The sequence below is a fragment of the Rhizobium sp. BR 314 genome (genome assembly GCF_047445805.1).
GTDB classification, from domain to species: Bacteria; Pseudomonadota; Alphaproteobacteria; order Rhizobiales; family Rhizobiaceae; genus Rhizobium; species Rhizobium lusitanum_B.
This window is the reverse complement of the sequence record NZ_JARWLA010000017.1, coordinates 1-115343: the sequence shown is the minus strand read 5'-3', so window position 1 is coordinate 115343 and position 115343 is coordinate 1. Positions and strand designations below refer to the sequence as shown.

Here is a 115343-nt window from a genome sequence, read left to right as displayed (position 1 = left end):
AAGGGTCGCCGCATCCACAGAAAGCGATGTGAGGCGGCGCCCGTTTGGCGCTGATACGACGGGGATAGCTACAAGGGGATTTTGCTGGGCCGTTGCAAGCCTTGAGAATCATGAAGCGCTGTCATTCGATTGCCTACTAATTCTGCCGGAGTGCCCTCTTCTCGCTGGCGCCGTTTCCGGCGCCCGAAGATCTGTCACATCCATGTCATGAAATACGTCGACACCTCGTCCCTGGTTTTAAATGCGGGTACCGAGATGGATTATTTCAGACGCTTCAACTTTCTGTTCGCAACGCCGGCCTTCGACAGCGAGGATCTGGAGGGCGCCCGCTACAATCAGATCGTCGAGGAGATCGAGCGCTCAGGCTTCGAGGTCGTGCGTGCTCGCAATATCGAAGACGCGGAGATCGCCGTCCAGACGGACGCCGCCATCGGCTGCATGCTGGTAGACTGGGGCAAGAAGGGACTTGAAGGCAAGACGGCCTCCCTCATCAATCTGATGCGCCGGCGCGGCCTCGAATTCCCGATCATCCTTTTGATCCGCCGCAAGCGTTTCGAGGATGTGCCGGTCGAAGTGCTTGATTTCATCGACGGCTATGTCTTCCTCTCGGAAGAGACGCCAGCCTTCATCGCCAAAAGCCTGATCAGCCGGCTCAAGCAATATGCCGAGACGCTGAAGACACCGTTCTTTGGCGCACTGGTCGATTATGCCGAGGAAGGCAATCAGCTCTGGACCTGCCCTGGGCACAATGGCGGCATCTTCTACAGCCGCAGCCCGATCGGCCGTGTGTTCATGGAACACCTCGGCGAAGCGGTATTTCGTGACGACCTCGACAATTCCGTGCTCGATCTTGGCGATCTTCTGACCCACGAGGGTCCGGCGCTCGCGGCGCAGAAAGAGGCGGCCAAGATTTTCGGCGCCGAAAAGACCTACTTCGTCCTGAACGGCACCTCCACGTCCAACAAGGTCGCGCTCTCAGCGCTCGTCACCGATGGCGATCTCGTGCTGTTCGATCGCAACAACCACAAGGCCGCCCATCACGGCGCGCTGATGATGTCAGGCGGCATTCCGGTCTATCTGCCGACCAGACGCAATGTCTACGGCTTGATCGGCCCCGTGGATTTTGCGGCTATGGACGAGGAAGCTCTGCGGGAGCGCATCCGTACCCATCCGCTTGTCAAGGATCCGGAAGCGCACAGGAAGCAGCGCCCCTTCCGCGTGGCAGTGGTGGAGCAGTGCACCTATGACGGCACTATCCACAACGCCGAAATGATCCTCAAGCGCATCGGTCATCTGTGCGACTACATCCTGTTCGACGAGGCCTGGGCCGGCTTCATGAAATTTCATCCGCTCTATGCCGGTCGCTTCGCCATGGGCCTTGCCGAACTCGGCCCGGACGCGCCCGGTATCATTGCCACGCAATCCACCCATAAGCAGCTCGCAAGCTTCTCCCAGGCCTCGCAGATCCACATGAAGGACCGGCACATCACCGGCCAGAAGCGCCGCGTCGAGCATCGACGCTTCAACGAAAGCTTCATGCAGCACGCTTCGACCTCGCCCTTCTATCCGCTGTTTGCCTCGCTCGACGTCGGCGCGCAGATGATGAAGGGCCGTTCGGGCGAAGTTCTATGGGACGACACGATCCGCCTCGGCATCGAGCTGCGCAAGAAAATCCGCGCCGTGCGCCGCGAATTCGAAGAGAAGGAACAACGCGCAGAGCGACGCTGGTTCTTCGAGCCTTTCGTGCCGGATCGCGTGGCAATCCCGGATGTCTCGGGCGCTGGCGCCGTGCACGACGTACCTTGGGAGAGCATCGCCACCGACCAGCTTGCGACCAATCCGGCCTTCTGGCACCTGACGCCCGACGCTGCGTGGCACGGATTTGCCGGCATGGAGCCGGGCTTCGCAATGACGGACCCGAACAAGCTCACCTTGCTCACCCCCGGCTTCGACCGGGCGAGTGGGAAATACACCGAGCACGGCATTCCTGCCCCGGTGGTTGCGCAATATCTACGTGAAAACCGCATCGTCGCCGAGAAGAACGACCTCAACTCGCTGCTCTTCCTCCTCACGCCCGGCGTCGAGGCAAGCAAGGCCGGCACGTTGATCAGCGGCCTGGTCGCCTTCAAGAAGCTCTATGACGACAACGCCCTGTTGGAAGAGGCTATTCCTGAATTCTATCGCCGCCGACCGGGCCGCTACGCAGGCGTAAGGCTGCGCGATCTCTGCACGGACATGCATAATTTCTTCCGCCAGGCCAATGTCAGCGCGCTGCAGACGTTGCAGTTTTCCGCAGCCCACCTGCCGCCGATCGCGCTCTCGCCCCATGATGCCGCACGCTGCCTGGTGCGCAACGATGTCGATTACCTGCCGATCGACGCCATCGCCGGCCGCATCGCAACGACGCCATTCGTGGTCTATCCGCCGGGTATCGCCACCATCGTGCCGGGCGAGCGCCTGACGGATGAGGCAAAACCCATGCTCGACTATCTCAAGATGTTCGAAGCCTGCTTCAACATTTTCCCCGGCTTTGAAGTCGAGATTCAAGGACTCTATCGCGAGATTGATGAAACCGGCCGCATCCGCCTCTATACTTACGTCGTTGCGGAATAGGCCGGGAATTCAGGTTCGATCATGGAGCAGAATAGAACGATCGTCATTCGCCCTTCGCGCGAGACCGACGTCGATGCCATGTTGGCGATCTATCGTCGCCACATTCGCCGCGGTGTCGAAGATGGAGTGGATGACAACGACACGCCGCAATCCGACGACCTCAAGGACCGGCGCAAAAACCTCAGGAATCGCCGTTTCCCTCATGTCGTCGCGGTTGAAGGTGAAAAGGTCGTTGGCTACGCCTATGTGGTATTGTTCCGCAAACGCCCGGCCTACCGCTACACCGTCAAGCATTCGATCTATGTCCATCACGACCATATCGGCCAAGGTGTCGGCAGCCTGCTCATGCGCGGGCTGATCGACGCCTGCGCGGCCGCCGGATTCCGGCAGATGATCGGTTACATCGATGCAGACAACGTCGCCTCGCTCACCCTGCACGAGCGCTTCGGCTTCGTGCAGGTCGGCCTCTTGCCGGCGGTTGCCTATCGTTACGGTCATTGGGCCGACACGGTGATGGTTCAGCGCTCCCTAGGCTCCGGCTCGACCACGCCGCCACCGCCACCGCCGCTTTCAACCCGATAATGAGTAGCTCCAGGGATCTCGTGACGTGGACTGGCTTCTTTTGAAGCGTCGCTCAGACCATATGTGCAGCAGCGCCGCTCGCCGCCAATAGAAAAACGACGATCCAGGGCGGCGTTTTCCAGACGGTGAGCAACAGAAAGCCCGCCAGCGCCAAGGCGAAATCCTTCGGCGAAAGCACCGCTGATGTCCAGACCGGGTTGTAGAGCGCGGCACCAAGGATGCCCACGACGGCGGCATTGGCCCCACGCATGGCCGCCTGCGCCGTCGGCCGAAGCCGCAACGCATCCCAGTAGGGAAGCATGCCGTAGACCAACAATATCCCCGGCAGGAAGATCGCAACAAGGGCGATCGACGCACCGGCGAAGCCGTTGGGTTCCGGCCCCACGATTGTGCCGAGGTAGGCCGCAAACGTGAACAGCGGCCCCGGCACCGCCTGCGCCAGACCGTAACCGGTCAGGAAGGTTTCGTTCGTCACCCATCCCGAATCCACCACTTGGGCCTGCAACAGGGGAAGGACGACATGTCCTCCTCCGAATACCAACGCCCCGGAGCGGTAGAAGGCATCGAACAGCGCAATCGCTTGGTAACTGTTTGTCATCGCGAACAGCGCCGGGAGGACCAGGAGGACTGCAAATGCGACAAGAGCTATAGCTCCCCCGCGGCGCGATACCGGAAAGTGCAGGCGGCTTGCCGATGTGAAAGACGGTTCGCCTCGACAGAACAAGAGCCCACCGACCGCTCCAAGAGCGATGGCACCCGTTTGACCGAGCGTTCCACCGATAAAGACGACAATCGCAACGGCCGCAAGAGCGATGGCGGCCCGCCCCCGATCCGGCGTCAGGGTTTTTGCCATGCCCCAGATCGCCTGGGCAATCACCGCGACAGCGACCAGTTTCAATCCATGCAGAACGCCAGTAGATGCCGCTCCGGTGAAAGTTGCCGTGCCCACGGCAAAGGCGAACAGGATCGCAGCGGACGGCAAGGTGAAGCCGAGCCACGCCGCCAACCCGCCAAGCAGCCCGTTGCCGCGCAATACACCGAGCGAAAATCCGACCTGACTGGAGGCTGGCCCCGGCAGAAACTGACAAAGAGCTACGAGATCGGCATAACCTTCCTCATCGATCCATTTTCGCCGCACAACAAGCTCGTCACGAAAGTAGCCCAGATGAGCGATCGGACCACCGAAGGAGGTCAATCCAAGCATGAGGAAGACGCGAAGAACCTCACACGGCGAGCCCCTTACTGTTGGTTCGTCTACCAAGGCATCGTCATGCGCATTCATCATTTCCTCTTGAACTTGCTCGCTCGTGTGACCCGCGCATGATATCCGATCGTCTCGATGCCCCATCATCTCGCCGATCAGCCCACGACCACTCCTCATGGCTCAGTAAATCCGCTTCACGGCGCCTAGGTCTTTGCTCTATTCGCTATCGCTCCGATGAGCTAGCATTGTCAAAATACGTTATCGATAATCGATAACATGCGGCAACGGCACTTAGCTCAAGATCATGTCGGCCGCTTTCTCCGCGATCATGATGACCGGTGAATTGGTGTTTCCCGAGACGATTTTCGGCATGATCGAGGCATCGACCACTCTCAGCCCGCCGATACCATGGACGCGCAGCTGTGAATCGACGACGGCATCCTCGCCGCTTCCCATCTTGCATGTCCCAACCGGGTGGAAAATGGTCGTAGCGATGTCGCCTGCCCTTCGCACCAATTCCTCATCGCTTTGAAACTCGGGGCCTGGCAGCATCTCCCTCGGAGCGAACTCCGAAATCGCTCTGGCCTGCATAAGACGACGAGCATGACGAATGGAGCGCGCTGCCACGATGCGATCCCCCGCCGTCGAGAGATAGTTCGGCCTTATCTCCGGAGCCGATGAAGCATCCGGCGCGGCGACGTGGACCGTACCTCGGCTTTCAGGACGGAGATTGCAAACGGAGACGGTGACGGCGGGATAGCGGTGCAGCGGTTCGCCCAGCCTGTCCGTGCTAAGCGGCTGAACGTGATATTCGAGATCGGCCGTCGCCACCGCCGGATCGCTTTTCGCGAAGATGCCAAGTTGGCTCGGCGCCATGGACAGTGGGCCAGAGCGGCGGAAGGCATATTCCAGCCCCATGCCAGCACGAGCGAAGAGATTATGGTAGAGCTGGTTCAGCGTTTTCGCCCCCTCGATGCGAAATACGGTGCGGATCTGCAAATGATCCTGCAGATTTTCTCCAACTGCTTTCAGAGAATGTATGACCTCGATGCCGATATGCCGCAGCAGTTCGGGTCTGCCGACCCCCGAGAGTTCTAGTATTTTCGGCGAATTGATCGCTCCGGCCGAAAGGATGACCTCGCGCTTTGCTCGCACCTCGTGAACCCTGCCATCCAATCGATACCGGACGCCGCTGACGCGACGCGCCTCAAACAGCAGCGTTTCCGTTTCCGCGCCTGTCAGCACTCTAAGATTGGCCCGCTTCATGGCAGGGCGCAGAAAGGCCTTGGTGGTGTTCCAGCGTAGTCCGCCGCGCTGATTGACCTCGAAATAACCGGACCCTTCGTTGTCGCCATCATTGAAATCGTCGGTCTTCGGAATGCCAAGCTCCTCTGCCGCATCGCGAAACGCGTCGAGGATCGGCCAGGAGAGGCGCTGCCGCTCCACGCGCCATTCGCCGCCTGCACCGTGAACCTGCGACCGACCGCGATAATTGTCCTCCGACTTCAGGAAATAGGGGAGAATGTCATCCCAGCCCCAGCCGACATTGCCCTCCTGCCGCCAGCCATCATAATCGGCAGCCTGGCCGCGCATATAGATCATGCCATTGATCGATGAGCAGCCTCCGAGGAGCTTTCCCCGCGGATAGGGAAGCGAGCGGCCATTGAGGCCAGTTTCCTGCTGCGTCTTCATCATCCAATCCGTGCGCGGATTGCCCATACAGAAGAGATAGCCGATCGGGATATGCACCCAATGATATCGATCGTTGCCGCCGGCCTCGAGCAAAAGAACCCGATTTGCCGGGTTGGCCGACAGGCGATTGGCAAGAACGCATCCCGCCGATCCCGCTCCGACGATGATGAAATCGTAATCGCCGGCATCGGCGACTGCATTGTCAGAGGACGCGCTCACGCTGCCGCTCCTGTCGCCGAAGGCAGCGATGAGGACAGCCGTCGCCAGATCGGTGCCATTGCCGTCAGGATGTCGTTATAGAGGCCATAGCGTCGCTCGTAGTGGCTTTGAAGATGCCCGTTCGGAACGTAGTTCCGCTCGACCCGCACCATGGACGCCGCGCCGGCCGCGAAATCCGCAAAAACTCCAATCCCCGTTCCTGCGGTGATTGCAGCGCCGAGCGCACCGGTTTCCCGCGAACGGGCGATCGAGACCGGCAAACCCAGCACATCGGCGAATATTTGCGGCCAAATCAGGCTGCGCGAACCGCCACCGGAAAGCACAGCTTCGTTGAAGACTGCCCCCGCTTGCCGCATCGTCTCAATATGTTGTCGATGGCCGAAGGCGACGCCTTCCAGCACGGCACGAACGAGATGCCCCTTCGTATGCCAACCGGCAACGCCATAGAAACCGGCGCGGGCATTGCCGCTTTGTTGCGCACCATAAAGGAAGGGATGATAGAGCGGATCATCCCCAGCAGGCTCGATGCCGGCGGCCAGATCTCCGCACAAGTCGAAGGGCGATCGGCCGTCCAGCGAAACATCCGAAAAGAACTCCCGTACCAGCCATTCGAGATTGGCGGCCGAGGTGGCGCTCGATTCGATCGCCATATAGCGCTTGCGGTCGAAGGTCGAGGACATGAACACCGGCCCGTCGAGCCGCGGCGTATCGACAATCACCTGATTGATGCTCCAGGTGCCGGCGATGATCGAGGCCGCCCCAGTGCGGGTGACACCGGAGCCGATGGCGGAGGCGACAACATCGAAAAGACCGCCGACGACAGGCGTTCCGATGGCAAGCCCGGTCAGTGCTGCTGCCTCCGCTGTGACGTGCCCCGCAATATCGGAGCTTTCGATCAAGGGCGGAAGCAGTTCCATGCAATCACCGAGGCCATAGACTTCCATCAGACCATAGTCATAGCGGCGATCGACGACATGGAGCAGCCCGCATCCGGTCATATCGGAGACTTCGCTGACACGAACGCCGGTCAGGCGATTGACGATGAAATCCTTGCATAGGAAAACCGTGCCAATCCGGGCGAAGGTTTCCGGCTGGCGGCGCTTCAGCCAGGCAAGCAATGTCGGCGTCTGCGATGGCCAGGGCCGCTGCTGGCCGATCGGATAGGTGCGGTCACCCACACCTTTTTCCTGCCATTCCTCGACGAGGCCAACGGCGCGCGTATCCAGAGACTGGATGCCCAGCAAGGGACGGCCTTCGCGATCGAGGGCGTAAAGCCCGTTTCCGTGGCCTGCACAGCCGACGGCAACAATGTCTCCGGGCGAAACTCCAGCCTGCTCGATGCAGGTGCGGATAACCTTACCGGCATTCGCCCAGAGCTCATCGAGCCCGCGCTCTACATGTCCGGGGCATGGCATGCGGCTGTGCCCCTCCGCTGACGCTGCCGCAATTTCGTTGCCCTGCCGGTCAAAGATCACCGCCTTGATAACCGTGTTGCCGGCGTCGAGCCCCAATAGATATTCTGCCATCCCGTACCCCTCCCAAGGCCCCAAGTCTTACTATCAGGCGCGCTGATAGAGCGCGAAGGCTTCCTCGCCGCCGACATCGTCATGAATGATCGCCATCAATCCGCGCACGACCGCACTCGGATTGGCATGCTGATAGATGTTGCGGCCGTAGACCATGCCCATCGCGCCCTGCCGCATCAAGGCCGCCGACTTCTCAAAGACGTTGCGCAGGTCTTCCTTGCCGCCGCCGCGCACCAGGACCGGGCAACGGGCCGCTTCGACCACCCTGTGAAAATCCTCGGCGTTGGTGGTCGGATCGGCCTTGACCACATCGGCTCCCATCTCGCGGGCAAGCCGCGTCAGCGTAACGATCTTGTCCGCGTCGCCATCGACCATATAGCCGCCAGCCGTTTCGACCGGCTGCATGACGAGAGGCTCGATCATCAAAGGCATTCCATATTTGTCGCAGTCGGCCCGAACCCGTGCGATGTTCTGCACGCATTGGCGAAAAAGGTCCGGCTCGTCGGGGAGCATGAACAGATTGACGACGACGCAGGCCGCATCCATCTCGATCGCGCCGATCAGCGGTTCTGCCTCATTCTGCAACACAGCCCACATGTTGCGGTGACGTGTGCGGTTATAGGGATTTCCCATATCGACGCGCATAACCAGCGCCGGCTTGTCCCTGGCGGCAAGATCTTGCAACAGGTCGGCCTGACCGTAGTTCATCTGGATCGCATCGGGTGCCGCCGCCACCAGGGCATTGACGACCGCCGGCATGTCTTCAAGGCCATTGAGGAAAGACGGTTCGTTGCAGACGCCGTGATCGATTGCGACATCAAGGCAGCGGCCGCCATTGAACAGCCGGTTCATCCGGACTTTGCTGTTGTTTCGCATTCCATGCTCCTTTGTTCGTTCCGTTCGGAAAGAGTGCTCTCGGCGACGCCGTGGCGCTCGCGCAAGAGAGTGAGAAAACGGGTTCGCTCGGCGCTGCGCTGCGCCGGGGTCCAGGCCTTTTCCGTCGCCAGCAGATCGAGCACGGCGTCCATCATCTGCGCAGAAAGCGCGCCTGAAATCGCAAGCGTCGTCCGCCGCAGCAGAAGATCGTCCAGATGCTCCGCCGCTTCGTTGCGGATGAGGAAAATCAGCTCTCGCTGCGAGTAATCCGCATGCGGCATGGGCAGATCGGGTGCCATGGCAATAAAGCCGGCGATTGCTTCCGCGTGCGTGCCGTAACGGCCGAAAAGCGTCGCCATGCGGCTACCAGGAATTCCCTTTTCGGCGGCCACTTGCGCGATCCAGGCAGCGCGATCCAGCGGGAACCTCCGCCCGCCGCCGATTTCCCGGTCTGCCGTCGAAATGCGACGCTGCTTCCCCAGCCGTTCAAGCGCAAGATCGGCGGCAAGCTCGCCAAAGGAGCGAAACGTCGTCCATTTGCCACCGATCATGCACAGCACCGAGGGGTCGCCATCATCCCCGTCGACAATCGTACAGAAATGATCGCGCGGGATGCGACCTGTAAAGCTGTCGGTACTTGCCGGCAGAGGACGGACGCCGGAGAACTGGAAGCTGATCTCTTCCGGCCGGATCGTGATCCCGGGCAGAACGAAGAACAGGGACTGCAATATGTAATCCCGCTCATCCGCCTCACAGCGTACGCTCCCCGGGTCATCGACCCGGATGTCGGTCGAACCCACCAGAACCTTGCCGAGATAGGGAAAGAGGATGCAGATGCGGCCATCCTCATTCTCGTAATAGATCATGTGGCCGGCCAAGGCGTCGTAAAGTGCGGCATTGTCGATGATGAGATGCGAACCCTTCGTTCCACCCATCAAGGGGGATGTCTGCGTTTCGGGTTTAAGGAGAGCCTCGTTGGTAATGTCGATCCATCCGCCTGTTGCGTTGATGATGAGAGTGGGTTCGATCGTTGCCGATGCTCCGGCGATCGTGTCACGGATGAGATAACGCCCCTCACCCGTTCTCCGGATTTCGGCATAGTTCAGAGCCCGCGCCGCCGATCCCGCAGACAAGCCGTCGTCGAGTAGCTCGATGCCGAGCCGCTCCGGATGACTGACCCAGGCGTCGTAATAGGTAGCCGAACTCCTGATGTCGGAATTGAGCGCCGGCCATTTGGCGACCGTGCCGCTCCGACCGCGAAACTGATGGCGCGGCATCATGGCCCGCTTGCGCGTCAAGAAATCGTAGATGCTGAGACCGACCTTGATCGCAATCGCACCGCGACGGCTGGGACGGCGGGACAGGCCGAGAAAGCGAACCAGGCCATTTCCCAGGCCGGAGAAAATATCGAAGACCGGCACGGTCGTCGGCAGCGGCGCCACATAATGCGGCGCGTTGCGCAGCAGCCGGTCGCGTTCGGCAAGCGATTCCTGCACCAGCTTGAACTCGCCGTTTTCAAGATAGCGAAGGCCGCCATGCACCATGCGCGACAGTGCAGCGCTGGCTCCCGAACAATAGTCGTGCTTCTCGACGAGGAGCACGTCGAGCCCCTGAAGCGCCAACTCCCGAAAGGCACTGATGCCATTGATGCCGCCGCCGATGACACACACGTCCATCTTCGGGCTTCGGCGAAGCCCGTCCAACGTTTCTTCACGATTCATGATGGCGATCCGTTACCTGTCCATATCGGTCAGCTTCGCTGAAATGGCTGCCTCGATGGCTGATTGATCATCCGCATCCAGCCGGATGGTCCCGGCCCGAGCGTTGTCGAGCGCCTGCGCAGGATTGCGGGCTCCGCAAAGCGCGAAAGTGACGCCGGGTTGGGCAAGTGTCCAGGCGATGACGACTTGAGCGATACTGGCCTCGTGCTTATCGGCAACGGGTCGGATTGCCTTTGCGAAAGCCTGCGCCTTGTCACGGTTCGAAACGGAAAAGCGAGGATTGTCCCGCCGTTGATCGTCACCGGAGAAGATCCGCTCCGGCCCGACGGTGCCGGACAAGAGCCCGAGCGCCAACGACGAATAGCTGAGAGTCGAAATCCCGTTTGCCCGCGTCAGCGGCAGCAATTCGCTCTCGATCTCCCGATCGATCATGCTGAAGCGTTCCTGGATGGCATCGAGGCCATCGGCCGATATATAGGCCTCCAGCTCAAGCGCGCTGACATTGCTGGCGCCGATCGCCCGGATCTTGCCGGATGCCTTCAGGTCTTCAACCGCCCTAACCGTCTCCTCGATCGGAGTCGTCGGATCCTGCCAGTGGGTGATATAGAGGTCGATGTAATCGGTGCCGAGGCGCCGCAGGCTCTCCTCGACTTCGTGGAAAATCGCATCGCGGCCGAGATAACGATGAACCGGCTTGCCGTCCTGATCGAAGAAATGCCTGCCTTTGTCGGTATGCCACACAAGGCCGCATTTGGTGGCGATCACGGCCTTGTCGCGGCGGCCGGCAAGCGCCTTGCCGACGATTTCTTCCGACCGCCCGAGACCATAGGCCGGTGCGGTATCGATGAGCGCGACGCCGGCGTCGAGCGACGCGTGGATCGCCGAGATCGATTCCGTCTCGTCCGTTCCGCCCCACATCCAGCCGCCGATCGCCCATGTTCCAAGGCCGACCGCCGATGCGATGACGCCGGATTTTCCGATCTCGCGTGTCAATTGCTGGCCGCTCATACGTGCTGCCCTTTCCCGGTTGCGAGCGCCAGAACGCGGGCACCTGTCGCTTCGTCCGTGACCAGCGTATCGAGATGATGGCCACGCATGACGCTGAGGATCGGGCCTGCCTTGTTCGGCCCACTCGCCACACCGATCTTCGTCGGGATCGAAGCGAACTCCGGAAGGGTGAGCGAGACCAGCGATCGGTTGAGGCTGTAATCGCAAACGCGACCTTCGTCATCGAGCAGATGGGCAAGCAATTCGCACGAAGCACCGGAACGCTCTATCGCCGCGCGGTCCGTGCTCGAGGATGGATGGAGGTCATAATAACTTGAATCGTCGGAAAGAATGGAGCCGATACCGACGACGGCAATTTTGGCCTCCCGCGCCTGTTTGAACACATCGGCGACGGCGCGCATGTTGATCAGCATGTCGCGCTCGGCCGCACTGTCGGCAAACAGAGGCGCATGGATCTGGAAAGAGTGTCCGCCGAGACGATCCGCCATCAGCGTCGAGACGTGATTGACATCCGTATAGTGCTTGCCCTGAACGCAGCCGGTCGCCGGGATTACCGAGACATCAAAAGGTCGCGGTGCCTGAAGGCCAGCGACGACGGCACTGACGCCCTTGCCGCCGGTAATGCAGATCGTATCGCCATCCGCGATATGCTCGACAAGCAGGCGGGCCGCCGCCTCGCCGACGGCCTGCAACGCCGTCTGCGGATTGTCCGACACGGTCGGCACCACGATGGCACGGCTGATGCCGCCGAGCGCGAGAAGCTGCTCTTCCATGTCGACCAGGGGCTCGACGGGGGACTTGATCTTGATCTCGACGAGGCCGAGCTGGCGGCCGCGCTTGATCAGCCGGTTGACCGTCGCATGCGAGATGCCGAGCTGATCGGCGATCTGAGCCTGCGTCAGACCTTCGAGAAAGTGCAGGACGAGGGCTTGGTGCATCTGGCGCGCGATGACGATTTCTTCTCGCGGCGCAGATGGGGCTTTCGGCTTTGCAAGGGGCATGTCAGGCAGCCTTACGCTTGTGAAGGAAATGGTCGATGGAGACGGCGGTCAAGAGAATGCAGCCTTTGATCATGTCCTGCCAGTAGACCGAGACATTGAGCAGGATCAACGAACTCGTGACCACCGAGAGAAGCGCGATGCCGAGAATGGCGCCGAGGATCGTGCCGGAACCGCCGCTCAAGGATGCTCCACCGATGACGGCAGCAGCGATGATGTTGAGCTCCATGCCGACGCCGAAGGTCGGCGTCGCAGCACCGAACCGCGACATGTAGATCACGCCGGCAAACCCCGACAACGTCGTGCAGAGGACGGTGACCCAGAATTTGACCTGGTTGGTCTTGATCCCGGAATAGAGCGCCGCCTTTTCGTTGCTGCCGGTGTAGAACACCTTGCGGAATGCGGTTGCGCGGCGCAGCAGGAAATCGAAGATGGCGACCACCGCGACGAAGATCAGGATCACATAAGGTATCCCGTAAAACGTGCCCTGCCCGACTGCCTTGAACGAGGGCGGCAGCGTGAACAATGAGAGCGGCGTTCCTTTGGTGATGATGAGGCAAAAGCCTCGAACGATCACCATGGCCGCAAGCGATGTGATGAAATGATTGAGACCGATGACGGTCACGAAGAAGCCCATGGCGCAGCCTATCAGGGCGCTGGCGAGAATGCCGATCAGAGAGGCACTCCATGGGTCGACGCCCATCAGGAACAATGACCCGGACAGAACCATCGAGAAGCAGACGACCGACCCGACCGAAAGGTCGATGCCGCCGACGATCAGGAGGATGGTCATGCCGACGACGACAATGCCCTCGACCGAAAACGACATCAGCATGGCCCTGAAATTGCCAAGCGTCAGAAAGTGTGGCGAGGCAAAGCTCATGACGACGCAGAGCGCGAGAATGATGGCGATCAACCCCGCTTCCCGCATTGTCCCGAGCTTGCGCCAGGAAGACGTACGCTCCCTCGTCGCGACCAAAGCGTGATCTGTCATTGTCTCATCTCCCGTTTCTGCTCTTTTCTCAGACGGCATGTGTTGATGCCTTCGCTTTGAGTTGTTGCTGCACATCGACACCGGAAGCGAGCCTCATGACTGCCTCCTCCGTCATGGTATCCGCCTCAACTTCCCCCGCGACGGCGCCTTCGCGAATGACGATCGCCCTGTCACACAAACCAAGAAGCTCCTGCAATTCCGATGAGATCACGACGATGCCGATACCGGAACGCGCAAGGTCGCGCAGCAAACGATGAATTTCGGACTTGGCGCCGACGTCGATGCCGCGCGTCGGCTCATCGAGCAGGATTACCTTAGGATCGACCGCCAACTGCTTGGCGATGGCGACTTTCTGCTGATTGCCGCCCGAAAGCGATGAAACCGGCATGCCGATACCGCCCATGCGCACGCCGAGGCGGCGCGCGAGCTCCTCCGCGCGCTCGGACTCAGCCTTCGCATTCAAGAGCCCGAACTGGCCCGTCAGCGACTTGAGATCGAGGGCGGAGATGTTCTGTGCGATCGACAGGTCGAGAAAGACGCCGGAACCCTTGCGATCCTCGGAGAGATAGACGATTCCGGCGCGAACGGCATCGGCATAGCAAGTCGCTCGAAGCGCCTTGTCATGCAGTCGGATATCGCCTTCGGTCGTCTGGCGCAGCCCACAAATGCCTTCGGCGATTTCAGTCCGACCGGAGCCGATCAGTCCGCCAATCCCGAGAATTTCCCCCTTGCGCAGCTCGAAGCTGACCTCTTGAAAACGCTTGCCGTCGCCAAGATTGCGAATGGACAATACAGTCTCCACGCCGCGTTCGGTGAAGTCCTGCTTTTCCGGATAGAGCTGGGTGATTTCGCGCCCGACCATGCGACGTACCACATCATCGGCTGTGATGTCCGACACACGCTCGGTCGAGACGTAGCGGCCGTCGCGAAAGACGGTCACGCGGTCGCATAGGCTGAAGATCTCAGCCATGCGATGGCTGATGTAGATGATCGATATGCCCTGCTCTTTCAGATCGCTGATGATGCCGAAGAGCACCTGTGCCTCGGCGACGGTCAAAGCCGCCGTCGGCTCGTCGAAGATCAGGACACGGCAATCGAGCGTCAGCGCCTTGGCGATCTCCACCAGTTGCTGACTTGAAATCGGCAGCTCGCCGACTTTCTTACGGACATCGATCGGGGAAAGGCGGTTCATCACCGCCTGGGCCTCCCGTTCCAGCCTGGCAAAATTCATCAATGGAGAGCGGCGCCGGTTCGTCGCCGCCATGAACATGTTTTCGGCAACGGTCGCGTCCGGGCAAAGTGCGATTTCCTGATGGACGAGACCGATGCCCAGGGATTGGGCTGCGGCCGGAGACGCGATCTTGACGGGCGCGCCGTCGATAAGGATCTCACCCTCGGTCGGCTGCAGCACGCCGGCGATGATGTTCATGAGCGTCGATTTGCCAGCGCCGTTTTCACCGCAAAGCGCGTGCACTTCACCTCTTTCGAGCGTGAACTTCGCATCCGTCAGCGCCTTGATCGCACCAAAACGCTTGCTGACGTTGCGGATCTCTAAGATCGGTGATTGTGTCATGAGCATCTCCCCCATTTTCAAACCCGGCGTCGGCTGCCCGAGATGTCTCGCCCCGGACAGCCGACGTTTCAGGCTTTACTCCTCGATGCCCTTCGTGCCGCGACGCTTCAGATACTTGTCCCAGTAGAAGTCATCGGCATTTGCGGCGGTGACGATCGACAGACCGTTGTCGACGAAGGGAATGCTCATCGGATTGAAGCCGGAGCGCTTGGCGTCGTTCATGGGATCGATCAGCTCCGGATGCTTGGCAAGCCATAGCATCATGAAGCCCATGTAGCCCTGCATGCCCTGGTTCGGATTGATCGAGCCGAAGACTTCGCCGGCCTTGATCATGTCGAGGATGTTGGCGTTGACGTCGGCGCACATGACGAGGATCTTGCCGCCACTTTCCTTGTTGGCCTGGGCTGCGCCGATTGCGGAGTTCGCCTCCGGCATGAACACGGCATTGAGGTTCGGGTGCGCCTGTACCAGGCTCATCAGCCCCTGATAGGCTTTATTCGGATCCTGGTTCGATGCGGCGCGGCCGACAAGCTTCATCTCGGGATATTTGCTTTCCATGCGGGCGATGAAGGCCGCGATGCGCTTGTCGTGATTGTCCTGGCCCGGATTTTCCAGAACCGCATATTCGCCCTTGCCGCCAAGCTTCGCGGCAATCGCGTCGGCCGCGTAGGTGCCTTCGCGCGAATTGTCCGAGGTGATGAAGGAAATGCGCTTAGAGAGAGGCGAGTCCGCCGCAAAGGTGACAACTGCCGTGCCCTGATCGATCGCGCGATTGATCGGCTCGATGAAGGGATCGGAGTTCATTGGATGAACGAGAATTCCGGCCGGATTCTGGGCGAGCGCCTGATCGAACGTCGCGATCTGCTTGTTGACGTCATATTCCGGCGTGCCGGTATATGCAGTCTCGCAGCCAAACTGCTTGCCGGCCTGCTTGAACATCTCATAGACCGGGAACCAGTATTCGACGCCCGAAACCATCACGTTCATGACGTATTTCTCTCCGGGCTTGCAGCGAAACGGATTATCCGGCTCGGCCGCAGCAGCGGTGGAAATGAATGCCGCCGCGGCCAGGACTGCCATCGCGGTCGTGCTTAGAAAATTGCGCAAGATTCCTCCTCGAGGCCGAAGCCCCTCCCCAAAAAGCCGAGGGCGCGTATCGCGCCTTGTTTGTGAAACCGGGTTTCCTCCTCGAACCCCGGTGATGGTAGTTAGCTTGGCGCAAAGCTGAATGTCAATATAATTCACGCTATGAAATATATTTCATTCCATAGCTGATTTTACTGCTGTCGCAGGAATGGATGCCAAAATGAGCAAATTGTTTCTTCAAGAGCGCCATCATTGAAGTAATATATCTATTCTATAGATTATAAGCACATAACTTAGAAACGCCCGGGGCCAACTGATCCTCCCAACAATCAACGTCCCGGGCTGGGGACAGGCACTTTCAGGAGAGTTTTCATGCAAGCAATTACCAACGTGCACAGGCGCGTGACAGCTGCTGTCGCCGCAACGATGATCGTGGCCGCAACGCTGCTGCCCAACATGGCCAATGCAGGCCCGACACTGGATAAGATCAAGGAACGCGGTCTCATCAAGGTTGGCGTCGGAACGACACCGGGCTTCTTCACTCCGGACAGTAGCGGCCGCTGGCAGGGCTTCTTCATCGATTTCGGTCGAGCTCTTGCCGTTACCGTTTTCAATAATCCGGACAAGGTGGAATTTACCAACTCCTCGCCGCAGCAGCGCCTGCCTGCTCTTCAATCGGGGGAGTTCGACATTCTGCTCTCCGGCGTCACGGAAACCGTCACCCGCGCCTTCAAGCTCGGCTTCCATTTCGGCCCGGTCGTTTTCTATGACGGTCAGGGATTGTTGGTGCGCAAGGATCTTGGCGTCACCAAGGGTCAGGATCTGGACGGAGCCACGATCGGCATCCAAAGCGGAACGACCGGCGAGCTGAACATCGCCGACTTCTTCCGCAAATCCGGCAAGAAGTTCACGCCGGTGACGATCGAGGAAACAGCAGAATTCACCAAGGCTCTGGATTCAGGTCGCGTTGATGCGCTGACGCAGGATTCGACGGATCTTGCGGCAAAGCGCACGCAACTCAAGAAGCCGGACGACTATATTCTGCTGCCCGAGCGGCTCTCCAAAGAGCCTCTTGCTCCGGCCGTCCGCGCAGGCGACGATCAATGGCTGGAAATCGTCAACTGGACCGTCTACGCGACTGTCCAGGCCGAAGAATTCGGCATCACCAAGGACAATATCGATACGTTCCTCACCAGCGAGGATCCAGCCGTCAAGCGCTTCCTCGGTGTCGATCCCTCTCTCGGCCAGGCAATCGGCCTCGACCCGAAATTCGCCTACAATATCATCAAGGCCGTCGGCAATTATGGCGAGATATTCGAGCGCAATGTCGGCAAGGGCACGCCTCTCAATTTCGACAGAGGCCTCAATCAGCTCTGGACGAAGGGTGGCCTGATCTACTCGCCGCCTTTCCGCTGAGACGGGTTCGATGGATCAGCTGCAGATGCATTCTCGTCACGTGGGGTCGGGCTTTTCGAAGCCCGGCCCCCTTCGCCGTGTTCGCCTCTGGCTCGGTCCCGCGCCTGCAGCGCAGGCGGCCGTCCTGTTGGCCTTGGGCGCGGTGCTCTGGTATTTCGGCGCCAACATCGTCGCCACCATGCATCGGCTCGGCATCGAGCCCGGTTTCGCGTTCCTGTCGCAACGGGCAAACTTTGAAATCGGCGAGAGCCTGATTGCCTATTCGTCGTCGGACAATTATGGGCGGGCGCTGCTTGCCGGACTTGTCAACACCATCTACGTCGCGTCCGTCGGCTGCATCATTGCGACACTTCTTGGCATTGCGCTCGGCGTTGCACAGATGACCCGCAACCTCATTCTGACCTCGTTTGTTCGCTGCTATATCGAGATCTTTCGCAACACGCCGCTCCTGCTGCAACTCTTCCTCTGGAGCGCGATTTTTCACAACCTTCCCGCCGCCCGCCGCGCGACGGAAATAGCCGGCACCTATCTCAGCAATCGTGGCGTCTATATTCCAAAGTTCGTGCTTGCCGGAAATGCGCCTGTCGCAAGCATCGGGCTCGCCTTGCTATGTGGACTCGTCGTAGCCGTTGCACTGCGGCGCCTGCTTCTCGGCCGTCCCTTCTATGCCACCCAGATCAGCCTAGCGACCGTCATTGCCGCAACGGCGACCTTTTGGCTTACCGGGGGCGGCGTCGATCTCGACCTGCCGATCAAAGGCGGCTTCAACATATCCGGCGGGCTATCGCTGAGCCCCGAATTTGCAGGCCTGCTTGCCGGTCTGGTTTTCAATTCGACGGCAACCATTGCCGAGATCGTGCGCGGCGGGATCCAATCGGTGCAGAACGGGCAATGGGAGGCGGCTCGCTCTCTGGGTCTGCGCCCCGGTCACATCATGCGCCTGATCGTGCTCCCACAGGCGTTACGGGTGATAACGCCGTTGATGACGTCGAGCTATCTCGATCTGACGAAGAATTCCAGTCTTGCCGTTGCGATCGGCTATCCGGATCTGGTGAACGTCGGCAACACGACCGCCAATACCACCGGACAGACGCTCGAAGCGATTACGATTATCGCGGGGGCTTATCTGACGCTCAACCTGATCGTCTCGCTCGCCATGAATCTCTTCAACAGGCACATCACGCGGAGAGGGAACCGGCGTCAATGAGTGAATTGCAGATCGGCCTCTCCCGACGGCGTCGACGTCAGATTTCGAAAGGTCTTTTCGACAACTGGCCGAACGCCATCATAACCATCATCAGTCTCGCAATCCTGCTTTGGATGACAGCTCCTCTCCTGCGCTGGGTGGGTAGCGCCGCGATCTGGGGCGGAACCGGCAGCGACTGCAGTGCCGAAGGTGCCGGCGCCTGCTGGGCATTCATTATCGCAAAGTTCCGCTTCATCGTCTTTGGATTCTATCCCCCTGTATTGCAGTGGCGCCCCGCACTCGCGATCGTCTGTATTCTCGCGTTGCTTTTCATGTCGGCCGACCCGAGATCCTGGGGTTTCAAGCTGCTGATATTCTGGCCGATTGTGCTGGTGCTGGTTTGGCTTCTCATGGCAGGGGTCGTCGTTTCACCACCCGTGCCGACCAATCAATGGGGCGGGCTGCCGATAACCCTCCTTGTGTCGGTCATCGGTCTTGCAACTGCTTTTCCGGTCGCGCTGCTTCTGGCCTTGGCGCGCCGTTCGTCGATGGGCATCCTGCGCGTGCTTGCCGTGGCGTTTATCGAATGCTTGCGAGGTATACCCCTCATTGCCGTACTATATGTCGCCATGTTGATCCTGCCGATGGCCTTGCCGAAGGGGGCTTTGCTCGACAAGCTGCTGCGGGCGCAAATCGGCATTACGCTGTTCGTCTCCGCCTATCTGGCAGAGGTCATCCGGGCTGGCTTGCAATCGATCCCTTCGGGCCAGCTCGAAGCCGCTTACTCCCTGGGCCTCGGCTATTGGCGCACAACACAGCTTGTCGTTCTCCCGCAGGCTTTGAGGGCGGTCATTCCGGCCATCGTCAATCTCTCGATAGGAATCTTGCTCAGCACGTCGCTGCTGGCTGTCATCGGCATTTCGGATCTGTTGAACACCGGCAAGATCGCGGCAACCGATCCCGTATGGCTCGGCTTCTACACTGAAGCTTACGTATTTACCGGCGCGATCTATTTCGCAATCAGCTTTGCAGCCTCCCGGTATAGTTTGTGGCTGGAGCGCCGGCTTGCCGCGGGAAAAACGCATTAGTACCGAAAGCGGCGCTTCAGCCGGCGCAACCCCACACACTCACGCCTTGGCCGGCCAAGCCGTCCTGAGGGCAAGCACTTTGCCCGGCCCGTGGACGGCCGCAAAGAACAGCCCAGCCAGGAAGGTGAAATGGTCGACGAAGAAGCCAAACTCAGCTTGGTTGGCGGCCCAGTGCGCCGGGCCATGAAAGGAGAATCCGAGAAAGACGACATAGATGGCCGCAACAATCGCTGCCGGAGTGAAGAAAGCGCCGGACAGGAAAGCGGCAACCAGCAATACCTCCAGGATCGCAGCACACCAGGCCAGAAACAGCGCGAATGGAAATCCCGCGGCAGCGATGTAGCCGGCAGTCGCCCCCATATCCATAAACTTGAATGAGACCGCCATCAGAAAGACGGCGGCAAAGATCAGGCGAGCGATGAGGATGGCGGCAGTCTGCCAGGCCGATTGAGCATTTTCCACGATGTTCCTCCAAATTGAAGCGGTTGATACTTCTAAGACGATAGAGAATGACCGATCCCGACGTCGGAGTCGGATTTTTTTCAAGCTGTGCAAGACTTCTTTGCATATCCGCCAGCTCGCTCGCTGTCGCACCGCCGCAGGCCGAAGGAACGGGTCGGCCTCAAGTTTGCGAGGGACATGATGCTGGCGATGGCAGTTTCTTAACGCATCGCGTCGACATCTCTATGCCACATCAACATGGAAGACATGTGCCACGCCGGATTCATGCCCGTTTTAACGGTTGACAAATACTAAGCTGAACTTATCATTAGGGTGCTGAATTAGATTGACCTCCGGTCCAGCAAAAGGCGGCCCAGTTTTTCCCTAGACTGGACCGCTTTTGTTTTTTTGGAGACTGGATCGAGCTTGCGTGCCGCAGATGGCCGTGCGCTGCACGCGACGCCTGGAATTGCGACCGGGCTGTGCCGGAACAAACGGCCGGGCTCCCTGGAAGAAATAAGTGTCCGACGACACATGGTGAGGCATGGCTATCGCCGTCGGACACTGTGCTGTCCCGGCCTGAGGTGGCATCCAGACCGGCAGTTCGAATATTAGCATCTGCAACGAGCTTAACGACCTGCCCGGATGGGCAGGACCACGTTGGTTCGATCCCACCTGCTCCTGCAACGATCAATGGCGACGAAGCATTTGCAGAAGAGGTGCTTGGGGCTTCCACCCGAGCGCGAGAGAAGCAAGAAGATAGAGTGCGCTCACAATTTTAGGAGAGGCGGAAAAGCTTACGTCGCATCGGGCAATTGCTGCAATTTCGGCACGCTGGATCCCACGATGACCAGCAGCTGGACGGCAAAGCAGCCGACCGACGCAACCAGACAGGCGGTCACTCCGGAATGCGCGGCAACAGCGGCCCCGATTGCGGCGCCGAGTGGCCGTGCCCCGAGGGTCGCCGTCATGATGAACGCGGAAACGCGTCCGAGCATGGAATTGGGTGTCACCGCCTGCCGAAGCGTCATCGTCGAAATCGTCCAAAGGATCGGCCCGGCACCAAAAAGAAAGAAGCTCAGGCCGGCGACCCAGACAGAGGGCAGCCATAAGGTCAACAGCATGGTGAATGCCGCCGCGAACCCGGCGATCGGTCCGATCAAGATTGTGGTGCCGAAGGATATCCGACGTGCCAATGCAGGTGCGGCAAGCGCCCCTGTGATCATGCCGCCGCCGTAGATTCCGAGGGTGACCCCGACCTCAGTGGCCGTCAAGCCGAGATTTTGTACTGCATAGGCGACATAGATCGCCTGGAGAACGAACCAGCCGATGTTGAAGAAAACGGCAGTGACGAGGATCGGTCGCAGGAGATCGTGGCGCAGAACGAAACCGGCCCCTTCTCTGAGATCGTGAAGCAGGTCGCGTTTGTGCTTGGCCACGACCCCATCCCGAGGAAGACCGGCGAGACAGAAAACGGCCAAAAGCGAGAGCGTGGTGGCGAGCACATAGGCGGCGGGCGCCCCGGTCCACCCCACAAGAGCGCCACCGAGCGCCGGCCCCGCCGTAAATGCGGCGCTTCGCGCAAGCTCAAGCCAGCGATTGGCGTCCGAAAGTTGCGCGCGCGGCACTTGAGAGGCGACGAGCGCCGGTGCAGCGACGCTAAAACATACCGTGCCGATCGCTCCGACAAAGCCGAGAACCGCAAGCAACGGCAGGTTCATCACGCCGAGCAACAAGAGAGCAACAATCGCCGCCAGCGACAGCGCACGCAGCAACTCCGATGCGACCATCAGCTTGCGTCTCGACGCATGATCCGCGGCGAGGCCGGCCGGAATGGAAAGCAGAAGGAAGGGCAGCGTCTGGGCAGTCTGCAGCCATCCCGTTTCGGAAGGCCCCGCGGACAGGAGCAGGACGGCTGCGAGCGGCGCTGCGGCAAGCGCAATCTGTTCGGAGAATTGCGCAAGCAGATTGGACCAGCCGATGCGACGGAACGCATCGGAAAAAGATGGGACGGAGCTGTTCACGGGGATCCTCGTTGACGTGGTTTCGCCGACAAGATCGATCCGTTTTCAGGCCGAAACCACCCGTTTCCTGCCCGTCTTCATCTTCGAGATGCGCGCCTCCCGTTCCCCCCTCACGCAGGCTCACGAACCTCCCCATCAAATGTGGAGGGCGTGGCCGAGCGCTTTCAATGCGGCTTCCTGCAGACCTTCGCTGCGTGTTGGATGAGCATGAATGGTGCCGGCAATGTCTTCCAGCCGCGCTCCCATCTCGAGTGCCAGAGAAAAACTGCTCGAGAGCTCCGAGACACCGGCGCCGACAGCCTGCAAACCGAGAACCAGGTTCGTATCCATGCGCGCCACGGCGCGGACGAAACCATCTTCGGCCTGGGTCGTCATTGCGCGGCCATTGGCACTGAGCGGGAAGAGACCGACGCGAACTTCATAGCCCTGCGCGCGGGCCTCGTCGGGAGATAGTCCAGCAGTCACGATCTCAGGATCGGTGAAGCATACGGCCGGGATGGCACGCTTGTCCCAGACGCGTTTGCGACCGGCAACGATCTCGGCAACCATTTCACCCTGCGCCATGGCGCGATGGGCGAGCATCGGCTCGCCGGTGACGTCTCCGATCGCGTAGACGCCGCGCATGGAGGTGCGGCAGTGCTCATCGATACGGATGAAGCGGCCGGCGCGATCGAGATCGAGCTCTTCGAGGCCCCAACCTTCGGTACGCGGCTTGCGGCCAACGGTGACAAGCACCTTGTCCGCGGTGATACGCTCCTCCTCACCGCCGGCGGTCTCGATCACCAGCGCTTCCCCCGAATAGGCCTTTGCTTTCGCCCCGGTCAGCACCCTTATGCCGAGTTCACCCAAACGCTTGGCGACCGGCTTGACGAGCTCGGCATCATATTGCGGCAGGATCTGCTGGGTTGCCTCGACCACTGTGACATCAGCACCCAACTTCGCAAAAGCCGTGCCGAGCTCCAGGCCGATATAGCCGCCACCGACGACGGCGAGCTTGCTTGGAACGTTTGTCAGCGAGAGCGCTTCGGTGGACGAGAGGATCGCGCCGCCGAAGGGCAATGATGGCAATTCGACCGGCTCGGATCCGGTCGCGATGACGACCGCCTCCGCACGGATGACCTGTGTCCCTGTCTCGGTCTCGACCTCGACGGTCTTGCCGTCGCGGAATTTCGCCTGCCCGTGCACGATCTTAACCTTGGCCTTGCGCAGAAGACCGAGCACGCCGCTGTTTAACCGGCCGACGATGCCATCTTTCCAGCGAATGGTCTGAGCAAGATCGAGCTTCGGCGCCTCGACCGTGATGCCGAGCGCATTGGGGCTCGCCATGTGAGTGGCCTTCTCGAATTCTTCAGCCGCATGGATGAGCGCCTTCGACGGAATGCAGCCGATGTTCAGGCAGGTACCTCCGGCCTTCGTCGATTCGACGATGACGGTATCGACACCGAGCTGGCCGGCACGAATGGCGCAGATATAGCCCCCGGGGCCGGCACCGATGACGAGGAGCTTGCAGACGATTTCTTTCATGTCATCAACCTTCGATGAAGATCAGTGCGGGGGTTTCGAGCAGCGCCTTGATCCGCTGCACAAAAACAGCCGCGTCCCAGCCGTCGACGATCCGATGGTCGAAGCTCGACGACAGGTTCATCATCTTGCGCGGGATGAATTGCGTGCCGTCCCAGACCGGCCGGGTCATGATCTTGTTGACCCCAACGATCGCCACCTCCGGGTGGTTGATGATCGGCGTGGTAACGATGCCGCCGAGCGCGCCGAGCGAGGTAATCGTGATCGTGGAGCCGGAAAGTTCCTCCCGGGCGGCCGTGCCGTTGCGGGCGGCATCGGCGAGGCGCGAGAGTTCGGCGGCGACGTCCCAGATCGACCGGGCCTCTGCATGCCGGACGACGGGTACGGTAAGACCGGATGGCGTTTGCGTGGCGATACCGATGTGGACGGCACTGTAGCGGGTGACGACACCGGCATCGTCGTCGAAGGTGGCATTGACACCAGGCTGCTCGCCAATGGTCTTGACCAGTGCCCGCATCAGGAAAGGCAGGATGGTCAGCTTCGGCTGATCAGGCTTGCGGCCGGCATTCATCGTCGCGCGCAGATCCTCAAGATCGGTGACATCAACCTCCTCGACATAGGTGATGTGCGGAATGCGTGAACTCGCGAGACGCATCTTCTCGGCAATGCGGCGACGCAGGCCGGTGACCTTGATCTCTTCGGTAGCAGTCTTGCGGGCAAGCCCCGTTGCAGCAACCGGGGCCGGTTGGGCGCCGCGTGCGATGAACTGGTCGAGATCCTCATGGCCGATACGCCCTGCCGGGCCTGTGCCGATAACCTGGCGCAGGTCGATGCCGGCCTCCTGAGCGCGCAAGCGCACGGCAGGAGACGCCAAAGGTCGCTCAGCCGCCTCGCGAGCGACGGGACGCTCTATGGATTTTTCCGGCTCGGCGATCTTTGCTTCAGCGGCCTGTCTCGCTGGAGACGATGCGGCGTGTTTCGTCTCTGCGGGCCGGTCACCGACCGCCTCGGCTTTCACTACTGGCTCAGTCGCGACAGGGGAAGCCGCCTCCGCTGCATCCCCATCCTCTCCGGCAATCCGGATACGCAGGAGCGGTGCCTTGACGGCGACCGTGTCTCCGACTTCGGCACCAAGCCAAAGCACGACGCCCTCGACAGGAGACGGGATTTCAACCGTCGCCTTGTCCGTCATGACGGCTGCCAACACCATGTCCTCGCGAACCGGATCGCCGGGCTTGACGTGCCATTCCACGAGTTCCGCCTCAGCTACACCTTCACCCACATCGGGCATCTTGATGACGAACTCACCCATCTTCAGCCCTCCATCACTTCTTTCAAGGCCCGGCCGACGCGGGCTGGACCGGGGAAATAGTCCCATTCCTGGGCGTGCGGATAAGGCGTGTCCCAACCGGTCACGCGCACGATCGGCGCCTCGAGACTATAGAAGCAGTATTCCTGAACCAGCGAGGCGATTTCGCCGCCGAAACCGGAGGTCAGCGTCGCCTCATGCACAACGACGCAGCGGCCGGTCTTCTTCACCGACTGAACGATCGTATCGAGGTCGAGCGGCAGAAGACTGCGCAAATCGATCACCTCGGCATCGATCCCCGTTTCTTCCGCTGCGGCGAGCGCCACATGCACCATCGTGCCATAGGCGACAACGGTCACCGCGCTGCCCGCCCTGCGGATTTCCGCCTTGCCGATCGGGATCGTGTAGTGCCCTTCCGGAACCTCACCGAGATCATGTTTCGACCAGGGCGTGACCGGCCGCTCGTGATGACCGTCGAAGGGGCCGTTGTAGAGCCGCTTCGGTTCGAGGAACATCACCGGGTCCGGATCCTCGATCGCCGCGATCAGCAGGCCCTTGGCGTCATAGGGATTGGAAGGCACGATCACCTTCAGTCCGCAGACATGGGTAAACAGTGCTTCCGGGCTCTGACTATGCGTCTGTCCGCCGAAAATACCGCCGCCCGTCGGCATGCGCACGACGATCGGGCAGGTGAAGTCGCCGTTGGAGCGATAGCGGATGCGCGCCGCTTCCTGAGTGATCTGGTCGTAGGCCGGATACATGTAGTCGGCGAACTGGATTTCGACGCATGGCTTCAAGCCATAGGCGGCCATGCCGATTGCCGTGCCGAGAATGCCGGATTCATTGATCGGCGCATCGAAGCAGCGGGTCTTACCATACTTGGCCTGGAGCCCCTGCGTGGCGCGGAAGACGCCGCCGAAATAGCCGACGTCTTCGCCGAAGACGACGACATTGTCATCTCGTCCCATCGAGACATCCATGGCGCTGCGCACCGCCTCGATCATTGTCATTCTTGCCATGTCAGTAACCTGCCTTCTGCCGCTGGCGGCGGATATGGGCGGGCATTTCCGCATAGACGCCCTCGAAAATGTCGCGCACCGACGGCTTGCCGCCAGCATGGAGGGTGCCGTGGCTTTCGGCCTGCTTCTGTGCCTCGATAACTTCATCGAGCACTTCGGCTTCCGCCTGGGCGTGGCGCTCTTCCGACCAGACGCCGCGCACGATCAGATGCTTCTTCAATCGCAACACCGGATCGCCGAGCGGCCAGGCTTCGGACTCGGTTTTCGGACGATAGGCGCTCGGATCATCCGATGTGGAGTGGGCGCCGACGCGGTAGGTGACATATTCGATCAAGGTCGGGCCGAGATTGCGCCGGGCGCGCTCCGCCGCCCATTTGGCGACGGCATAAACGGCCAGATAGTCGTTGCCGTCGACCCGCAGCGCCGGGATGCCGAAGCCGAGACCGCGGGCGGCAAAGGTGCCGGAGCCGCCGCGGGCAATTCCCTGGAAGGTCGAAATGGCCCACTGGTTGTTGACGATGTTGAGGATGACGGGCGCCTTGTAAGTGGAGGCGAAAACCAGCGCGGAATGGAAATCGGATTCGGCTGTCGAGCCGTCGCCGATCCAGGCGGCAGCGATCTTGGTGTCGTTTTTGATGGCCGACGCCATGGCCCAGCCAACGGCCTGGACATATTGGGTGGCAAGATTGCCGGAGATGGTGAAGAAGCCATGGTCCTTCGACGAGTACATGATCGGCAGCTGTCGGCCACGCAGGGGATCCGCCTCGTTCGAATAGATCTGGTTCATCATCTCGACCATCGGATAGCCGTCGGCGATCAGAAGACCCGCCTGACGGTAGGTCGGGAAATTCATATCCCCCTTGTTCAGCGCCTTGCGGAAGGCGGAACTGACCGCCTCCTCGCCAAGATGCTGCATGTAGAAGGAGGTCTTGCCCTGGCGCTGCGCCATCAGCATGCGGGCATCAAAGGCCCTGAGCTTCATCATGTTGCGCAGGCCGGTCAGAAGCTCCTCATCGGAGAGCAGTCCTGCCCAGGGGCCGACGGCCTCGCCATCACGGTTGAGCACGCGGATAATGGAATAGGCAAGATCGCGGATTTCTTCGGGCGCCACATCGACCGATGGCCGAGGAACGGATCCGGCTTTCGGGATCTTGACATTGGAAAAGTCCGGTTGGCCACCCGGCCGGACCGCCGGCTCGGGGACGTGCAGGCTCAGATTTGGAACCTCGTTCATGCCCTGTCATACCTCCATTGTCGGCCGCACCGCCCGTTGCTCCCCACGACGACTGCGACCACAAACATCCTACAAATTGCGTGCGATAACGATGCGCTGAACGTCGCTCGTTCCCTCATAGATCTGGCAGATGCGAACGTCGCGATAGATGCGCTCCACCGGATAATCCGACATGTATCCGTAACCGCCATGGATCTGGATCGCGTCGGAACAGACCTTTTCGGCCATTTCCGAGGCAAACAGCTTGGCCATCGACGCTTCGGTGAGACAGGGCTGCCCCTCCTCCTTCAGCTGGGCCGCATGCAGCACCATCTGGCGGGCCACCTCAATCTGGGTCGCCATGTCCGCAAGCCGGAAGGCCACCGCCTGATGATCGATGATCGGCGAACCGAAGGCCATACGCTCGCGGGCATAATCGCGCGCCGCCTCGAAAGCCGCTCGCGCCATGCCGACGGACTGCGACGCAATGCCTATGCGTCCGCCTTCGAGATTCGACAGGGCGATCCTGTAGCCGTCACCCTCCTCGCCGAGCCGGTTTTCGGCAGGCACGCGCATGCCGGTAAAGGCGATCTGGCATGTGTCGGATGAGTGCAGGCCGAGCTTGTGTTCGACGCGCACGACTTCGTAGCCGGGCGTATCGGTCGGCACGATGAAGGCGGAAATACCCTTCTTTCCGGCGCTGGCGTCGGTGACGGCAAAGACGATGATGACATTGCCGTTCTTGCCCGAGGTGATGAACTGCTTGGCGCCGTCGATGACATAATGATCGCTGTCGCGGCGGGCTCGGGTCTTCAAGTTGGAGGCATCCGAGCCCGCCTGCGGCTCGGTGAGGGCAAAGCCGCCGATCCATTCGCCGCTTGCAAGCTTCGGCAGGAAACGCTGCTTCTGCTCTTCGGTGCCGTATTTCAGGATAGGTACGCAGCCGACGGAGCTGTGCACACTCATGATGGTCGAACAAGGGCCGTCTCCGGCGGCAATCTCCTCCAGCGCCACGGCATAGGCAATCACGCCCGTTTCCGAGCCGCCATAGGCTTCGGGCACAAGCATGCCGAGGAAACCGAGCTCGCCCATCTCCTTCAGTTCTTCGCGAGGGAAGCGGCTCTTCTCGTCTCGCTCGGCCGCACCTGGAGCCAACCGCTCGCGGGCGAAATCACGCGCCATGTCACGGATCTGGATCTGGTCTTCGCTCAGCATCATGTCGCGATCTCCTCCTCGAAACCGGTCAATTCAGTTCAACGGCCATCGCGGTCGCTTCGCCGCCACCGATGCAAAGCGTGGCCATGCCGCGCTTCATGTCATAGCGCTTCAATGCGGAAAGCAAGGTAATGAGCACGCGTGCACCGGATGCCCCGATCGGATGGCCAAGCGCGCATGCGCCACCGTGAACATTGACCTTGTCATGCGGCAGGTCGAGGTCGCGCATGGCCGCCATGGCGACAACGGCAAAGGCCTCGTTGACTTCAAACAGATCGACGTCCCGAAGGTTCCAGCCGGTGCGCTCACTCAGCTTTCGCAGCGCGCCGATCGGCGCAGTCGCAAAGAGATTGGGCGCCTGGGAATGCGTGGCATGGCCGACGATCGTTGCAAGCGGGGTGATGCCCTCGCGCTCCGCCTGGGACCGACGCATGAGCACCAGCGCAGCGGCTCCATCGGATATGGACGAGGCGTTTGCCGCAGTCACTGTGCCGTTTTCACGAAATGCCGGCTTCAACGTCGGAATCTTCTCAAGTTTTGCCTTGCCGGGCTGCTCGTCGCGGCTGACGACCAGCTCCGACCTCCCTGCCCTCACGGTGACAGGTATGATCTCGGCGTCGAACGCTCCGTCCTCGATCGCGTTGCGAGCCCTGGTCAAGGAAGTCACGGCATAGTCGTCCTGCGCGGGACGAGTGAACTGGTAGGCTTCAGCGCAATCCTCGGCAAAGGTGCCCATGAGGCGTCCCTTGTCATAGGCATCCTCGAGCCCGTCCAGGAACATATGGTCGATCACACGGCCATGCCCGAGCCGGTAGCCGCCGCGGGCGCGATCGAGCAAGTACGGCGCATTCGTCATGCTCTCCATGCCACCGGCAACCGCGATCGATGCGCTGCCGGCGGCGATGAGATCATGCGCCAGCATGACGGCCTTCATTCCGGAGCCACACATCTTGTTGACGGTGGTTGCCCCCGCCGCAAACGGCAGCCCCGCCGCGATTGCGGCCTGCCTGGCCGGAGCTTGCCCCTGACCGGCCGGGAGAACGCAGCCGAAAACCGTCTCTTCGACGACATCCGGGCTGATACCGCCGCGGTCGAGCGCAGCGCGGATTGCAGCGGCGCCGAGTTCGGCTGCGGTGGAATCCTTTAAGTCGCCCTGGAAGCCGCCGATTGGCGTACGCGCCGAGCCAACGATAACGATCGGATCCTGCTGCGTCATATCAAAACCTCCCGTAGTGAGCCTGTATCAGAGCATGATGCCGAAACATGTGAGCGTTTTTCGGAGGACATCATGCTCTACCTCTTTGATATTGAAGCGAATTCAGATTTTGGGTCGAACGGACCCCAAATCATCCGGCGCTAATGCGATGCCATGCGCAAGGCTCCATCAAGACGGATGACTTCGCCATTCAGCATGACGTTCTCACAGATGTGGCGTACCAAGGCGGCGAATTCCACCGGCTTGCCGAAGCGCTGCGGGAAAGGCACGCTCTTGCTCAGCGAATCCTGTACCTCCTGAGGCATGCCAGCCATCATTGGCGTCTCGAAAATGCCGGGCGCGATGGCGACGACCCGAATGCCGCTGCGAGCCAGCTCACGGGCTATGGGCAATGTCATGGCGGCGACGCCGCCCTTGGAGGCGGCATAGGCCGCCTGGCCGATCTGTCCATCGAAGGCGGCAACCGAGGCGGTATTGACGATGACGCCCCGCTCGCCGTCTGCATCCGGCTCCTGCTTTGCGATTGCCGCGGCGGCAAGGCGGATCATGTTGAATGTGCCGATAAGATTGATGCCGATCGCACGGCTAAAGCTGTCGAGCCGGTGCGGGCCGTTGCGACCGATCACCTTCTCACCGGGAGCGATGCCTGCGCAATTGACCAGCCCATGCAAATGACCGAAGCGTTCCAGCGCCAAGTCGATGGCAGCCTGGCCATCGCTTTCCTGCGTCACATCGGTCTGGATGAAGGCAGCGGCGGCTCCCAGCTCGTTGCGGATGGCTGCGCCGGCATCCGCGTTGACGTCGGCGATGACGACGTTGGCGCCATCACCCGTGAGCATGCGCGCGACCGCGGCCCCGAGGCCCGAACCGCCACCGGTAACGACAAAAGTCTTGCCGCGGATCAACATGGTCGCTCTCCTCTAGCCCAGTCGATTTCAGCTGAGGGCCTCCACACGTCATGCGGTCGCCCGCAATATCGTATCCCCCGTGATGACGCGATTTTCCCCGCGCCTTGCCTTACTCTATCTCCGCTCGATATTGCATTCGATGACAAAAGCGTCTCAAACCATCGGCCAGTTTTACCATGTTTCATAGGGCATGACGATGACGGAAGCCGCACGGCGGATGATATCACCTTTTTTCGTGGAGGAAGCGCTCGACTGCTTGCGGCGACAGGGAAAATCGTCAGAGCGGCTGCTGACGGCGCTCGGCCTCCCCACCCGCGTCGACGCGCCGATATCAGCCGAAAGCTACGGCGCTCTCTGGCTCGCCATCGCCGCCGAAATCGACGACGAGTTCTTCGGCATGGGCGGCAGGCCCATGCATCGCGGCAGCTTTACGCTGCTCTGCCATTGCATCCTCCACGCGAAAACCCTCGATCAGGCGCTGCAGCGGGCGCTCCGGTTTTTGAACGTTGTGCTTGAGGATCCGAAAGGGCATATCGAAGTGGCCGACGGGCTGGCGCATGTAGTGCTGACCGATTTGACCGGCGCGCGCTCGGCTTTCGCCTATCGAACATACTGGATATTGCTGCACGGCATCGCCTGCTGGCTCATCGGCCGCCGCATCCCTCTGCGTATGGTCGATTTTCGCTGCGACGAGCCGGATCATGGCGCCGACTACCGGCAATTCTTCGGAGCGCCCGTGCGCTTCTCGCAGCCGGTCAGCAGGCTCGCATTCGATGTCTCGCTGCTCAAACTCCCGGTAACACGCAGCGAGCAGGCCCTGAAGCAGTTTCTGCGCAATGCGCCGGCCAATATCCTCGTGCGCTATCGCTACGACGCAGGCCTTGCGGCAAGCGTGCGCAAGCGGCTCAGGCAATTGCCGCCGACCTCCTGGATGGCATTCGATGAGCTGGCTGCGCAAATGCGCATGTCGCCTTCGACCCTGCGCCATCGCCTGCATGCCGAGGGCCAGAATTACGCTGCGATCAGAGATGAGATCCGCCGCGACCTTGCGATCGAGATGCTGCAAACGACCGAATTCGGTGTCGGAGAGATCGCCACACGCCTTGGCTTTTCCGAACCAAGCGCCTTCCATCGCGCATTTCGAAAGTGGACGGCGAGAAGCCCCGCTGCGTTTCGCAGGGAGATGTCGGCACAGAAACGCTGACCATGATCGAGAGCACCCGCAGGCCAACCGTATGGTTTGGGAAAAGCGGCGCTGCCACCATCACATTGCCGCTGGCCTCCGTTGACCCACGGCCACGATATCAGCATTTATGAACAACCTATTTTGACCCACATCAAGAAAGCGAGTTCTCGTGCCTCACACCGCTTCCAACCTCCTTCTCGATCTCGACGGAACGCTGGTCGATTCCCAACCGGGTATCCTTTCCAGCTGCCGTGCGGCGCTGCGTGCCCTCGGCCACGAAACTGACCCAGAGATGGATATCCGCTCGATCATAGGACCGCCTATCGAGGATGTGATGCGGTATCTTCTGAGCTCATTCGGTGATGACCGTGTCGCTGAGGCTGTCGACGCCTACCGCGCCGACTACGGGGATCGGGGCCTTCTCTTGAGCGAACTCTATCCCGGTATCCGCGAGACGCTAGTCGAGCTGCATTCCCGAGGCGTCCACCTCCTTCTTGCGACGTCGAAGCGACAGACTTTCGCGCAGCGTATCCTCGACAATCATGGATTGTCGGACCGCTTCCAGGGCATATATGGCTCCGTGCCCGGCGCCGGCCTGGATCATAAGCCGGAATTGCTGGCACATATTCTCAAGGATACCGGGCTGGCAGCCGAGGACTGCCTGATGATCGGCGACCGGAAATTCGACATTATCGGTGCCCACGCCAACCGGATGCGCGCCGTCGGCGTTCTCTGGGGCTACGGAAACCGGGACGAGCTTGAAGCCGCGGGAGCAGACCTGATTATTGACAATCCAACCGAGTTGAGAACGCTCGCCCAATAAGCACATGGAAGGCGCAACGATTTCAACCACGGCGACCGCCTCACGGCCGCCCATTGTCCCGTGGCTCACCTATGGAGCTGCTGTGCCGTCACATCGAGACGCCGCAGCGCTCCATGCGCTTCACCGAGAGTGATTGTTCGCGATACACGCAATACTGTTGCAACCCTCGCACTTTAACCTCACATTGATATGTCGAGAAGTAGCGAGGCCAGTGAAGTCGATTCAGAGAAAAAGCACAGGCATTGCGAGGGGCCTGCGATCCCTATTTCGGTGGGCGATAGCGAGCGCCGTGGCGCTTACTGCTGTTTCATATCACGCCGGCGCTCAGGCCTTGCGGCAGGAGCCGTGCTCCGCGCCATCGCAGCGAAGCGTGGCGATTACCTTCGACGATCTTCCCTACAGCATTGCCGGCGACCCTGAAGCTCAAAACACGCTGGACGCCGCAAGAGACGCAAACGCATCGATACTGGCAGCTCTGGACCGCTATCGCGCGCCCGCAACCGGGTTTGTGGTTGAGAGACGCGTGCGAGCATTGGGACAAATAGGAGAAATCCTGCTCGCGCCGTGGAATCAAGGACACCTGGAATTGGGCAATCATTCCTTCGGCCATAGGGATAGCAACGACCTCAGCCTTGACGAATTCCGCCGCGAGGTGACCGACGGGGAAGCAACCATCGATCCGATGGTGCGGAAGGCTGGGCGATCGCTCAGGTTCTTCAGGTTTCCCTACAATCATGTCGGCGACATCGCCGATCGGCGGGAGGCCTTCGAAACGGTACTCAGAGAGCGCGGCTACCGAATAGCAGCGTCGACGATCGATACGTCCGACTATCTTTTCGACGCCGCCCACGAACATGCGCTGACTGTTGGCGACGAGGACATGCGCCAACGCATCGAAACCGCCTATCTGGACTATAGCCGTACCGAAATCGCCTATTATGCCGATCTCAACAGGCAGGTTCTCGGTTGCGAGCCCCCGGCGGTCATGCTGCTCCACCTGAACCGCATCAACGCATCGGTCATGGATCGATTGCTCGAAATTTTCCAGGCGTCCGGCTACCGCTTTGCATCGCTCGACGAGGCGCAGGCCCATCCAGCCTATGCCAGTTCGCCCCGGTTCGTAACCAAGTTCGGACCGATGTGGGGATATCGCTGGGCGCGCGATCACGGCGTAAAAGTTGACGGCAGCAAGGAGCAGGAGCCACCGGCATGGATCGTGTCATACGGTAAATCGCCTACTCCCTGATCGAGCCGGAACCGCCGACAAGTCGAAGTCGCAAGCCCTCAATCTGTTGAGTTGGGCCGCTCGGCAATTCCGCCAAGCCCGCAATGAAGCGCATAGCGCTCCATCTCTGGTTTCAGGCCGGCAAATGCGGAGAGGACATGCATCTTGAGCTGCAGTGCAGCCGGACCCGGTGGCATCAGCTTTGATTGCACGAAGCCCAGGGCACGCGGCACACCGCTCGGCAGTAACGGCAGTGCTGTAATATTGTCGGTGTCCCGTCGGGCAAAAACCACGCCGAAGGGAAGCACTGCCAAACCGTCCGAATTGGCGAGATGCGCCAAGATCCCGGCCAAGGAGGCGCCGGAGAAATTGATGCGCACATGTTCGGCACCGAGGTTGATCAATGCAGTTCTGAGATCGGTACTCAGCGGACTGCCGGCGGGCGGCTCTACCCAGGGATACTGCAGAAGGTCGGCGGGCCGAAGCGCCTTGGAAGCCAGAAGCGGATGACCGGCGCGACAGGCGATGACATTGCGCCCGGTCAGGATCGGGTCGAAGGTCAGGTCGCCATCGGCAAAAACCTCGACGGGACAGATGGCAAGATCGAGTTGCCCCGTCCTGATCTTCTCGGCAAGGCTCGCCGTATAGCCATAGACCTGCTCGATCCGGACATTGGGTCGCGTTCTCTGGAAGCTTCCGACCATCGCCGAAACGAGCGCATCCATGAAGAACGGTGTGCCCCCAATCCTGATGTCGCCGCGCTCACCGCGTCGGAATGACTCGGCGACATCGCTCGCCCGCGCCGTAGCGCGCCGCACGGCCGCACCAAGATCGGCAAGATCCCGGCACAGAGGCGTTGGCTCCATGGGGCGACGATTGCGCAAGAAGAGCGGCTCGCCAAGCCGTTTTTCTAGATAGGCGATCGTGCGTGAGAGACCAGGCTGTGTCATGCCGAGCGTTGCCGCAGCCTCCGACAGGCCGCCGGCATCGACGATAGCCCAGATCTGCAGCAGATGGCGCGGATCGATCTGCAAGACCGCATCTCCCCTCAGTGTCATCTCTTCATAACATACCATACTGTTATGTTGTCATTAAACATCATTATTCGAATTTATCTCGGCCCGGAGCTACAGTCTCTTTCAATCAGAGTGACCAGCCACAACGGTATATCCGCAGCTGGGGGAGGAACTGATGAGACCATTCAATTATCAGGGATCGCCAGCAAAGGTCCTTTTCGGCGCCGGTATGCGGAAGCAGGTCGCCCAAGCCATTGCCGACTTGGGCTGCAGGCGGGCGCTTGTCCTTTCCACTCCGCAGCAAGCCAAGGATGCCGAGACCATTGCCGCATTGCTGGGGGAGCGCGCCGTCGGAACCTTTGCGCAGGCGACCATGCATACGCCGGTGGAGATCACCGAACTGGCACTTCAGGCGATGCGGGACAGCGGTGCGGACTGCACCGTCGCCTTCGGAGGCGGTTCGACAACCGGGCTTGGCAAGGCCATCGCCTATCGTCTCGATACGCCGCAAATCGTTATCCCCACCACCTATGCCGGCTCCGAGGTAACGCCGATCCTTGGACAAACTCAGGCGGGCTGCAAGGAAACCGTGCGTGCGGCCTCCATCCTGCCGGAAGTGGTGATCTATGATCCGGAACTGACACTCGGCCTGCCCGTTCCGATGACGGTAACCAGCGGTCTTAACGCCATGGCGCATGCCGCCGAAGCGCTTTATGCCCGCGATCGCAATCCTATTTCATCGCTGATGGCAGTCGAGGGGTTAAGAGCGCTTGCCGAAGCCCTGCCGCAAATAACGGAAGCGCCACGAGATCTGTCTGCGCGAAGCGCCGCGCTCTACGGCGCCTGGCTCTGCGGCACGGTTCTGGGCACGGTTGGTATGTCACTACATCACAAGCTCTGCCACGTGCTCGGCGGGACGTTCGATCTGCCCCACGCAGAGACCCACGCAATCATCCTGCCGCACGCCATCGCCTTCAATGCGGGGGCAGCTGCTGCCGAGCTGCAGCCGATAGCCGAGATTTTCGGTACAACCGCGCCGGGCGCGGCACTGCATGACTTCGCGGTCAGGATCGGCGCGCCAACGGCGCTCAAGGACATCGGATTGCAGGAGGCGGACCTCGACCGCGCCGCCGAGATCGCCACGGCCAACCCCTATTGGAATCCGCGGGAAGTGACACGCACCGATATCCGCCAGTTGCTGGCGGCGGCGTGGCGAGGAGATGCTCCGACGACCTGAGTGCAGGGGCCGGAAATATCGGATACGGGAGGAAAACATGAGCCAATCAACAACCTCGGCGCCAGCCGAGCGCCGAGACGTCGCCATCATCGGATGCGGACCTGCCGGCCTCATCGCCGCTTCGCTTCTTGGCCAGGCCGGGCATCAGGTGATCGTCATCGAGCGCTGGCCCGAACCCTACGGCCTACCCCGCCTCAGCCATATCGATGGAGAGACGGCGCGTCTCGTCGCTTCGGCGGGCGACATCGATCATGCGCTTCGCGATGCAAAGGCGATCGACACCTATCACTACCTTGACGATCAGGGAAACATCCTGATCGACCTCGACTGGAAGGGCAAGCAATGCGGCTTTCCCGCCCATATTTCGATCTTCCAGCCGGAGATCGAGGATGCTGTCTATGCCCGCGCCACCTCGCTGCCGAACGTCGAGTTTCTGCGCGGCTGGGAAGTTTCGAAGCTTGAGCAACGGGACGACCAGGTTCTTGTGGTAGCCCGCCCCTGGGACGGATCGTGGAAAACAGTTTCCGGCGACGGTGAAAATCTCCGCCGCATCGAGGTCGACTATGTCATCGGCGCCGACGGCGCCAACAGCTTCACGCGCCGCGCGCTCGGCGTGGAACGGCATCAATATGGTCACCACGAACGCTGGCTGAATCTCGATTCGGAATATGTCAGGGATCTGGGCGACCGCTTTGCCATTACCTCGATTTACTGCGACCCGGCACGCGCGCATATGTACATGCCGATCGGCAAATCCCGCGTGCGGTTCGAGATGCGCGTGCTGCCGGGTGAGGAAACCAGTTATTGGGAAGACATCAAGAACGGGCTTGCCTGGCTGCGCGACCAGCACGGCGTCGGGCTGGATGAGATCAGGCCAATCCGCAACGTCGTCTACACCTTCGATCCGGCAATCACCAAGAGCTGGAAAGAGGGGCGCATCATGTTGGTGGGCGATGCTGCCCATACGATGATGCCCTATATGGGCCAGGGCGCCTGTTCTGCTATCCGCGACAGCGCCAACCTTGCCTGGAAGCTGGATCTGGTGCTTCAAGGCAAGGCAGGCCCAGAGCTTCTGGACACCTACGAGGCGGAAAGACGCCCGCACGTCACGCAGATCACCGAGATGTCAACAATGCTCGGCAAGGTCGCCAACGAGGACGATCCGCAGAAGGTCGCCGAACGCAACGCGCTCTTCCTATCGGGCAAGATGCCGCCACCGCCGCCATTCCCCAAGGTCGAGACCGGTGTCGTTCGCGTCGAGGCAGACGGCGGCCTTCACGCTGCGACCGGCGCACCGACGCCACAGGGCCGAGTGCGGCTTCAAGGGCATGAGGGCCTGATGGATGAGGTGGCCGGCCGCGGTTTCATGATCGTCAGCCACGCCGATCCGGCTCGCTATCTCGACCCGGAAAGCCTCTCCTTCTTCGAACAGATCGGCGGCCACTGGATCATCGTCGGCGACAGCGACGCCGCTCCGGATCATGCCGCGGACCTTGATGGTGTCCAGCTGGACTTCCTGAATACAAACGGCTTTGCGGCCTATCTTCGCCGCCCGGATTTTTTGATGTATGGCGCAGTCCGCCAGCTCGGCGACCTACCCGACTTGTTGCGTGACTTGCGCGACAGCCTGTATTGGCAAGGCAGGCCGACGCTGACCCGTGAGGCGATGATGGAGGCACGGGCGTGACGGACGATCTCGTCGTCAAGGCGAACCTCGCTCACCAACGCGCCATGGCCATGACCCGGCTTCTGGATTGCGGTATGGACCATGCGGATGCGAGCCGCCTTCATGCGCGCACTTCGGAGGGCGAACCCTGGGACGTAATCGCCGAAGCCATCGCTGCCGAGCGCCTGGCACAGGCCGACAGGGCCGAAGCCGAAGGACGCGTCGTCACGGCGGCCGAGGCGCGGCGGCGCTGCATCGCGGCGCTGGTCTTCGCGCAGATGGCCTTTAATTTCGACGAGCCCCGCAAGGTCGAATTGTACCGCAAGCTGATTGCCGCTTGCGGACGGCTCGGCCCCGTCTTCGATCTGCCTTTCGAGCGCGTCGAAACGAAATTTTCCGAAAAGCGCCTGATCGGCTGGCTGGTGCGCCCGGCGAGCCTAGCGGCATGTGGCACCGTCATCCTTTTCGGCGGGCAAAGTGGTTGGGGCGTAGCCTATCTTCCGCTTGCCCGGGAACTTGCGCGGCGCGGCCTGGCCACCATCCTGGCCGAGGGACCGGGCCAGGGTGAGACCAGGATCGAACAGGGGCTCTATCTTCAAGAGGGCATAGAAGCCGCCTTCGGTCGCTGGGTCGATTTCATCGTGGCCGACCCCTCGCTTGGCACGCCCGGTATCTGGGGCAACAGCTATGGCGGCCTATGGGCCGCCCGAACGGCAAGCAGCGACAGCCGGATCGGCGCCTGCTGCATCAACGGCTCCTTCGCCCGGCCGGCTATCCTGCCATTCCGAACGGCCTTCGAGCAGAGCGCTGCGATGATAGGCAGCGAAGACCGAGCGGTGATCGAGGCCGTGATGGCGAAGTTGCGTTTCGACCCGACGCAACAGCGCATAGCATGCCCGCTTCTCGTCCTGCATGGTGGCGCGGATCCGCTCGTGACGCTGGAAGATCAACAGCCGTTCCTCGATGCCGCCACCGGCGAGGCAGTGCTGCATGTCTGGCCCGATGGCGAGCACACGATATACAATCACAGCTTCGAACGAACGGCGCTCGTCGCCGACTGGTTCGCGGCACGGCTTGGCCCGGCGGCGTGAGGGAGGAACAACATATGACCGGCTATTTCACCGAAGAAAACTCCGTCGACGCCGTCAACTGCCGGATGGGGGATGCGGCCTCGCCGCGCATACAGAAGGTGATGACAAGCCTGGTTCGTCATTTGCATGATTTCGTCAAAGACGTCGAATTGACCCAGCAGGAATGGGAGATCGCCATCGACTTCCTCACGCGTACGGGCAAAACCTGCACCGATACGCGGCAGGAGTATATCCTGCTGAGCGATGTGCTCGGCCTCTCCATGCTGGTCGATGCCATTGGCAATCGCCGTCCCGCCGGTGCGACGGAGAACACTGTTTTAGGCCCGTTTTATGTAGCCGATGCGCCGGTCCGAGAGAAGGGCGAAAGCATCAGCCTGGATGGCAAGGGGGAAAGCTGCCTCTTCGAAGGGCGGGTGATCGACCTCGATGGCAACCCCGTCCAAGGCGCGATGATCGATGTGTGGTCTGATAACGCCGACGGATTTTACGACGTGCAACAGCCGGAGCTACAGCCGAAATGGAACAATCGCGGCCGCTTCGTCACGGATTCCGACGGCGCCTATAGCTTCGTTGGCATCAAGCCGGTCAGCTACCCCATTCCCGACGACGGGCCTGTCGGCGAGCTTCTTGCTGCCCTCAGCCGCCACCCTTACCGCCCGGCCCACATGCATTTCCTGGTGACAGCGTCGGGCCATCAAAAGATCGTCACGCATATTTTCACAGGCGGTGATGCCTATCTCGAATCCGATGCCGTCTTCGGCGTCAAATCTTCGTTGATCGCCGACTTCGAGCGCAGCGAAGGCTTAAACAAGTGGCACGCCTCTTTCGACTTTGTCATGGTGCCGGAGGATCTGTTGGCTCCTAAGGCATCCAGTGCGGTGAACGGCTGAGCATCCGCAAAACAAGATAACTATAGATCAGACATGCCGCTCAGTCCGCGGGTGGCCAAATTCTCGAGGGGTCAGCGCTCACCCGCAAGTCCTTCATCATGACCTCATATTGCAAAGAACAGTCCACCATTGCGGTAAGGCCTCGTGCCCGTCTCAACGCGCCCGCAGGGCTTCAAGCCGGCGGCCTTTTCAGCAAAGCGCGATCAATCCGTTCGGCGCCCATATCCCTGGATGTTCCCGGCGTCTGCCGAGTTTTTTGATGCCGCCCCTCTTCATTTAGTCCCGCAATCGAAGCCACAACCCATCCATTGATGCACCAAAAGACATAAACTCGTCTGACAGCTTGCCTCGATGATCTTCACGACTTTGCTGATGAGTTATGCCGCCGAGGACAGTTATGCCCGGAATTCATTAGTTACTTCCGAGCTATCATTAACTTTCCGAGACAGGACTCTTGACACCCCGCGCCTGATGCAATCTAGTTCAGTTGTCAGACATCTTACATAAGGTGGAACAAGTGTCTGGCATTGGAGGATCTATGAACAATTTCTTGAAAGGTATGGCGATCGCTGCGGCGGCGTTCGCCATGGTATCCGTTGCGCACGCCGGTACAACACTTGACCGCGTCTTGTCGAAAAAGAGCATGGTGGTTGCGACGAATAGCGGTTGGCCGCCGCAGAGCTTTCTTGATGACAACAACCAAATGGTTGGATTTGATATCGACGTCTCCCGGGAGATCGGCAAGCGCCTGGGCGTCGAAGTCAGTTTCCAGACGCCTGAATGGGCAACCCTTACGGGCGGTCACTGGCAAGGGCGCTATGATGTCGGCGTCGGCTCCGTTACGCCCACCAAGTCGCGTGCTCAGGTCATCGACTTTGCTGGCATCTACTACTACAGCCCCTATGTCTACGTCGTACACAAGGACAGCCCGCTGAAGACCGTTGCCGATCTCAACGGCAAGGTTATCGGCGTCGAGACTGCGACGACCTCGGAAGATTTCATTCGCCGCAATCTGCAGATCGATGCACCCGGCCTGCCGCCGGTCCAATATAAGGTCGAGCCCGGCGAAGTCCGCACCTTTGCCGACTCCATGCTGCCGTTTGACGATCTGCGCCTCGGCCCAGGCGTACGTCTCGATGCCGTCATAGCACCGGAACAGACAGCCCAGAACGCCATCAAGAATGGCTATCCGCTGCGCGTCATCGCGGGCGAATATGCCTTCCGCGAACCGCTCGTCATCATTGCGGAAAAAGGCGATGCGGAATGGACTGCCAAGGTCGGCGAGATCATCAAGCAGATGAAGGCAGACGGCACGCTCGGGACGCTTACCAAAAAGTGGTATGGCGCCGACTATAGCGTCGACTGATCGCAAATGGGTCGGGGCGGCGCCTTGCCCTGACCTGCCTCCTTTGCAGATTACCTTGAAAGAGCGACCATGTCGTACCCTGATACCTACTATCGCCGGACAATGACCGAAGCGAGCGACCGCCCGTCGCTCAACGGCTCCACAGAATGCGACACGGTCATTATCGGCGGCGGCCTTGCCGGATTGACAACCGCATTGCAGCTCGCGCGCGCCAAATTGGCGGTGGTTGTTTTGGAGGCAGAATCTATCGGCTTCGGTGCATCCGGCCGCAACGGCGGCTTCGTCAGTGCCGGCTTTGCGACGGACAGTTCCGCAATCGCACGCGTTACCGGCGCGGAAAGGGCAAAGGCTATCCATCGTCTCTCGATCGAAGGTGTCGATTTCGTGCGCGACACCATCCGGGATCTCAATATCACCGACGCCAGGCCGACACCCGGCATTATCAGTGCCTTGCGGTATGATGGCGGCGATAGCCTGAAAAGATACGCCGAGGAAATGAACCGCGATTTCGGCAGCGACCTCGAATACATGGACCGCAGCCAGATCCGCACCATTCTGAAATCCAATCGCTATTTCCAGGCGCTGCGCAGCCCGAAATCCTTCCATATCCATCCGTTGAACTATCTGCGGGCGATGGCCCGCGAAATCGAGCGACTGGGCGGGCGGATTTATGAAAACTCTGCAGCAACCGACTGCCAGCTTTCCGGCCCGGAAAAAATCGTGCGAACGACGCATGGCCATGTGAAGGCACGGCGGGTCGTGCTGACGACAGGCGGCTATACCGGCCCCTTGGTCGGCAAGCTCAAGCGCTCCTTCCTGCCGATTGCCACCTACGTCATGATCTCGGAGGAAAACCCCGAGCTGATCGCCACGGCAATCGCGACAAGCAGCGCAATCGGTGACAATCGCCGGGCGGGCGACTATTACCGCGTCGTCGATGATGGCAAACGCCTTCTCTGGGGCGGGCGCATCACCACGCGCGCAGCCTCGCCTGCGGCATTGGCTCGAGAGCTGCGCCGCGAGATGACAGGCACCTACCCGCAGCTCTCCGACCTCAAAACCGAACTCGCCTGGTCCGGCCTTATGTCTTATGCCCGTCACCTTATGCCACAAATCGGCGAGATGATGCCGGGCGTCTGGCACTGCACGGCCTTTGGCGGCCATGGCCTCAACACGACGGCGATGGGCGGAAAGATCGTGGCCGAGGGCATTCTTGGACAATCCGATCGCTATCGCCTGTTTCAGCCCTTCGGTCTCGTATGGGCGGGCGGGGTTGCCGGACTTGCGGCAGCGCAGCTCACCTATTGGAAACTGCAGGCACAAGACTGGTGGCGTGAAAGAGCCGCCTAGGGCAGCTCCAGGAAAAGTGCGCAGCGGCTTTCCGTCCGGAATTGCGAGGAAATAAAGAGCTGGAACGGTTCAGCCTTTCCATCAAAAGCTGAACCGTTCCAGGAAGATCATCAAGGGGAACGATGGTGCTTGGAAGACTGATTTTGAACTATCCGGACGCGGCCCGGCGAACCGGGCTGCTCATCATGCTGACGCTGATGACGGCGGTCCTCTACACGCTCGGAATAAGTTCCGCCTGGATCGGCAAGCTTGTGCCCATGACGCTGGGCTGGCTGACGGACAGTCCGCAGGCGAGCCGCCTCGTCTCGGCCGTGCTCATCTCCCTGATCATTGCCGTCAACATCAAGCTTCTAAGGCTCCTGCCGCGCAGTCAGCAGATCGTCGGCGTCTGGATGGAGCTGCTCATTCTGCTGATGCTCTTCTTCTATACCTTCGATCTCTCCTACGCCTTCATCGCAAAGAAGATTGGCTTCCTGATCTCGCAAGGCGTGGTGACAACGCTTTACATCTCCGCGATCTCGATCGTCATCGCCACCGCCATAGCCCTTGCCGGAGCGATCGCGAAGCTCTCGCGGAATGGCGTCGTCTATGGCCTGGCGACGTTCTACACCTCGCTCTTCCGCGGCCTGCCGCTTCTGATGCAGATCTACATCATCTATCTCGGCCTGCCGCAGGTGGGCTATGTCATCAGCGCCATACCGGCCGGCATTCTGGCTCTTTCCCTCTGCTATGGCGCGTATATGACCGAGATTTTCCGGGCCGGCATCGAAAGCATTCCGCGCGGCCAATCCGAGGGTGCAACGGCTCTCGGGCTCAGCCCGAACCAAACGATGTTCCTGGTGATCCTGCCGCAGGCAATGCGTGTCATCATCCCGCCGACGGGCAATCAGTTCATCGCCATGCTGAAGGATTCCTCGCTGGTCTCGGTCGTCGGCGTCTGGGAGATCATGTATCTGGCGCGTACCCAGGGCCAGACGGAGTTCCGCCACATCGAAATGCTCATCACGGCGTCGATGATCTACTGGATCCTGTCCATGGCGCTCGAATTCCTTCAGTCCCGCATCGAAGAGCGATTTGGTCGTTTCAACGCGCGATAATTTCCTACTGCTGGCTCCAGGGCGTTTCCGTGATTTGAAGAATGACGGGAACGCCCTGAGCGCTGCCACGGTGCGCCCCAGTCTTCAAACCGGCTTGGTACCATATGCCGCTAGCATGGGTTAAAGCAGCGATGGTTGCTGCGGGAAGCCGCCGACATGGGTGCAGGTGATTGCCGCGCAGTCGCGTCCGGCCTCCATGCATGCCGCCAGCGGCCTGGAAGCGATGAAAGCAGCCAGAAAGCCTGCGATAAAGCTGTCTCCCGCCCCTGTCGTATCGACGACTTGCACCCTTGCAATATCGATTTCAGCCCTTTCGGACCGATGTGAGGCAATTGCTCCCTCCGCCCCGCAGGTCACGACAGCGCAGCGCGCACCGCCTTCGAGCATATCGCGAAGCATGGTTTCCGCCCTTTTGCCGCGCGCGCCCGCGGACGCAAACGCGACCGATAGCCCTTCGACGCCCAGATTTTCCAGGCTTGCATTGACGGAAATATCCTGGGACACGCTGACGCCCCGTGCAGCCAACCGGCGGCGCAAGGCGCCGCCATCATCCATCCAGCCGATATGGACATGATCGACCGCCTCCAGGACGGCGAGATCGCTTTCGCTCGGCCGGTAGCCGGCGCAGACACCGAACTCCTCAAAGACCATGATCCGGTCACCCACGGGCGTCTGCTCGATGTCAGTATAGGCGGTCAGGCCTGGGCAAATGCGAAGACGAGCGGTTTCGACGCCATTTGCTTCGAGTGTTTGCCTCGTCCGTACGCCGTCCGCATCCTCGCCTACCGCCCCGAAATAAGCGGCCGATTGACCGAGCCGGGCGAGCTGTACAGCGACGTTCACGGCATTGCCGCCGACAAGCGACTGGCTTACCGGCGGCAAAAATCGATCGATGCAATTATCTCCGACACTTGCAAATCGGAACCGCGGCATTCATCCCCCCAAGAAAATCCTTGTCTTCAAGACAACGGACCGCCGCAAGTGCCTCCAACACCTGCGGCGGTCTTCCCTCTTGCCACAATGGCTCAATAGGCAACACGCTTATAGTAACGACGGGTGGTCAACGGATGATTTCGCAAGACCTCGAGATGGGCGCTGATGCGCTCCAGCACGGTTGCAAGCAGCACGGGCGAAATCAACGCGCGAACCTCGGCCGATATTCCCGGCAATGCGAAGTCGGCCGTATCCAGAACCGTCAGCTTCTGCGTATAGTTGGGCACGAAATTCTGAACCCGCTCGGCCAATGGGCGGTAGGCGTCCTCGCCCTTGAACAGGATAACGCTGACCTCTTTATCAACCAATTCAAGCGTACCGTGGAAAAAGTCGGACGCGTGAACGGGACGCGTGCGGATCCACTGCATCTCTTCCAGGATGCACATGCCGTAATAGAATGCTTCGGGCCAGACGTTTCCGGCGCCGATGATGATGTGATAATCGGACGCCGCAAGAGCCCTGGCATAGGCCTCTGCCTTGCCCTCAAAAGCGCGCTTTACCTCAAGCAGCAGCCTGGGTAGCGTCGCCAGTTCGCCGAGAATGCCGTCGTAGTTCGAAATCTCGCCGCGATGCTTCATGATCGACAGTGCGATGATGAGCGACTGCAGATAGAAGGACTCGCAGGACGTATCGTCTTCGGCGAAGTTGACGAATACGTGGTCGCCACCCTTGCCGAGTGGCGTCTCTTGATGCCCCACCAACGTCAGGACCGTGGCACCGATCTCCTTGAGCTTCGAAAGCAGCGCGACGCTTTCCTTTGTCGTGCCAGAAAGCGACGGCATGACAACGATGGATTTGGCTGTCAGGTTTACCGATGACGAAATAAACAGCTCGGCTGTCAGGTCAATGAACGCAGGAAAGCGCGAGTTGCGCTGCAGCAGCTGGGCAGCCGGCTGCATGAGAATCGCGGCGCCGCCGGTTCCCAGGAAAAATACGTTCTGCGCGCCGGCGGCCAGGCAGGTGCCTATCACGTGATCGAGGCGCTGTGCCAGCACCAAAGCGCCGGACTGGATACGCAGAAATCGTTCTTCGTCAAAATTCAGCATGGAACTCTCTCGGTTGGTGACGTCGCGCGGACGCACTCGGTGATGACCTTCGCCCATCAAGCAAAGTTGTAAGACAACTGACATCATTGAATTTACCTGTCAAGACGCCCAAGCGACGGCTGACCCTGTTTTCAAGGCTCAGTTGCCGAGCTGGAAAGGCGCTCACCTCCAGAGCCACCTCTTGACCAATTCATATTTGTCAGACAAGACGATAGTTGAGTGAAAGAGTTTGGAGAGGCATGATTTGAACGAGTCTATTCGCGATACGCGCACCATCGTGATCCAGCTTCGCGACCGTATCGCCGACCTCATTCAAAGCGAAGGATTGCGGCCCGGCGAGAAATTGCCGACCGAAGCCCAGCTGACGCAGCGCTTCAACGTATCCCGACCAGCCTTGCGCGAGGCGCTGAAATTGCTCGAGCAGGAAGGCGATATCTATGTGGAACATGGCCGCGGCCGCTTCGTCTCCGCGATTTCAGCCGTGCATGTCGACCGCCCGATTACCGTCTTCGAAAGCGTCACCGACATGACGCATGCCTATGGCTATACGACCGTAAACAAGGTGCTGTCGATTTCGGAAGAGGTGCCTGACGCGACGATTGCCAAGCATTTGCAGCTCGAAGACAAGGAAACCGTCATTCGGCTCGAGCGGCTACGCCTCGAAAACGATAATCCGATCATGTATTGCCTGGATTATGTGCCGCGCAGCATCGTCCCTGCCCGACTTTACGATGTCGACTGGAGCGGATCTCTGCTATCGCTGCTGGAGCAGTACAGGCACCGCCCGAGAATGTCATCCGCCTCCGTCAGCGCGGTCATGCTGCCTCAAAGCGTGGCCGAGCGCCACGATCTCAAAGACTTCGGTCCTGCCCTTCTCATCACCGAAACCTGCTTCAACGATGCCGGCATTCCGGTGATTTATGCCATCGATTATCATCGTGGCAGTCACTTTACCTTTAGCCTGGTGCGCAAATAGGTTCCGGCCGCGCCGGTAGAATAGGGCTGAAGCCCAGCACGAAATCTAAAACCTTCGCTGAAGACATTTCGCATGGCTTGAGGACAGCTTTTTCGTCGGAGAGAAAATAGAGATTGAAGCTGACGATATCCGTCGCGCCGAGTTCTTCACCGTAGAGCCACAGTCTTTTGCCGTCAGCGGACCGCTTGACGGTAGCGCCCCACGGACGGCCCTGAAAATATCCCTCTGTATAGCCATCGGGCAGCTGGGCAAGGGCACGTTCGAACTGCCGGAAGTCGAGAGGCAGCAGTTCTCTGGTACCTTTCGTCACGCGGCTAGACATTCGTCGCATATGCCGCAGCCATCATCGTCCATCCTCGACGCCGACCGCCTTCTGCGACAGCAAAGACAGGTCTTAGCATCAGCCCGCGTTTCCTCACCACGCTCGGGCGGAAGGATCTCCATATATAGATCTGGAAGCGAATCGGATTTGAAATGGCCCATATTGAGGCTCCGTGAGGGGGACAGCCAAGAGATAGGAAGCCTCGCGCACATCACAAGGTGGTGGTGGCGACACGTATGACGCAGCGCCGTTTTCAAAGTCGCCCCTTGTGTCGCAACGACGGTTTGATATCGCCTTCAAGAATGGTATGTTCCTCTTTTGTTTCGCCCCCCCAGAGCAGAAGAGTCGCACGGAATTTGCAACGTGAATACTGAGACCGCCGCCACGGATATAAACACGAGCCGTGTTCGAAAAATCATCCACGTCGACATGGATGCGTTTTACGCCTCGGTCGAGCAGCGGGACAATCCCGAACTCCGCGGCAAGCCGCTCGCGGTCGGTGGGTCAGCAGCACGCGGCGTGGTGGCGGCGGCAAGCTATGAGGCCCGCGCCTTCGGGGTCCACTCCGCCATGCCGTCGGTCACTGCGAAGCGCAAATGCCCGGACCTGATCTTCGTGCCGCCGCGTTTTGAGGTCTACAGGGCTGTGTCTCAGCAGATCCGCGAGATTTTTGCGGAATATACCCCGCTTATCGAGCCCCTTTCGCTCGATGAGGCCTATCTCGATGTCACCGAAAACCTGAAGGGCATGCAGATTGCCACCGAGATCGCGCTGGAAATCCGGACGAAAATCAAGCAGGTCACGGGGCTCAATGCTTCGGCAGGCATTTCATACAACAAGTTCCTCGCCAAGATGGCGAGCGATCTCAACAAGCCGAATGGCCAGGCGGTGATAACGCCGAAAAACGGCCCGGCCTTCGTCGAGACGCTTCCCGTCAAGAAATTCCACGGCGTCGGTCCGGCAACCGCCGAGCGCATGCGCAAATACGGTATCGAGACGGGGCTCGATCTGAAATCGAAATCCCTCGCCTTTCTGCAGGAGCATTTCGGCAAGTCGGGACCATATTTCTACGGGATTGCCCGCGGCATCGACGAACGCCAGGTCAAAGCCAACCGCATCCGAAAATCCATTGGTGCGGAAGATACCTTTGTCGAAGATATCAGCGATCTCGCACTGGCGACAGCGGAACTGCAGCCGCTCGCGCAAAAGGTCTGGCGTTACTGCGAGGCAGGCGGCATTGGCGCCAAGACGGTGACCGTGAAGATCAAATATTCGGACTTCACCCAAGCGACTCGTAGCCGGACAAGTGCCCTGCCGGTCGCTGGTGTGGACGAGGTTCTCGAGGCGGCCTCCTCGCTTCTGGCAACCGTCTACCCGTTCAAGCGACCCGTTCGTCTGCTCGGCGTCACGCTCTCCTCTCTGACCAACGAGGAAGCAGCGGACGATCAATCCCAGCCTCAGCTCGACCTCGGCATCTGAGGGACAGGATCGCCCTCAGACCTTGCACTCCGAGGAATTTGGAGCGAACCGCATGCGTCCAGCCATTCCGGGCTCTTTCATACAGAAAATACGTGCATGAAGGAGCCTGCATTCCTGGAATGCCAAACTGGCTCAATGACCTGAAGGTTCCCGCGAGGGTACTATCGCCGGATGCTCATCTGATCGGCTGGACGGCGGTGCAATCCTAGGCGTAGACATCGGTATAGAGCTCCGACGAAGCCGGCGCCGGATTGGCCTTGGCAAAATCGACCACCTCCGCGACAACCTCCTTGATTTCCTGCTCGATGAGCTTGAGGTCGCTTTCTGTGGCGTGGCCATCTTCGAGAATGCGAGCGCGTGAACGGGCGATCGGGTCGTTCTCATTCTTGACCTTCTCTACTTCCTCGCGAGAACGGTACTTCGCCGGATCCGACATCGAATGCCCACGATAGCGGTAGGTCAGCATTTCGAGAATGAACGGCCCCTCCCCAGTACGGGCATGTTCAACGGCCTTCGCTCCTGCGGCGCGAACGGCACGGACGTCCATTGCGTCGACTTGCTCGCCCGGCACGTTGAACGATAGGCCGCGCTGGGACAAATTGAGGTTTGCCGAGGCGCGCTCAATGCTCGTTCCCATGCCGTAGTGATTGTTCTCGATGACATAGACGACCGGCAGGCTCCAGATTTTCGCCATATTGAAGCTCTCATAGACCTGCCCCTGGTTGGATGCCCCATCGCCGAAATAGGTCAGACAGACACGATCATTGCCACGATATTTGTTGGCGAAGGCAAGGCCGGTGCCGAGAGACGCCTGTGCGCCGACGATGCCATGGCCGCCGTAAAAACCCAGATCCGGCGCGAAGATATGCATCGAGCCGCCCTTGCCCTTAGACGCCCCTGCCATGCGGCCGGTCAGTTCGGCCAGCATTGCCTTGGGATCCATGCCCGCCATCAATGCATGTCCATGGTCACGATAGGCGGTAATGACCTGATCTCCCTCACCAATCGTCATCTGCATGCCAACGACAACCGCCTCCTGGCCGATGTAGAGATGACAAAATCCGGCAATCAAACCCTCGCCATACATTTGACCGCAGCGCTCCTCGAAGCGGCGGATCAGCAGCATGTCGCGGAAGGCCTTCAATTCCTCGGCTTTGGAGAGGACGAAATTCGGGTCGGCATTCAGCTTGGCCATGGTATTTCCTTACTATTGGGATGAGCAGGCGCCGGGCCTCAAGTGCTCGAGAGCTTGAGACCAACGATCCCGCTGAGAGTGACGGCGATCCAGAAGAGCCGGAAGAAAGTCGCAGGCTCACGGAAGATCACGATACCGACAACGATGGACCCGACCGCGCCTATGCCGGTCCAGACCGCATAGGCTGTCCCGATCGGCAAGACCTGAAGGGCTCTGCCGAGGGCGTAAATGAAGGCGGCGAGCAGGACGAAGGAGAGGATGGACCAAGTCAATCGGCTGTAGCCATCCGCCATCTTCACGCTGATGGCCCAGCATACGTCGAGAACGCCTGAGACGACCAACAATGTCCACGCCATCCCCGTTCCCATGCCCGCCATCATCCTTCGTTGTCGTTTCCGGTCATACCTTGCAAACGCGAAGCTGCGCTGGCTGTGGCACACATTTCGATGATAGGGGCGCTACAGGCGCTATGCCCGTTGTGGTTTGGCAAGCGGATATTTCCGTTTGGCAATCGCAGCGATAAAAGCGGTGTCGATGTTTGCGCGCTTGCTGCTATCAAGCCGATATGGCGCAAGGCTCTGTCCCGCGACCGCTTGCGGTTCGGCAAGACTGCCTTGCGTTTTTACAATGCAAACCGTGCATTTCGAAGAGTAAATTGCATTGGAGCGAGCTTGGACCGGGATTTCGGGTGTCATTGAGCTTGCCGAATTGCAATGCAAAATATTGAAATGGCAACTAGATGTGCGAGGCAGCAAGGGCGTGACGGATTGGAACGAATTCAGGATTGTGCTGGCGATAGGCCGAGCCGGGTCTCTTGTTGGGGCGGCAAGAGACCTTGGCCATGACCACTCGACGGTCTTTCGTTGGCTGAACGCCCTGGAAAAGCGCAGAGGGGTACAGCTGTTTGATCGGGCATCTAGCCAGTACGTGCCGACGGAAGCCGGCTTGCAGATGGTGACGGCCGCTGAGCGGCTGGAGGCGGAGATCCTGGCGCTCGACCGGTCGATTACCGGACAGGACACTCGGCTGTCCGGCAAGCTGAAGATCACCTCATCCGAAACGTTGGCTTATCGCATTCTCAACGAAGTGCTTGCGGGCTTCCGCCGCGAGCATGACGGAATAGAACTGGAACTCCTCGTCGACAATCGACAGCTCGATCTTCTCCGGCGCGAGGCCGATATCGCCATTCGTGCGACACGTCCGCATGAGGGGGAACTCTTCGGACGCAAGATAGCCGCCACACCCTGGACCTTCTATGGGAGCAGCCTCTATCTTGCCGACCGGGAGCGCCCCACGGATATCGACTCTCTTTCCGACCATGTCGTGATCGGCTGGGACAGCGGCGCCGTCGCGGCAGCGTCCAAGTGGCTGACGGAAAATATTCCATCCCGCGCCTTTGCATATCGCTCGAGTAGCCTCATCAACCAGCTCATGGCGGTGAAAGCGGGCCTCGGTCTAGCCCTCCTGCCGTGCTATCTCGGCGATCTCGAACCCGATATCGAACGGGTTCAGGAACCACTCCCCGAACTCACCCGAGAATTGTGGCTGATCACACACAGGGATCTGCGCAACACCGCGCGGGTGCGAGCCTTCTTCGACCATGTCGGGGGCGGGCTGCTGGCACGCCGCGCGCTGTTGGAGGGAGAGCACGGCAAAACTCTGGCCGCCACTGATTGAGCGAAGGCGGCCCGTGCCCACGCGGAACACCCGACGGGCACTCTCAGCGCGCCCCAAGGCCACTCGCTATTTGCGCAAGCCCTCGGCAACAAGCGTCGCATGCACGCTCGGGCGCTCGGCGACCCTTGAGAGATAGCGCATCAGATGTGGCCAAGCGTCGAGATCGATACCGCGCCCGTTCGACCAGTTCATGATCGTGAAGCAATAGGCATCGGCGATACTGAAGCGGTCGCCGACGAGATAGTCATGACGCGCGAGATGAGTTTCGAGGATGTCGAAACGGGGCTTCAGTCTTTCCCTGGCAACGTCGGCGGCCTGCGCGCCATATTCGGGATGGAACAACCACGGACTGAAGGTCTTGTGCAGCTCGGAGCTGATGAAGGTCAGCCACTCCTGCAAGCGGTAGCGATCGAAGCTGTCTTGCGCCGGCGCCAGCATCGCTTCCGGCTTCCGGTCGGCAAGATACAGCAGGATCGCGACGCCTTCGGTGAGAACTTGTCCGTCATCGAGTTCCAATATCGGCACCAGGCCCTTTGCACTCACGGACTTGAGATCACGGCCATCTTCGACGCGATGCGGCTCGCTGCGAATGTTCACTCCTATCAAGTCTAGGGAAATACCGGCCTCCACGGCGCTGATGTGGGCGGCCATCGAGCAGACGCCCGGCGCATAATAGAGCTTCACTTGCTTCCTCCTTTGTCCGGTTTCACTTCCAGAAGATAGGCGCCCCTTTAGGAGAAAGCCGGTTGGAAGCTGACAAGCCGGGTTTGCCGGACGGCAACGCATGCAAGCGAGACGCGGCATGGGCGCTTTCGCTACACAGGGCGATCCCGCCCGCCTCGATATGGCCGGGTAAAGGTGAGCACAGTCACAAGCTCGTGACGTGAGGCGGTGTGAGCATCAGCGCAAAGGACGGACACGATCGGTAGAATGAGCAGAGAACCAGAACGTACTGCAACACCATTGCTGGACCGGATCGGGACCCCTCGGGATCTCTGGAACCTTTCAATCGAGCAGCTGCAACATCTGGCGAACGAACTGCGCACTGAGACGATCGACGTGGTCTCGCAGACGGGAGGCCATCTCGGTTCGTCGCTTGCGGCCGTAGAACTGACGGTGGCGCTGCATGCCGTCCTCCACACGCCGCACGACCGGCTCATCTGGGATGTCGGGCACCAAGCCTACCCGCACAAGATTCTGACCGGTCGGCGGAACCGGATGCGAACGATCCGCCAGCGCGACGGCCTGGCGGGGTTCACCAGCCGTAGCGAGAGCGAATACGATCCTTTTGGCGCAGGCCATTCCTCCACATCGATCTCAGCAGGCCTCGGCATGGCGGTCGCCCGCGATCTGCTGGCCGCAGAAGGTTCCGGCAAAGATCGGACCATTGTCTGCGTGATTGGTGACGGCGCCATGAGCGCGGGCATGGCCTATGAAGCGATGAACAATGCCGGCGCGATGAAAGCGCGTATGATCGTGATCCTCAATGATAACGAAATGTCCATTGCACCGCCGACCGGTGCGATGAGCGGCTACCTCTCGCGCCTCATCAGCAGCCGGCAATTTCTGACGTTCCGCGATCTCGGCTTGAAACTCGCCGGCCAGATATCGTCGCACCTCGAACGTGGGATACGGCGAACCGAAGAATTAGCGCGAAGCCTGATGACGGGGTCGACACTATTCGACGAACTCGGATTCTACTATGTCGGGCCTGTCGATGGACATGATCTTCACCAGCTCATCCCCCTCCTGCGCCATGTGCGCGAGGCGGAACTCATCCACATGGTTCGGACAGCGCGGCAGATTGACGACCGTCCGAGCGCGATCCGCTATCCCCGCGGCCCCGGCACGGGAGCACTGCAACCGGCGAGAGCGGAAGCGCTGACCATAGGCCGCGGACGAATCCTGAGAGAAGGAACTTCCGCTGCGATCCTGTCGCTCGGCACGCGCCTTGCGGATGCCCTGGAGGCCGCACGTGTACTCGAAGGATTGGGGCTATCCGTCACGGTCGCCGACGCGCGCTTCGCCAAGCCGCTGGATGTCGAACTCATCACCCGTCTGGCAAGACACCACCCCATATTGGTGACCGTCGAAGAGGGCGCCGCTGGCGGCTTTGGTGCGGCCGTCATGCATTGCCTGACATGGGAAGGCTTGATGGATCGCGGGCTCGTTTTCCGGGCAATGACCCTGCCCGATCGCTTCATCGATCACGACAGCCAGGAGGGGCAGATTACGACAGCAAAACTGACAGCCGCCGATATTGTCGAAACCATTCGCCACTGCCTGGAGAAGTTATCCGGCCGGAGTGACAAGCGCATTTGAGCGGCCGGGAGCGACACAGCCATGCCGCAAGCGATGCCGCCGCCGACGGCAAAAGCGCCCGCAGATGCGTTTGCGGGCGCTTCGAGACATTTCAGGCGAGACCTTACTTCAGGCGATCGGCGAATTTGTCGAGCGCCTTGGTGGCGCAGGCTTCGTCGAAATTACCACCCGGCGCCCCGCCGACGCCAATAGCGCCGATCGTGTCCTTGCCGACCTTTACCGGCACGCCGCCAGCGAGGACCAGGAAGCCAGGGATATCGGCCAGACCGGCGGCAGCCGGGTTCTTCTGGACTGTCTCGACCATGCCGCTGGTCGGATTGCGCGAGGAGGCGGAGGTATAAGCCTTGGCCGTAGCGGCATTGGCGGTATGGGCACCGGCATTTTCAGCCCGGACCAGTGCCAGCAGAATGCCGGAGCGGTCGGTGACAGCCGCAGCAACGTTATAGCCGTCGGCTGCGCAAGCCGAAACGGCAGCCTGGGCGAGATCAACCGCAAATGCAGTTCCGAGGCTGGTCTGCTTGACGGTATTGTCCGCGAAGGCCGGAGCAGCGACCGCGGTGGCAAGGGCGAGCGAAAGCAGGACTTTTTTCATTTCGGGGATCTCCAAAGCGTTGTGTTTCCTGAAGGGAGATCTAGCTGTTGCGGCGGCTTGCCGGAATTCGCACGGCCACGGAGACATATCGGTAGAACTACCGATGTGCGGCAAGCCATATGCGTGTTTGCTCGGCCACCGCGGGCGTGCCGAGCTTCATGGCGATGCTCGCACGATGGCTGTCCACCGTGCGGACGGACACGTCGAGCGTCGCTGCGATCTCCTTGCTGCCCAAGCCTTTCGAGACCAGTTCGATGACCTCGCGTTCGCGGGCCGTGAGCTGATCCAGCAGCCGGCCGGTCTCCTCACGCACCAGGAGTTCGGCAAGCTGCGCTTCGCAGGAAGCAATCGCCTCGATCAGCACATGCTCGTCGACGGGCTTGACGAGGAAATCCGCTACTCCGGCCTTGAAGGCGCGGCGACAAGCCTCGACGTCACCGTGACCGGTGATCATGATCGCCGGCCAGTCGATATTCATCTCCGCCAGTTTCTTCATGAGTTGCAGCCCGCTGATTGCCGGCATGCGCAGATCGAGGATCAATATGCCAGGCTTGGCCTTGTCGAGATGGGCAAGCAGATGTGCCGCATCCGGAAAGGCGGTGACATTCTTGCCATAGGTGGAAAGCAGGAGCGTGAGCGCTTCGCGCACCGAAGCGTCGTCGTCGACGAGATAGATCATGCGGCCCCTCCGGCTGGCAGGCGAATGGTAAAGCAGGCGCCGCCATCGTTGCGTACTTCAATGGTGCCGTCGACCTTTTCGATCAATCGGATGCAGAGGGGCAAACCGAGCCCCATGCCATCCGGCTTGGTGGTGAAAAACGGCTCGAAGATGCGGTCGAGTAGCGCAGGGTCGATCCCCGGCCCGTTGTCGGCGATGACGATGACCGCCTGGCCGTTCTGCGAGCCAGCCTTGAGCGTTATGCGCGCGCCCGGTTGACCGGCAACCGCATCGGCAGCATTGCGAATGAGGTTGTGGATGACCTGCTGAAACGAGATGACATCAATCGCGACGATGCAGGGAGCCTCGGCTATCGTAACGTCGAGCGTGATCGCCTGTTGTGCCAAATCCGTCTCGACAAGGCGCAACGCGCCATGCAGCGCCTCGGACAGTGCCACTCTTTCGATCCGCGCCTCTGCGCCGGAGATATAGGCGCGCATGCGGCCGAGGATATCGCCCGCCCGCTTCGCCTCACGGATATTGGCATCCAGAGCCTGCTCAAGAATATCCGCGCGGTCCAAGGTCAGCGCACGCCGCGCGGCCTGGCTTTGGCTCAGCATGGCGGCGACAGGCTGGGTGAGTTCATGGGCAATGCCCGACGCCATTTCGCCAAGCGCGTTGACGCGGCCGGCATGGGCGAGCCGTGTCTCCTGCTCCAGAAGTGTAGCGCGAAGCTCCTGCCGCCTCTTCTCCCGGCGGGTATTACGATACTGCACGCCAAACCACACCACAGCGGCCGATCCCAGCACCAGAGGAAGCACCAGACGGAAGGGAAAGAGTTCGCCAAGACTGAAACCCTCGCTGATCGATAGATGCAGCGGCTGTCCCGGATTGCCGGCGGAAAGGCTGCTCTTCACGTCCACAATCGAAGCCTGGTCCGAAACTCTGCTGAAGAGCACGGTGTCGCCGAGCGACAGGCTGACCGAGTATCCAGACGGCAGGCTGTCTGTGGCGAAGAGCGCCGCGGCGTTGATGCGCAGGCGCAGCAACCGGCCGGCTTCGACGAGCTTGTATATGTCGTAGGCGTGGTGTTCGGGGATTGGCCGAACGGCCGTCTCTCCGGGCTTGCCGAGCTTCGGCAGGTCGCGGGTCGACAGATCCGTTTCCTTCGCCGGCCCCTGGGCTCTGCCATAGGCGATGACGTGGGCATTTGCGCCGTCAATGCGGATCGTCGCGATATCGGCGACGCGGGGATAGAATGCGGTTATCGACTCGGCAAGTCCCTGAACGCCCGCCGACGGCTCGGTTGGCGACATACGGATCACAGCGGCGAGCGCGGTCATATGGGCATCGTGCTGCGCCAGCTTTTCGGCCAGAAAAGTATCCGTTCCTCGCGTCCAGTCGGAAAGCTCGGCAACTCCGGATCTATACTGAACGGCCGCCAGCAGCGCGACGGCAAGCGCCGCTGTTGCCAGCCAGAGCACAAGGGGCCTGAAGGGAATGGCCATCGAGCTTGAAGGATGTCTCATCGTGTCGTGGGCGGCCTCAAAGCGGCAGCAGCGCGTCCTGTTTGCTTTCGGAGGGCTTATTCACCACGACTGGAAGGGAACCCGCAACCGCGAAATGCGGCCGGCGGCTCCCCGATGCATAGACTTACCTCAATTGGCGTCAGATCGTCGCCCGATTATAGGTGCGGATGACGTTCCGGATGGCCTCTAACGCCAACGGGCGCGCCTTCGCTTCCACCGTGCCGGCAGCGACGGCCGGATAGAGCGCGCCGAGATACTGACTGACCAGCGTCTCCGGCAATTCTCGGTCGCCGAGCCTTTGAAACAAGCCCTCGACAAGCGCGGCAGCAGCGGGATGCGGCCAGTAGTAGCGAATGCGGTCGCTATAGGAGAAATGTCGCTGAATGCGCAGTTCCGCCTCGTTGCCATGATAATATTTCTGCCAGTTCTTCGGCTCTGCGAGCAAAAGAGCTTCCATGCCCTGCCGCAAGGTTTCCGGTCCGTTATCAAGAACCGCAGCGATCTGATCGAGACCGTAGAGCGCTTCGCGCAGTGCGAAGGTTAGGCCGGGACCAACCTTGAGAATGGCAAAGCCGTCCTCGACGAGCCCGCGCAGGGCTGAAGCCGGCTGGTAGTCGGTCGAATGCGCTTCGAAAACGAACTGCGGCATACGGGCCAGAACATTGCTGAGATCGCAGGCGGCGGCACGGTCGTAGACCACCACATTCTCATTGCCGAATTCGACGCCCGGCTGCACAACGACGCCGATGGCGCGAGCGAAGGCGCTTTCGAGGCCAACAGCGGCGAAGGCGCGGCGATGCACCTCGACGGTTTCCAGCGCAGCTTCCGGGCTGGTCAGCTCCAGATGGTCGAGCGCTTCCATGGCGCCGCCGGGGATCGGCACTTCCGTACCGACGATATAGACAGGCAAGTCAAAGCCTGATTCCGCTGCCGCTTTCTCCGCTACCAATGCAAGACGCGCGGCGCGTTCGGCGGTTACCGCATCCGACAAGGCCACCGGCTCGCCGGCGCAGCCCATCGAGGTATCTAGATGGATCTTTGTGAAGCCGGCGCGCACGAAGGCGTCCATCATCATTTCGGAGCGCTGCATCGCCTCTTCTGCCGGCAGATGCTTCCACGGGTTAGGGCCGAGATGGTCGCCACCTAAGATAAGTCGGCGCGTATCGAAGCCGACGTGCGCGGCGATTTCTTCCACAAAGCGGCGGAAGTCGGCAGGCGTCATGCCGGTATAGCCGCCCTCCTGGTTGACCTGATTGCAGGTGGCTTCGATCAGCACATCCATCTCGGTCGCAAGTCCCTCCAGGAAGGCGGCCTCAATGACCAGCGGATGGGCCGAGCAAATGGAAGCAATGCCACGCCGTTCACCCGCCGCATAGCGGGCAGGAAGTGTGCTGAGGGTCTTGGTGCTGCTCATGACGATACTCCGGAAAGATTGCGGGCGGCGAGGAAGGCTTCGATCTCAGCCATGCTGGAAGTGCCTTCCATCGGGCCTTTGACGCCGACGGCGCGTGCGCCGGTGGCATTGGCAATAACGAGGGCCTTGTCGGCGGCCATACCGCGCAACCAGCAGGTGACAAAGGCCGCACCAAAACTGTCGCCGGCGCCGGTCGGATCGACTTCTTCAACCTTGAAGGCCGGAGCCATAGTCTCGCCGGAAGCATCGAAATAACTAGCGCCCTCGGCGCCGCGCTTGATGACGACGGCCTTGATGCCCCGCGCAAGCAATTCTGCAACGGCCGCCTTTTCTTCCGTTGCCTGGGTAAAGAGAAAGATCTCTGCACCACTCGGCATGAAGAGGTCAGTATTCTCAAGCGCATGGCCGAGCGCCTCGCGCATGCCCGGCAGCTCCAGCATTTCCTTGCGGATATTGGGATCGAAAGAGACCGTACCGCCCTTCGCCTTGATGCGCCTGGTCGCCTGGTGAATGGCCTCGACGATGCCGTCGGAGAAGAGCGCGGAGCCCATGATGTGCAGGTGATCTGCAGTCTCGACCAACGCTTCGGCTTGTGGCGTCAAGCCAATGGCAGAGCAGGCGCTGTGCTTGATGTTGAAAATGAAATCGCGGTTGCCGTCCTGCCGGTAACGCACGAAGGCGCTGCCGGTCGCCGCGGTCGGATGTACCGCGATGGCAGAAACATCCGCGCCGTCGTTGCGCAAGCGTTCGACATTAAGCACACCAAAATCATCATTGCCGACGGCGCTGACGATGCCGCAGGGCTGGCCGAGCTTGGCCGCCTGGTCGATGAAAATTGCCGGAGCGCCCGAAGCGAAAGGCCCGATCAGCGGGATAGCGGACAGGAAACCGTTGCCCGTTTCGACCGCCATGATCTCGACGACGATCTCGCCAATGGTGATGATCTTCTTCATGCTCACGTCCGTACCGCCTTGCTGCGCACGTCGAGCCAGACGGCGATGAGAATGACCAGGCCCTTGACGATGAGCTGGTAGAAATAGGGCACCGACAGCATGTTCATGCCGTTGTTGATAACGCCGATGATCAATGCGCCGAGAATGGTGCCAACCATCGTGCCAACGCCGCCGGCAAGCGAGGTGCCGCCAAGCACGACAGCCGCAATGGCGTCGAGCTCGTAGCCCATGCCGGAATTGGTCTGTGCCGAGGACAGGCGCGAAGAGAGCAGAATGCCGCTGATCGCCGCCATCACGCCCGAAATCATGAAGACGATGATCTTGATGCGATCGACGCGAATGCCGGAATAAACGGCTGCCTCGCGGTTGCCGCCGGAAAGATAGACCTGCCGACCGAAAATCGACTTCGACAGGACAATGTGGTTAATCGCGAAGAGCACGGCCATGATCCAGATGATGATCGGAAGCCCGAGGAAGCTTTCCGAGCCGATGGCGAGCCATGCATCGTTGTCGATCATGGCCGGAGCGCCGTTGGTCGGCAGGCTAACGACACCGCGATAGATCCCCATGCTCGCCACGGTCACGATGAACGACGGCAGCATCAGCTTGGCAGAGAGCGCCCCGTTCAAGCCTCCCATGATAGCGCCGGCCACCAATGTCAGCAGAACGGTCGGCAAGAAGCCGAAGCCCATGGCGAAAGCCTGTGCCGCCACCATGCCGGCAACCGCGATGATCGAGCCGATCGAAAGATCGATATCGCCAAGCAGGATGACATAGGTCATGCCATAAGCGGCAACGGCAACAACCGCCACCTGCTGCATGATGTTCATGAAGTTGTTGAACGCGAGGAAGCGCGGGTTCAACACCGAGAAGACAATGCAAAGCACGGCAAGCGAAATGATGATGCCGCCATACTGGCGCACCACCGGCGACTGGAAGAACGAGGGGCGGGCCTGGGTGTCGGCGCCCCTTCCCTGCGTAGTCTGAACATTGCTCATGCGTGCATCCCCGCTGCATAGGTCATAACGGTTTCGGGTGTCAGGCCTTCGGCATCGAGCACGGCTGCCAGGCCTCTGTTGTGCATCACGACGACGCGGTCGCTGAGGCCGAGTACCTCGGGCAGTTCCGAGGAAACCATCAGGATCGCGGCGCCTTCGGCGGCAAGCTCGCGGATGATGCGGTAGATTTCGAATTTTGCGCCGACATCGACGCCGCGTGTCGGTTCGTCGAGGATCAGCACGCGTGGCCTGATCTGCAGCCATTTGGCAAGCACGATCTTCTGCTGATTGCCGCCGCTGAGCGAGCCGGCAGTCGTGTCGATCGAGGCGGCCTTGATCGCGAGGCGCAGGACTTCTGTCTTGGCGGCGGCACGCTCGGCGCTACCGCGCATCAGGCCGAAGGGACCGGCGAGCTGCTTCAGCGCCACCATGTTGACGTTGCGCTCGACGCTGTGCGCGAGCACAAGGCCTTCTTCCTTGCGATTTTCCGTCACGAAGGCGATACCGTTGCGGATCGCCTCCGAGGGAGAGGCGAGTGTCAACGGCTTGCCGTCAAGGAGGATCTGCCCTTCCGGGCGCTCCATGCCAAAGAGCGCCTTCATGATGTCGGACCGACCGGAGCCGATCAGGCCAAAAAGACCGACGACTTCGCCAGGCTTCACATCGATGGAGACATCGTGGAACTTCCCCGGGACCGTGAGGTTTTTCGTCGCCAGGACGGGTGCAACACTCTCGGCCGGACGCGGTGCCACGCGAGGCGGGTAAATATCCTGCATTTCGCGGCCGACCATCAGCGCGATCAGCTTGTCGATGCTGGTCTCGTTCTTCTCCGTCGTGGTAACGTATTCGCCGTCGCGAATGACGGTAATATCGTCGGAGAGCCGCATGATTTCTTCCATGCGGTGCGAGATGTAGATGATCGCCTTGCCGCGCGCCTTCAACCGCTCGATGATCGAGAACAGGATTTCCGCCTCGCTATCGGAAAGCGACGATGTCGGCTCGTCGAGGATGACCACGTCCGCAGGCAGGCTGAGGCCTTTGGCAATTTCGACGAGTTGGCGCTGCGCGATGGAGAGGTCGCCCACCTTGGCATGCACATCGACCGGAAGGCCGAGATCTTCGATCAGCGCTTCGGCCTTGGTGACGAGTACGCGATCACGAACGAATCCAAAGCGGCTCGGCTCGTGGCTGGCAAAAATGTTCTGCGCGACGGATAGATTTCGGCAGAGGCTAAGCTCCTGAAAGACAATCGAAATGCCGTGAGCACGAGCGTCGCGCGGGTTCTGCGGCTGGTAGGCCTTGCCTGACAGCAAGATCTCGCCCGAGGTCGGCTTGTAGACGCCCGCGAGGATCTTCATCAGTGTTGATTTGCCAGCACCGTTTTCACCCAACAGCGTGTGCACGCGGCCACGGCGAACTCTAAGGTTCATGCGCTTCAACGCCTGCACGGCACCAAAGGACTTGGCGACGTCGCGGATCTCCAGCACTGTTCCCGTGCCTCGCGACGCTTCTTCCTGTATGGCTGCATTGCTTTGTGTCACGCATGATCCTCCGTGGCCGCCCGCATCGGTAGCAGCAAGCACGGCCATTGGCGAATGAACGAATAAGATGGACTACGGTCCAGGCCGCAGACAACAGATAGCCGCCCGGGTAAGGTGACCGCGGCGGCCAGAGGCCGCCGCGAAACTCAATTTACTTCGTTTCGCCGTCCTTGGTCACGACGCCGGGCACGATCGGCTGCTTGGCCGGAACTGTCTCGCCCTTAATGACCTTGACGGCGGTTTCGACAGCAACCTTGCCCATCTGGTCCGGATACTGAGCGATGACGCCAACCATGATCGGATCGTTCTTCACAGCGTTGCGCGCCTCTTCCATGCCGTCGAAGCCGATGACCTTGACCTGGCTCTCGAGCTTGGCAGCCTTGACGGCAGAAGCAGCAGCCAGCGCAGCGTCGTCACCGAAGCCGAAGATGCCGACGATGTCGGGGTTGGCCTGCAGCATGTTCTGCGCAGCAGCAAGCGCTTCCGGACGCGTGATGCCCGTCTGGATGGCGGCGATCTTGACGTCTGGATACTTTTCCAGACCCTTCTTGAAGCCCTCGACGCGGTCAACGACCGACTGAACCGTCGGATAGTCGATAACGGCGACCTTACCCTTGCCGCCGATGGACTTCGCCATCAGCTCGGCAGCCTTCTCGCCGCCGGCAAAATTGTCCGTGCCGACGAAGGAGGTGACGTCAGCGTCGATAGCCGGAACGTCGACGGTAATGACCTTGATACCAGCCTTCTCGGCCTTCTTGATCGCCGCGCGCACGCCCTTGCTGTCGACTGGCGAAATGACGATGACGTCGACGCCCTTGGTGATGAAATCCTCGACGTCAGCAAGCTGCTTGGACAGATCCTGGTTGGCAATCGCCACTTCCAGCGGCACCTTTTCCGCCTCAGCTTCCTTCTTCATCGCGTTGGCAAGCGAGATGTAGAATGGATGCTGCTGCGTCAGGAGCGACGCGCCAATGCCAGCTGCGGATGCGACACTTGCCATAAGGGCAAGGGCAGCGCCGGAAAGAAGAATGCGACCGAGCGTTTTGCGAAGCATGATTTCCTCCAATTGCCGGCCTCGCCGGCTGATTAAGAACTTGTGAAGCTGCCCTGTCAGCTGGCGGCGGCAGCCGCCTTTCCTCTCCTGCGCAGGACATATCCACCCATATCGGGCGAGCTTCCTATCGCATCGATTGGATATCGCGTCAACCAATTTATTTACACGTGGAAAAAACTTTACCGTACTAAATTCTGTTTGTAACGGCTGATTTGGCGGCTATACATGTGACGAACAGTTGCGGAGGCCTGTAAAACCAGCATCATCCCTCTGATAGGCCTAAAGATTTATTTTTACGCATGCTAAATGAGCGCGAGAGCGCACCGAACCGCTACGAACCTCGAAAGCGACCATGAGCGAGAGCAAAATCCGGACGATGGAAGAGTTCGCTGCGGCAAGCGGGCTTTCCCGCCCGACCGTTTCGAAATATTTCGACAACCCCGAGAGCGTAAAGCCCTCAACCCGTGCCCGCATCGAAAAGGCACTGAAGGATTATGATTATCGACCGAATATCTTCGCGGTCAGCCTCAATCGCAAGAACCCGAAGAATATTGGACTGATCGTCCCGCACATTTCGGATCCGTTCTATGCCGAGATTGTACGCCAGGTCGAAATGCGCTGCTTTGCTGAAGGTTACTGGACGATCGTCCTGTCCTCTCACGGCGAAAGGAAGCTCGAGGCGCGGGCTATGCGCACTCTGCTATCGCTGAACATCGCAGGCGTTCTGATGGCGCCACTCGGTTTCGAGACGGATGCACGGCTACTCGAAAGTCTCGCCGACGCCATGCCGACGGTCTTCCTCGACAATAGTATCGGCGACCGCCCCTTTGTCGGCACCGACAACCGTCAGAGCATCGGCAACATCACCGAATATCTTTGCAGGACAGGCGAGCATCCGTGCTTTCTGGAGATGCCCGCCGTCAACCAGAACGCTCTCGAACGACGGAACGCCTATATCGCAACCATGGAGCGACTGGGGTTGGAGCCCGTCACATTGGCGATCCCGCCGAAAGACTGGAATTTCGAGCAATTGGGCTATGAGGCCGCCGGACGCCTGCTTGATGGTTCCGGCTTTCCGACGCGCACCGTGCTTTGCGCCAATGATCGCCTCGCTTTCGGTGTCATCGCGGCGGCCTTCGAAAGGCGACTTCGTGTCGGGCACGACAGCGATTGCGACCTGCGCGTCGCCGGCCATGACGACCATCCGCTCAGTCGCTTCACCTGCCCGCCGCTGACCACCATGGCACAGGATTACCGTGGCATTGCAGCCGCCGGTATCGACATGCTGTTTGCAGCGATTGGCGGAACCTCGGAACAATCAAAAAGCCAGGATCGGACGACGCATCTCGAAGCGCGGCTCATCATGCGACAGTCGGCATGAACACGGCCGCCTGACGCATTTCCTAGGAATGTCGCGGGCTTTCTATCCGGACAGCGGAGTGTTCACGACAACCGCACCCAATCCATGGCCTCAAGCACATAGGGAGCAAAAAGGAAATCCCTGATCTCGATAATCCGGCCTTCCGACCATTCGATCAGGACGAAATGGGCGGGAATGTCCATCGAGCCGGTGCCATCGAAGACCAGCATAGCTGGCCTTCCTTCCACAGCACCAAGAGCAAACCGCCATTTCGCCACCTCGGCATAGCGCGTGAAATAGGGAGCGATCTTGTCACGTCCCTGCCACGTGAGCCGGTTGACCAGCTCCAGCTTCACATCATCGGCGAGCATGGCCCGGATCGCGTCGAAATCGCCGCTTCGGAACATATCGACATAGGCTGCGATCTTCCGACGGTCCGTGTCGGACATCAGCGGCAGCCTTGTGTCTTCGCCCTCCTGCGCGAGCAGTCTGAGTGTCACGCGCCCGCGTTGGAGTGCCGATTTTGCGGCCGCTGGAGAGCAATCGGCAATGCCGGCTATCTCCTCTATCGAATGCCCCAGGACATCCTTGAGGATCACCGCGCAGCGCTGCAGCTCCGGCAACCGCAGAAATGTCTGAAAGACGATCGCGACAATGTCCGCTTCGGGTATGGGATCGGCTTCGATATCGTCCGTGAGCGGGACGACGGTGTTTCGAGAGTTGCTGCGCAGGAAGTCGAGGCTCGTGTTGTGGGCGATGCGAAACAGCCAGCCTTCAAGGTTGTTCACCTCGGCTCCCTGGCTTCGAGCATGCAACGCCTTGACCAGGGTGTCCTGCAGGATGTCCTCCCCCTGAACGGCCGATCCCGTCATGCGCGCGCAGTATCGATGAAGGCGCGGTCGCAGCGCTTGCAATCGATCTTCGAAACCATCCGTGTCCATTGGCTTACCCTCTGTTCGCATTCTCTTCTGCCAGGGATCGGACACCGATGTCGATGAGGATCTTTGACAGGTTAGCCGGCTGCGACAGGAATGGCGAGTGGCTGCTATCCAATGTGTGGGTAGTGGTCTTGCCGCCGAGCGCACTATCAACAGTAGCGATCATATGGTCTTGTCCGGAGAGCGGAACGGCACGGTCCTGGGTACACCGGATATAGTGGCGACGCACCGAGCCGAATCTCCTTGGTGTTACCGGCGAAGGAGCGAGCGCGCCGGCGTTCGATTCGTCGCAATGGAGCTGCGATGCCACCTGCGCGAACTCGCTCTCCGGCACATCCGCATAGAACGAAGCCTTGAGCAGCGACCTATAGGCTTCGTCGGTCGATCCAGCATGGATCCTTGTCGCGCCGATGGCGACGGGGTCACCTATGAACAAGCCGGGCGACAGGGCCGAAGACATGGTGCCATGCTGAAGCATGGTGAGCAATGACATACCGTTCGGCACCATGAAACCCGCTAGATAGACAACGGCGAGAAGCAGGCTCGGCACCTGCTCCGCAACCGCCGAGATCGTCATCCCGCCGGCCGAATGTCCGACGAGAATGACTTTGCCGCCAGCCAGCGATGCAGCCTCTTCCACCAGTGCAACAACAGCGCTGGTCCGCTCCTCCTGCGGCGAGTCGGCGACGGGCGACCGCTCTGCGGCAAATGCAGCCGCATCGAACGGTTGCCGATGGAGCGACGCAGGCGCTGATGCATTTGCACCGGCGCCGGGAAGATCGAGCGTCAAGGCAAGGAAACCACTGGCTTCCAGAAACGGTATGACCTTGTTCCATACGGAGCGGCTGTGCCAAGCCCCGTGGACCAAGACGAAAGCGGCTTTGGGTGCCGGCATGTGAAAGTCTCCCTAGAAAATGTCGTTGTTCGGCCGCTGATGCACATTGCTCGCGCCCTTCCGCGCAAAGCTGCCCCTTCCTCTCGTGAACAGGCAAAAGGGACGCAGGCTCAAACCGGCCTCTTGTCGAAAAGATACATTTGAACACCGGAGTCGTCGGGCGCATAAATTCGGCGATCTGCGGCAGCCGCTTGACCTTCCGGACTTGCGAAAGCCATCTTGATTGCCGCGAGGTCGTCAAAGTACAGCGTGCCTATCCGATATATATCGGAGGAACCTACCGGCACTGCGATCGGCCCATGACTGATCTCGTAACTTCTGAGCCCCGGAAGCTTCTTGGCAAGTGGCACATGGATATCGAAATAGTGCCTGTCGAATGCCTCCGGATCCTTCGGCGTCCGATAGATCACGACCATCCGGGCTGCTCCAGCGTCCACCTGGGGGCCATATGAGGCGGATTCGACGGTGCGTTCGTGTGTCATAGTCGCCACCGCCGAGCCCATGATCGTTTCCAAGCTTGCCAGCGCGGCGATCCTCGGGAAATAGGCTCTCATACGCGGATCCTCACGCATCGCTGCGACGGCGGCAGGTGTCTCCCATTCGGACTGGATGACGACGCCGGTGCCGTCCGCCGCCGCGATCAACCGGGTCATCCTCCAGCCGGGAAGCGTGCGGATGACGGTCTCTATGTTCTCTTGCAGGAGTGCGATCAACGCCTCCTGATTTCCCGGCTCGCACCTCAAGAGATTGATCAAGGTGACGGGTTGGTCGGACATGGCATATCTCCTTCTGTTTCGGATATGCCAAGGACGATCCGAAGGCTGGAAACGGATCGCGGTTCAGAAGATTTTTTTAGACCGTGAGCAATAGGCCCAAATCGTGCCACTCCGCCCCTTCCCGGTGTGGTTTAAGATAAGCTCAGGCGACGCCGTATGTCGACCTAGACGACCGTTTCGCCGCCATCGACGACAAGGATCTGGCCTGTCATGTAGGAGGAACGATCGGAAACGAGGAAGAGGATCGGCTCGGCAATTTCCGAGACGTCGGCCCAGCGTCCGAGCGGCACCTTTTCGGCAATATAGCCTTCAATAGCATCGCGGCCGCCCATCTGCGCGATGAACGGTGCATTGAATGGCGTGTCGACCCAACCGGGGCAAATCGCGTTTACCCTTATGCCGAACCGGGCATAGTCGCCCGCCATCTGCCGGGTCATGGCGATCACCGCATGCTTGGAGGTGGTGTAGGCAATCATCTCGCGGTCGTAGAGGACGCCTGACGAGGACGAGGTGTTGAGAATGACGCCCTTACCGGCCTTCCTCATGATCGGCATGACGAAGCGCGCGGCCATGAAATGCGCTCGCACGTTCAGGTTCCAGGATGTGTCGAAGCCTGAAACCGCGACTTCTTCCAGATTGCCCGCGACCTGTGCGCCAGCATGATTGTGCAGGATATCGATGCGGCCATGCTGCGCCGCGATTTTGGCAATGCCAGCCTCAAGGGCGCGATCGTCCATAACGTCGACAACCATGCTTTCGGCCCCGCCACCTGCGCCGGCAATCTGGCTTACAGTCTCCTCGGCACTTGCCAAATCGATATCGGCGACGATCACATGCGCACCTTCACGCGCCATGATGAGCGCGCCGGCGCGGCCGATCCCGGAGCCGGCTCCGGTGACGATTGCGACCCGATCCTTGAGTATCATGATGTTTCCCTGGTCAGTTTGTCGTTGTCTTTTCGCGCATCAGAAAGCGCGCGATGAGAATGAGGACGAGCGATGCGATCAGCACCATCGTCGCAATGGCATTGATTTCCGGCGTGACGCCGCGACGGATCGAAGCGAAGACATAGATCGGCAGGGTCGTGTTCGATCCCGCCACGAAGAATGCGATGATGAAATCGTCGAAGGAAAAGGTGAAGGCGAGCAGAAAGCCTGCAAGGATCGACGGCATGATCTGCGGCAGGACGATCTGGCGGAACGTCGTCAGTGGTGTTGCGTAGAGATCGCTCGAGGCCTCAACAATATCGCGGCCAAGGCTTGCAATGCGCGCCCTCACGATCATTGTCACCAGCGCCATGGTGAAGAGTCCGTGCGCCGCGATGATCGAGCCGTAACCGAGTGCGAACTTCGGTGGCTGGTCGCCGGGCCAGACGGCTGCGATCAGCGGATTGACGATGCCGAAGACCTCGACCAGAGCCACCAGCGTCGCAATGCCGATGACAACACCTGGGACGACGATCGCCGCGGCGAACAACCCGTCGAAGATGGCGCGCATGCCGGGGCCGAGCCGCTCCAGGCCAATCGCCGCCATCGTGCCGAAGATCGCGGCAAGCGTCGCACTGGTGAAGGCGATGATCAAACTGTTTTGCAGCGCTTCCATGAGGAAGGTGTTCGACAGCGCCCGCCCGTACCATTGGGTCGAAAAGCCGGTGAACTCGCTCGCATTGCGGCCGGCATTGAAGGAGAACAGCACGACAAGCGCGATCGGCGTATAAAGGAAAAGATAAACGAAAGTGACGAGTGCGCGCATCAGACGAGATCCACCTGGCGGGTGCCTGCAACGCGCCAGGCGATGCGCATGGCAACAAGCAATATAATGACGACAACAGCCACCAGCGTCACGGCGATCGCCGATCCGAACGGCCAGTTGCGCGACTGCAGGAAGAGATCGACGAGCGCGTTGCCGATGAAGAAGACTTTGCCGCCCCCCAGCAACTGCGGGATCAGATACTCACCAAGCAGCAGGATGGTTACGAGGGCAACGCCGGTCATGACACCCGGCAGTGATAGCGGCAGCGTAATGGAAAAGAAGGTCGAGATGGGCTTGGCGCCGAGATCGGCCGATGCCTCCAGCAGTCGCCGATCGAGCTTTTCGAGGCTGACATAGATCGGCATGATCATCAGCGGCAGGTATCCATAGACGATGCCGAGGAGCACGGCACCAGGCGTATTGATCAGCCTGACATTCTCGATCCCGACATATTCGAGCAGATGCGGAATACCGCGCGCGCCAAGCAGATACATCCAGGCATAGGTGCGCACAAGAAGGCTCGTCCAGAAGGGAACGACCACCAGCGAGACGAGCAGCAGTCGGCGCTGCGGGCTTGCCTTCACTGCCAGATAATAGGCGACCGGATAGGCAACAAGCAGGCAGGCTGCAGCACCGATCGGCGCAAGGATCAGCGTATTGACGAAGGCTGCCGAGCGAGAACCGAGATTGGCGAATTGCGCGAAGGTGAAGGCAGCCTGATAGCCGCCTTCCGGCGCTCGCTCGCCAAAAGCAAAGACGATGATGGCGATGAAGGGCAGCACCAGAAAGACGAACAGCCAGATGCTTGCCGGGCCGACGAGGGCAGCGGTGACAAGGCGCCGTTTGGTGGCAGAGGTAAGGGGCATCGATGGGTTTCTTTATCGCCGGTTCGGAATGCGAGCCCGGCCCCTTCACGCAATGACGCTAGGGACCGGGGTGGGGCAAGGACGATCAGGCCGACTTGAAGCGGGCCATCAACTCGGCGCGGCTCGGATCGGTGAGCGTGACGGCGGCGCCGAATTCCAGCGGGGTCAGCGCGGCCTCGTCGGGATAGACGATCTTGTTCGAGGTGATGTCCTTCGGCAGAAGAGCGATGACGCGGCTGTCTGTGGTCGGGGCGCCGTTGGCGATGTGCTCCTTCACCGCGTTCTTCGGATCCATGAGATAGTTGAGAAGAGCGTACCCGGCTGCCTTGTTCGGAGCATCCTTCGGGATCGCGTAATAGTCGGTCCAGATTTCGCCGCCGTCCTTGCCCAACACATAGGCAAGTTCCGGCATGTCGCGGTTGAGCTGCGCGCCGTCATTGGTCCAGCACATCGTGAGCCAGGCATCCGTCGAACGCATGGACGGCTGGTAATCGGAGTTAATCGCAAAGAGATGCGGCTTGACCTTGATCAGCAGTTCTTCGGCTTTGGCGAGCTCTTCGGGCTTGATCGAGTTGAAATCATAGCCGAGTGAAACGAGTGCGCTGCCGATGGTTGTCAGCTGATAATCGTGCACCATGGCGCGCCCATCGGCCTCGGTCTGCGCGATCTCGAAGAAGTCTTTCCAGCTTGCGAGCTTCGTCTTGATCTTCTTGGTGTTCACAGAAAAGCCGGTCGTGCCCCAGTTCTTCGGCACGGCATAGGTCTTGCCGTCGATCTGCCCTTCCTTGGTGAAGCGCGGGCTCTCGGTGGTCTGGCTAAAGTTCGGAACCTTGGACAGATCGAGCTCTTCGACAAGGCCGAGCTTGTGATAGGTCGAAATCGTGTAGTTGGTCGGCACATAGAGGGACCAGCCGGAGGCGCCCGCCTGAAGCTTGGCGAGCATTTCCTCATTCGAGCCGAAGACATTGACCTCGACGGCAACGCCGGTTGCCGCCTTGAAGTTCTCGAAGGTCTGGGGATCGTGATAGTTCGGCCAAGTCGCGATCGACATCTGCGTGCCGAGTTCGCCTGCGGCATAGGCCGGCGTCGAAAGCGCGCCCGGGAAGCGCGACAGAACCGCCGTCGCAAGGCCGAGACCGGTGATGCCGAGGAAATGACGGCGGCTGACGGAGCCGCGCTTCAGGCGCATGAATTCATCCATGAAGCCTTCAGCTGAAATGGGGAGATTGTCCTTGTAATCCTTGCTCATGATGCTGTTCCCTTGTTTTGGTTTATGCATTCGATGCTGGAAAGACATGTAAGGCTTTGGGATCGAAGCCGAGGAAAACCTGCTCGCCTGGACCGACGAGGTCATTTTCGCTCATGCTGCTGCGATCTGAGGTGATCAGGAAATCGCCCAATCCTGGGACGGTGACCGCGTATTCCGCCGATGAGCCCAGGAAGATGCGGTGGGTCACTGTGCCCTTGAAAGACATGCCCGCCGCCGTCATTTCGCGGGTGAGCTTGATCGCCTCCGGACGCAATGCCGCAATTGCGGCTCCGGGCACGAGCCGCTTGCCGGCCGAAAGCGCCGAGCCGTCGGCAAGACGCAGCGTTTCGCCGTCAGCTTCCATCGTGGCCTCGATGCGGTTCGTCTTGCCGACGAAATCTGCGACAAAGAGATCGGCCGGGCGGTCATAGACCTCCTGCGGCGTGCCGAGCTGGCGGATGCGGCCGGCGCTCATCACGCAGACGATATCGGCCATCGACAGTGCTTCTTCCTGGTCATGGGTGACCAGAACGAAGGTGATGCCGAGTTCGCGCTGCAGCGTCTGAAGTTCGATCTGCATGGCCGAGCGCAATTTCTTGTCGAGCGCGGCAAGCGGCTCGTCGAGCAGGAGCACGGAGGGGCGATTGACGATGGCGCGAGCAAGCGCAACGCGCTGCTGCTGCCCGCCCGACATTTCGTGGATGCGGCGCTTGGCGAAGCCGCCGAGGCGGACCATCTCAAGCGCTTCGGCGACGCGCCGGTCGATCTCAGCCGCGCCGACTTTCGGACGCATCTGCTTCAGCCCATAGGCAACGTTTTGCGCGACGTTGAAATGTGGAAACAGCGCATAGTGCTGGAACACCATGTTCACGGGCCGTCGATAGGCGGGAACGCCGTTCATCTCGCGCCCGTCGATCAGCACCGTGCCCTCGCTCGGCTGCTCGAAGCCGCCGATCATGCGCAGACACGTCGTCTTGCCGCAACCGGAAGGCCCGAGAAGCGCCAGAAATGCGCCCTTGGGCACATTGAGATTGATGTCCGTTACGGCGGTCACGGCGCCATAGGCTTTCGTAACCGAACGGAATTCGATGTCGTTCGTTGAAGCGGATGCCACGTCTGTTCCCCGCGGTTGGTCGGCAGTCTTCATCTGCCTTATTGCCACCGTCGTTAAAGAAAGAGTAAGCCTGGGCTTCCGGCGAGGTATATACCCCGAGAGAGGTATTTTCGTGCAGATTGCTTCATGGGAGGTGTATATGAGGGCTGCGCTTGTTAGCGCAGGGCGGCAGAGGGGATCCGTCACATGAGCACCGACCTTGAAGGACTTTTCGCGGCCTTCAATGCCATGATCGGCAGATCGTCCATGACGGATGCCGAGTTCGGCGAGACCTTTCGCCGGACGATGGCGGCGCTGGTGCGGTTCGACTACGTGGTCGTTTTCGCCTATCGCGGCAAGGAGCGGCCGATCGATCTCTACAGCACGTTCGATCCCGAGGAGCACGTCGTTTTCGTGACGCTCTATCAGGCCGGGCCTTACCTGCTGGATCCCTTCTACCACACGGCACGTAGCCGCCGCGAGGGCGTGCTCAGAATGCGGGAGCTGGCACCGGATCGCTTCTTTTCCAGCGAGTACTACCGGACCTATTATGTGCAAACGGGGCTTGCCGAGGAAATCGGCTTTTTCGTCAATGTTGACGAGGACATCACCGTCGTCCTGTCACTGATGCGGCGCGAGCAAACAGGCGTTTTTCCGCCTGCGGAATTCCTGACACTCAAGAAGGTCGAGCCGCTCGTCGCTAACATGGTAAGACATTATTGGGCCAGCCTTGCTCCACGCTTCGATGCGCAGTTGACAGCCGGCGGCAGGAGCCGTCGCCGGCAGGGTCAGAGCGAAGCCCTCGCGCCGGCCGAAGCGGTCTGGCGGGATCTCAATCTGACAAGCCGCGAGACTGCCATCGTCGAGCTCGTCCTGCAAGGACACTCGTCGGAATCGATCGGCCTCAAACTCAACATCTCCACCGGCACGGTGAAAGTCCACAGACGCAACGTCTATCGCAAGCTCGGCATTTCGTCGCAGACCCAGCTGCTTTCGCTGTATCTCAAGAATCTGGCATAGAGAGTTCGGACCTTCCCCGAATTTGCCGGCGACAGGATTTGCCAATCTGCCCGCCCGATAGAAAACGAGCGCACGCGTCGAGGTAGGCCCGGTTTAGGCAGTCTCAACCGTACAAACCAGCGTCTTGCATGCTGGCAGCCCGGCAACGCCCATTATGCCGATCTATGATATCTAGCCCGCATTGTTTCGCATATAAGCGCCCCTCGAATTCCGCTATTCTGCTCGCGGCAGGTCGAATGGATTCAAGGGATCTTCATGGTGCCAACCGATAATTTCGCTTTCCTGCTTCCGGTTATCATGCTGACGTTCGGGTGTACTTTCCTCATCGTCGGCCATTGGGGTTCGCGCCAGGCAAGGATCTGGGGCACAGGCTATCTTTCGGCGGCGGCGGCATTTTCCGTGCCGCTGGTTCTCTCGTGGCTGCCGGTGCAAGCTCAGACCCTGACGGCGGACGCTCTTTTCATCGCAACATTCTATTTTTTCGGAGGCGCGCTCCTCGCTCGTTTCCGCAGACCTTCCCTTATCGCACCGCGAATCGCGCTCGCAATTGCCGCCTTTGCTTCCAATCTCTACTCCGTCATTGTCGCACACAGTCTACCGGCCGAACTTCTCGTCAACGATCTCGCCTGTGTCGTCCTTTTGGGTCTGCCGGTCGTGATCTGCTTCGGTCGGTCGCAGCACGCAAGTGACCGGCTGCTTCTCGCCGTCGCCTCCGCCGTTGTGCTTGACACGATCGTCCGCGACACCATCCTGATCGTTCTGCTGCCTTCGCCAACAGGGATCGAGGGCTTCACCTCGTCCAGCTACGATTTCTATATGCAGGTCGGCGCATCGATCCTTGGCCTGCTGATGGCCCTAACGGCCCTCGCCGCCGTCGCCCTCGATACGATCGCGATCTATCGGGACGCGGCGGATCGGGACCATCTCAGCGGCCTGCTTAATCGGCGCGGCTTCGACAGAGCTGCCGCCGAGCTGCGGCATCGCGGGAAAACCGGTGCAATCATCATCTGCGATATCGATCACTTCAAGCGGGTGAACGACAAGTTCGGTCACGCAATGGGAGATCGCGTGATCCTCGCCCTTGCAGGGTTGCTGCGCGAACGTTTGCCCGCCGACGCCCTTGCGGCGCGCTTCGGTGGCGAGGAGTTCGTCATCTTTCTTCCCGCTGCAAGCCTTGCCCAGGCCGGCGACCTTGCCAACGCCATCAGGCTCGCATTTGCCGGCGTCGAACGTGGCGAAATCGGACCCAACCATAAAATTACCGCCAGTTTCGGCGTCGCGGCTGCGGAGAGCGGAGATGCCGCAATCGCCGATCAGATCGGCCGCGCGGATTCTGCTCTTTACGCTGCCAAAGAGGCGGGCCGTAACCGTGTCATGGTTGCAGGAGAACCTCCGCAGGAGGCCACCATGCCGAGAATCGTCGGTGGACGGTGACCCTTGGGTCTTACGGTGCCGGTCACCTTCATTGAGATTTGTGAGGAGGCTTCGCGCCACTTGATATCATGGCAAGAGCCGAAGCTTTCGACATGAGGAAGCTGCGACAGGACTCATTGCATGTTGGGCGGCCCGCCAGCGCCAATAGCGGTCACCACAGCATCGCCTCAATGAAAGAATGGTGGCTTGGCGACGCAATGTTGCACAAGACGCCATTCTTCCCCGACAGGCTGGGTGGTTCGCTGCCTAGGCCACCTTCAATGCCAAAGTCGCGATGAAGGTCGGAAGGAACTTATCTACGAGGAAGCGGGGCGCGGGTTGCCGGTCCTCCAGAAAGCCGGCGATATGGAAGCCCGCCTCGATCTGGCCTGCAATCTGATCGGACAAACTATGCCCCGACACCAGGGTTTCGCCCCGCGCCAGCTTTGCCTCCAGTGCCGTTGCATCAAGATCCCTCGCATCGGCATAAGGTATCATGAAGACTGGCCGGATAAGCCCCTCCTTCATCAGCGCTGGATCGCGATCTCCCATGAAAACGACGGGATTATAGAAGCTGGCCAGCAAACGTCCTTGTGGCTTCAGCACGCGATGGCATTCGCGCCAAACAGGCCTGATACCGGGAACATAGAGATTGGAAATCGGATTGAAGACGATATCGAATGTCTCATCGGCAAAGCAGGAGAGATCACGCATATCTCCCTGAATTGCCTTGAGTTCCAATCCATCGCGCGCTGCAATTTTTCGATCCAGCTCAAGCTGCTTTTCGGAAGCATCGAAAACGGTCACCTCGCCCCCCGCCGCTGCGAGCACAGGTGCTTGCTGACCGCCGGCGGACGCCAGGCACAAGATGCGACACCCTTTGACGTCTCCCAGCCAGTGGCTCGGTAATTCACCGGGGGTCAACCGAACCGACCATTTGCCGCGCTTGGCGGCAGCCGTGATTTCCGGCGCAACCGGGCGGGACCATTCACAATCGCTGATGGCGAGCCTGTCCCACGCCGATTGATTATGGCCATAAACATCCAAGGACGCTGAATTTGATGATAGCATGAGAACCTCTATATCGTTGCCAAGCCGTAGCAGACGAAAGCGCCATGCCCGGCATATATCTGCTTGAAAAGTGAAACTGAGTTTTCGGATCCACGAACACACGCGTCGTTGAGCGCAAGGGCTGCAACTCTGAGATGTTTGTGTTGATCTGAGCTTAGAGGATCACTGGCAGGGCACTCCGATAGAGAAGCTCGGCCTATCATCGATGTTCGGGGCGTTCAAGGCCGAATGCTACCGCAAACGTCTCGTCACGATCGCGTTCGCACGAGAATTTTAGCTCCCGAGATGGACAGTTTTTCAGCCATGGCTCTCAGCGCCGTCATGTCGGATCCGGTTAGCGTGAGACGGCTGCCCATGATCGGCTCCCTTATCCAAGGCTCGATGACGACCTTGTCATCAATCAGCACTTGCGTTTGCCGGCCAATCGCCGCCTGGGTGAATTTCTGAAACGCCTCGCCACTATCCGGCGTAAGCACGACCTCCAGTTCATATCCATAGCCGTTGGAGGCTTTGAGGACCTGCGCGCTCTTCACCTCAAGCCAGACTGGCGCGATCGACTTTTCCGCATCATTGCTCGTTACGGTCGACGGCTCCTGCGATATGGTCGTCGAGGCCTGCGATATCGACGGCAGGCCGGGAATGCCCGGCGCGGCACCGGCCGGCGAAAGCGGCTCGATTTTCAGCTTCGGCACACGCAAGTCCGCGGCCGTCAGGATGGCCGGAACTTGCAGCACAGCCGGCGCGTCTTCGCGCCTGATATGGGTATAGGTGTGGAATGTCGAACCTGCCGAAATAACCGTTACGGTTTCCAATGCTTCGATGACGGATCCATCGCTCAGAGACACCACAAACTCCGCGCGTCGCGTCTTGCTCGCGCGTTTGACGGAGGTCAACTGATCGGCCGTAAGGCTCTTCAATCGCTCGCCGAAGGCGCCCAAAAACTTGTCGATCGCGCCCTGTTGAGACTGGCGGAATGCGTCGGGATCATACTCATCCACTACAGACAGGGTCGCGGTATGCTTGGGGACATCAGTGGATTGCAGGAGCCAGTTCGATGCGACGGGGACGCTGACGCCGCCATAGTCCTCGTTTCGAGACGCCGTGAGAGCCTTACCGACCTCCATGGCCTCATCCTGATAGGCTTGCCCTGTGGCAAGCAGCTGCGCTTCCGGCGTCAGGACAGTGACAATTTGAAGAGGGTTTTCCTGGATGCGATCAATGATGTCATAGACGCCGCTCTGCGGCGGAGCGAGGGCTCCATCCGGTCCATTTGTCGCCATCCTACGCATATTCGCCAATATCTGATCAACACCGAACAAACTGTTTGGAAAGCCGTTCAGATCCGTTTCCATTTCGAGCGCGCCGACGCCGTATGCGGTGAGAGAATTGCGATAAAGCGGGTTCATCTGATAGGTGTCAACAGCGCCCGCGATACCATCCGGCAGGTCGGCGCTCAGAGACCAGCGAACCCGCATGCCCTTATCATCCCGCGACACCACAGTCATGCGTTGGCGAAACTCGCCGCGCGTGATCACGGAGGCAGCGCCGGACGCGTCGAACCAGAGCGACATGTCGCTTTCGGTCGCCTTTTGAACACGGTAGCTGCGCTCGACCCCAGTTACCGGTGCATAACCCGGAACCGTCACGCTATCGCCGGCCCAGGCGGAGCTCGACAATGTCGCAAGGACGCAGAGGGAGGATAACGTATTTCTGAAGTCCAAGATCTTCATTCGGCGCTCCATGGCTCAGCCACCGTGGCAACGCCGAAGGGATTGAATTTATATTCGTTCTCCTCGTATCGCGTGTCGTCAGACAGTTCGATGTGACGACGCCTCAACACGACCTCGACGCCGTCCTTCACCATCTCATCGGCGATCTCGTCGATCAGAGCGGCAATTTTGAGCTGTTCGGTATTGGTGGTCCGCGGCTGGTCGTCCTTTCGACCGACGGTAATCAGAACATCGGGCAAGCCGACCAGATGAAATCCGACGCTCGCCATTCCATCGGCATCGTCGCCGATGGGCCGGCGCGCAAGGGCCAGGCGACAAGCCCGCGCAACGGCCGGCAGATCATCGGAGGCCGCAGCCTTTCGCATTTGTTCGGAAAGCTCCCTCCATCGCTGCACGCCATGGGCGACGCCCGCGCTTTCTCCCTTTGCAGCGACAGCACCATGGTCGAGCATGTGTTGTACGAGCAGCAGGGCTTTTGCCGATGTTGCCACCGCCGTCTCTGCTGTCATCGACGGGCCAAGGACGTACAGCACCGATCCGTGCGTGGCGACCGCATCCTCGTCAGTCTTCTGATAGGCTTCGGGATCGACACGATCCCAACAAATATTGAAGGACCGAACCATACGATCGTCAGGTTTGTCCCGCGAATAGTCCTCATCGACGGAAAAGCCGGCGCCGAGCGCGTCGATACCGGCGCGAGCACTCTGCTTGAGCGCCTCAAGGCCGTTTTCCCCGCCAAGAAAACAAAGGACGTGACGCGGTTTGTAACTGGAGCGGGCCGCGGCAAAGACCGAGGATTTGCTCGATGCATTACTGGGGGACGGTTGCCCCAGGATAAGTCCGGCCAGGAACGCAAGAACGCCGCGACGCTTCGAATTCATTCCGGTACCCCCATGGCTTTCACTCAGATGAGACTAGACGTTCCCGCAACACGAAATCCAGACCCGCATATTTACCTAGCCTATTGCCCTCGCAACTCGATTTCAACATGCCGCCGCCCTTTGGTTGTGGCCAGGGCGGCAGACGATCTGTTTTTGCTCCGATAGTCCATTCAAAGATCGGCGAGAATCCGCTCTCTCTGAGCTCTCGAAGCAGCCATGCGCTGTTGTGCCAAGGCGACGATATCCGGCGTTACCTGCTTCGGCAGGCCGGCCTCGAATGGAGGTGCGGGAGCATATTCGAGCGATAGCTGTACGGTGCGGGCCTCGTTCTCGCCGAACAGTTCCGCGATGACGGTCAGGGCGAAATCGATGCCCGAGGTAACACCGCCGGCGGTAATCAGGTTGCCATCGCGCACGACCCGCTCATCGACTGCGGTCGCGCCAAAGCGGGGCAGAAAATCTATGGCATTCCAATGCGTCGCGGCTCTCTTGCCTTTCAGCAATCCGGCGGCGCCAAGGACCAGCGACCCCGTGCAGACGGAGGTGATGAAACGCGCCGTTCGTGCTTGCTGACGGATAAAGTCCAATACGACTTTGTCGCGCAGCAACGCATTGATGCCGCTGCCTCCAGGCACGCACAGAACGTCCAATTTCGGGCAATCGGCAAAGCTCACGGTCGACTTGAGTCCAAGGCCGGTTGCCGAAATGAGCGGCTCCACTGCCTTCCAAACGAGATGAACCTTTGTGCCCTGCGCGGAGGCGAATACTTCATAGGGTGCTGTAAGGTCGAGCTGCTGAACGCCTGGAAAGGCAAGAAGGCCGATGTGCAAGGTCATTTGAAATCTCCAGATTGACTTTCCAGAGCCTAGCAGGTCAAGATTTGGCGTGATTGCCATTTACCCCTCGATTTACGCCAAAATGTCACGACGCATCGAAATCCTCACCTTTTCCGATAGCCAGCTTCTCGATGTCGCTGGCCCCTTGCAGGTTTTCGCCTCGGCGAACGACATGGCGAGAATGGCGGGACGTCCGATGCCCTATGATCCCGTCGTGGTCGGCATCGCCGATCAGGTGAAGACCTCTTCCGGCCTTTCAATCGGCGCGCTGCCACTACCATCAGCAGATGCGCCGCTGGACACGCTGGTCGTTCCCGGCGGCTGGGGCGTTTATGCAGCCTGCGAGGACGGTCACTTAATCGAATGGATCAGGAGACGGACGCAGGCGGCGCGACGGACCGCCTCCGTCTGCAGCGGCGCATTCCTGCTTGCAACCGCTGGCCTGCTCGATGGGCGGCGGGCCGTCACGCATTGGCAGCGCTGCGAAGAGTTCAGGTACCGCTTTCCGAAAGTCAGATTGGAAGCAGATCCGATCTTCATCCGCGACGACAATATCTGGACCTCGGCCGGCGTCACGGCAGGTATCGATCTTGCACTGGCGCTGGTGGAAGCCGATCTCGGCCGCGAGCCTGCATTGACCGTAGCGCGTCAGCTGGTCGTCTTTATGAAGCGGCCCGGCGGGCAGTCGCAGTTCAGCGCCGCGCTACTGCTTCAAGACAAGGGCGGTGGCCGATTCGACGATCTGCATGCCTGGATCGTTGAAAACCTGGAACGGCCGCTCTCCCTCTCCGATCTCGCCGAACGAGCCGGCATGAGCGTGCGCAGCTTTTCACGCCATTATCATCGGATGACCGGACGCACTCCTGCGCGCGCCGTCGAGGAAATGCGGCTGGAAAGCGCCCGGCGGCAGCTGGAACAGGGAACGCATGTGAGCCGCGTTGCGCTTCGCTGCGGCTTCGGCGCGGAGGAGACAATGCGGCGCGCGTTCCAACGACAATTCGGCGTCAGTCCACAGGCCTATCGAGAGCGTTTTTCCCTTTAGGCACGCGGCGGCGTCTCGGGAACGAACCTACCTCCGCGGCCACACTTGCGAATGAACGCCAACTGAATGGTCCCTTCAGCATCCATTCCAACTGCCGCATCTAAAAAGAGATCGTTCAAACGCGGTCCCGTCCGCCAAAGGAGACGCAGTCATGATCCGCAATTCTCTCATCGCAACCGCACTCGTCGCTCTCGTCGGCATGACCGCCGCCGCCCCTGCCATGGCCAATGATGTGCGCATCGAACAATATGGTTGGTCGAACTCGGCCGGCGGCGCCCAGCAGGGCTACAGGAACCGGATCAGAACCTATCAGAACGGCGGCTACAACAGAATGGTCGGCCAGCAATATGGCCGTCACAATCTCTCTGCCGTCGGCCAGGAGGGCAATGGCAACTACGGCGCCACCTATCAAAATGGCGATCACAACGTCGCCGGTATCGGCCAGTTCGGTTCCAACCACACGACCATCCTCACCCAGGACGGCAACGGTAATATTGCAGCCGGCGTTCAGGTCGGGAACGGCTGCAGCGCCAATGTCAACCAGGGCGGCAGCGGCAATGTCGCCGCCTTCGTCCAGGCTTGCCCGTAACCGGTAGCAACGGCCACGCGGCCCGGGAAACACCCCATGGCCGCGGTGACGGAACGTCAAGGAGACGAACCATGCCACATATCGTCAATCACCCGCGCCGTCTTGTCACGGCGCTCGCCCTGATCCTGCTTCCAGTCGGCGCACTGGCGGCGATGGTAACCTCCGGGCAAACCGATGGCCCTCTGCGCTGCGAGATCCGCGTCACGCCACAAGCCGGCATGGTGGCTCTTCAGCCCCTTGTCCGAACGGATAGGCCCGTCAGCGGCACCTATCGCTTCCATGTTGAAAGTACCGGAGGCTCGGGCGGCTCCAACATTGATCAGAGCGGCGCCTTCGACGCCTCTCCGGGTCATGCTGCCCCCCTCGGTTCCGTCTCGCTGGGTTCCGATGGCGCCGGCTACCGTGCGACGCTTGACGTCACCGCCGGTAACAGCAGCGTCCGTTGCACCCAGCGGATCGGTGGCTCGATCTGACCAGATCTACCTCGATCCAGTTCATCACAAAGGGCGCCGGGAAGCCGGCGCCCTTTGTGATGTCAGACTCCCAGTGCGGAATTGAACGATAACTGAACAGGCAATTCCATTTGGGTTCAGCTGCAGAATGCGAGAGTTGGTTATCGGCTGATGGAGCCGGGCAATGGAGACCAGGATGACCCGCACTATGTTGAAGATCCTTACCGCTACGCTTCTTGCCGGCTGCATCGGGCAGGCAACCTTATCCACGCCGGCTTATGCCGGAGGCCGGATCTCGGTGAATATCGCTCCTGACAACGCCGAGGATGCCGATATCTTCTCGACCGGCCTTCGTGTCTATTCGCTGTATCGCGGGTTTCGCGATGCCGATATCCGCCAGCTGGGTCACGGAAACCTGGCCGGCATCGCTCAGTATGGCCGTGGCAACGTCGGCATTGTCGAGCAGAGAGGTAACGGACACTCCGCCAGCCTGCGGCAGAATGGCAACGACAATGCCTATGGCATCTTCCAGTTTGGCAGAAATACCAGCACCGATGTGGTGCAGGACGGTAATGGCGGGAGCGGCGCCACTTTCAGCTATGGGTGGTAACTCGCATTTCCGTTCCGTCGCAGATGGGCGATGCGCGGGCATCGCCACTGCTGCACGGCCCACCGGTGCGATTATGCGACCGATAGTTGATATGGCCTCGCCGGCATGGACGTCGAAGACCTTGAATTTCTATTCAGTAACATTGATCCACATCTAAGATACTCTTCTCGCATTGGAGACCTCAAGCAGCGCAGCAGCACCCTTGTCTTGACAGAAGATAGCCCATATTGACTAGCAGCCGGCATCTTCAAGGACGAGTTATCCATGGCCACCGCCTCCAGCCTGCGCATGCTTGTTGCCCTCGGTTGTGGACTTTTCTCTACAGTTTGCCAGGCGCAATCCTTTGATTGCGGCAAGGCCCAGACTGCAATCGAAAAAGCGATTTGCGCCTCGCCACCCTTGATTGTTAAGGATACCAGCCTGGCCGCAGCCTATCGGCAGGCGACGAGCGATCTCGGCGGCGATCCGGTAAAGCTTGCCGAATTGAAGCAGCAACAACGCCGGTGGCTGTCGGATCGAGATAAATCCTGCACGGATTCCGATCCGGCTCATCTGACCAAGTGCTTGCTGACGATCTATCAGGCACGGATTGTCGAATTGAATACGCTGCACTCCGTGGCTGGCGGCAACACGCTGGATTCCAACCTGTCTGTCGAACCTGCAAGGTCAACGCTGAAAGAGACGCAGGTCCCCGGAGGACAGTATCGGGTGGCAGCGCCGCCCGCATCGGCTCCGCAAATCCCTCCTGCTCGCGCCCTTCCGGAACCCATATCGCAACCGCATCTGGTGTCGAGCAATCTCCCGGCCGACCAAGACGGCAGCACCCTGATGACGGTCGATGCGCCGGGGCGCGTCACCATCCGCGCCCATAGCAGCTCGGGCGTTGCGCTCCAGCTCGTCGACATGATGACCGGGCCGCGGGAGCGGATGGGCGCACCCGGCGTCAGCGACGGGCGGATCGATGCGTTGCTCGACAAGGGGATGTACAAGATCCGCGTTTTCGGAGCCAAGGGCGCATCCGGCAAGGTTGAGCTCACCGCCGAGGCCTATCAGGAGCTTGAAAAGCCGGACGCTCTCCTGATCAAAGGGGCCTCTGAAAGTGCCGATTTGGGCGATCTTCAGCAAAGATCGTTCTGGATCGACGTTCCCGAATCCGGGCGTGTCGACGTCGACGCCGTCGGGCGGTCCCTTCACGATCTGAGGCTTTGGCGCCAGGGCGCCAACATCGTTCCGCTTTCGCCGACGATTTCGGTCTTTGAATTGAAGCCTGGCCTCTCGATGACGCGAGCCACATTGACCGGCACGGCCGAGCCGGGACGCTATCTCGTCACCGCCTATGGCGGCGAAAAGCTGGCCTGGGCAAATTCGGACACGGCACAGCCATTCCACATCCGCACCGGCATCCCGACGTCGCTTGCCGCCGGAATCGCCGAAGGCGTCATCGGACCTTTTGGGTCGGTACGCTTCGAGGCACCCGCAGATTTCGACCGATTCCGCCTGGATCTGCCGCAATCGGCGCCGGCCGTGCTTCGCGCAGGCAGGATGTCCAGCAATACCTACGCATTTCGAAGTGCCGTCATCGGCAAGTCCAGCCGCGAGCCATCGGCCACACTGGCGCTGCCCACGGACAACCAGCCGGGCATCGTCGAAATATCGGGCTACGAGGGGCAGAATTTCAAAATCCGCGGGCTGCGCTTTGGCAATCAGGCTCAATTCGATGGCTCTGTGCCCAATCTCATCAGCCTGGATGTTGCGGGAGAAGGCGGAGACGAAATTCCAGCCACATCTCTGTTGATCCGCAACGACAGCAACGGCAAGGCAAGTGTTGTCACCACCGACATGCCCCATCTCGGCCCCGGCCAAGCCTGGCGGCAGCGGTTCAATTTGCGCGGACCGACCTCGCTTCTCTTCGAGATGACGCAGGCAAGCCAGATCGGCATCCGTACGTCGGGCGTCGCCTTGCACGCCGACATCAGCCCGATTCTTCTCGGTAATGCTCCCCGCGCCGACGGAAAGAACCCGGACCGTTATGATCTGAACGCAGGCTATTATCTGCTGCGTCTTTTGCCGAACGAGAATGCGAGTGGCATCGTCGATCTCACGCTCGGGACGCCGGGCCTCACAGTACCCGTCCAGCCCGCCTCCCCGGCGCGCACGACGATTTCCTTTGGCATCCAGGAAGCCCGGTCGGCAACAAGCCTCGAGCTTGTTACCAATGCCGCTCCCAATCTCCTGACCGGTCCGCGCGCCGTCGCCCTGCCGGCCGATCTTGAGGCCAGACCGCTTGCCCTTTGGCAATCGGCCGGTGCCTCGGCGCAGGGTACAGACCAATCCGACAATGGCGCAGTCGCTCTTCAACGACCAGCTTCACCCACGGATATGCGCATCGATGTCCGTGCGCCGGCTGGCGGCACCATCTCCGCTTTCGACATGCACAACGCACCCGTCGCCTTTGCAGTCGGCAACGAACATGCCGATGCGACGGGGCGGGTGCTTACTCTGCGCTTCCCTGCTGTTTCTGCGGCCCGCGCGATAGGCGTGCGCTGGCAACCGGACGACGTGGCTCCCGGCAAGACAGCGCGGTCAGCCGCTCCATCCGTCTTGAACGCGGGTCAGAAGCAATTTCTCGACCTCTCCGAAAATGCTCATAAATCCTATCAGCTCAACGTAGACGAAGGCGGCCTCTATCGCATCGAAACATTCGGGCGATTGCAGACATCGCTGGGGCTGGGTACGTCGACCGTGCCCTCGCTCGGCGGCGCATCGGACAATGGCGACGGGCACAACGCACTGCTGCTGACCTACTTGCGGGCCGGAAGTTATCAAGTCGATGTCTCCGCGCAAAATTCCTCGGGCCACCTTGGTCTCGGCGCGACACGAGCCTCGCTTGCGCAGGCTGCGACGTTGGTTCCCGACAGCAGCAGTCGCGGTGTTCTGTCCAGCTCCAGCGGCGGCATCGTACCGATAGAGATCGCAAAAGCAGGCTCATATCAGTTTGATCTCTATGCGCTCGGGGGCGATCTTTCCGCCCGCCTGGAGGATGCCGATGGCTGGCCACTGACGGCTCCCGGCCCTCTCTCGACGATTAGTCAGGATTTCGCGCCAGGACATTATCGCCTTGTGATCCAGCCGCGCGAGGTCGATACCCGGTTTGTCGCCCGGCTGGCGACCATCATCGATCCGCCGCAGCCGCAAGGTCACGGACCGCATCCGCTGGCCTTCAATCAAGCCCAGAAGTTCCAGTGGCGCGAGCCGCAGGGAGGTGGCGACGCCCGCATTCCGGACAGCTGGACATTTGAGCTCGCCGCAAGTGCCGACGTCAGCATCGACCTGACCGAGGGAATGATCGGCACACTGATCCGTGGGGACCAGGAGCAAATTGCGAGATTTGCCGCCAGTCCGAAATTCAGCGGCAAGTTGAAAGCGGGGCACTATCGCATCGACCTTAGCAGCCTCGCCCATGACGACCGGCTGGACTACGAGATAACCCTGAACGCGAAGGATCTGCAGCCCGGCGAGACGCGTTTCGTCGACCTGCCAAGCCTGCTGTCCTTCAATGTCGAGAAGAACCGTGTCGTCAGCCTCGGCACCTTCGGCCGCAACGAGCTGAAAGCCGTCTTGAAGGGATCGGACGGAACCGTGATCGAACGGCTCTCCGGCCGCAGCGACGACTGGAATATAGCTCTTTCTCGTCGCCTGCCCGCCGGATCTTATACGCTTGCCCTCGAAAAGGCGATCGCCACCAACAGCCAATCTGGCGGCAACTCGGACGATCAGACCTCGGCATCCAGCGATGGCGATCAGCAGACCGATGGCGACGATCAGACAAACGCGTCAAGCACAGAGGTTCAGTTTGCCCTACCGCAGGAATTGCCGCAGCCGGAACTCGCTGCGAGCGGCAGCGTCGAAGTCACCGGCAACTCCGTTTTCACCTTTCCGTTGCCGGCAGGTGAGAAGGATCGGCTCTCGCTCGTAGCGGCACAGTCCACCAGCGAACTGGTCCTATCTGTCGACACGTTGGCAGCTGACGGAAGCTGGAAGCCGCAGGCCTTCGCCCGTGGCCACACGCCTTTCATCGCCTGGCCCAGCTCCGGCAATGGAACCAAGATGCGTGCGTCTGTGTGGACACTCGATGGCGGCTCGGCCCCGATCAAGATTGGTGCCAAGAGCGTCTCTCGCCAATTGGGTGCGCTTGGCGACGTTGCGCTGGAACCCGCAACTATCGAAGGCCTCGATGTTGCGGTGAATATCGCGCTTGTGCGTGTGCCCGCAGCAGGGCTGGTGCAGTTGGATGCCGCCGGGGATCTGCTTGCCGGCGCAAGCACCGATCGCCCGCTTGGCTCTGTCGCATCGGGGCTGTTCGCACCCCAGTCGGAGCATTTATGGCTGGTCTCCCGCAAGGACGGTTCGGCACGGGCGACCCCCGCGAAGCTCGATGGCGAGGTTGCGCTGACGCTGCCCGCAGGTGATCAAGCCAATCTTCCGGCGGCCGCCGTCCCACAAGGCAAGGTCCGCCTGTGGTTCGCACAGTCCGCGTTTGGACAACCCGGTCTCAACGCCGGACACGGCATGGGTGTCGGTGCCAACAGTGCCGTCGCGCTGGCCGGTGAGCAGGATATGCATCTATGGAACGCAGGAGGCGATGAAAGCCTGCAAGTGCGGTTAAGCTCGACCGATGTGGTTGAAATCGAGGCGGTGACACTGAGTAGCAGCTATGCCGCCCCCATACCGGCCCTCAGCGCACTGCCGCTCAATTTGCCGGCGGGAGCGAAGCGGCTGACGCTCGACCTGGCGCCTGGCATAGCCGTGGTCTCAGGTCCATCCGATCCCGAACCTTTGAATGTCTGGTCAGGCTCCTCGCCGCTGTCCCGCACCGTCACGACATCAGCCAATGAAATCCGGCTGGTCAATCTGAGCAATGCGCCGGCATCCGCCCGCATCAGCCTATCACCCGGGCAAACGGCAGCGCTTGGCGCCGATCAGATCCTGCGCCGCTTCTTTGGCACAGCGGGGTCGGAGGCCATCGCCGTGGATGCGATGAAAGGGGATATCGTAAATGTTTCCGGCGGCACGGCGACCTTCGTCGCAAGCGACGGCAAGGTCCTGCGCGGACAAAACATCACCCTATCGGGCGCCGGCCAGCTGATCCTCGATCATGGAGCCGGGCTGGTGGCATTGTGGCTGGAACGCAATGGCAAGTCACCCTGGCCCAAGCCCGAGCCGAAATCGATCGACCTTCCTCAAAGCGCAGCGCTTGAGGGTCAGGCAATGGCGTTCCGTCTTGCCCCCGCTCAACCGATGGTTCTCGACCTCAGCACCGACGCGCCGGTGATCGTCGACCTCGCGCAGAATGGACGCCACGATCTGCAGTTATTCCCCATGGGCGCTGCTTTTCATCGCTATGTCGCGCCCGGCGAGGCTGTCCTTACTCTCTACTCCACCCACGACGGTCCCCTATCAGGCACGGCGGATATCGTGGCGACGCCAGTCATTCCCGTGAGCGAGGGCGTTGGCACCGCGATTGTGCTCGCGCCCGGCGCAACCGCCCTCTTCGGATTTGAGGTAAAGAGCAGGGGGAATATCGGTATCGGCCTACGCTCCGATCCCGATCTGGCTGTCGGTCGTCTGCTCGATGCCAAGGGTCAGGTACTTGGTGACGGTATCAACCAATTGAAAGAACTTGGGCCGGGCACTTACCTGCTCGAAGCGCGAGCCCCGGCGGATGCACCGACGCTCGTCGTCAGGCCGGCTGTCGTCGGGCTGTCGCCGCCACCGGCGGGACCGCCGCCTGAAGTCGTGAACAACTATCTGCAAAATGCCGGTTTGAAGCCCTCGGGATCGAAGTGAAGCCAATGAAAAAGATTGCATTTCTCATCGCCCTGTCCCTGGCTTCTTGTGCGCTGATAGCGCCCGCCTGGGCGCAGCAACCGGCCGCACCGCTGAGCCTCGATGTTTTGCAACGAGCAGATGGCGTCAAGATTGTGCCCGAGAGATTTCTGAGGGCCTATGACCCCGTGACGATTTTCTTTCCCACCGACACGGGACCGAAGGCGGGCGGCCCGGAGGACGCTCCCGATCGCCTCGTTACGATGGAACCGCAAGCTGCCGGCGCCTGGCAGTGGCTTGGCCCCCGCGCCCTGCAATTCCGCCCAGCCGACAAATGGAAACCGCTCGATCGTGTCAGGGTGAAGATGGTCGGTCATAGCGGTGAAGCCGGCAGCGAGGCTGAACTGATACCCCTGCTGCCTCTGCCCGTCTCCACCGTTCCTGCGGCCGATGCAGATCCGGTCAACGACCTTGACCAGGTCACATTGACATTTGCCGAACCGGTCGATGTTGCGGCGCTGAAGCGCCTGCTGTCGATCGAAGTGCGGCCGTCACCTGGAATTGGCGACGAAGGCGGTTTGACTTTGGGTGCGCAAGATTTAGACATCCAACCGCTCGAACGCACGGCGCGCAGCGATCAGCAATCCTATGTCGTGAAGCTTCGCAGCGCCGTACCGGATGGCCGTGTTGTCCTCGTGCGGCTGAAATTGGCCGACACTCCGGATTTTGCCGACCAGACCTTCGAGCTGCGGGTGCGCACGACTATTCCCTTCACGATGACGGATTCCGACTGCGGGCGCGGCTTCGACACCGCAACGATTGACGGCATCATGCGCTGCACGTCCGGTGCGACGGCGAGCTCATCAGATGACGACAGCGGTTCGAGCGACGAAGGGAATGCGGAGGCGCGTACCGCCCGTTCTGTCCAAGGCCGCAGCCTGATCTTCCGCTTTTCCGGCAACCCCGTTGCAGGGGATCAACTTTCCGCCCGCGATGCCCTGCGCGTCACGCCCCCCGTCGACGACCTGACGGTGCAGGCAAGCAATGGGCGGCTTTATGTTCACGGCCGCTTTCTGACGGATAAGGTCTATACTCTCAACGTCGCCGCCGGCGCCGTGCGGGACGACCGTGGGCGGCCGCTAGCTGCTGCATTCAGCCGAAAATTCGCGTTTTCGCCGGAGCCGGCGTCGCTCGCATGGGACGCCTCGCAGGGCGTCGTCGAACGCTTCGGTCCACAGCTCGTCCCCTTGCGTGGTCGCGGCTATGATCGGGCCGACATCAGGATCCATGCGATAGATCCGTTGTCTCGCGATTTCTGGCCCTTCCCGCAAGCGGGTCTGGCCACCAAGGATGACGACCAGCCGCCGCTGCCGGGCAAGGAACCGCCGAAATGGGCGGGGATCGACGACATTTCGAGCGACGCTGTTGCCGCGCGCATTAAAAACCTGGGCTCGCCCGCGGTGTCGCAACTTGTGGATCTGCCGATCCGCAAGGGCGGCGTGAACAGCAAGTTTGGCCTCGATCTCAAGCCGCTTTTCGCCAAGATTCTCGGCCCCGACCAAGCCGGCACATATCTGATCGGGCTACGCGCAGTGGACGACCAGAGCCGCCATTGGCTGCGGGTCCAGGTGACCGACCTCACCCTCAGCGCAATCGAGGAGCCGGACCGCGTACGCTTCGCAGTCACTTCGCTCGCAACAGGCAACCCGATCGACGGCGCACAGATCCGGCTGGACGGAATGCGGGACGGCAAGTTCGTCATGCTCTCGACCGGGACGACGGATGCCAAGGGTTTCTTTTCCTGGGATCTCAAGCAGCGCAGCGAGGCAAGAATCCGCCGCGTCATCGTGACGAAAGGGTTGGATACGCTGGTCATCGACCCCGATCACGCTCCGGCGCAATATGCCCAGAACAACTGGACCAAGCCTTCGACCTCGTGGCTGGACTGGACCACCAATCCTAATGAGGATCGCACGGAGCAGACCCGCACGCTTTGCCATGTCTTCACCGAGCGGCCGATTTATCGCCCCGAAGAGCCTGTTCATATCAAGGGCTATGTCCGCAGCTATCGCGGTGGCCATCTGAACCTCGCACAAGCGGGCGGTCAGCTCGTGATCTCCGGCCCTGACAAGCAGGAATGGCGTATACCCGTCAAGTTGGATGAAATTGGCAGCTTCTATCACAAGTTCGACGCTGCGACGCCGGCAACGGGCGACTATCAGGTCCATTTCGAACCGGATGATCCGACCAAGGCGACGAGCGACGATCAACCGGCACAAAAGTCGGACGATGGCGACGATGCCACCGAAGGGCCGACGAACGGCAATGGCGGTGATGACGGCGCGGCACAGGATGGGCAACCCGATAGCGCCCAGGCCGCTACCCCGGACGATAACGCAGCGGCAGACAATGCCGACACGAACGACCAAACGCTCCAATGCGGCAGTATTTCCTTCAAGAAGGAAGCCTATCGGCTGCCGACTTTTGAAGTCGTGCTCAACAATCCGCAGACCGTACCCCTCGATGCCTCCTTCAACGTCGATCTGATCGCCCGCTACTTTGCCGGCGGCTTGCTGGCGAACCGGCCGATCCATTGGCGAGCCGTACAGTATCCCTACAACTGGACGCCTCCCGGGCACGACGGCTTCCTTTTCTCGACGGACTCCCGCTATTCAGGCGGCAGCGAATTCAAATCCTCGCCCGCGCTCGAGCGGGACGGAAGCACGGATGCCGGCGGCGCTTCGCGCATCAGCTTCGACACGACGATCGAACCCACGGCGCAGCCCCGCCGCTACATGATCGAGGCAACGGTCACGGGCGACGACGATCTGCAGGTACGCAGCATCACAAATGTCTACGCAGTTCCGCCGTTCGTGCTTGGCCTGAAAGTTCCGCGCTACGTGCCGGCACCAGGCGCAATCGAGCCGCAAATTCTGGCTGTCGATGGCAACGGCGATCCGGTCGCGGGGCTCGAGATGACAGCACGTCTCATCCATCGCAACTGGACTTCGACCTTGCAGGCGAGCGATTTCAGCCAGGGCTCGGCGAAATACGTCACGCAGGAGATCGACGAGACTCTGCTGGAACGCAAGATCACCAGTACCAAGGATATTCAGAGCCTGGCGTTGGAAGCCAAGGAAGCCGGCGTCTATATTATCCAGCTCGAAGCCAGCGACCGCGTCGGTCGTCGACAGCAAGTGAGCGTCGACTTCTTTGTCGGCGGCTCCACGCCGGTGACATGGGCACAGCCGCCGGCGCGTACAGCAATCGTCACGACCGACAAGGATAGCTATATTCCGGGCGAGACAGCCAACCTGCTGATCCAGTCGCCATTTCAGTCGGCGCACGCTCTGGCGATCGTCGAAGAGCCTGAAGGCAAGTTCAGCTATAATTGGGTCGATATTGCCGACGGTTACGGCCACTATGCGCTGCCCGTCCGCAAAGAGCAGATGCCGGAAGTGCCAGTCCACTTCCTAATTATGCGCGGACGACTTGATAACAGTACCCCTTCGCCGAGCGCGCCTTTCGACCAGGGTAAACCGGTGACGATCGCGGCGACGAAGACGGTCACCGTCAAGCCGGTCAAGAATACGGTCACCGTCAAGCTGGACTATCCGAAGAAGGCTCGCCCAGGCGACGAGGTGGAAGTGACGCTGCATCTGGCCGACGACCTCGGCCAACCGATTTCGGGCGACGCGACCTTCTGGATGGTCGATCAGGCCGTCCTGTCGCTGGCGACCGAGCAGCCGCTGGATCCCTTGCCGAACTTCATCGTCAAACGCAAATCGACAATGGCGTTGCGCGATACCCGCAACATGGCCTTCGGCATCATTCCTCTTGACGAAGTGCCCGGAGGCGACGAGCGCGAGGACTGGGGCACCGACAACAATATCTCCGTTCGCAAGAACTTCACGCCCGTGCCGATCTATCTTCCCGACGTGAAAATCGGCCCGGACGGTACGGCCAAGATCAAGGTCAAACTTCCGGACTCGCTCACCGTGTTCAAGCTGCGGGCAAAGGCGGTCAGCGGCCCTGACCGTTTCGGCTACGGCACCGGTGAAATGCTGATCCGGCAGGAAATCGTCGCGCAACCCGCCCTGCCTCGCTTCCTACGCGAAGGCGATCAATTCGAGGCCGGCGTAATTGCCCGTATCGTCGAGGGTGGCGGCGGCCAAGGGGCTGCCACCATAGCGTCCGACGGTCTGACACTCGCCGGCGATAAGGATATTTCCTTCACCTGGGAGCAAAACAAGCCGGCGCATATCGGCGTGCTCGCTTCGGTGCCGCAACAGAAGCCGGGCAAGGACGATGTGCGCCTGCGTTTTGGTGTCGAGCGCCTTGCCGACCACTCGCGAGACGCCTTAGAAATCACGCTGCCGGTGAAGCCCGACAGCATTCCCACTAGGCACTACGAGATTGTCGAGATCCCCGCCGGCGGAGAAAAAACTCTGTCGGCGCCGCAACAGACCATTCGCCCAGGATCGTTCCAGCGTGTGGTCACGCTGACCTCCGATCCGGCGATGGTAAAACTGGTCGCGGGGTTGAACAGCCTGGTTGCGTCGCCATACGGATCGACGGAGCAGCGGATCTCGCTGGCCTCGTCGGACCTGGCTTTCAAGAACTTCACACCTATCCTCGCCGCAGCAAGGCTCGACAAGCGCATCGATAGTGACGTTCACAACACCGTTCTGGCCATCACCCAGGCGGTGGATGCGGATGGGCTTGTTGGCTTCTGGCCTCACAGCAAAGGCAATGTCACGCTGACGGCTTGGGCCTACTCATTCCTGGTTGCAGCGGATAAGGCGAGCGAACCGACAGACAAGGCTTTGACGGAGCGTCTTGCCAACGTGCTCAAGCTATCTCTGCGATCGGACTATCCGCATCTGCTCACCGGCAGCGAGATCCGCGAACGTGTCGAGGCGCTGACGGCGCTGGCCGATGGCGGCAAACTCGACCCGGCCTATGCTGCGGAATTCGCTCGCTCCGCGGCCCAGATGCCGAATGTCAGCGTCGCTCGAATGACGGCGGCGGCGGCAGGGGTGGCTGACGCCGATCCGCGCCTGGTCGCCGGTTTAGCCGATGCGATGTGGTCACGCGTGCGCATTCTCTCCCGCGACGGTCAGCTGGTCTATAACGGCCAGACAGAGGATGACGGCAATCCCATCATCCTGCCCTCGGAGACCCGCAGCCTTGCCGAAATGGTACGCGCAGCGGCTTTGACCTCCGAGGGCGATCCGCGTTATCCCGCTCTGAAAAATGCCCTGTTACAATTGGGGGAAGGCGACGGCTGGGGCTCGACCAACGCAACGGCCGCAGCGATCCGCGCCCTTGCAACTGTTTGGCAGCGGCCAACCACACCACTGCCGGTGACGATGACGCAGAACGGCAACGCGCAGTCCCTTACGCTCGACGCCAATACGCCGGTGTTACGGCAGGTTTCGCTGGATTCGGGCAGCGTTACCATCTACAACGGCGGAACACTGCCTGCTCTTGCGTTGGTCGAGACCAGCTATCTGCCCGCCGAACCTGGCTACAAGGCACAGGCACGCAGTGAAGGCTTCGCCCTCACCCGCACGCTCTACCGCGTCCCCGCCGGCAATGCCCCCTTGGAGAAGCTTACTCCCGATACCAACGGCACGATCACACTCAAGCTCGGCGACGTGCTGGAAGAACGGGTTGATCTGGTCGTCTCCGAGGATCGTACCCATGTGGCCCTCACCATGCCGCTTGCTGCGGGGCTCGATCCCCTTAATCCAAACATCGCGACCGCGCCTGCCGAGGCAACACCGTCGATGGCACCGACCTTGGCGGCGGATTGGGTTTCCTACGGCGATGATCAGATCTTCAGCGCCTATGACACGCTTCCGAAAGGCAATTACACATTCGCCTACCGGATGCGCGCGCTCATCCCGGGCACATATACGCAGCCTCAGGCGCTCGCAGAGGCGATCTACCGGAAGGGCGTCGAGGGAACGAGCGCCGCTACTCAGATCGTCGTGGCGAAGTAGCGGCATGGAACGGAGGAAAACTCTAGCCGGAGGCTCCGGCTAGTCGGGCAATGGCTTTGTTGAGAACCCGCCGATCGAAATTCACGGCCCTTTGCTTGCTGGCTGTCGCCGCCGGCACGATTGCCTATATCTGCCTCGTCGTTCCCAGAGCGCAGTTCCTCGCACCCGCGCCAACTCCCATCCTCTATGATCGCAACGGCGCCTTCCTGGCGCAGGTGGGGCACAGCGACGACGGCAGCGGCCGCATTGACTACGGCTATTGGCCGCTGGAGGATCTGCCGGATCGCTTCGTCAAGGCGACGCTCGCCCTGGAGGACAAGCGTTTTTTCAGCCATGCCGGCGTCGATCCCTATGCAGTGGGTCGAGCAGCCTGGCAAAATCTGAGCGCCATCAGGCGGCGCTCAGGCGCCTCCACCATTGCCATGCAGGTCGCACGCATGCAGCAGCCGGAAGCACGCACCTTCTTCCACAAGATCCTGGAGGCCGGCGCCGGGATTGCGCTGACCCTGCGCTATGGCCACCATGCCGTATTAGCTCAGTATCTGCGGCTCGCTCCCTACGGGAATGGCAGCCATGGGATCGCCCATGCGGCGCGGTTCTATTTCGGCAAGCCGGTCACGGACTTGTCCTGGGCGGAAATCGCTCTGCTCTCGGCCATCCCGCAATCGCCGACGCGCATGAACCCGCTCAGGCCCGACGGATTGCGTCGGGCGGTTCAGCGCGGACATCAGGTGCTGGATGTGTTGCAGACACAAAAGATCATCGGAACTGACGAGGCGGAGATCGCGCATCGGCAGTTGAACGAATTGCGCATGCCCGATCTGCCGCGCCGTCCTGATGCGCTGCATGTGATCCTGCGTTATCATGACCTCATCGAAACCGGCCGGATAAAGCCCGCCGCCGCAAACACGCCGCTAATCCACACCACGATCGATCTGTCCTTGCAGCGCGATGTCACTGCACTTTCACGACGTTTCCTTGATAGCTGGCGATCCGCCGGGGCTTTGCAGGTCGCCGCCATGGTCGTGTCGCGCGAGACGGGCGAAGTCTTGGCCCAGGTGGGATCGAGCAACTATTACGGCAGGCATGCCGGCTCTTTCGACTACACGCAGAGACAGCGGTCTCCCGGCTCCACTCTGAAGCCGTTCGTCTATGCCTTAGCGCTCGAACGCGGCATACTGAAACCAACGGACATGTTGCTTGATATGCCCGAAGGTGCGTCGGGCATAGGCGACGCCGACCGCGAATTCCTCGGCCCGATGCTGCCGCGTCAGGCGCTTGCCAACTCGCGCAATGTACCGGCGACAAACCTGCTGCGCAGCATCGGGCTCGAAACCACCTTCCACTTTCTGCGCGATCTCGGCCTCCACGATCTGGAGATTCCGGCCGACCACTTCGGCCTGTCGATGGCCATTGGCTCACTGCCCACCCGTCTCGACAGCCTGATGCGAGCCTATCGCGCACTCGCCAATGACGGACAGCTGCAGGACCTGCGCTGGGCGAGCGAGCAGCCGCAACAGCCATCCGTGCGCGCCGTTTCCCTTGATACGGCGCGGTTGATTACGTCCTTCCTGTCCGATCCGCAGGCACGCCTTCCCAGCTTCCATCGCTACGGATCGCTGGAATATCCATTTCCCGTCGCCATCAAGACCGGTACATCGCAAGGATATCGCGATGCCTGGGCAATAGCCTATTCACAGAAGGTCGTGGTTGGCGTTTGGGTCGGGCGTGGCGACAATGGCACCATGAACAGGATGACCGGTGCAAGCAGCGCCGCTCACCTCGTTCACGCGATTATGGACCGCGTCCATGAGAGCAAGCCCGGAGACCTTGCCGACGCGCGCTTTCCAACGCCGCCGGATCGCAAGCCCGTGGATCTTTGCATCGTCAATGGCGCGGCAAATGACAACACCTGCAGTCAGACGCTTGTCGAATGGCTGAAGCCGAATGAAATGCCGGAATTGACGGCGAAGGTTCCGCATCTGGATACAGGCGCCGGCACAACCCCTGCCACGGCCGGAGTCGGCGCAAGGGCGGCCTCCGCGAGCCTGGCAACCGGCCGAGACGATGGCGGTCAGCAAATCCATCTCGCAATCTCGACACCTGCCCGCAACAGCCAGATCTGGCGCAACCCGGAACAGCCGGCGGCATATAACCGCCTGGCCCTTAAGGCAGAGGTGAAACCGCGCGTGCCGCAGATTGTCTGGTATGTCGATGGGCAGCCCTTTGCCGTCACGGATCCCGACCGTCCGGTTTTCTGGCCGATCCAGAGCGGCGAACACCGTTTCCAGATCCGACTACCCTATCGCGACGAAACCTCGGCCGTCATTCCCGTTTACGTACAATAGAGGCAGCGAGAAGCTGGCGGTCTGTTGGCTCAAGGCTTCTGCGGGTGAGCCCGTCTTCAGTCGCCTCGTCATCCGGCCACGGCGGTGTCCTATTCCCTTCGCAGACGCAGCGTCAGGAAACCGGCGATGAGAGCGGCGGCCATGCTGAAAAGGATTGGTCCGAGATAGCTGCCGGTCCTGTCAAAGACGAGGCCTGCCATTGTCGGCCCCAACAAGGCGGCCACGCCGACGGCCGTATAGAGATAGCCCAGCATGGTGCCGATATGACGGGTGCCGAAGAGATCAGCCGCGACGGCGGGATAAAGTCCGACGCAACCGCCGTAGCTCATGCCGAAGGTCAGAGTAAAAAGCACCAGCATGGTCATGCCGTTGGCAACCGACCACAGAAGGAACGAGCCTGCAACGGCGAAGGTGAGGATCGCCAAGAGCCGCACGGAACCAATGCGATCGCCCAGGCCAGCCAGTACGAAACGACCAAAGATGTTGCCGATGCCGATGAGAGCGATCAGGATCGTGCCGCTTTCGAGCGACAGCCCCATATCATGCGCCGCCGGCACGATATGGACATAGGGAATGAAGGTGCAGAACGATGCCAGCAGCAGCATGACGTAAAACAGGCGGAAATGACCATTGCGCCAAACCGTAATGGGGCTTGGGTGGCTCGCGGTTTGCAGCTGTGCCGAATTGCCATCGTCTTGGCGCTTGCGCACCAGCATCGCAGCCGGCAGACCGACTGCGGCAATGACAAGAGCCAGACCGATGAAACATCCACGCCAGCCAAGGGTCGGGATAAGCCGGCCGATCGCAAATGGCAGCACTAGCGTGCCAAGCCCGATGCCAGCGGTCGCAATGCCCGACGCGCGGCTCCGCTTCAGGATGAACCAGGATTGCACCGCGCCAAGCGCCGGCACGTAGGAGAGGCCAATCCCAACCCCCACACCGGCACCGTACCATGCATAGAGCGAAGCCAGGGACTGCGCCTGACTGCCTCCGGCATAGCCAATGATCATCGCCAGCAAGCCGGCCGCTATCACGATGCGGGACGACCAGCGGTCGGCAAGCGGGCCGGCGATCGCGCCTAGCGAGTAAAACACGAAGGCTGATATGGAAAAGACGAGCGCGATCTCGCCGCGCGATGCGGCAAACTCCTGCGAAAGGCCAGGAAAGACGGCCGAGAAGCCATAGGCCGATCCGAAGGTTACGGCGGTCAGCGCATGTGCTGCGCCAACCACCCGCCATCCGGTCGATGAATCCGCCGCCTCGGGCAGCGCGAGTGGTGAGGAGGTGGATGACAAATCAGTCGACCTTTCGAAACATCCATGGCTCGAAGAAATCAGTGATGTATGCGGCCACAATCGCTGCCGACCGGCCTAGCCGTGCGCGGCGGCAGCGATTGCCTCGTCTCTGATCTCTTCCGTGAGCTTGAGCCGCAACGCCGAGAATTCCGGACTTGCCTTGATCGTGTAATGGCGTGGATGCGGAAGGCTGACAGGCGTGATCGATTTGATGCGGCCGGGACGCGCCGTCATCGTCACGACGCGCGATGCCATGAACACCGCTTCTTCGATATCGTGCGTCACGAAGACCACAGTCTTCTGTTCCCGCTCCCAGATGCCGAGCAGAAGCTCCTGCATCAGCCCGCGTGTTTGATTGTCGAGCGCGCCGAACGGCTCGTCGAGCAAGAGGATTTTCGGATCGTTGGCAAGCGCACGGGCAATCGCCGTTCGTTGCTGCATGCCGCCGGACAATTGCTTCGGCCAGTGATCCTCGAAGCCGCGCAAGCCGACCTTGTCTATATAGCTGGCGACGATATCGTTCCGGTCCCGCTCGGCAACGCCGCGTTCGCGCAGGCCGAAACCGACATTCTCGCGTATCGTCAGCCACGGAAACAGCGTGTAGGATTGGAATACCATGCCGCGATCGGCGCTAGGGCCAGTGACTTGCCTGCCATCCAGCGTCACCGTGCCTGTCGTCGGCTTGTCGAGGCCGGCAATGATCCGCAGAAGCGTGGACTTGCCGCAGCCTGAAGGGCCGAGGATGGTCACGAAGTCGTTGCGGGGAATGTCGAGCGTCGTCGGCTGGAGGGCTAGAGTGGGCGCGCCGCCCTTTACGCCGGGAAAGGTACGGCTGACATCCTTGATGCGAAGTTCGCCGGGTACGCTCATGCAAATCTCCATGCGAACAGCTTGCGGTTTACGCGCTTGAACGCAAAGTCGGAAACAAGGCCGATCAGGCCGATGACGATGATGCCGAAGATGATCTGGCCGGTGGCGAGCAGCGCCTGACTGTTGATGATCATGTAGCCAATGCCGGAGGAGGCACCGATGAGTTCGGCCACGATGACATAGGTCCAGGCCCAGCCGAGAACCAGCCGAAGCGTTTCGCCGATATCGGGAGCGGCAGCCGGGATCAAGACGCGGCGCACAACGCCACGATCGGACGCTCCGAGCGTATAGGCTGCTTCGACCAGATCCCGTCGTGTTCCGGCCACCGAAACGGCCACCATCAGAATGATCTGGAACACGGCGCCGATGAAGATGACGAGCAGCTTCTGCGTTTCACCGATGCCGGCCCAGAGGATGAGCAGCGGAACAAAGGCCGAAGCCGGCAGATAGCGGGCGAAGGAGACGAAAGGTTCAAGCAGTGCCTCGACTGGCTTGTAGGCGCCCATGAGGATGCCGAGCGGTACTGCGATCAGCGCCGACAGGACGAAGCCACCGAGCACGCGCCAGATCGTCATGCCGATATCGAAGGCAAAGCCTTGATTGACAAGCAGATCGTAGCCGTCCTTCACCATGGTGATCGGATCGGCAAGAAAGGTCTTCGAAACAAGGCCGCCAAGCGTGAGGCAACCCCAGGCGACGAAGAAAAGGATAAAAAAAAGCAAGCCGTATAGAAGCCGGCTGCTGGAGCTTATGGGTTCGAGCGGGCGCATTGGGTCTCTTGTCGTGAGAAAAGGCGTGCCGAAGACCCGACACGCCTGTGGATTGCTTTCGGCCTTACTCGATGAAGGACGGATCAGCCAGTTTCGAAAGATCCGGCTTGCTCTTGATGACGCCGGCATCAAGCAGGATCTTGGCGGCTTCCTCGCTGAACGTCTTGAAAGTCGAGCCAAAGAACTTCTTCGCGGCGGCCTTGTCCTGCCACGCGAGATAGGCGGCTGACTCGCCGAACTCCTTGCCGGACTGTTTCACGTCCTTGCCCATGATCTCGTAGGACTTGTCCTTGTCCGCTTTGATCATTTCAAGCGCATCGTAATAGCTCGCAGCCAACGCCTTGGCAGCGTCGGGATGATCTTTCAGGAAAGCGTTGGTGCAGCCGAAAGTATCCATGACAGCCGGATAGTCGACCGTGGTGGCGATAATCTTGCCTTTGTCGGGTGCTGCGCGAACGGCTGAGAGATATGGCTCGTAAGTCACGGCCGCGTCGTTCTGGCCGGCGAGGAGTGCCTGGGCGGCAGGGCCTGGCTCCATATTGACGACTTTGACGTCCTTCATGCTCATGCCGTTCTTGGCAAGGATGTAGGCGAGCAGGAAGTAAGGCGATGTTCCAGGTGCCGACGCCGCAACTGCCTTGCCCTTGAGATCAGAGACCTTGGTGATTCCCGGCTTGGCTGCAATGCCGTCCGCTCCGTGCGAGACATCCAGCTGGAACAATTGCGTCGTCGCGACACCTGCTGCATTCCAGACGATCCAGGTTTCCACGGTCGTCGCGGCACACTGGATATCGCCCGAGGCAAGCGCCAGATGGCGGCTTGCCTGCGGTACCTTCGCCACGGTGACATCGAGCCCATGCTTCTTAAAGATGCCGGCTTCTTTGGCAAGTGTCAGCGGCGCAAAACCGGTCCAGCCCGATATTCCGATAGATACTTTCGTGTCCGCCGCCTGCGCTTGCGTGAGGCCGGCCAGGGCCGTAAAGGCGGCGAGAAACAATGCCTTTTTCATGATGTGAAGTTCCCTGCTCTTTGTTGAGGCAGCTGACGATACTGCCGTTTTTGGCAGCGTCATATTGCGTGCGCGACTTTTTCATGTCTAGACAAAATAACTTATGACGCTGCGGATTTTGCGGGTTTCCTCGTTTGACAAACCCATGTCGAGTGGTCGTCAGCGTGCAAAGCACAACAGGAAGCTACACCGCTGGCGCGACGTCGGTTACAGGTTGTAGCCTCCTATTGCGACAACAGTTCTCCGCCAATCGCGCCTAGCTAAAATATACCCCTGACCGGCCCTTAAAGCCGGCGTGCCTTCGCCGACTCACGGAGCAACCCGGGGAAAGTACGCAGCGGCTTTCCATGCGGAACATGTGAGGAAACAGGAAGATAGAGCGGTTTGAAGCGCTAGGCTTTGTGCAGGACGTGCGCGGCCTTCACAGCGGCTGATGCCCGATTCTCGACGCCGAGTTTGACATAGATCTGCTCCAAATGCTTGTTCACCGTGCGGGCGGAGAGGCCGAGGATTTCACCGATGTCGCGGTTCGATTTCCCCTTCGCAAGCCATAACAGTACCTCCGACTCGCGCTGTGTCAGCGAGAAATGCTGGCGCAGTATGTCATCATCGGGGCGCTGATCCCTAGCGGTCAGCCGAAAGAGATACTCGTCTGTACCGATGGCGCCGAGAAAGGAGAACTGCAGGACGGATTGCCCGCCACTGCTGATCGAAAGAAGCTCGTCACGAGCGGACCCCAGCCGCTCACGTTCAAGCATGAAGGCTGCAATGTGTTTCAATGCCAGATCGAGGCCATCGTCACTGCCGGTAGCAGCATTGATGAGGCGGGTTGCCTGTGGCGTCGACCAATGGATCGAGCCATTGCCCTTGACCGCCAGCAGATGCCGGCCTGCGGCGTCGAGCGCCACCCTGGCGCTCTGGGCGGAGCGGGCGTTGCGAAGATGGACGCGGATGCGTGCGCGCAGTTCGTCGACATTAATCGGCTTGGTGAGATAGTCGACGCCGCCGGATTCCAGCGCATGCACCACATGCTCGGTTTCGGTCAGGCCGGTCATGAAGACGACGGGGGTCTGGGCAATGCCGGCATTGGCTTTCAGCCGACGGCAAGTCTCAAAGCCATCCATCGAAGGCATGACAGCATCGAGAAGGATGAGATCGGGCGTGATGCGCTCGACGATATTCAATGCGGCCGCCCCAGACGTGGCGATCAGCACGGAGAAGCCGGATTGCTCGAGCGCGTCCGTGAGGAAGCCGAGCGCCTCGGGCGAATCGTCGACCAGCAAGACTATGTCGCGGGGAAGGTTGGGCTCAGCCAATCTGTTCTACCCTTTCCGTGTCGAAGGTGCGCAGCATTTTGAGAAAGCCATCCAGATCGAAGGCCTGGACATGAGCGCGCAAGGCGTCCGTAAAGGGCTTGTTCTCTTCAAGTCTGGCGAGATCCGCAAGCTTTGCCTCGATGCCCCTGACATACCCGATTTCGCCAAGCCGCATCAGCTCCCGAACATGCTCCAAGCCAGGGCTTTTCAGTGCCGGCGGCCGCTTCGGCGTCACCACGGCCGCAGCGTCGATATAGACCCATTTCAGGGCGAGATGCAGCGCCAGCTTGTCACGCAATTGCCGGATATCGACCGGCTTGGCGATCGCATCATTGTGGCTGTCGTCACTGTCGGTCGCGGCGGCGGCATCGCCGATATTTGCCGACAGCATGAGGATCGGCGCCATCTGGCCATTTTCCCTGAGCCGGGAGACCAGTTGCCAGCCATTCATCCCGGGCATGGAAATATCGACCAGGAAAAGATCCGGCTTGATGCCTTCGATCAAGGCCAAACAATCGGGACCGCCTGCGGCTGTCAGCACGATGAAGTCGAGCGGCGACAGGATCTCGCGCATCAGTTCGCGATGATCTTCATTGTCGTCGACGATGACAACGGTCCGCCGCGGACCTTCATAGCCGACGATGCGCTGCTCCTGCGCCGGTGGTTTCATCGGACGGATGACCGCCGACAGCATCAAGCGCACCCTGAACGTCGAGCCCTTGTCCTTCTCGCTGGTGACGGAAATCTCGCCGCCGAGCGTATTGGTCAGCAGCTGCGTGATCGTCAGCCCAAGGCCAAGGCCGGGCATAGGTCTGATGCTGTCCGCTTCACCACGTTGGAAAGGCTCATAGATGCGAGTGATGTCTTTTGCGGCGATCCCGCGACCTGTGTCGGAAACGGTGAAGGTAGCAACCTGGTTGCGGTAGCCCACCTCGAAGTGAACGCTGCCCGTATCGGTGAACTTGATGGCGTTGGAGAGCAGGTTGACGAGGATCTGGCGTAACCGCTTCTCGTCGGTTCGGACATAATCGGGCAAAGCAGCAGCGCGCTCATGGACGAAAGTCAGCCCCTTGGCCTGCGCCTGTGGACGGAACATGTCAATGATCTGGTCGAGGAAATCCTGGATGTTGATCTCGTTGGAATAGACCTGCAGTCGGCCTGCCTCGATCTTCGAAATATCAAGCAGCCCGTCGATCAGGCCGGAAAGATGTTCGGCACTACGGCGAATGACCTTCAGGGAGGATTGCCGGGGCGCCGGAATGCTCTCGTCACGCTCCAAGATCTGCGCATAGCCGAGTACGGCGTTGAGCGGGGTGCGCAACTCATGGCTCAAACCCACGACATAGCGGCTCTTGGCGCGGTTTGCCGCTTCGGCCGCCTCCTTGGCGCCCTGCAGGGCGGCGTCGGTTTTCTTATGCGCGGCAATTTCCTTTAGAAGCAGCGTGTTCTGGCGCGAGGACTCTTCCTCGGCCACCACACGGCTGTCATGGGCAAGTACATAGAACCAGCAGGCCACGCCGGCGATCACGGCAAAGACGAAAAAGACGATCAGGATCGTGCGGTTGACTACGGATGCCGTTTCCGGTGAAGCGGCGCCAACCTGATGCGCGATCATCGCGAGAATGGCGCCCATGGCAGTCAATGCCAGAGCAACGGCAATACCGTAGCGACCGAGGCGTGTGGCAAGCCGAGCAACGATGCCAGCCGGCAACAACGTCCTGGCGACGGTGGCGACCTGGGTATTGAGCCGCGCTTTCGGCTTGCACATGTCATGGCAGCGGCTGTCGAGCGAACAGCACAGCGAGCAGATCGGCGCGGCATAGGCAGGACACCAGGCCATGTCCTCCGGCTCGAAGGGATGTTCGCAGACCGAGCATGTGATGGTGGTCAGGTTCTTCCAGCTCTGGCGCGGCTTGCGGGCCAAGTAATACTTGCCTTCGGTGACCCAGGCGATGGCGGGTGAGGCGATGAGCGCGACGATCAAGGTAATATAGGGTGCAAGCGATGCTGAGAGCGAGCCGAAGGCACCGAAATGGGCCATCAGGGCGATCGACGCGGAAAGCGCCATAGCACCGAGACCGACCGGATTGATATCATAAAGATGCGCGCGCTTGAACTCAATACCCGGGGGTGCAAGCCCCAGCGGCTTGTTGACGAAGAGATCGGCAGAGATGGTGCAAAGCCAGGCCATGGCGATGATGGAGAAGATGCCGAGGGTCTCTTCAAGCAGGCGGTAGATGCCGAGCTCCATCAGCAAGAGCGCAATGGCGACATTGAAGACCAGCCAGATCACGCGGCCGGGATGGCTGTGCGTCAGCCGCGAAAAGAAGTTCGACCATGCGAGCGAGCCGGCATAGGCGTTCATAACGTTGATCTTCAGCTGCGAGATCATCACAAAAGCGGCCATGAGGAGCAGCGCTGCATTGTGCCAGGGGATCATGTAGCCGAAGGCAGTGAGGTACATTTGCGCAGGATCGGCGGCGCGCTCGGCCGGCACGCCCGAGGTCAGCGTCAGGACGACGAGGAAGGAGCCGGCAAGCAGCTTCGGCGCACCGATGATGACCCATCCCGGCCCGGCAAGAAAGACGGCCAGTCGATGGCGCCATTTACGATGACCCTCCGGCGGCAGAAAGCGAAGAAAGTCGGCCTGTTCGCCGATCTGTGACATCAGAGCCAGGATGACGGCGGAAGCGGCGCCAAACTCGATCAGATCGAAGGGAGCGGCAGTGCCTGGTGCGCTCGCGGGATGATGGATGCCCGCAAAGGCCCGCCAGAGATCGAATTTGCCCCAATCGGCAAAGGCGATGAAGACGAAGGGCAGGATGTTGAGAACGATCCAGAATGGCTGCGTCAACAACTGGAACCGACTGATGAGGCGCACGCCATGGGTGACGAGCGGGATCACCATGACGGCACTGATGATATAACCGATCCAGACGGGTATGCCGAGCGAAAGCTCCAACGCGCCAGACATGATCGACGCCTCGATCGCAAACAGCATGAAGGTGAAGCTCGCATAGATCAGCGAGGTGACGGTCGAGCCGATATAACCGAAGCTCGCGCCGCGGGTCAGGAGATCGATGTCGACGCCATGGCGGATGGCATAGCGGCTGATCGGCAAGCCCACGGCCAACATGACGATACTGGCAACGATGATGGCATAGAATGCGTTGGTGGTGCCATAAGAGAGCGTGATCGTGCCGCCGATGGCCTCCAGTGCCAGGAAGGAAATGGCGCCGATCGCGGTTTGCGAGATGCGTTGCGACGAGAATTGGCGAGCGCTCTTGGCCGTAAAACGCAGGGCATAGTCTTCCAGCGTCTGGTTCGCGACCCAGCGGTTATACGCGCGTCTTACCGGAATGATGCGTTGCCGCGCCGCCATGCTTACCCTTCAGCAGTCCCGCCAGGATCACTCCGGCAGTCCAGAGGTGTCGTAACATGGATCGGCGCGACGCTTAAGAGCGCGAAGGTGGCCAAAGCTGCAGATTTCGCCCCGGCACCTACGTCATTCTACGTATGTGGTTTCCCAATGGGCTGCCGAATAGTCCCGTCAGGCAACGGTCCATCTTCGTTTACCGGCCGTTGCGGCAGACAAAAAGAGGGGAACCACGGATGAAATTCAAGACTCTCGTCTCCGGCGCGCTGCTTGGCGCCATCATGTCCACGACCGCATTCCACGGTGCTTTCGCCGCCGACGACACGATCAAGGTCGGCGTCCTACATTCGCTGTCCGGCACCATGGCGATTTCGGAAACGACGCTCAAGGACGCCATGCTGATGCTCATCGACGAGCAGAACAAGAAGGGCGGCGTTCTCGGCAAGAAGCTTGAACCCGTGGTCGTCGATCCGGCCTCGGACTGGCCGCTCTTCGCCGAAAAGGCCCGCGAACTGATCCAGAAGGACAAGGTCTCGGCCGTCTTCGGCTGCTGGACCTCGGTGTCGCGCAAGTCGGTGCTGCCCGTATTCAAGGAGCTCAACTCGATCCTGTTCTATCCGGTCCAGTTCGAAGGCGAAGAGTCCGAGCGCAACGTCTTCTACACGGGGGCCGCGCCGAACCAGCAGGCAATTCCGGCCGTCGACTACCTCATGAAGAACGAAGGCGTACAGCGCTGGGTGCTTGAGGGCACCGACTATGTCTATCCGCGCACGACCAACAAGATCCTCGAAGCCTATCTGAAGTCCAAGGGCGTCAAGGACGAAGACATCATCATCAATTACACGCCGTTCGGCTTCTCCGACTGGCAGACGGAAGTCTCAAAGATCAAGACCTTCGGTTCGGCCGGCAAGAAGACCGCCGTCGTCTCCACCATCAATGGCGACGCCAATGTTCCCTTCTATAAGGAACTCGGCAACCAGGGCGTCAAGGCCGAAGATATTCCGGTCGTCGCTTTCTCTGTCGGGGAAGAAGAACTCGCCGGCGTCGACACCAAGCCGCTTGTCGGACATCTTGCCGCCTGGAACTATTTCCAGTCCGTCGACACGCCCACCAACGCTGCCTTCATCAAGGAATGGCACGCCTATACCAAGAACGACAAGCGCGTGACCAACGACCCGATGGAAGCCGCCTATATCGGTTTCAACATGTGGGTGAAGGCCGTCGAGAAGGCCGGCACCACCGAGCCGGACAAGGTCATCGACGCGCTTGTCGGCGTTTCCGTTCCGAACCTTACCGGCGGCACCGCCACCATGATGCCGAACCACTACATCACCAAGCCAGTTCTGATCGGCGAAGTGCAGGAAAACGGCCAGTTCGATGTCGTTTCGCAGACCCCTGCCGTAGTCGGCAAGGAATGGTCCGACTACCTGCCCGACAGCAAGGATCTGATCTCGGATTGGCGCATGCCCATGAACTGCGGCAACTTCAACGTCACCACCGGCAAGTGCGGCGGCAAGGGCTCCTGATTTCCGCGGCAATGACGCAAGACCGCCGCGGGCAGGCTCTTTTGCCCGCGGCAGCTCGAGGGGACAATGATGCTCGATAAATTCGTTTACCGCTTGGCGTTGACACTGATCGCCGGCCTTTTCCTGGCGCTGGCGTTGACCGCAACGAGCCTGCGGGCCGAGGACGATACACACGGTCTGATCAATCAGCTCGGCCAGGCCAATTTCCAGAAGGCTGGCGATATCGTCGAAAGTCTTGCGAAAACAGGTGATCCGAAAGTGGTGCCGGCATTGCAGGCCTTTTCCGACGGAGATCTCTATGTCCGCAAGGCGGACAATCATGTGTTCATCGCCAAGTCCTCCGGCGATAGGATGGATCTGCTCGATCCATTGACCGGCCAAGCCGCCGGGCAGGAAGCCAAGGACAATCTCGGCAAGATCAAGATCAACAACAATCTGCGCCGCGCGGTTCGTGCTGCTCTCGGCAGCCTGACATTGATGAGCCCTGACCGCGCGACACGGCTTGCGGCGGCTCAATCCATTTTGAAGGCGCCAAGCGCGGATTCGCTTGAGGCGGTCGAGACCGCACTACAGAGCGAGAAGGATGGGGAGGTCCGCACCACGCTTGAAAGAGCAAGAGCGGTTGCGGTGCTCGGCTCGGACCGTCCGGCTGAGGACAAGAAGGCAGCGATCGAGACGATCAAAGCCGAAGGTGGCCGCGACGCCATCGGAATCCTCTCCTCGGTGTCCGTCGACGAAAGTCTAAAGCCGGATGTCGTAACGGCCATTGCCGGCATTCAGGAGCAATTGAAAATCTGGGATGCGGCGCAGAATGTCTGGTACGGCCTTTCGCTCGGCTCGGTGCTGCTTCTGGCTGCCATCGGCCTTGCCATCACCTTCGGCGTCATGGGCATCATCAACATGGCGCATGGCGAGATGGTGATGCTTGGCGCCTACTCGACCTTCATGGTTCAGAGCGTCATCCGCAATTCCTATCCGGAACTGTTCGACTGCTCGCTGGCGATCGCTCTGCCGGTCGCATTCATCGTCACTGGCGCCGTTGGCCTCGTCATCGAGCGCGGCGTCATCCGCTTTCTCTATGGCAGACCACTGGAAACGCTGCTCGCCACATGGGGTATTTCGCTGATCCTGCAGCAAGCGGTGCGTTCGATCTTCGGGCCGACCAATCAAGAAGTCGGCAATCCCTCCTGGATGTCCGGCTCCTTCGAGTTGGGATACCTCTCCATTACCTGGAACCGCCTCTGGATCATCGTCTTCGCGCTCGGCGTCTTTGTGGCGCTACTTCTTCTCCTGAAGCGCTCCGCCTTCGGGCTGCAGATGCGGGCGGTGACCCAAAACCGGCGCATGGCCTCCTCCATGGGCATCCGCACGCCATGGGTCGATGCCTTCACCTTTGCGCTGGGGTCGGGCATCGCCGGCATGGCCGGCGTCGCGCTTTCGCAGATCGACAACGTCTCACCGAACCTCGGCCAGGGCTACATCATCGACAGTTTCATGGTCGTGGTGTTCGGCGGCGTCGGCAATCTGTGGGGGACGCTGGTCGGCGCCTTCTCGCTCGGTATCCTCAACAAGTTCCTCGAACCCTATGCGGGAGCGGTGCTCGGAAAGATCCTTGTCCTCGTCCTCATCATTCTCTTTATCCAGAAACGTCCGCGCGGCCTCTTTGCGCTCAAGGGAAGGGCGGTGGAAGCATGATCACCGCCTTCATCCTTCGCTCGCTCGACCGCCGTATCAGCATCGCCATCGCGATCCTACTTGCCGTCGCAGTACTCGTGCCGCTGTCGAACCTGCTGCTGCCGGAAACGAGCGCGCTGCATGTGCCGACCTATCTGATGTCGCTGTTCGGCAAGTATCTGACCTATGCGCTGCTCGCTTTGGCGCTCGATCTCGTCTGGGGCTATTGCGGCATTCTCTCGCTCGGCCACGGCGCCTTCTTCGCGCTTGGCGGCTATGCGATGGGCATGTATCTGATGCGGCAGATCGGTTCGCGCGGCACCTACGGCAATCCGATCCTGCCTGATTTCATGGTGTTCCTGAACTGGAAGGAGCTACCCTGGTTCTGGTATGGGTTCGATAATTTCTGGTTCGCCATCCTGATGGTACTGGTCGCACCTGGCCTGCTCGCCTTCATCTTCGGCTGGTTTGCCTTCCGCTCGCGCGTCAACGGCGTCTATCTGTCGATCATCACCCAAGCGATGACCTATGCGCTGCTGCTTGCCTTCTTCCGCAACGATATGGGGTTCGGCGGCAATAATGGCCTCACCGACTTCAAGGATATTCTCGGCTTCAACATTCAAGCCGATGGAACGCGTGCCGTACTTTTCTCGGTAACGGCGGTATTCCTCGCGCTCGCCCTGATGCTGTCTTCAGCCATCGTTCGTTCGAAGTTCGGCAAGGTGCTGGTGGGCGTTCGTGACGCCGAAAGCCGCACACGCTTCCTGGGCTATCGCGTCGAACACATCAAGCTCTTCGTCTTCGTCGTATCGGCGATGATGGCCGGTATTGCCGGGGCGCTCTATGTCCCACAGGTCGGCATCATCAACCCCGGCGAATTCGCACCAGCCAATTCGATCGAAGTGGTCATCTGGACCGCCGTCGGCGGAAGAGCAACGCTGATCGGCCCGATCATCGGCGCCATCATCGTCAATGGCGGCAAGACCATCTTCACCGGCCTGTTTCCCGATTTCTGGCTGTTTGCGCTTGGCGGGCTGTTCGTGGCCGTAACCTTGCTCCTGCCCAAGGGCATAGTTGGCACCCTCGCGCAATGTTTTGGCGGGAAACGCCAGCCTGTAGAGCCATCCGCGACGTCGGAGGAAGACACCCAACAGCCGGTTCAGGCGGCGGAGTAGGACCATGATCCCGGACATCAAACCCAACAGCATGCTCTATCTCAACAATGTTTCGGTGTCGTTTGACGGCTTCAAGGCTTTGAATTCGCTGTCGATGGTGATCGAACCGGGGGAGCTTCGCGCCATCATCGGCCCGAACGGCGCCGGCAAGACGACGATGATGGACATCATCACCGGCAAAACGCGGCCGGACGAGGGTGAGGTGTTCTTCAACGGCCAGATCGATCTGACGAAAAAAGACGAGGCCGATATCGCCCAGCTCGGTATCGGGCGGAAATTCCAGAAGCCGACCGTCTTCGAGAGTCATACCGTCTGGGACAATCTTGAACTGGCGCTCAACCGCAGCCGCGGTGTCTTTGCCACGCTCTTCTACCGCCTAACGGCCACAGACCGCGATCGCATCAACGAAATCCTTGAGATAGTGCGGCTTTCGCATCGGCGCGACGAACTGGCGGCCAATCTCTCGCATGGCCAGAAGCAATGGCTGGAGATCGGCATGCTGCTTGCGCAGGAGCCGAAACTGCTTCTGGTCGATGAGCCGGTGGCAGGCATGACGGATGCGGAGACAGCGGAGACGGCGGTGCTGCTCAAGGAAATTGCCAGGACACGCTCGGTCGTGGTGGTCGAGCATGACATGGGCTTCATCCGCGAGCTTGGCGTGAAGGTGACATGCTTGGCGGAAGGATCGGTTCTGGCGGAAGGATCTATCGATTTCGTCAGTAGCGATCCAAAGGTGATCGAGAATTATCTGGGACGGTGAGATGCTGACAGTCGAAAACGCAAACCTGCATTATGGCGCCGCCCAGGCGCTGCGCGGCATCTCGATCAAGGCCGAGATGGGCAAGATCACCTGTGTCCTCGGGCGCAACGGCGTCGGCAAGAGCTCGCTGTTGCGCGCAGTCACCGGACAGCACGCGTTGTCTGCTGGTACGGTCGCCTTCAACGGCGCCGCGCTGAATGGCATGGCGCCTTTCGCCCGTGCCAAACAGGGGATTGGCTATGTGCCGCAAGGACGCGAGATCTTTCCTCTACTGACCGTGAAGGAGAATCTGGAGAGTGGCTATGCGCCGCTCGCTCGCCGCGACCGCAATATTCCCGACGACATCTACAGTTTGTTTCCTGTGCTGAAGTCCATGCTGTCTCGGCGCGGCGGTGATCTCTCGGGCGGCCAGCAGCAGCAGCTGGCAATCGGTCGGGCAATGGTGACACGCCCGAAAATCCTGGTGCTGGACGAACCGACCGAAGGCATCCAGCCGTCGATCATCAAGGATATCGGCCGGGCGATCCGCTATCTCAGGGATTCAACCGGCATGGCGATCCTGCTGGTCGAACAATATCTCGACTTCTGCCGCGAGCTTGCCGATTACGTCTACATCATGGATCGCGGCGAGATCGTGCACGAGGGACCGGCGGAAACGCTGGATACGCCGGAGGCTCGGCGGCATCTGACCGTTTGATTGGCTGCAAGCGCCATTTGAGCGCAACCTCCATTCGAACGCGCCACCAGATTCAAACAGATGCCGCCCAATATCATTGGAACGCCGTCCCATCGCTCCGCAGGTGCCAGCGGACGAAATGTTCTAGGCTCCGCGGAAATTCGGCACGGATGCGATGAGTTCGCGTGTGTACGGGTGTTGCGGGCGACTGAAAACCTCGGCGACCGATCCAGCCTCGACAATAGCTCCATCCTTCATCACGGCAATTCGGTGGCTTACATGCTGGATAACGCCCAGATCATGTGAGATGAAGATCATCGACAAGCCCAGCCTTGCCTGGAGATCGACGAGCAGATCCAGAACTTGCGCCTGGGTCGTGACATCGAGGGCGGAGACCGGTTCATCACAGATCAAAAGCTTCGGCGAGGCAGCGATCGCCTGCGCGATCGACACACGCTGGCGCTGGCCTCCCGAAAGAGCCGCCGGTCGACGGGCTAGCAGCTCTCGCGGCAGGCCGACCAGTTCCATCAACATCTCGATTCTCTCCTCACGTCCTGCTTTGTCCAACTCTGTATAGAGCCGCAGTGGCTGACCGATAATGCGCTCGACCGTGAAGCGTGGATTGAATGAGCTGAGCGGATCCTGAGCTATGGTCTGGATGCCCGCTCTCCGAGGCCGCCGCGCTCGCTCAGAGAGCATGCTCCACGGGTGCCCATCGAAGAATATCTGCCCGCTATCGGGTTGCTGCAGCGCAAGAGCAAGCTTGCCCAGCGTCGTCTTGCCCGAACCCGATTCTCCGACGATGCCGAGTGTCTCGCCGTGATCGATATGAAGCGATACATTGCTGACAGCCTGCAGACGGCTGCCGTCCGGACGCCTAAAGCTCATGGAAACCTCACGGATCTCCAAAAGGTGTTGATCCGTGGCGACGATCCGGCGGGCCGGCAAGGATCTATCCGGTTCGCTCAGACGCTGACCGCGATTGGCGGCAGTCGGCACCGCTGCGAGCAGACGTCGCGTATACTCATGCTGCGGATCCGCCAAAACGCCGTGCGCAGACCCAATTTCCAGCAGCCGGCCTTTGCGCATGACCGCAACGCGATCTGCGAGTTGTGCGGCAACGGAAAGATCATGGGTAATCAGGAGAATGCCGTGACCGGCTGCAGCCAGTGCCTTGAAGATGGCCAGGACCTTTTTCTGAACGCTCACATCCAGCGCCGTCGTTGGCTCGTCGGCGACCAGCAGCCTTGGTTGAGCTGCAAGCGCCGAGGCGATCAAGGCCCTCTGGCGCAAACCACCTGAGAGTTCATTCGGGTATTGTCCGACGCGTGTCGCCGGCTCGGGAATACCGACACGCGCCAACAGTTCCAATACTTGCTGCGATACGAGCCCTCGCGAGGACAAACCATGCGTCAGGATCGGCTCGGCGATCTCGCGGCCGATCGTTCTCAGTGGATCCAGCGAGACCAATGCGTCCTGGAGAATGAAACCGATTTCGCGGCCGCGCACCGCACGCCAATCCTTCTCCCGCAATCCCAGAAGGTTCAGTCGCCGACCTTCGCGAGCCGTCAGTTCCATCCTGTTGGCCTCAACGTTTGCCCGCGATCCCGCCAGGCCAACGATGGCACGCGCCGTCACCGACTTCCCCGATCCGGACTCGCCAACCAGGGCCAAAATCTCGCCGGCCGCTATGTCCAGAGACAAGTCGCGAACCGCATCCACCCTGCCCTGCGGTGTCGAGAATGCGACACTCAGACTGCTCACCGCAAGCAGCGGCGGCTTGGCGGACGAGGGAAGGAAGGTCTGCGAACCGGTTTGGATATTCATCGCACATCGCCCGTTGCAAGAATTGTTTGCAGCCGCCGTCCGAGCAACGTGATCGAGATTACCGAAACCGCGACCACGCTTGCGGGCAGCAGGCTCGTCCAGGGCGCTATGTCGAGGAAGTTGCGGCCATTGGCCAGAAGCGCACCCCATTCAGCGGCCGGTGGCACGACGCCGAGGCCGAGGAAGCTCAGTGCAGACGCCGACAGGACCGAGCTGCCGACACCGATGGTCGCGAGGATAAGCAACGGCCGGATGGAATTCGGCACGATATGCTGGCGAATGATGGTCCAGGGATGTTCGCCCAGCGCGACTGCATGCTCCACATAGCCCGACAGCTTGACCTGAAGCACCTGGGAACGAATGAGCCGCGCATAGGTAGCCATGCTGGAAAGCCCGACCGCCAGCAGAGTGTTGGCAGGCCCGCGACCGAGGACGGCGATGACGAGCAGCGCCAGCAGCATTTCGGGGAAGGCCAGCAGGATATCGATGAGGCGCAGCAGGGGTCTGGCGATCACCTTCGGTGCCAGCGCCGCCAATGTGCCCAAGAGAATACCGCCGAGACTGGCGATCAGTGTCGCACCGATGCCGATGCTGAGGGATTGCGAGGTGCCGTAGATCACGCGGGAGAAGAGATCGCGCCCGAGCTCATCGGTGCCGAACCAATGCGTCGTGTCTGGCGCCGACAATATCGCATCCGGATCGACCGCTTCGGGATCGAAATGGCAAAACCAATGCGGCGCCCATACCGCGAGGCCAAGAATGATCACAAAGGCCAATGGTATGAGCAGGCCGGCAGACAGCCACGGACGCCGTCTGCTTTCCGCGCGGCGCAAAGGCGCTGCATCTTCGAATAGGCTGGCATTCGTCATAAGCCTCTCCTGCGCAGACGCGGATCGATCATCAGATAGATGCCATCGACCAAAAGGTTGACGATGACGAAAATGAGCGCGGATAGCATGACCAATCCGAGGATGAGCGGCATGTCACGCGTCTTGATCGCCAGAAGCGTGATCTGTCCGATCCCTGAGCGGCCAAAGACGGTCTCGGTGAGTATCGAACCGCCGAGCGTACCCGCTAGTAGCGTGCCCGCCAGTGTCGACGCCGCGAGCGCTGCGTGTCGCAATCCGTGCCTGACGCGCAGGATGGTTTCGCCGACACCGCGCGCCCTTACGGTCAGCGCGAACGGTTGTGAAAGCGCCTCTTCCAGGCCATCCCGCAATACCTGACTCAAGAGCGCCGCCAGGGGCAGGCTCAGGCCCACCGCCGGCAGCACCAAGGCGGCGAGCCCGTCATTGCCGGTCACCGGGAACCATTGCAGGTTGAAACTGAAGATGGTGAGCAGAACGATGCCGATCCAATAGACCGGCGTGCTCAGCAGGATCAACTCCACGCCCGAAGAAAACCTCGCCAGGTTTCGACGGCGACCTGCGGTCGCCAAGGCAACCCCGATCGCCAATAGAAGCGCGAGAAGGATGGCGCTGCTGGCAAGCTGCAATGTCGGCCCAGCCGCCTCCCAGATCACCCGGCCCACGGGTTCGCGGTACTGATAGCTTTGACCGAAATCACCGATGACAGCCTTGCCGATGTAGTGGATGTATTGAACGGCAAGCGGCTGATCCAATCCATATTCATGCACCAGCGCAGCGCGCTCGGCCTCCCCGAGGACGTTCTCTCCGCCAGCCAATATCGACACCGGATCACCGGGGATGAGCTTGACGGCGGCAAAGGCGATCGTTGCCGCGCCCCAAAGCACGGCAACGATCAGGCCGGCCCGCCGCACAGCGATCCGGAGGAATCTATTGATCCAGCCAGGCATCATAGAAGTTCGGTTTCGCGTTGGTGGCCCAGGAGATGCCGTGAAGCGCCTTGGCTGCACCGAGTTGATAGGCGACAACGAAGAGCGGCACCGCATAGGCTTGCTCGATGATCTCCTTCTGCACGTCCGCATAAAGCTGCTTGCGTTCGGCGTCCGTCGCTCCGACGGCCTTGTTCAGCTTCTCATCCAGGCTCTTGGTCCGAGAGGCGTTCTGGCCGCCCGGGGGGATGTAGGCGGAATGAAACACCGTGCGCAGAATGTCCGGTTCGGCGCGCACATAGAAAAACGAGACGAGATCGTAATCATTGGTGTTAAGGTGGGCCGTCCAGCCACCGGCATCGACCGGATCGAGCTGAAGATCGAAGCCCGCCTGCTTCACCTGATATTGAACAGCCTGCGCGAGGGTGACCTCGGATGCACTGGTGGAGCCGGTGTCGTAGACATAATGCAGGCTCAGCCGCGCACCGTCCTTTCTGCGTATTCCATCGTCATCCCTCTGCGACCAGCCTGCCTCGTCCAGCAGATGGTTCGCCTTGCCGAGATCAAAGCCCCATTTGCTTGGGATATCGCGATCGTAATAGAGCGTCGAAGGCCCAAGGATGTTGTCAGCCGGCTTCAACGTGCCGAAATAGGCTGCCTTCACGGCGGCCGGGCCATTGACGGCGGCTTGAAATGCCTGGCGCACCCTCAGATCCTGAAACGGCCCTTTGGACGTGTTGAGGAAATAGGCGCTGTTGATCCCCGGATTTTCCCGGGTGACGACCTGCAACTTGCCATTGCCTTGCACCGATCGATAATTTGCCGGTGGCACGGCGTCGATTGCCTGCAGTTGCCCGCTTGCCAGAGCGCCCAGCCGCACCGACGCTTCCGGCAGGTATTTGAAGACGATCTGCTCGAAATGAGCCGGCCCCTTGTGCTTGGCATAACCAGGCCCCCAATCATAGTCGGCTCGCCGCGCAAGCTTGCTGCCGCTACCCTTGGTGAAATTGTCGAGGACGTAGGGGCCGGAGCCAATGACCGTGTTCGTCGTGCTCTGCACCTTCTGTAGATAGGTCGGCGACTGAATACCGAGATAAGGAAGGCTCAATCCCTGCAATAGTGGCGCAAAAGATTCTCGATAGCGGATCACGAGCGTCAGGCGATCCGGCGCCTCGATCTTGTCGATCGGTCCGAGCAGCGATTTAGCGTAGCTCGACACTGTCTTCGGGTCGAGGATGCGCTCGAAATTGAATTTGACGGCAGCGGCATCAAGCGGCGTCCCGTCGCTGAAGGTTACCCCTTGACGCAGATGGAACGTGTAGACGGTGTTGTCGGGGTTGATCTCCCATCGCTCGGCAAGCCAGGGCGTGAAGCTGTTGTCCTCGGCCTGTCCGACGAGGGAATCGACGAGGTTGCGAGCGATGACGGCGGTGATCGAACTGCCTGTGATGGACGGATCGATGATCGACGTGTCGGTTGCCAATCCCACATTGAGGATGCCGCCATCGACGGGCTTTGTATCGTCCGATGCAGCATTGGCCGCGGTACCGATTGAGGCCCAAAAAGATAAAGCCAGTGCGATGCTGAAACCACCCCGCCTTTTCCCATGTATGTTCAAAGAGTTTCTATCCATATCCCGTCCCTGATTTCGATCACGGTCAAGTCTGTCACTTGACCGGAGACCGCATCCCAATGAGGCTCGACGGAAATAATATTGTCTATAATTTTAGTAGACTAAAGGCATTCTGGTTCGTTTAGAGCTGAGCTGGAAAAATTCCGTTTCATGGCTAAGACTTCAAACGAGAGGGTGTACCTGCTGTTTCTGCGCAGACGATCGCCAGCCAACTAGCAGACGACGACATTGCGAGAGTCCTGTTAAAGCAGGTCACACCCTGAGCGCCAACAGAACTGAGGCATCGCGCGAATGCGGAGCATGTCTCTAGGATCAGCGTTTTGGTGTGACGCGATCGTCGGAGCGTTCGATGAGCCTGGGCATGATGAGGGCTTGCAGTGCCTCGGGCGGTTCGCCTTCCATGCGGCGCAGGATGTAGCTGCCCAGAAGCTCGCTCGGCTCGTGGATCGGCAGGAAATAGGTGGTGATCGGCGGCGCGAAATACTGGCTGACATTGAGATCGTCGGTCGCATTGATCACCGCATCGCGGCCATGCACCAGAC

At 60.3% G+C, this 115343-nt stretch carries 90 protein-coding genes and 2 pseudogenes (1 of these 92 running past the window's edge); 35 read left to right on the top strand and 57 right to left on the bottom strand.

Translation table 11 applies throughout. The annotated features are described in order from the left end of the window. From QD461_RS20920 to QD461_RS20910, 3 genes are all read left to right on the top strand, one after another. Nucleotides 1–32: the end of an SDR family oxidoreductase gene (locus tag QD461_RS20920; RefSeq protein ID WP_414089476.1), read on the top strand. It extends 778 nt beyond the left edge of the window; the window shows 32 of its 810 coding nt (coding positions 779–810); the start codon falls outside the window, past its left edge; it ends in the stop codon at nt 30–32. 223 nt (nt 33–255) lie between these two features. Continuing rightward, nucleotides 256–2613: an Orn/Lys/Arg decarboxylase N-terminal domain-containing protein gene (locus QD461_RS20915; protein ID WP_414089475.1), complete on the top strand. Its 2358-nt coding sequence runs from the start codon at nt 256–258 to the stop codon at nt 2611–2613. Between the two features lie 21 nt (nt 2614–2634). Beyond that, on the top strand, nt 2635–3195 hold the full coding sequence (locus QD461_RS20910) for an N-acetyltransferase family protein (RefSeq protein WP_414089474.1): 561 nt from the start codon (nt 2635–2637) through the stop codon (nt 3193–3195). 52 nt (nt 3196–3247) lie between these two features. On the opposite strand, the gene chrA is transcribed toward QD461_RS20910, so the two are convergent. The 10 genes from chrA to QD461_RS20860 all read right to left on the bottom strand — a co-directional run bounded on the left by chrA (nt 3248) and on the right by QD461_RS20860 (nt 16113). Next, complete coding sequence (gene chrA / locus QD461_RS20905; protein WP_414089495.1) at nt 3248–4477, bottom strand: chromate efflux transporter; 1230 nt, start codon at nt 4475–4477, stop codon at nt 3248–3250. Nucleotides 4478–4690: 213 nt separating this feature from the next. Continuing rightward, nucleotides 4691–6310, bottom strand: coding sequence for a GMC family oxidoreductase (locus QD461_RS20900; protein ID WP_414089473.1), 1620 nt, complete (start codon nt 6308–6310; stop codon nt 4691–4693). Next, nucleotides 6307–7836: an FGGY-family carbohydrate kinase gene (locus tag QD461_RS20895; RefSeq protein ID WP_414089472.1), complete on the bottom strand. Its 1530-nt coding sequence runs from the start codon at nt 7834–7836 to the stop codon at nt 6307–6309. The genes QD461_RS20900 and QD461_RS20895 overlap by 4 nt, the downstream gene beginning before the upstream one ends. Nucleotides 7837–7869: 33 nt before the next feature. Next, complete coding sequence (locus QD461_RS20890; RefSeq protein WP_414089494.1) at nt 7870–8688, bottom strand: class I fructose-bisphosphate aldolase; 819 nt, start codon at nt 8686–8688, stop codon at nt 7870–7872. After that, a complete protein-coding gene (locus QD461_RS20885) occupies nt 8685–10433 on the bottom strand; it encodes an FAD-dependent oxidoreductase (protein ID WP_414089471.1) in 1749 nt (582 codons plus the stop codon). The genes QD461_RS20890 and QD461_RS20885 overlap by 4 nt, the downstream gene beginning before the upstream one ends. Before the next feature lie 12 nt (nt 10434–10445). Next, nucleotides 10446–11441 carry an aldo/keto reductase gene (locus QD461_RS20880; RefSeq protein ID WP_414089470.1) on the bottom strand — a complete coding sequence of 332 codons (996 nt, stop codon included), beginning with the start codon at nt 11439–11441 and terminating at the stop codon, nt 10446–10448. After that, on the bottom strand, nt 11438–12442 hold the full coding sequence (locus QD461_RS20875) for a sugar-binding transcriptional regulator (protein ID WP_184705398.1): 1005 nt from the start codon (nt 12440–12442) through the stop codon (nt 11438–11440). Before QD461_RS20875 ends, QD461_RS20880 begins: the two co-directional genes overlap by 4 nt. 1 nt (nt 12443) lies before the next feature. Further along, nucleotides 12444–13433 carry an ABC transporter permease gene (locus QD461_RS20870; protein WP_414089469.1) on the bottom strand — a complete coding sequence of 330 codons (990 nt, stop codon included), beginning with the start codon at nt 13431–13433 and terminating at the stop codon, nt 12444–12446. Nucleotides 13434–13461: 28 nt separating this feature from the next. Further along, nucleotides 13462–15006, bottom strand: a complete 1545-nt coding sequence (locus QD461_RS20865; RefSeq protein WP_414089468.1) for a sugar ABC transporter ATP-binding protein — start codon at nt 15004–15006, stop codon at nt 13462–13464. Between the two features lie 75 nt (nt 15007–15081). Then, nucleotides 15082–16113: a substrate-binding domain-containing protein gene (locus QD461_RS20860; protein WP_184705392.1), complete on the bottom strand. Its 1032-nt coding sequence runs from the start codon at nt 16111–16113 to the stop codon at nt 15082–15084. Nucleotides 16114–16518: 405 nt separating this feature from the next. On the opposite strand from QD461_RS20860, the gene QD461_RS20855 reads away from it, so the two are divergent. The 3 genes from QD461_RS20855 to QD461_RS20845 are packed head-to-tail and all read left to right on the top strand — an operon-like array spanning nt 16519 to nt 19782. Then, the gene (locus tag QD461_RS20855; RefSeq protein WP_409527687.1) at nt 16519–17508 is read left to right on the top strand and encodes an amino acid ABC transporter substrate-binding protein; all 990 of its coding nucleotides are present in this window, start codon (nt 16519–16521) and stop codon (nt 17506–17508) included. A 10-nt stretch (nt 17509–17518) separates the two neighbouring features. After that, nucleotides 17519–18715, top strand: a complete 1197-nt coding sequence (locus QD461_RS20850) for an amino acid ABC transporter permease (RefSeq protein WP_414089467.1) — start codon at nt 17519–17521, stop codon at nt 18713–18715. Further along, complete coding sequence (locus QD461_RS20845) at nt 18712–19782, top strand: amino acid ABC transporter permease (protein ID WP_414089466.1); 1071 nt, start codon at nt 18712–18714, stop codon at nt 19780–19782. Before QD461_RS20850 ends, QD461_RS20845 begins: the two co-directional genes overlap by 4 nt. Nucleotides 19783–19821: 39 nt before the next feature. Here QD461_RS20845 and QD461_RS20840 read toward each other — a convergent pair whose 3' ends face one another. The 9 genes from QD461_RS20840 to QD461_RS20800 all read right to left on the bottom strand — a co-directional run bounded on the left by QD461_RS20840 (nt 19822) and on the right by QD461_RS20800 (nt 30648). Next, nucleotides 19822–20244: a DoxX family protein gene (locus tag QD461_RS20840; protein ID WP_184705384.1), complete on the bottom strand. Its 423-nt coding sequence runs from the start codon at nt 20242–20244 to the stop codon at nt 19822–19824. Nucleotides 20245–21020: 776 nt separating this feature from the next. Continuing rightward, complete coding sequence (locus QD461_RS20835; RefSeq protein ID WP_184705382.1) at nt 21021–22247, bottom strand: MFS transporter; 1227 nt, start codon at nt 22245–22247, stop codon at nt 21021–21023. 135 nt (nt 22248–22382) lie between these two features. Beyond that, complete coding sequence (gene lpdA, locus QD461_RS20830; protein WP_414089465.1) at nt 22383–23771, bottom strand: dihydrolipoyl dehydrogenase; 1389 nt, start codon at nt 23769–23771, stop codon at nt 22383–22385. Nucleotides 23772–23775: 4 nt separating this feature from the next. Next, nucleotides 23776–25080 (bottom strand): dihydrolipoamide acetyltransferase family protein, encoded by a 1305-nt coding sequence (locus QD461_RS20825; protein WP_184705378.1) that lies wholly within the window; start codon nt 25078–25080, stop codon nt 23776–23778. Nucleotides 25081–25082: 2 nt separating this feature from the next. Beyond that, entirely contained in the window at nt 25083–26096 is a 1014-nt protein-coding gene (locus tag QD461_RS20820; RefSeq protein WP_414089464.1) for an alpha-ketoacid dehydrogenase subunit beta, read from the bottom strand. A 1-nt stretch (nt 26097) separates the two neighbouring features. Beyond that, nucleotides 26098–27330, bottom strand: coding sequence for a 3-methyl-2-oxobutanoate dehydrogenase (2-methylpropanoyl-transferring) subunit alpha (locus QD461_RS20815; protein ID WP_414089463.1), 1233 nt, complete (start codon nt 27328–27330; stop codon nt 26098–26100). 69 nt (nt 27331–27399) lie between these two features. After that, nucleotides 27400–28527, bottom strand: coding sequence for an acyl-CoA dehydrogenase family protein (locus QD461_RS20810; protein ID WP_414089462.1), 1128 nt, complete (start codon nt 28525–28527; stop codon nt 27400–27402). Between the two features lie 25 nt (nt 28528–28552). Next, nucleotides 28553–29740, bottom strand: a complete 1188-nt coding sequence (locus tag QD461_RS20805; protein ID WP_414089461.1) for an acetyl-CoA C-acyltransferase — start codon at nt 29738–29740, stop codon at nt 28553–28555. Nucleotides 29741–29880: 140 nt separating this feature from the next. Beyond that, complete coding sequence (locus tag QD461_RS20800; RefSeq protein ID WP_414089460.1) at nt 29881–30648, bottom strand: 3-hydroxyacyl-CoA dehydrogenase; 768 nt, start codon at nt 30646–30648, stop codon at nt 29881–29883. 196 nt (nt 30649–30844) lie between these two features. Between QD461_RS20800 and QD461_RS20795 the strand changes: the two genes are divergently transcribed. The 3 genes from QD461_RS20795 (at nt 30845) to QD461_RS20785 (ending at nt 33903) form a co-directional block, all read left to right on the top strand. Continuing rightward, a complete protein-coding gene (locus QD461_RS20795) occupies nt 30845–31852 on the top strand; it encodes an AraC family transcriptional regulator (protein ID WP_414089459.1) in 1008 nt (335 codons plus the stop codon). 151 nt (nt 31853–32003) lie between these two features. Next, nucleotides 32004–32657 carry an HAD hydrolase-like protein gene (locus QD461_RS20790; protein ID WP_414089458.1) on the top strand — a complete coding sequence of 218 codons (654 nt, stop codon included), beginning with the start codon at nt 32004–32006 and terminating at the stop codon, nt 32655–32657. A gap of 211 nt (nt 32658–32868) precedes the next feature. Then, the gene (locus QD461_RS20785) at nt 32869–33903 is read left to right on the top strand and encodes a polysaccharide deacetylase family protein (RefSeq protein WP_414089457.1); all 1035 of its coding nucleotides are present in this window, start codon (nt 32869–32871) and stop codon (nt 33901–33903) included. A 38-nt stretch (nt 33904–33941) separates the two neighbouring features. Here QD461_RS20785 and QD461_RS20780 read toward each other — a convergent pair whose 3' ends face one another. Further along, on the bottom strand, nt 33942–34916 hold the full coding sequence (locus QD461_RS20780; protein ID WP_210325587.1) for a LysR family transcriptional regulator: 975 nt from the start codon (nt 34914–34916) through the stop codon (nt 33942–33944). Nucleotides 34917–35070: 154 nt separating this feature from the next. Between QD461_RS20780 and QD461_RS20775 the strand changes: the two genes are divergently transcribed. The 7 genes from QD461_RS20775 (at nt 35071) to QD461_RS20745 (ending at nt 43595) form a co-directional block, all read left to right on the top strand. Further along, nucleotides 35071–36135, top strand: a complete 1065-nt coding sequence (locus tag QD461_RS20775; protein WP_414089493.1) for a maleylacetate reductase — start codon at nt 35071–35073, stop codon at nt 36133–36135. Nucleotides 36136–36172: 37 nt separating this feature from the next. Further along, nucleotides 36173–37822 (top strand): bifunctional 3-(3-hydroxy-phenyl)propionate/3-hydroxycinnamic acid hydroxylase, encoded by a 1650-nt coding sequence (locus tag QD461_RS20770; protein WP_414089456.1) that lies wholly within the window; start codon nt 36173–36175, stop codon nt 37820–37822. Then, nucleotides 37819–38892, top strand: coding sequence for an alpha/beta hydrolase family protein (locus QD461_RS20765; RefSeq protein WP_414089455.1), 1074 nt, complete (start codon nt 37819–37821; stop codon nt 38890–38892). The genes QD461_RS20770 and QD461_RS20765 overlap by 4 nt, the downstream gene beginning before the upstream one ends. 14 nt (nt 38893–38906) lie before the next feature. Continuing rightward, nucleotides 38907–39782, top strand: coding sequence for an intradiol ring-cleavage dioxygenase (locus tag QD461_RS20760; RefSeq protein ID WP_414089454.1), 876 nt, complete (start codon nt 38907–38909; stop codon nt 39780–39782). 538 nt (nt 39783–40320) lie between these two features. After that, nucleotides 40321–41148, top strand: coding sequence for a transporter substrate-binding domain-containing protein (locus QD461_RS20755; RefSeq protein ID WP_184705352.1), 828 nt, complete (start codon nt 40321–40323; stop codon nt 41146–41148). A gap of 69 nt (nt 41149–41217) precedes the next feature. After that, nucleotides 41218–42498: an NAD(P)/FAD-dependent oxidoreductase gene (locus QD461_RS20750; protein WP_414089453.1), complete on the top strand. Its 1281-nt coding sequence runs from the start codon at nt 41218–41220 to the stop codon at nt 42496–42498. A gap of 125 nt (nt 42499–42623) precedes the next feature. Continuing rightward, nucleotides 42624–43595, top strand: coding sequence for an amino acid ABC transporter permease (locus QD461_RS20745; protein ID WP_414089492.1), 972 nt, complete (start codon nt 42624–42626; stop codon nt 43593–43595). Nucleotides 43596–43715: 120 nt separating this feature from the next. On the opposite strand, the gene QD461_RS20740 is transcribed toward QD461_RS20745, so the two are convergent. Both QD461_RS20740 and QD461_RS20735 read right to left on the bottom strand, forming a co-directional pair. Beyond that, nucleotides 43716–44528 (bottom strand): PfkB family carbohydrate kinase, encoded by an 813-nt coding sequence (locus tag QD461_RS20740; RefSeq protein ID WP_414089452.1) that lies wholly within the window; start codon nt 44526–44528, stop codon nt 43716–43718. 92 nt (nt 44529–44620) lie between these two features. Then, entirely contained in the window at nt 44621–45634 is a 1014-nt protein-coding gene (locus QD461_RS20735) for an SIS domain-containing protein (protein WP_414089451.1), read from the bottom strand. Between the two features lie 244 nt (nt 45635–45878). On the opposite strand from QD461_RS20735, the gene QD461_RS20730 reads away from it, so the two are divergent. Beyond that, nucleotides 45879–46610 (top strand): GntR family transcriptional regulator, encoded by a 732-nt coding sequence (locus QD461_RS20730; RefSeq protein ID WP_414089450.1) that lies wholly within the window; start codon nt 45879–45881, stop codon nt 46608–46610. Here QD461_RS20730 and QD461_RS20725 read toward each other — a convergent pair. Further along, nucleotides 46591–46920: a hypothetical protein gene (locus QD461_RS20725; RefSeq protein WP_414089449.1), complete on the bottom strand. Its 330-nt coding sequence runs from the start codon at nt 46918–46920 to the stop codon at nt 46591–46593. The two genes, QD461_RS20730 and QD461_RS20725, sit on opposite strands and share 20 nt — an antisense overlap. Before the next feature lie 375 nt (nt 46921–47295). Here QD461_RS20725 and dinB point away from each other — a divergent pair, with 375 nt between their 5' ends. After that, entirely contained in the window at nt 47296–48411 is a 1116-nt protein-coding gene (gene dinB, locus QD461_RS20720) for a DNA polymerase IV (RefSeq protein ID WP_414089448.1), read from the top strand. Nucleotides 48412–48616: 205 nt separating this feature from the next. Here the strand turns inward: dinB and pdhA are convergent, their stop codons facing one another. Together pdhA and QD461_RS20710 are read right to left on the bottom strand one after the other, a co-directional pair. Then, nucleotides 48617–49606, bottom strand: a complete 990-nt coding sequence (gene pdhA, locus QD461_RS20715; RefSeq protein ID WP_414089447.1) for a pyruvate dehydrogenase (acetyl-transferring) E1 component subunit alpha — start codon at nt 49604–49606, stop codon at nt 48617–48619. 38 nt (nt 49607–49644) lie between these two features. Then, entirely contained in the window at nt 49645–49962 is a 318-nt protein-coding gene (locus tag QD461_RS20710; protein ID WP_184705337.1) for a DMT family transporter, read from the bottom strand. Between the two features lie 385 nt (nt 49963–50347). Here QD461_RS20710 and QD461_RS20705 point away from each other — a divergent pair, with 385 nt between their 5' ends. Continuing rightward, nucleotides 50348–51283: a LysR family transcriptional regulator gene (locus QD461_RS20705; RefSeq protein WP_414089446.1), complete on the top strand. Its 936-nt coding sequence runs from the start codon at nt 50348–50350 to the stop codon at nt 51281–51283. 66 nt (nt 51284–51349) lie between these two features. On the opposite strand, the gene gstA is transcribed toward QD461_RS20705, so the two are convergent. After that, a complete protein-coding gene (gstA, locus tag QD461_RS20700) occupies nt 51350–51967 on the bottom strand; it encodes a glutathione transferase GstA (RefSeq protein ID WP_414089445.1) in 618 nt (205 codons plus the stop codon). Nucleotides 51968–52213: 246 nt separating this feature from the next. Here gstA and QD461_RS20695 point away from each other — a divergent pair, with 246 nt between their 5' ends. Continuing rightward, the gene (locus tag QD461_RS20695; RefSeq protein WP_414089444.1) at nt 52214–53605 is read left to right on the top strand and encodes a 1-deoxy-D-xylulose-5-phosphate synthase N-terminal domain-containing protein; all 1392 of its coding nucleotides are present in this window, start codon (nt 52214–52216) and stop codon (nt 53603–53605) included. Nucleotides 53606–53708: 103 nt separating this feature from the next. Here the strand turns inward: QD461_RS20695 and QD461_RS20690 are convergent, their stop codons facing one another. The 8 genes from QD461_RS20690 to QD461_RS20655 all read right to left on the bottom strand — a co-directional run bounded on the left by QD461_RS20690 (nt 53709) and on the right by QD461_RS20655 (nt 62344). Continuing rightward, nucleotides 53709–54197, bottom strand: coding sequence for a GlcG/HbpS family heme-binding protein (locus tag QD461_RS20690; RefSeq protein ID WP_414089443.1), 489 nt, complete (start codon nt 54195–54197; stop codon nt 53709–53711). A 97-nt stretch (nt 54198–54294) separates the two neighbouring features. Next, nucleotides 54295–54876: a response regulator transcription factor gene (locus tag QD461_RS20685; protein ID WP_414089442.1), complete on the bottom strand. Its 582-nt coding sequence runs from the start codon at nt 54874–54876 to the stop codon at nt 54295–54297. Then, complete coding sequence (locus QD461_RS20680) at nt 54873–56384, bottom strand: sensor histidine kinase (RefSeq protein ID WP_414089441.1); 1512 nt, start codon at nt 56382–56384, stop codon at nt 54873–54875. Before QD461_RS20680 ends, QD461_RS20685 begins: the two co-directional genes overlap by 4 nt. Nucleotides 56385–56523: 139 nt before the next feature. Next, the gene (locus QD461_RS20675; protein ID WP_414089440.1) at nt 56524–57798 is read right to left on the bottom strand and encodes a D-tagatose-bisphosphate aldolase, class II, non-catalytic subunit; all 1275 of its coding nucleotides are present in this window, start codon (nt 57796–57798) and stop codon (nt 56524–56526) included. Then, nucleotides 57795–58751 (bottom strand): sugar kinase, encoded by a 957-nt coding sequence (locus tag QD461_RS20670; protein ID WP_414089491.1) that lies wholly within the window; start codon nt 58749–58751, stop codon nt 57795–57797. The genes QD461_RS20675 and QD461_RS20670 overlap by 4 nt, the downstream gene beginning before the upstream one ends. Before the next feature lie 2 nt (nt 58752–58753). After that, nucleotides 58754–59749: an ABC transporter permease gene (locus QD461_RS20665; RefSeq protein WP_414089439.1), complete on the bottom strand. Its 996-nt coding sequence runs from the start codon at nt 59747–59749 to the stop codon at nt 58754–58756. Continuing rightward, nucleotides 59746–61290 carry a sugar ABC transporter ATP-binding protein gene (locus tag QD461_RS20660; protein ID WP_414089438.1) on the bottom strand — a complete coding sequence of 515 codons (1545 nt, stop codon included), beginning with the start codon at nt 61288–61290 and terminating at the stop codon, nt 59746–59748. Before QD461_RS20660 ends, QD461_RS20665 begins: the two co-directional genes overlap by 4 nt. Nucleotides 61291–61441: 151 nt before the next feature. After that, complete coding sequence (locus QD461_RS20655; RefSeq protein WP_414089437.1) at nt 61442–62344, bottom strand: substrate-binding domain-containing protein; 903 nt, start codon at nt 62342–62344, stop codon at nt 61442–61444. A 352-nt stretch (nt 62345–62696) separates the two neighbouring features. Between QD461_RS20655 and QD461_RS20650 the strand changes: the two genes are divergently transcribed. Continuing rightward, nucleotides 62697–63725, top strand: coding sequence for a LacI family DNA-binding transcriptional regulator (locus QD461_RS20650; protein ID WP_414089436.1), 1029 nt, complete (start codon nt 62697–62699; stop codon nt 63723–63725). Nucleotides 63726–63787: 62 nt separating this feature from the next. On the opposite strand, the gene QD461_RS20645 is transcribed toward QD461_RS20650, so the two are convergent. The 8 genes from QD461_RS20645 to QD461_RS20610 form a co-directional block, all read right to left on the bottom strand. Then, the gene (locus QD461_RS20645; RefSeq protein ID WP_414089435.1) at nt 63788–64645 is read right to left on the bottom strand and encodes a sigma-70 family RNA polymerase sigma factor; all 858 of its coding nucleotides are present in this window, start codon (nt 64643–64645) and stop codon (nt 63788–63790) included. Nucleotides 64646–64649: 4 nt separating this feature from the next. Then, the gene (locus tag QD461_RS20640; protein WP_414089434.1) at nt 64650–65537 is read right to left on the bottom strand and encodes an alpha/beta fold hydrolase; all 888 of its coding nucleotides are present in this window, start codon (nt 65535–65537) and stop codon (nt 64650–64652) included. Between the two features lie 110 nt (nt 65538–65647). Further along, complete coding sequence (locus QD461_RS20635; RefSeq protein ID WP_414089433.1) at nt 65648–66313, bottom strand: EthD family reductase; 666 nt, start codon at nt 66311–66313, stop codon at nt 65648–65650. Between the two features lie 164 nt (nt 66314–66477). Then, the gene (locus tag QD461_RS20630) at nt 66478–67239 is read right to left on the bottom strand and encodes an SDR family NAD(P)-dependent oxidoreductase (protein ID WP_414089432.1); all 762 of its coding nucleotides are present in this window, start codon (nt 67237–67239) and stop codon (nt 66478–66480) included. Nucleotides 67240–67252: 13 nt separating this feature from the next. Next, a complete protein-coding gene (locus QD461_RS20625) occupies nt 67253–68065 on the bottom strand; it encodes an ABC transporter permease (RefSeq protein WP_414089431.1) in 813 nt (270 codons plus the stop codon). Next, nucleotides 68065–68931 (bottom strand): ABC transporter permease, encoded by an 867-nt coding sequence (locus tag QD461_RS20620; RefSeq protein WP_184705306.1) that lies wholly within the window; start codon nt 68929–68931, stop codon nt 68065–68067. The genes QD461_RS20625 and QD461_RS20620 overlap by 1 nt, the downstream gene beginning before the upstream one ends. Nucleotides 68932–69016: 85 nt before the next feature. Then, nucleotides 69017–70180, bottom strand: coding sequence for an ABC transporter substrate-binding protein (locus QD461_RS20615; RefSeq protein ID WP_414089430.1), 1164 nt, complete (start codon nt 70178–70180; stop codon nt 69017–69019). 22 nt (nt 70181–70202) lie between these two features. Then, nucleotides 70203–71327: an ABC transporter ATP-binding protein gene (locus tag QD461_RS20610; RefSeq protein ID WP_414089429.1), complete on the bottom strand. Its 1125-nt coding sequence runs from the start codon at nt 71325–71327 to the stop codon at nt 70203–70205. Nucleotides 71328–71480: 153 nt separating this feature from the next. On the opposite strand from QD461_RS20610, the gene QD461_RS20605 reads away from it, so the two are divergent. Together QD461_RS20605 and QD461_RS20600 are read left to right on the top strand one after the other, a co-directional pair. After that, nucleotides 71481–72293, top strand: a complete 813-nt coding sequence (locus tag QD461_RS20605) for a helix-turn-helix domain-containing protein (RefSeq protein WP_184705300.1) — start codon at nt 71481–71483, stop codon at nt 72291–72293. 255 nt (nt 72294–72548) lie between these two features. Then, complete coding sequence (locus QD461_RS20600; protein ID WP_414089428.1) at nt 72549–73727, top strand: diguanylate cyclase; 1179 nt, start codon at nt 72549–72551, stop codon at nt 73725–73727. Nucleotides 73728–73973: 246 nt separating this feature from the next. Here the strand turns inward: QD461_RS20600 and QD461_RS20595 are convergent, their stop codons facing one another. From QD461_RS20595 to QD461_RS20580, 4 genes are all read right to left on the bottom strand, one after another. Next, on the bottom strand, nt 73974–74777 hold the full coding sequence (locus QD461_RS20595) for a class I SAM-dependent methyltransferase (protein WP_414089427.1): 804 nt from the start codon (nt 74775–74777) through the stop codon (nt 73974–73976). Nucleotides 74778–75025: 248 nt separating this feature from the next. After that, a complete protein-coding gene (locus QD461_RS20590) occupies nt 75026–76507 on the bottom strand; it encodes a SecDF P1 head subdomain-containing protein (RefSeq protein ID WP_414089426.1) in 1482 nt (493 codons plus the stop codon). Continuing rightward, nucleotides 76504–77388 (bottom strand): hypothetical protein, encoded by an 885-nt coding sequence (locus tag QD461_RS20585; RefSeq protein WP_414089425.1) that lies wholly within the window; start codon nt 77386–77388, stop codon nt 76504–76506. The genes QD461_RS20590 and QD461_RS20585 overlap by 4 nt, the downstream gene beginning before the upstream one ends. Nucleotides 77389–77558: 170 nt before the next feature. Next, complete coding sequence (locus tag QD461_RS20580) at nt 77559–78224, bottom strand: DJ-1/PfpI family protein (protein ID WP_414089424.1); 666 nt, start codon at nt 78222–78224, stop codon at nt 77559–77561. A gap of 82 nt (nt 78225–78306) precedes the next feature. On the opposite strand from QD461_RS20580, the gene QD461_RS20575 reads away from it, so the two are divergent. The 7 genes from QD461_RS20575 (at nt 78307) to QD461_RS20545 (ending at nt 95099) form a co-directional block, all read left to right on the top strand. After that, the gene (locus QD461_RS20575) at nt 78307–79266 is read left to right on the top strand and encodes a GlxA family transcriptional regulator (RefSeq protein WP_414089423.1); all 960 of its coding nucleotides are present in this window, start codon (nt 78307–78309) and stop codon (nt 79264–79266) included. Nucleotides 79267–79417: 151 nt separating this feature from the next. Then, on the top strand, nt 79418–79855 hold the full coding sequence (locus QD461_RS20570) for a curlin (protein ID WP_184705288.1): 438 nt from the start codon (nt 79418–79420) through the stop codon (nt 79853–79855). A gap of 71 nt (nt 79856–79926) precedes the next feature. After that, entirely contained in the window at nt 79927–80328 is a 402-nt protein-coding gene (gene csgH, locus QD461_RS20565) for a curli-like amyloid fiber formation chaperone CsgH (protein WP_414089422.1), read from the top strand. Nucleotides 80329–80503: 175 nt separating this feature from the next. Further along, entirely contained in the window at nt 80504–80917 is a 414-nt protein-coding gene (locus QD461_RS20560; protein WP_414089421.1) for a curlin, read from the top strand. A 264-nt stretch (nt 80918–81181) separates the two neighbouring features. Further along, nucleotides 81182–86764: a lysozyme inhibitor LprI family protein gene (locus QD461_RS20555; RefSeq protein WP_414089420.1), complete on the top strand. Its 5583-nt coding sequence runs from the start codon at nt 81182–81184 to the stop codon at nt 86762–86764. Between the two features lie 5 nt (nt 86765–86769). After that, the gene (locus tag QD461_RS20550; protein ID WP_414089419.1) at nt 86770–92751 is read left to right on the top strand and encodes an alpha-2-macroglobulin; all 5982 of its coding nucleotides are present in this window, start codon (nt 86770–86772) and stop codon (nt 92749–92751) included. Between the two features lie 50 nt (nt 92752–92801). Then, nucleotides 92802–95099 carry a transglycosylase domain-containing protein gene (locus QD461_RS20545; RefSeq protein ID WP_414089418.1) on the top strand — a complete coding sequence of 766 codons (2298 nt, stop codon included), beginning with the start codon at nt 92802–92804 and terminating at the stop codon, nt 95097–95099. A gap of 89 nt (nt 95100–95188) precedes the next feature. On the opposite strand, the gene QD461_RS20540 is transcribed toward QD461_RS20545, so the two are convergent. The 6 genes from QD461_RS20540 to QD461_RS20515 all read right to left on the bottom strand — a co-directional run bounded on the left by QD461_RS20540 (nt 95189) and on the right by QD461_RS20515 (nt 103741). Beyond that, the gene (locus QD461_RS20540; protein ID WP_414089417.1) at nt 95189–96394 is read right to left on the bottom strand and encodes an MFS transporter; all 1206 of its coding nucleotides are present in this window, start codon (nt 96392–96394) and stop codon (nt 95189–95191) included. A gap of 75 nt (nt 96395–96469) precedes the next feature. Continuing rightward, nucleotides 96470–97264, bottom strand: coding sequence for an ABC transporter ATP-binding protein (locus tag QD461_RS20535; RefSeq protein ID WP_414089416.1), 795 nt, complete (start codon nt 97262–97264; stop codon nt 96470–96472). Next, nucleotides 97261–98034: an ABC transporter permease gene (locus tag QD461_RS20530; protein WP_184705274.1), complete on the bottom strand. Its 774-nt coding sequence runs from the start codon at nt 98032–98034 to the stop codon at nt 97261–97263. Before QD461_RS20530 ends, QD461_RS20535 begins: the two co-directional genes overlap by 4 nt. 64 nt (nt 98035–98098) lie before the next feature. Further along, nucleotides 98099–99043 carry an ABC transporter substrate-binding protein gene (locus QD461_RS20525; RefSeq protein ID WP_184705272.1) on the bottom strand — a complete coding sequence of 315 codons (945 nt, stop codon included), beginning with the start codon at nt 99041–99043 and terminating at the stop codon, nt 98099–98101. A 392-nt stretch (nt 99044–99435) separates the two neighbouring features. After that, on the bottom strand, nt 99436–100359 hold the full coding sequence (locus QD461_RS20520) for a response regulator (RefSeq protein WP_414089415.1): 924 nt from the start codon (nt 100357–100359) through the stop codon (nt 99436–99438). Then, complete coding sequence (locus QD461_RS20515) at nt 100352–103741, bottom strand: ATP-binding protein (protein WP_414089414.1); 3390 nt, start codon at nt 103739–103741, stop codon at nt 100352–100354. The genes QD461_RS20520 and QD461_RS20515 overlap by 8 nt, the downstream gene beginning before the upstream one ends. 230 nt (nt 103742–103971) lie before the next feature. Between QD461_RS20515 and urtA the strand changes: the two genes are divergently transcribed. From urtA to urtE, 5 genes and pseudogenes are all read left to right on the top strand, one after another. After that, nucleotides 103972–105261 carry an urea ABC transporter substrate-binding protein gene (gene urtA / locus QD461_RS20510; protein ID WP_414089413.1) on the top strand — a complete coding sequence of 430 codons (1290 nt, stop codon included), beginning with the start codon at nt 103972–103974 and terminating at the stop codon, nt 105259–105261. 69 nt (nt 105262–105330) lie between these two features. After that, nucleotides 105331–106956 (top strand): urea ABC transporter permease subunit UrtB, encoded by a 1626-nt coding sequence (gene urtB / locus QD461_RS20505; RefSeq protein ID WP_414089490.1) that lies wholly within the window; start codon nt 105331–105333, stop codon nt 106954–106956. Further along, a pseudogene (urtC, locus tag QD461_RS20500) lies at nt 106953–108021 on the top strand (urea ABC transporter permease subunit UrtC); the annotation flags it as partial. The gene urtB and the pseudogene urtC, both read left to right, overlap by 4 nt. 93 nt (nt 108022–108114) lie before the next feature. Beyond that, nucleotides 108115–108870, top strand: coding sequence for an urea ABC transporter ATP-binding protein UrtD (gene urtD, locus QD461_RS20495; RefSeq protein WP_414089412.1), 756 nt, complete (start codon nt 108115–108117; stop codon nt 108868–108870). A gap of 1 nt (nt 108871) precedes the next feature. Beyond that, a complete protein-coding gene (gene urtE, locus QD461_RS20490; protein ID WP_414089411.1) occupies nt 108872–109567 on the top strand; it encodes an urea ABC transporter ATP-binding subunit UrtE in 696 nt (231 codons plus the stop codon). A 123-nt stretch (nt 109568–109690) separates the two neighbouring features. Here urtE and QD461_RS20485 read toward each other — a convergent pair whose 3' ends face one another. From QD461_RS20485 to QD461_RS20465, 5 genes and pseudogenes are all read right to left on the bottom strand, one after another. Continuing rightward, complete coding sequence (locus QD461_RS20485; RefSeq protein WP_414089410.1) at nt 109691–111373, bottom strand: dipeptide ABC transporter ATP-binding protein; 1683 nt, start codon at nt 111371–111373, stop codon at nt 109691–109693. Then, a complete protein-coding gene (locus QD461_RS20480; protein WP_414089409.1) occupies nt 111370–112242 on the bottom strand; it encodes an ABC transporter permease in 873 nt (290 codons plus the stop codon). Before QD461_RS20480 ends, QD461_RS20485 begins: the two co-directional genes overlap by 4 nt. After that, entirely contained in the window at nt 112239–113192 is a 954-nt protein-coding gene (locus tag QD461_RS20475) for an ABC transporter permease (RefSeq protein ID WP_414089408.1), read from the bottom strand. The genes QD461_RS20480 and QD461_RS20475 overlap by 4 nt, the downstream gene beginning before the upstream one ends. Then, nucleotides 113170–114801: an ABC transporter substrate-binding protein gene (locus tag QD461_RS20470; protein ID WP_414089407.1), complete on the bottom strand. Its 1632-nt coding sequence runs from the start codon at nt 114799–114801 to the stop codon at nt 113170–113172. Before QD461_RS20470 ends, QD461_RS20475 begins: the two co-directional genes overlap by 23 nt. A 312-nt stretch (nt 114802–115113) precedes the next feature. Further along, nucleotides 115114–115343, bottom strand: a pseudogene (locus QD461_RS20465) (LacI family transcriptional regulator); the annotation flags it as partial.

Bases quoted from the DNA above. Each gene is read 5' to 3' on its own strand.
- QD461_RS20535 (WP_414089416.1), bottom strand. From the start codon at position 97,264: ATGAGCGTACCCGGCGAACTTCGCATCAAGGATGTCAGCCGTACCTTT.
- QD461_RS20800 (WP_414089460.1), bottom strand. From the start codon at position 30,648: ATGTTGATCCGCGGCAAGACTTTTGTCGTTACCGGTGGCGGTTCGGGC.
- QD461_RS20605 (WP_184705300.1), top strand. From the start codon at position 71,481: ATGAGCACCGACCTTGAAGGACTTTTCGCGGCCTTCAATGCCATGATC.
- QD461_RS20555 (WP_414089420.1), top strand. From the start codon at position 81,182: ATGGCCACCGCCTCCAGCCTGCGCATGCTTGTTGCCCTCGGTTGTGGA.
- QD461_RS20530 (WP_184705274.1), bottom strand. From the start codon at position 98,034: ATGCGCCCGCTCGAACCCATAAGCTCCAGCAGCCGGCTTCTATACGGC.
- QD461_RS20625 (WP_414089431.1), bottom strand. From the start codon at position 68,065: ATGCGCGCACTCGTCACTTTCGTTTATCTTTTCCTTTATACGCCGATC.
- QD461_RS20570 (WP_184705288.1), top strand. From the start codon at position 79,418: ATGATCCGCAATTCTCTCATCGCAACCGCACTCGTCGCTCTCGTCGGC.
- urtA (WP_414089413.1), top strand. From the start codon at position 103,972: ATGAAATTCAAGACTCTCGTCTCCGGCGCGCTGCTTGGCGCCATCATG.
- QD461_RS20760 (WP_414089454.1), top strand. From the start codon at position 38,907: ATGACCGGCTATTTCACCGAAGAAAACTCCGTCGACGCCGTCAACTGC.
- QD461_RS20655 (WP_414089437.1), bottom strand. From the start codon at position 62,344: ATGCTTCGCAAAACGCTCGGTCGCATTCTTCTTTCCGGCGCTGCCCTT.
- QD461_RS20810 (WP_414089462.1), bottom strand. From the start codon at position 28,527: ATGATGCTGAGCGAAGACCAGATCCAGATCCGTGACATGGCGCGTGAT.
- QD461_RS20650 (WP_414089436.1), top strand. From the start codon at position 62,697: ATGAGCGAGAGCAAAATCCGGACGATGGAAGAGTTCGCTGCGGCAAGC.
- QD461_RS20690 (WP_414089443.1), bottom strand. From the start codon at position 54,197: ATGAAAAAAGTCCTGCTTTCGCTCGCCCTTGCCACCGCGGTCGCTGCT.
- QD461_RS20850 (WP_414089467.1), top strand. From the start codon at position 17,519: ATGGATCAGCTGCAGATGCATTCTCGTCACGTGGGGTCGGGCTTTTCG.
- QD461_RS20685 (WP_414089442.1), bottom strand. From the start codon at position 54,876: ATGATCTATCTCGTCGACGACGACGCTTCGGTGCGCGAAGCGCTCACG.
- QD461_RS20485 (WP_414089410.1), bottom strand. From the start codon at position 111,373: ATGAATATCCAAACCGGTTCGCAGACCTTCCTTCCCTCGTCCGCCAAG.
- QD461_RS20470 (WP_414089407.1), bottom strand. From the start codon at position 114,801: ATGGATAGAAACTCTTTGAACATACATGGGAAAAGGCGGGGTGGTTTC.
- QD461_RS20595 (WP_414089427.1), bottom strand. From the start codon at position 74,777: ATGCTATCATCAAATTCAGCGTCCTTGGATGTTTATGGCCATAATCAA.
- QD461_RS20635 (WP_414089433.1), bottom strand. From the start codon at position 66,313: ATGTCCGACCAACCCGTCACCTTGATCAATCTCTTGAGGTGCGAGCCG.
- pdhA (WP_414089447.1), bottom strand. From the start codon at position 49,606: ATGGCCAAGCTGAATGCCGACCCGAATTTCGTCCTCTCCAAAGCCGAG.
- QD461_RS20615 (WP_414089430.1), bottom strand. From the start codon at position 70,180: ATGAGCAAGGATTACAAGGACAATCTCCCCATTTCAGCTGAAGGCTTC.
- chrA (WP_414089495.1), bottom strand. From the start codon at position 4,477: ATGAATGCGCATGACGATGCCTTGGTAGACGAACCAACAGTAAGGGGC.
- QD461_RS20545 (WP_414089418.1), top strand. From the start codon at position 92,802: ATGGCTTTGTTGAGAACCCGCCGATCGAAATTCACGGCCCTTTGCTTG.
- csgH (WP_414089422.1), top strand. From the start codon at position 79,927: ATGCCACATATCGTCAATCACCCGCGCCGTCTTGTCACGGCGCTCGCC.
- QD461_RS20475 (WP_414089408.1), bottom strand. From the start codon at position 113,192: ATGATGCCTGGCTGGATCAATAGATTCCTCCGGATCGCTGTGCGGCGG.
- QD461_RS20525 (WP_184705272.1), bottom strand. From the start codon at position 99,043: ATGAAAAAGGCATTGTTTCTCGCCGCCTTTACGGCCCTGGCCGGCCTC.
- QD461_RS20585 (WP_414089425.1), bottom strand. From the start codon at position 77,388: ATGAATTCGAAGCGTCGCGGCGTTCTTGCGTTCCTGGCCGGACTTATC.
- QD461_RS20665 (WP_414089439.1), bottom strand. From the start codon at position 59,749: ATGAGCAATGTTCAGACTACGCAGGGAAGGGGCGCCGACACCCAGGCC.
- QD461_RS20670 (WP_414089491.1), bottom strand. From the start codon at position 58,751: ATGAAGAAGATCATCACCATTGGCGAGATCGTCGTCGAGATCATGGCG.
- QD461_RS20875 (WP_184705398.1), bottom strand. From the start codon at position 12,442: ATGCCCCTTGCAAAGCCGAAAGCCCCATCTGCGCCGCGAGAAGAAATC.
- QD461_RS20825 (WP_184705378.1), bottom strand. From the start codon at position 25,080: ATGGGTGAGTTCGTCATCAAGATGCCCGATGTGGGTGAAGGTGTAGCT.
- QD461_RS20845 (WP_414089466.1), top strand. From the start codon at position 18,712: ATGAGTGAATTGCAGATCGGCCTCTCCCGACGGCGTCGACGTCAGATT.
- QD461_RS20740 (WP_414089452.1), bottom strand. From the start codon at position 44,528: ATGCCGCGGTTCCGATTTGCAAGTGTCGGAGATAATTGCATCGATCGA.
- QD461_RS20755 (WP_184705352.1), top strand. From the start codon at position 40,321: ATGAACAATTTCTTGAAAGGTATGGCGATCGCTGCGGCGGCGTTCGCC.
- QD461_RS20865 (WP_414089468.1), bottom strand. From the start codon at position 15,006: ATGACACAATCACCGATCTTAGAGATCCGCAACGTCAGCAAGCGTTTT.
- QD461_RS20630 (WP_414089432.1), bottom strand. From the start codon at position 67,239: ATGATACTCAAGGATCGGGTCGCAATCGTCACCGGAGCCGGCTCCGGG.
- urtB (WP_414089490.1), top strand. From the start codon at position 105,331: ATGCTCGATAAATTCGTTTACCGCTTGGCGTTGACACTGATCGCCGGC.
- QD461_RS20895 (WP_414089472.1), bottom strand. From the start codon at position 7,836: ATGGCAGAATATCTATTGGGGCTCGACGCCGGCAACACGGTTATCAAG.
- QD461_RS20795 (WP_414089459.1), top strand. From the start codon at position 30,845: ATGACGGAAGCCGCACGGCGGATGATATCACCTTTTTTCGTGGAGGAA.
- QD461_RS20770 (WP_414089456.1), top strand. From the start codon at position 36,173: ATGAGCCAATCAACAACCTCGGCGCCAGCCGAGCGCCGAGACGTCGCC.
- QD461_RS20815 (WP_414089463.1), bottom strand. From the start codon at position 27,330: ATGAACGAGGTTCCAAATCTGAGCCTGCACGTCCCCGAGCCGGCGGTC.
- QD461_RS20710 (WP_184705337.1), bottom strand. From the start codon at position 49,962: ATGGCGTGGACATTGTTGGTCGTCTCAGGCGTTCTCGACGTATGCTGG.
- QD461_RS20675 (WP_414089440.1), bottom strand. From the start codon at position 57,798: ATGAGCAGCACCAAGACCCTCAGCACACTTCCTGCCCGCTATGCGGCG.
- QD461_RS20515 (WP_414089414.1), bottom strand. From the start codon at position 103,741: ATGGCGGCGCGGCAACGCATCATTCCGGTAAGACGCGCGTATAACCGC.
- QD461_RS20480 (WP_414089409.1), bottom strand. From the start codon at position 112,242: ATGACGAATGCCAGCCTATTCGAAGATGCAGCGCCTTTGCGCCGCGCG.
- QD461_RS20620 (WP_184705306.1), bottom strand. From the start codon at position 68,931: ATGCCCCTTACCTCTGCCACCAAACGGCGCCTTGTCACCGCTGCCCTC.
- QD461_RS20915 (WP_414089475.1), top strand. From the start codon at position 256: ATGGATTATTTCAGACGCTTCAACTTTCTGTTCGCAACGCCGGCCTTC.
- QD461_RS20610 (WP_414089429.1), bottom strand. From the start codon at position 71,327: ATGAAGACTGCCGACCAACCGCGGGGAACAGACGTGGCATCCGCTTCA.
- QD461_RS20600 (WP_414089428.1), top strand. From the start codon at position 72,549: ATGGTGCCAACCGATAATTTCGCTTTCCTGCTTCCGGTTATCATGCTG.
- urtD (WP_414089412.1), top strand. From the start codon at position 108,115: ATGATCCCGGACATCAAACCCAACAGCATGCTCTATCTCAACAATGTT.
- QD461_RS20910 (WP_414089474.1), top strand. From the start codon at position 2,635: ATGGAGCAGAATAGAACGATCGTCATTCGCCCTTCGCGCGAGACCGAC.
- QD461_RS20640 (WP_414089434.1), bottom strand. From the start codon at position 65,537: ATGCCGGCACCCAAAGCCGCTTTCGTCTTGGTCCACGGGGCTTGGCAC.
- QD461_RS20590 (WP_414089426.1), bottom strand. From the start codon at position 76,507: ATGAAGATCTTGGACTTCAGAAATACGTTATCCTCCCTCTGCGTCCTT.
- QD461_RS20575 (WP_414089423.1), top strand. From the start codon at position 78,307: ATGTCACGACGCATCGAAATCCTCACCTTTTCCGATAGCCAGCTTCTC.
- QD461_RS20550 (WP_414089419.1), top strand. From the start codon at position 86,770: ATGAAAAAGATTGCATTTCTCATCGCCCTGTCCCTGGCTTCTTGTGCG.
- QD461_RS20890 (WP_414089494.1), bottom strand. From the start codon at position 8,688: ATGAACCGGCTGTTCAATGGCGGCCGCTGCCTTGATGTCGCAATCGAT.
- QD461_RS20645 (WP_414089435.1), bottom strand. From the start codon at position 64,645: ATGGACACGGATGGTTTCGAAGATCGATTGCAAGCGCTGCGACCGCGC.
- lpdA (WP_414089465.1), bottom strand. From the start codon at position 23,771: ATGAAAGAAATCGTCTGCAAGCTCCTCGTCATCGGTGCCGGCCCCGGG.
- QD461_RS20885 (WP_414089471.1), bottom strand. From the start codon at position 10,433: ATGAATCGTGAAGAAACGTTGGACGGGCTTCGCCGAAGCCCGAAGATG.
- QD461_RS20735 (WP_414089451.1), bottom strand. From the start codon at position 45,634: ATGCTGAATTTTGACGAAGAACGATTTCTGCGTATCCAGTCCGGCGCT.
- QD461_RS20560 (WP_414089421.1), top strand. From the start codon at position 80,504: ATGACCCGCACTATGTTGAAGATCCTTACCGCTACGCTTCTTGCCGGC.
- QD461_RS20870 (WP_414089469.1), bottom strand. From the start codon at position 13,433: ATGACAGATCACGCTTTGGTCGCGACGAGGGAGCGTACGTCTTCCTGG.
- urtE (WP_414089411.1), top strand. From the start codon at position 108,872: ATGCTGACAGTCGAAAACGCAAACCTGCATTATGGCGCCGCCCAGGCG.
- QD461_RS20880 (WP_414089470.1), bottom strand. From the start codon at position 11,441: ATGAGCGGCCAGCAATTGACACGCGAGATCGGAAAATCCGGCGTCATC.
- QD461_RS20580 (WP_414089424.1), bottom strand. From the start codon at position 78,224: ATGACCTTGCACATCGGCCTTCTTGCCTTTCCAGGCGTTCAGCAGCTC.
- QD461_RS20805 (WP_414089461.1), bottom strand. From the start codon at position 29,740: ATGACGCAGCAGGATCCGATCGTTATCGTTGGCTCGGCGCGTACGCCA.
- QD461_RS20855 (WP_409527687.1), top strand. From the start codon at position 16,519: ATGATCGTGGCCGCAACGCTGCTGCCCAACATGGCCAATGCAGGCCCG.
- QD461_RS20820 (WP_414089464.1), bottom strand. From the start codon at position 26,096: ATGGCAAGAATGACAATGATCGAGGCGGTGCGCAGCGCCATGGATGTC.
- QD461_RS20680 (WP_414089441.1), bottom strand. From the start codon at position 56,384: ATGAGACATCCTTCAAGCTCGATGGCCATTCCCTTCAGGCCCCTTGTG.
- QD461_RS20695 (WP_414089444.1), top strand. From the start codon at position 52,214: ATGAGCAGAGAACCAGAACGTACTGCAACACCATTGCTGGACCGGATC.
- QD461_RS20750 (WP_414089453.1), top strand. From the start codon at position 41,218: ATGTCGTACCCTGATACCTACTATCGCCGGACAATGACCGAAGCGAGC.